Origin of the sequence: Bradyrhizobium sp. SSBR45G (assembly GCF_030159255.1) — a bacterium.
Classification (GTDB): domain Bacteria; phylum Pseudomonadota; class Alphaproteobacteria; order Rhizobiales; family Xanthobacteraceae; genus Bradyrhizobium.
The window spans coordinates 54,600-147,703 of the sequence record NZ_BSCT01000020.1; the positions used below are offsets into that span (position 1 = coordinate 54,600).

75 protein-coding genes and 1 other RNA gene (1 of these 76 only partly in view) are annotated in these 93,104 nt (G+C 66.4%); 28 read left to right on the forward strand and 48 right to left on the reverse strand.

Annotated elements, in window-relative coordinates:
* The 8 genes from QQL87_RS21960 to QQL87_RS21995 form a co-directional block, all read right to left on the reverse strand.
* Positions 1–269, reverse strand: partial view of a branched-chain amino acid ABC transporter permease gene (locus QQL87_RS21960; RefSeq protein ID WP_284420733.1) — the beginning only. The gene continues 730 nt to the left of window position 1, outside the view; the window shows 269 of its 999 coding nt (coding positions 1–269); it begins with the start codon at positions 267–269; the stop codon falls past the left edge of the window.
* The gene (locus QQL87_RS21965) at positions 266–1,141 is read right to left on the reverse strand and encodes a branched-chain amino acid ABC transporter permease (protein ID WP_284420735.1); all 876 of its coding nucleotides are present in this window, start codon (positions 1,139–1,141) and stop codon (positions 266–268) included. Before QQL87_RS21965 ends, QQL87_RS21960 begins: the two co-directional genes overlap by 4 nt.
* Before the next feature lie 74 nt (positions 1,142–1,215).
* The gene (locus tag QQL87_RS21970; protein ID WP_284420736.1) at positions 1,216–2,355 is read right to left on the reverse strand and encodes an ABC transporter substrate-binding protein; all 1,140 of its coding nucleotides are present in this window, start codon (positions 2,353–2,355) and stop codon (positions 1,216–1,218) included.
* A 79-nt stretch (positions 2,356–2,434) separates the two neighbouring features.
* Positions 2,435–3,316, reverse strand: coding sequence for a shikimate dehydrogenase (locus tag QQL87_RS21975; RefSeq protein ID WP_284420737.1), 882 nt, complete (start codon positions 3,314–3,316; stop codon positions 2,435–2,437).
* Between the two features lie 123 nt (positions 3,317–3,439).
* Entirely contained in the window at positions 3,440–4,381 is a 942-nt protein-coding gene (locus QQL87_RS21980) for a LysR family transcriptional regulator (protein ID WP_284420738.1), read from the reverse strand.
* A gap of 32 nt (positions 4,382–4,413) precedes the next feature.
* Complete coding sequence (locus QQL87_RS21985) at positions 4,414–8,196, reverse strand: AsmA family protein (protein WP_284420739.1); 3,783 nt, start codon at positions 8,194–8,196, stop codon at positions 4,414–4,416.
* A 173-nt stretch (positions 8,197–8,369) separates the two neighbouring features.
* Positions 8,370–9,602: a cytochrome P450 gene (locus tag QQL87_RS21990; protein WP_284420740.1), complete on the reverse strand. Its 1,233-nt coding sequence runs from the start codon at positions 9,600–9,602 to the stop codon at positions 8,370–8,372.
* A 71-nt stretch (positions 9,603–9,673) separates the two neighbouring features.
* The gene (locus QQL87_RS21995) at positions 9,674–10,978 is read right to left on the reverse strand and encodes an MFS transporter (protein ID WP_284420834.1); all 1,305 of its coding nucleotides are present in this window, start codon (positions 10,976–10,978) and stop codon (positions 9,674–9,676) included.
* 871 nt (positions 10,979–11,849) lie between these two features.
* Between QQL87_RS21995 and QQL87_RS22000 the strand changes: the two genes are divergently transcribed.
* On the forward strand, positions 11,850–12,488 hold the full coding sequence (locus tag QQL87_RS22000) for a hypothetical protein (protein WP_284420741.1): 639 nt from the start codon (positions 11,850–11,852) through the stop codon (positions 12,486–12,488).
* A 40-nt stretch (positions 12,489–12,528) separates the two neighbouring features.
* Here QQL87_RS22000 and QQL87_RS22005 read toward each other — a convergent pair whose 3' ends face one another.
* Together QQL87_RS22005 and QQL87_RS22010 are read right to left on the reverse strand one after the other, a co-directional pair.
* A complete protein-coding gene (locus QQL87_RS22005) occupies positions 12,529–13,341 on the reverse strand; it encodes a DODA-type extradiol aromatic ring-opening family dioxygenase (RefSeq protein ID WP_284420742.1) in 813 nt (270 codons plus the stop codon).
* 388 nt (positions 13,342–13,729) lie between these two features.
* Positions 13,730–14,164 (reverse strand): DoxX family protein, encoded by a 435-nt coding sequence (locus QQL87_RS22010; RefSeq protein ID WP_284420743.1) that lies wholly within the window; start codon positions 14,162–14,164, stop codon positions 13,730–13,732.
* 119 nt (positions 14,165–14,283) lie between these two features.
* Between QQL87_RS22010 and QQL87_RS22015 the strand changes: the two genes are divergently transcribed.
* From QQL87_RS22015 to QQL87_RS22030, 4 genes are all read left to right on the forward strand, one after another.
* Positions 14,284–15,201 (forward strand): LysR family transcriptional regulator, encoded by a 918-nt coding sequence (locus tag QQL87_RS22015; RefSeq protein WP_284420745.1) that lies wholly within the window; start codon positions 14,284–14,286, stop codon positions 15,199–15,201.
* A 36-nt stretch (positions 15,202–15,237) separates the two neighbouring features.
* Complete coding sequence (locus tag QQL87_RS22020; protein ID WP_284420747.1) at positions 15,238–16,938, forward strand: SulP family inorganic anion transporter; 1,701 nt, start codon at positions 15,238–15,240, stop codon at positions 16,936–16,938.
* A gap of 194 nt (positions 16,939–17,132) precedes the next feature.
* Positions 17,133–17,363 (forward strand): hypothetical protein, encoded by a 231-nt coding sequence (locus QQL87_RS22025; RefSeq protein WP_284420748.1) that lies wholly within the window; start codon positions 17,133–17,135, stop codon positions 17,361–17,363.
* Positions 17,364–17,646: 283 nt separating this feature from the next.
* Complete coding sequence (locus QQL87_RS22030; RefSeq protein ID WP_284420749.1) at positions 17,647–17,910, forward strand: GCG_CRPN prefix-to-repeats domain-containing protein; 264 nt, start codon at positions 17,647–17,649, stop codon at positions 17,908–17,910.
* A 139-nt stretch (positions 17,911–18,049) separates the two neighbouring features.
* On the opposite strand, the gene QQL87_RS22035 is transcribed toward QQL87_RS22030, so the two are convergent.
* On the reverse strand, positions 18,050–19,471 hold the full coding sequence (locus QQL87_RS22035; RefSeq protein WP_284420750.1) for an FAD-binding oxidoreductase: 1,422 nt from the start codon (positions 19,469–19,471) through the stop codon (positions 18,050–18,052).
* Between the two features lie 87 nt (positions 19,472–19,558).
* On the opposite strand from QQL87_RS22035, the gene QQL87_RS22040 reads away from it, so the two are divergent.
* Positions 19,559–20,053, forward strand: coding sequence for a thioesterase family protein (locus tag QQL87_RS22040; protein ID WP_284420751.1), 495 nt, complete (start codon positions 19,559–19,561; stop codon positions 20,051–20,053).
* A 1-nt stretch (position 20,054) separates the two neighbouring features.
* On the opposite strand, the gene QQL87_RS22045 is transcribed toward QQL87_RS22040, so the two are convergent.
* A complete protein-coding gene (locus tag QQL87_RS22045) occupies positions 20,055–21,554 on the reverse strand; it encodes an amidase (protein WP_284420752.1) in 1,500 nt (499 codons plus the stop codon).
* A 260-nt stretch (positions 21,555–21,814) separates the two neighbouring features.
* Here QQL87_RS22045 and QQL87_RS22050 point away from each other — a divergent pair, with 260 nt between their 5' ends.
* The 5 genes from QQL87_RS22050 (at position 21,815) to QQL87_RS22070 (ending at position 26,734) form a co-directional block, all read left to right on the forward strand.
* Positions 21,815–22,645, forward strand: a complete 831-nt coding sequence (locus QQL87_RS22050) for a roadblock/LC7 domain-containing protein (protein WP_284420753.1) — start codon at positions 21,815–21,817, stop codon at positions 22,643–22,645.
* A 63-nt stretch (positions 22,646–22,708) separates the two neighbouring features.
* Positions 22,709–23,470 carry an oxygen-binding di-iron domain-containing protein gene (locus tag QQL87_RS22055; RefSeq protein ID WP_284420754.1) on the forward strand — a complete coding sequence of 254 codons (762 nt, stop codon included), beginning with the start codon at positions 22,709–22,711 and terminating at the stop codon, positions 23,468–23,470.
* A gap of 2 nt (positions 23,471–23,472) precedes the next feature.
* Complete coding sequence (locus QQL87_RS22060; RefSeq protein ID WP_284424122.1) at positions 23,473–24,207, forward strand: OmpA family protein; 735 nt, start codon at positions 23,473–23,475, stop codon at positions 24,205–24,207.
* A complete protein-coding gene (locus QQL87_RS22065) occupies positions 24,204–24,848 on the forward strand; it encodes a hypothetical protein (RefSeq protein ID WP_284420756.1) in 645 nt (214 codons plus the stop codon). Before QQL87_RS22060 ends, QQL87_RS22065 begins: the two co-directional genes overlap by 4 nt.
* 647 nt (positions 24,849–25,495) lie before the next feature.
* Positions 25,496–26,734, forward strand: a complete 1,239-nt coding sequence (locus QQL87_RS22070) for an OmpA family protein (protein ID WP_284420758.1) — start codon at positions 25,496–25,498, stop codon at positions 26,732–26,734.
* Between the two features lie 228 nt (positions 26,735–26,962).
* Here QQL87_RS22070 and QQL87_RS22075 read toward each other — a convergent pair whose 3' ends face one another.
* Positions 26,963–27,136 (reverse strand): DUF1328 domain-containing protein, encoded by a 174-nt coding sequence (locus QQL87_RS22075; protein ID WP_284420760.1) that lies wholly within the window; start codon positions 27,134–27,136, stop codon positions 26,963–26,965.
* 293 nt (positions 27,137–27,429) lie between these two features.
* Between QQL87_RS22075 and QQL87_RS22080 the strand changes: the two genes are divergently transcribed.
* From QQL87_RS22080 to QQL87_RS22105, 6 genes are all read left to right on the forward strand, one after another.
* Positions 27,430–30,003 carry an ATP-dependent helicase gene (locus tag QQL87_RS22080; RefSeq protein ID WP_284420762.1) on the forward strand — a complete coding sequence of 858 codons (2,574 nt, stop codon included), beginning with the start codon at positions 27,430–27,432 and terminating at the stop codon, positions 30,001–30,003.
* A 117-nt stretch (positions 30,004–30,120) separates the two neighbouring features.
* Positions 30,121–30,537 carry a hypothetical protein gene (locus QQL87_RS22085; RefSeq protein ID WP_349817288.1) on the forward strand — a complete coding sequence of 139 codons (417 nt, stop codon included), beginning with the start codon at positions 30,121–30,123 and terminating at the stop codon, positions 30,535–30,537.
* A complete protein-coding gene (locus QQL87_RS22090) occupies positions 30,537–31,208 on the forward strand; it encodes an OmpA family protein (RefSeq protein WP_284420764.1) in 672 nt (223 codons plus the stop codon). Before QQL87_RS22085 ends, QQL87_RS22090 begins: the two co-directional genes overlap by 1 nt.
* Positions 31,209–31,458: 250 nt before the next feature.
* Complete coding sequence (locus QQL87_RS22095; RefSeq protein WP_284420767.1) at positions 31,459–32,010, forward strand: Mpo1-like protein; 552 nt, start codon at positions 31,459–31,461, stop codon at positions 32,008–32,010.
* A complete protein-coding gene (locus tag QQL87_RS22100; RefSeq protein ID WP_284420769.1) occupies positions 32,010–33,035 on the forward strand; it encodes an NAD-dependent epimerase/dehydratase family protein in 1,026 nt (341 codons plus the stop codon). Before QQL87_RS22095 ends, QQL87_RS22100 begins: the two co-directional genes overlap by 1 nt.
* A gap of 41 nt (positions 33,036–33,076) precedes the next feature.
* Positions 33,077–33,700, forward strand: a complete 624-nt coding sequence (locus QQL87_RS22105; protein WP_284420771.1) for a methyltransferase family protein — start codon at positions 33,077–33,079, stop codon at positions 33,698–33,700.
* A gap of 13 nt (positions 33,701–33,713) precedes the next feature.
* Here the strand turns inward: QQL87_RS22105 and QQL87_RS22110 are convergent, their stop codons facing one another.
* Entirely contained in the window at positions 33,714–34,745 is a 1,032-nt protein-coding gene (locus tag QQL87_RS22110) for an alpha/beta fold hydrolase (protein ID WP_284420773.1), read from the reverse strand.
* Between the two features lie 117 nt (positions 34,746–34,862).
* On the reverse strand, positions 34,863–35,597 hold the full coding sequence (locus QQL87_RS22115; RefSeq protein ID WP_284420774.1) for a hypothetical protein: 735 nt from the start codon (positions 35,595–35,597) through the stop codon (positions 34,863–34,865).
* Positions 35,598–35,877: 280 nt separating this feature from the next.
* Between QQL87_RS22115 and QQL87_RS22120 the strand changes: the two genes are divergently transcribed.
* Both QQL87_RS22120 and QQL87_RS22125 read left to right on the forward strand, forming a co-directional pair.
* On the forward strand, positions 35,878–36,798 hold the full coding sequence (locus QQL87_RS22120) for an ABC transporter ATP-binding protein (protein ID WP_284420776.1): 921 nt from the start codon (positions 35,878–35,880) through the stop codon (positions 36,796–36,798).
* On the forward strand, positions 36,795–37,556 hold the full coding sequence (locus QQL87_RS22125; RefSeq protein WP_284420777.1) for an ABC transporter permease: 762 nt from the start codon (positions 36,795–36,797) through the stop codon (positions 37,554–37,556). Before QQL87_RS22120 ends, QQL87_RS22125 begins: the two co-directional genes overlap by 4 nt.
* 30 nt (positions 37,557–37,586) lie before the next feature.
* On the opposite strand, the gene QQL87_RS22130 is transcribed toward QQL87_RS22125, so the two are convergent.
* A complete protein-coding gene (locus QQL87_RS22130) occupies positions 37,587–37,937 on the reverse strand; it encodes a hypothetical protein (protein WP_284420778.1) in 351 nt (116 codons plus the stop codon).
* 329 nt (positions 37,938–38,266) lie between these two features.
* Between QQL87_RS22130 and QQL87_RS22135 the strand changes: the two genes are divergently transcribed.
* Positions 38,267–39,064 (forward strand): L,D-transpeptidase, encoded by a 798-nt coding sequence (locus QQL87_RS22135; protein ID WP_284420779.1) that lies wholly within the window; start codon positions 38,267–38,269, stop codon positions 39,062–39,064.
* A 65-nt stretch (positions 39,065–39,129) separates the two neighbouring features.
* On the opposite strand, the gene QQL87_RS22140 is transcribed toward QQL87_RS22135, so the two are convergent.
* From QQL87_RS22140 to QQL87_RS22155, 4 genes are all read right to left on the reverse strand, one after another.
* On the reverse strand, positions 39,130–40,155 hold the full coding sequence (locus QQL87_RS22140) for an ABC transporter permease (protein WP_284420780.1): 1,026 nt from the start codon (positions 40,153–40,155) through the stop codon (positions 39,130–39,132).
* A complete protein-coding gene (locus QQL87_RS22145) occupies positions 40,148–41,668 on the reverse strand; it encodes a sugar ABC transporter ATP-binding protein (protein WP_284420781.1) in 1,521 nt (506 codons plus the stop codon). The genes QQL87_RS22140 and QQL87_RS22145 overlap by 8 nt, the downstream gene beginning before the upstream one ends.
* 133 nt (positions 41,669–41,801) lie before the next feature.
* Complete coding sequence (locus QQL87_RS22150) at positions 41,802–42,755, reverse strand: sugar-binding protein (protein ID WP_284420782.1); 954 nt, start codon at positions 42,753–42,755, stop codon at positions 41,802–41,804.
* 476 nt (positions 42,756–43,231) lie between these two features.
* Positions 43,232–45,511: a spermidine synthase gene (locus tag QQL87_RS22155; protein WP_284420783.1), complete on the reverse strand. Its 2,280-nt coding sequence runs from the start codon at positions 45,509–45,511 to the stop codon at positions 43,232–43,234.
* Between the two features lie 211 nt (positions 45,512–45,722).
* Here QQL87_RS22155 and QQL87_RS22160 point away from each other — a divergent pair, with 211 nt between their 5' ends.
* Entirely contained in the window at positions 45,723–47,324 is a 1,602-nt protein-coding gene (locus QQL87_RS22160; RefSeq protein WP_284420784.1) for a phytoene desaturase family protein, read from the forward strand.
* Positions 47,325–47,519: 195 nt separating this feature from the next.
* Here the strand turns inward: QQL87_RS22160 and QQL87_RS22165 are convergent, their stop codons facing one another.
* The gene (locus QQL87_RS22165; RefSeq protein WP_284420835.1) at positions 47,520–47,684 is read right to left on the reverse strand and encodes a Flp family type IVb pilin; all 165 of its coding nucleotides are present in this window, start codon (positions 47,682–47,684) and stop codon (positions 47,520–47,522) included.
* A 267-nt stretch (positions 47,685–47,951) separates the two neighbouring features.
* Here QQL87_RS22165 and QQL87_RS22170 point away from each other — a divergent pair, with 267 nt between their 5' ends.
* The 3 genes from QQL87_RS22170 to QQL87_RS22180 all read left to right on the forward strand — a co-directional run bounded on the left by QQL87_RS22170 (position 47,952) and on the right by QQL87_RS22180 (position 52,815).
* On the forward strand, positions 47,952–48,848 hold the full coding sequence (locus QQL87_RS22170; protein ID WP_284420785.1) for a 50S ribosomal protein L11 methyltransferase: 897 nt from the start codon (positions 47,952–47,954) through the stop codon (positions 48,846–48,848).
* A 521-nt stretch (positions 48,849–49,369) separates the two neighbouring features.
* On the forward strand, positions 49,370–51,193 hold the full coding sequence (locus QQL87_RS22175; RefSeq protein ID WP_284420786.1) for an aminopeptidase P family protein: 1,824 nt from the start codon (positions 49,370–49,372) through the stop codon (positions 51,191–51,193).
* Between the two features lie 344 nt (positions 51,194–51,537).
* Positions 51,538–52,815 (forward strand): multidrug effflux MFS transporter, encoded by a 1,278-nt coding sequence (locus QQL87_RS22180; RefSeq protein WP_284420836.1) that lies wholly within the window; start codon positions 51,538–51,540, stop codon positions 52,813–52,815.
* 189 nt (positions 52,816–53,004) lie between these two features.
* Here QQL87_RS22180 and ligA read toward each other — a convergent pair whose 3' ends face one another.
* The 10 genes from ligA to murC all read right to left on the reverse strand — a co-directional run bounded on the left by ligA (position 53,005) and on the right by murC (position 67,689).
* Positions 53,005–55,155, reverse strand: a complete 2,151-nt coding sequence (gene ligA / locus QQL87_RS22185) for an NAD-dependent DNA ligase LigA (protein WP_284420787.1) — start codon at positions 55,153–55,155, stop codon at positions 53,005–53,007.
* Between the two features lie 110 nt (positions 55,156–55,265).
* Complete coding sequence (gene recN, locus QQL87_RS22190) at positions 55,266–56,939, reverse strand: DNA repair protein RecN (RefSeq protein ID WP_284420788.1); 1,674 nt, start codon at positions 56,937–56,939, stop codon at positions 55,266–55,268.
* Positions 56,940–57,066: 127 nt separating this feature from the next.
* Positions 57,067–57,960 (reverse strand): outer membrane protein assembly factor BamD, encoded by an 894-nt coding sequence (locus QQL87_RS22195; protein ID WP_284420789.1) that lies wholly within the window; start codon positions 57,958–57,960, stop codon positions 57,067–57,069.
* Between the two features lie 421 nt (positions 57,961–58,381).
* A complete protein-coding gene (lpxC, locus tag QQL87_RS22200; RefSeq protein ID WP_284420790.1) occupies positions 58,382–59,341 on the reverse strand; it encodes a UDP-3-O-acyl-N-acetylglucosamine deacetylase in 960 nt (319 codons plus the stop codon).
* Between the two features lie 345 nt (positions 59,342–59,686).
* A complete protein-coding gene (ftsZ, locus tag QQL87_RS22205; protein ID WP_284420792.1) occupies positions 59,687–61,528 on the reverse strand; it encodes a cell division protein FtsZ in 1,842 nt (613 codons plus the stop codon).
* Positions 61,529–61,618: 90 nt separating this feature from the next.
* Complete coding sequence (gene ftsA, locus QQL87_RS22210) at positions 61,619–62,938, reverse strand: cell division protein FtsA (RefSeq protein WP_284420793.1); 1,320 nt, start codon at positions 62,936–62,938, stop codon at positions 61,619–61,621.
* The gene (locus tag QQL87_RS22215) at positions 62,935–63,990 is read right to left on the reverse strand and encodes a cell division protein FtsQ/DivIB (protein WP_284420795.1); all 1,056 of its coding nucleotides are present in this window, start codon (positions 63,988–63,990) and stop codon (positions 62,935–62,937) included. The genes ftsA and QQL87_RS22215 overlap by 4 nt, the downstream gene beginning before the upstream one ends.
* Positions 63,991–64,297: 307 nt before the next feature.
* Positions 64,298–65,287, reverse strand: a complete 990-nt coding sequence (locus QQL87_RS22220; RefSeq protein WP_284420796.1) for a D-alanine--D-alanine ligase family protein — start codon at positions 65,285–65,287, stop codon at positions 64,298–64,300.
* Between the two features lie 49 nt (positions 65,288–65,336).
* Positions 65,337–66,281 (reverse strand): UDP-N-acetylmuramate dehydrogenase, encoded by a 945-nt coding sequence (gene murB, locus QQL87_RS22225; RefSeq protein WP_284420798.1) that lies wholly within the window; start codon positions 66,279–66,281, stop codon positions 65,337–65,339.
* A gap of 4 nt (positions 66,282–66,285) precedes the next feature.
* Entirely contained in the window at positions 66,286–67,689 is a 1,404-nt protein-coding gene (murC, locus tag QQL87_RS22230; RefSeq protein WP_284420799.1) for a UDP-N-acetylmuramate--L-alanine ligase, read from the reverse strand.
* Positions 67,690–68,047: 358 nt separating this feature from the next.
* Here murC and QQL87_RS22235 point away from each other — a divergent pair, with 358 nt between their 5' ends.
* Positions 68,048–68,794: a carbonic anhydrase gene (locus QQL87_RS22235; RefSeq protein ID WP_284420801.1), complete on the forward strand. Its 747-nt coding sequence runs from the start codon at positions 68,048–68,050 to the stop codon at positions 68,792–68,794.
* A 4-nt stretch (positions 68,795–68,798) separates the two neighbouring features.
* Here the strand turns inward: QQL87_RS22235 and QQL87_RS22240 are convergent, their stop codons facing one another.
* The 12 genes from QQL87_RS22240 to rsmH form a co-directional block, all read right to left on the reverse strand.
* Entirely contained in the window at positions 68,799–69,659 is an 861-nt protein-coding gene (locus QQL87_RS22240) for a helix-turn-helix domain-containing protein (protein WP_284420803.1), read from the reverse strand.
* 21 nt (positions 69,660–69,680) lie between these two features.
* Positions 69,681–70,784: an undecaprenyldiphospho-muramoylpentapeptide beta-N-acetylglucosaminyltransferase gene (gene murG / locus QQL87_RS22245; RefSeq protein WP_284420804.1), complete on the reverse strand. Its 1,104-nt coding sequence runs from the start codon at positions 70,782–70,784 to the stop codon at positions 69,681–69,683.
* Between the two features lie 68 nt (positions 70,785–70,852).
* Complete coding sequence (gene ftsW, locus QQL87_RS22250) at positions 70,853–72,004, reverse strand: putative lipid II flippase FtsW (protein ID WP_284420805.1); 1,152 nt, start codon at positions 72,002–72,004, stop codon at positions 70,853–70,855.
* Between the two features lie 89 nt (positions 72,005–72,093).
* The gene (locus QQL87_RS22255; RefSeq protein ID WP_284420806.1) at positions 72,094–72,783 is read right to left on the reverse strand and encodes a nucleotidyl transferase AbiEii/AbiGii toxin family protein; all 690 of its coding nucleotides are present in this window, start codon (positions 72,781–72,783) and stop codon (positions 72,094–72,096) included.
* The gene (locus QQL87_RS22260; RefSeq protein ID WP_284420807.1) at positions 72,767–73,093 is read right to left on the reverse strand and encodes a hypothetical protein; all 327 of its coding nucleotides are present in this window, start codon (positions 73,091–73,093) and stop codon (positions 72,767–72,769) included. The genes QQL87_RS22255 and QQL87_RS22260 overlap by 17 nt, the downstream gene beginning before the upstream one ends.
* Before the next feature lie 49 nt (positions 73,094–73,142).
* The gene (gene murD / locus QQL87_RS22265) at positions 73,143–74,543 is read right to left on the reverse strand and encodes a UDP-N-acetylmuramoyl-L-alanine--D-glutamate ligase (RefSeq protein WP_284420809.1); all 1,401 of its coding nucleotides are present in this window, start codon (positions 74,541–74,543) and stop codon (positions 73,143–73,145) included.
* A 1-nt stretch (position 74,544) separates the two neighbouring features.
* Positions 74,545–75,651, reverse strand: a complete 1,107-nt coding sequence (mraY, locus tag QQL87_RS22270; RefSeq protein ID WP_284420811.1) for a phospho-N-acetylmuramoyl-pentapeptide-transferase — start codon at positions 75,649–75,651, stop codon at positions 74,545–74,547.
* 192 nt (positions 75,652–75,843) lie between these two features.
* A complete protein-coding gene (locus QQL87_RS22275) occupies positions 75,844–77,220 on the reverse strand; it encodes a UDP-N-acetylmuramoyl-tripeptide--D-alanyl-D-alanine ligase (protein WP_284420812.1) in 1,377 nt (458 codons plus the stop codon).
* Entirely contained in the window at positions 77,217–78,677 is a 1,461-nt protein-coding gene (locus QQL87_RS22280; protein WP_284420814.1) for a UDP-N-acetylmuramoyl-L-alanyl-D-glutamate--2,6-diaminopimelate ligase, read from the reverse strand. The genes QQL87_RS22275 and QQL87_RS22280 overlap by 4 nt, the downstream gene beginning before the upstream one ends.
* 71 nt (positions 78,678–78,748) lie before the next feature.
* On the reverse strand, positions 78,749–80,497 hold the full coding sequence (locus tag QQL87_RS22285) for a peptidoglycan D,D-transpeptidase FtsI family protein (protein WP_284420815.1): 1,749 nt from the start codon (positions 80,495–80,497) through the stop codon (positions 78,749–78,751).
* Positions 80,494–80,886 carry a cell division protein FtsL gene (ftsL, locus tag QQL87_RS22290; RefSeq protein ID WP_284420817.1) on the reverse strand — a complete coding sequence of 131 codons (393 nt, stop codon included), beginning with the start codon at positions 80,884–80,886 and terminating at the stop codon, positions 80,494–80,496. Before ftsL ends, QQL87_RS22285 begins: the two co-directional genes overlap by 4 nt.
* A 3-nt stretch (positions 80,887–80,889) precedes the next feature.
* On the reverse strand, positions 80,890–82,002 hold the full coding sequence (gene rsmH / locus QQL87_RS22295; RefSeq protein WP_502871202.1) for a 16S rRNA (cytosine(1402)-N(4))-methyltransferase RsmH: 1,113 nt from the start codon (positions 82,000–82,002) through the stop codon (positions 80,890–80,892).
* A 430-nt stretch (positions 82,003–82,432) separates the two neighbouring features.
* On the opposite strand from rsmH, the gene QQL87_RS22300 reads away from it, so the two are divergent.
* Positions 82,433–83,284 (forward strand): peptidoglycan recognition protein family protein, encoded by an 852-nt coding sequence (locus tag QQL87_RS22300; RefSeq protein ID WP_284420824.1) that lies wholly within the window; start codon positions 82,433–82,435, stop codon positions 83,282–83,284.
* Positions 83,285–83,288: 4 nt separating this feature from the next.
* On the opposite strand, the gene QQL87_RS22305 is transcribed toward QQL87_RS22300, so the two are convergent.
* On the reverse strand, positions 83,289–84,533 hold the full coding sequence (locus QQL87_RS22305) for an RNA polymerase sigma factor (protein ID WP_284420826.1): 1,245 nt from the start codon (positions 84,531–84,533) through the stop codon (positions 83,289–83,291).
* Between the two features lie 32 nt (positions 84,534–84,565).
* The gene (locus QQL87_RS22310; protein ID WP_284420827.1) at positions 84,566–84,919 is read right to left on the reverse strand and encodes a YciI family protein; all 354 of its coding nucleotides are present in this window, start codon (positions 84,917–84,919) and stop codon (positions 84,566–84,568) included.
* Between the two features lie 137 nt (positions 84,920–85,056).
* Between QQL87_RS22310 and rnpB the strand changes: the two genes are divergently transcribed.
* Positions 85,057–85,506: RNase P RNA component class A (gene rnpB, locus QQL87_RS22315), an RNA gene on the forward strand.
* A 47-nt stretch (positions 85,507–85,553) separates the two neighbouring features.
* On the opposite strand, the gene QQL87_RS22320 is transcribed toward rnpB, so the two are convergent.
* The 3 genes from QQL87_RS22320 to QQL87_RS22330 form a co-directional block, all read right to left on the reverse strand.
* Positions 85,554–87,371, reverse strand: a complete 1,818-nt coding sequence (locus tag QQL87_RS22320; protein WP_284420829.1) for an ABC transporter ATP-binding protein — start codon at positions 87,369–87,371, stop codon at positions 85,554–85,556.
* A 288-nt stretch (positions 87,372–87,659) separates the two neighbouring features.
* Positions 87,660–89,249, reverse strand: a complete 1,590-nt coding sequence (locus tag QQL87_RS22325) for a DHA2 family efflux MFS transporter permease subunit (protein WP_284420830.1) — start codon at positions 89,247–89,249, stop codon at positions 87,660–87,662.
* A 235-nt stretch (positions 89,250–89,484) separates the two neighbouring features.
* A complete protein-coding gene (locus QQL87_RS22330) occupies positions 89,485–90,867 on the reverse strand; it encodes an HlyD family secretion protein (RefSeq protein ID WP_284420831.1) in 1,383 nt (460 codons plus the stop codon).
* Positions 90,868–91,056: 189 nt separating this feature from the next.
* Between QQL87_RS22330 and QQL87_RS22335 the strand changes: the two genes are divergently transcribed.
* Positions 91,057–91,695 (forward strand): TetR/AcrR family transcriptional regulator, encoded by a 639-nt coding sequence (locus QQL87_RS22335; protein WP_284420832.1) that lies wholly within the window; start codon positions 91,057–91,059, stop codon positions 91,693–91,695.
* Positions 91,696–93,104 lie beyond the last annotated feature (1,409 nt).

Consider the following 93,104-nt stretch of genomic DNA (forward strand, 5'->3'; position numbering starts at 1 on the left):
ACGAGCCCGAGCGCCGCAATCAGCGGCCAGCCATGCGTGGTCAGGATCGCCGCGCCATAGGCGCCGATGCCGACGAAGGCGCCCTGGGCCAGCGACACCTGCCCGGCGTAGCCGAGCGTGAGGTTGAGGCCCATGGCGGCGATCGTCATGACCGCCCACTGGCTCAGGATATACAGGCCGTAGCGGTTGAAGTTCATCGGGATGATGATCAGGCCGGCGATGACGACGACAGCCAGCGCGGCAAGGAGCAGTCTGCTGTGCTTGCTCATACCGTGCGCTCCTCGGCCCGACCGAGCAGGCCCTGCGGCCGGAACAGGATCATCAGGATCAGCAGCACCATCGGCACGGCGGCGCGATATTGGGTGGACACATAGGCGGCGGCGAGATTGTCGACGACGCCGATCAGGAGGCCACCCGCGATGGCGCCGCGGACCTGGTTGAAGCCGCCGACGATCGCGGCGATGAAGGCCGCCTGCCCGAGCACCTCGCCACTGGAAAATTTTGCCAGATAGATCGGCGTGATCAGCAGCGAGGCCAGCGCCACCAGCACGGCGTTGATCAGGAAGGTCAGCAGGATCATGCGCTCGACGGGCACGCCGATGATGCGCGCCACCGTTGGGTTCTGCGCCGCCGCCTGCATCTGATGACCCAGCGAGGTGCGGTTGAGCAGCGCGGTCAGGCCGACGACGGCCAGGATCGCCACGGCGAGCACACCGAGGCTCTGCAGCGAGATGGCGCGGCCCAGAATGGTGACGTCACCGACCGGCACGATCGAGGGAAATGGCGAGGCCTCAGCGCTGAAGAACTGCTTCACCGCCTCCTTGATCCCGATCGCCAGCGCCATGGTGGCGATCGCGAGCGGCAGCACGCCGTGCCGCAGCATCGGATCGACCAGCAGCATCTTGAAGGCGAGGCCGAGCAGCAGCGCCGACAAGAGAATACCGACGAGAACGGCGAGCCAGAAGGGTGCGCCGAGGTGCAGCACCGCGAGCATCAGGAAGGCCGGCAGCATCACGAACTCGCCCTGGGCGAAGTTGATGGTCTGCGAGGTCTGCCACAGCAAGGTGAAGCCGACGGCTACGAGCGCGTAGATGGCGCCGGTGGCGAGTCCCGCCACGATCAGGTCGAGCAGATTGGACATGGTTTCCCCGTGAGCCCTTGGGTGACGGCGGCGCCGGACATCACCCCACCAGCGCCGCCGATCGACCGTTGTCCTCAGTTGAGCTTCGGCAGCACCTGCTTCACGACCTGCTTGCCTTCGACCACCTCGACCAGGAAGCCTTGGCGATCGATGTCGCCGTTCTGGTCGAAGGTGACATCCATCAGGATGTTCGGCTCGGCCGCGGTCTTGATCGTCAGGCCGTGCAGGGTGTCGGCGAACGCCTTGGAGTCGACCTTGCCCATCTTCTCGGTCGTCGCCTTGACCATGTAGATCGCCAGATAACCCTTCAGGCCGTTGTGATCGGGCACGTAGTTGTACTTCTTCACGAAGCGGTCACGGAACGCCTTGATCGCCTCGACCGGCGCATCGGTGGTGAGGCCGACATGCCCGCGAGCCCCGTTGGCGGCATCACCGGCGAGCTCGATCACCTTCTGGCCGACCAGCGTGGTCTCGCCGATCAACGGCGCGGTCACGCCCTGGCGCTTGAGCTCCTTGAGGATACGCGCGCTCTCCTCCTCGTTGACGTAGATGAAGACCGCATCCGGCGCCGCCGCCTTGATCTTGCTGACGTCGGCGGCGAAATCGGCCTGGCCGGCTTCGGTCGAGAGATCCGCTGCAACTTTGATACCGAGGCGGTTGAACTCCTTGGTGATGACGTCGCGTCCGCCGCGTCCGAAATCGTTGTTGACCCAGACCACCGCGACCGACTTCGCCTTCAGCTCGTCGTTGACGTATTTCGCGACCTTCGGCATCGATGATTGCTGGCCGAACGACGTGCGGAACAGGAACTTGTTGCCGCCCTGAGTCAGTTCAGCGGCCTCGCCGCCCATGATCTGCGCGATGCCAGCTTCAGCCGCCAGCGGCGCCGTGACCTTCACCGAGCCGGAATAGCCGGGCCCGAGCAGCACATAGGGCTCGGCGTCGAGCGCCTTCTGCACCTGGGCACGCGCAACGCCGGGGTTCGACTGCGAGTCGGCGTGGCTGACCTCGATCTTGCGGCCGAGGATGCCGCCCTTGGCGTTGATCTCCTCGACGGCGAGGTCGATGCCGTTCTTCCAATTGGTGCCGACGGTGGCGCCGCCGCCCGAGAGCTCGGCGACGTTGGCGATCTTGATGGGGGCGCCGGACTGCGCGTAGGCGGCTCCGGACAGCAGAACGGCCGTGCACAGGCCAGCCAGGATGGTCGATCTCATGTTGTTTCCTCCTCTGTATCTCAACGCTTGTTTGCGTTTTTGCTTGAACGACTAGGTCAGCGCGTATTGGCCGGTTTGCTCAGGCGGCGTCAACCGCCGGATATCTCTCCGCCATGTGGTTGTCGAAGGCCGCGCCCATTGCCTCGGCCGATGGCGCGAGCCCGGTGAACAGTTCGAAGGCGTCGGCCGCCTGGTAGATCGCGAGCTCGCGCCCAAGCAGCACTTGCGCGCCCCTCCCCTTGGCGGCGTTCAGCAGCGGTGTCCACAGCGGTGAGTAGACGGCGTCGGCGACCCAGAGATCGGCACGCAGCAACTGGTCTGGCACCGGCGTACCGCGGTTCGGCAACATGCCGATCGGGGTGCCGTTGACGATGCCTGCCGCACCCTGCAGCGCGTCTTTGACGCTGTCGACCACAGTGATGGATTTGCCGGCCGGCAGCAGGCTCGCCAGCTTCTCGGCCCGAGCCCGCTCGGTGTCGTAGATGCGCAAGCCCGCGACGTCGAGGTTCGCAAGTGCGAAGGCGATCGCCTTGCCGACCCCGCCGGCGCCGATCAGCGCCACGACGCCGCGATGAGTCTGGCTGACCAGCGGTGCCACCGCACGCTCGAAGCCGGTCGTATCGGTGTTGTGGCCGATCAGCCGTCCGTCGCGAACGACGACGGTATTCACGGCCCCCATCGCCGCCGCCTTCGGCGCGAGCTCGTCGAGCAGCTCGACCACGGCTTCCTTGTAGGGATAGGTCACGTTGACACCGGCAAAGCCCAGCCGGCGCACGCCTTCGAGCAGCGTCGCGAGGCCCGCCCGGTCGGCGCCGGCGACCTCGATGAGCTGGTAATGGCAGCGCACGCCGAGCGCCGCTGCGGCATGCTCGTGCATTGCGGGAGAGGCCGAATGCGCGATCGGCGCACCGATCAGACCGGTCAGGAATTTGCGGGCTTTGAGCGCGGAAAGATCAGGCACGTTCGCTTCAGTCTCTGCTGCCGCCTCGCGCGATCGCCGCACGAGCGATGAATGACGCTGCGGACGATAGCGCTTTGGCCGGCTAACACAATTACCCAAATATCCGCTGAACCTAACATCATGTTATTTTTTGCCGGTGACCGCTTTCGCAGGCTTCGCCACCTGGCGTCGGCCTGGCTCCAGCGCGCGCATCTCGGCGCGCAGGCAGTCGATGAAATGCTCGGCGTAGAGCGACAGCGGCGTGCCGCGCTTGACCGCAATGTAGGTGTCGAACCGCGTCGGCTCGGCGATCTTGATGAGCTCGATGCCGGGATAGCCGCCATGCGCGACCGTGAACTGGTCGATGACGGCGATGCCGAGCCCGGCCTTCACCAGCGCGCACACGGTGGTGCCGAAGCGCGCCTTGATCGAGATGTTGTAGCTGAGTTTGTTGCGCGCGAAGATCTCCGCCATGATCCGGCCATAGGGATCGTTGGGATCGATGCCGATCAGCGGATAGCGCGTCATCTCCGTCGCCGAGACCTGCTTGCGGCCGGCGAGCTCATGGCCTTCAGGCACGATGCAGAACAGCTCGCCCGAGGCCAGCGGCATGAATTCGAGGCCGGAATGGTCGAGCCGGTAGCTCATCGCCACGCACTCGCCCTTGCCCAGCATCAGATAGTCGATCGCCTCCTCGATCTTGAGGATGTTGATGTCGATGCCGAGATCCGGATAGCGGCGGCGGACGCGCTCGATCGCGCGCGGCACCATCACCTGGGAAATGCTCGGCACCGAGCCGATGCGCAGTTCGGAGAGTGCGCCGCGGCCGATGTTGGAGATGATGTAGCTGAGATCGTCGACCTTCTCGTAGACGCTGTTGATCTGCTCGAAGATGTTCTGCGCTTCGGGGGTCGGGAAGTAGCGGCCGTTCTGGCGCTGGAAGAAGCGGATGCCGAGCGAGCGCTCGGTGTATTTCACCAGCCGGCTGACGCCCGGCGCCGACACCTTCAAGAGCCGCGCGGCGCCGTTGATGGTGCCGGTCACCATCACCGCGCGGATGACCTCGACCTGGCGCAACGTCATCATCGGCGCGGCCCCTGCCCGACGCGCGCCCGCGATCACGGGCTGCCCGGCGGCGTCAGCACGACCGGCGGACGCGGCAACGGCCTCGGCCGCGGCGGCATGGCGCCGGGCGCGGGCTTGATCTCGACCGGCGGCGGCAACGGAGCGACCTGCGGCTGGCTCGCCGCCAGAGGTGCCGCCGGCGCGGCCGGCGGCGGCGCGGCGGCGGGAGCCGAGAGCGGCGCCGAAAGCGGCGGCACGGCAGCGCGCGGGCCACCGAGCTTGGTCCGCGGATCCCGCCGCGGATCACGTCCCGGCATCGGCACGTCGGTCGCGTTAGGGGTGACGGGAGCAGCATCGGGGCCGCCCGGCAGCGATGCCGTCGACGACGGATAGGTCGGCGGCGGCTCGCCGCGCGCGATCGCATCCAGACGGCGGGTCTCGCGATCGATCGCGCGCACCGCGAGCCAGGACGACAGCGACGTCACATCGAGCACCCGCGTCAGCGCATCGGGCGTGCCCATCACGAACAGCTGCACCTCGGGGCGGCTGTTGGCATTGCCGGTCGTGTTCGAGCTCAGGCTGGCGCGAATGTCGGCCTGGTCGGCCGGAACGTCGAAGCCGCCGGAGACGATGGCGCGCGCGCCCTGAGCCTCCAGCGTGGTGGCGCCGACGCGCACGCGGCCATCGCGGATGATGAACGGGATCTGCGCCGAGACGACCGACAGACTACCCGACGCCAGCGCCGGCTCGACCACCTGGCGGAGCTTGCCGTCGTCGGTCACCTGCCCTGCGTCGGCGGCGCGCAAGGCGGCATCGAAGGCCCGCGGGTCGAGATTGGCGATCGATGCATTGTCCAGCGTCACAGTGCCGTTGCCCGAAAGCGCATTGACCAGGCCCTGCACGCTGCGGCCTTCGGCGGCCAGCGTCATCTGTGCGGACACTTTGCCTGCGGGCATCTTCAGATTGCGATAGCGCAGCGCATTGCCGTCGACGCCGGCAAGCTCGATGCGTCCGTTCAGGACGAGCCCGTTCGGATTGGGCCGCGCCTCGACAGTGGCGATCACCTCGCCGCCGCCGAGCTTGCCCTTGAGGTTCTCGATGGTCAGCGACTGGCCATCGCTCTTGATGGCGCCCGCAAGCGGCCGCAAATCGGTGCCGTTCAAGACGGTGCCGCTGAGCGCCTGGAATGCGACGCGGCCGCGCCAGCCCTTCAGGAGGCCGGCGCCGAGCGGCTCCGCCTGCTCGCGCCCGGCCGCGCCGATCAGCACCGCGACCACTTGCGGCACGTCGAGCGCGTCGATCCCGACCTCGCCATCGACCTGCCTGTCGTCGTCGAGGTTCACCGCCAGCCGCCCGCGTAGCCGCGATCCGCCGACGGTGCTGTCGATGTCCTCCAGCGTCACGCGGCCACCGGACAGCCCGAGCTTGCCGAACAGGCGGATGTTCTGCGCCGCCGGATCCTGCGGCTTCACGCCCAGCAGCGGCGCCAGATTGGCGCTGCGCAGCCGCAGATTGACATTGGCCCTGGCCGCATCGCCCCACGGCTCGACGGTGCCCTGCGCGTCGCCGTCGAGGCCCACGCCGGATAGTTTTGCATTCACCCGCAGCGGCGCGCGCCAGCTGCCCGTGACGCTCGACTGAAACTCGGCCGGACCGTTGCCGACGGCTGCGACACGATCGAGCCCGAGCAGCGCCAGCACGACACTGCCCTGCTCGGCCGAAAGTCGGCTCTCGACGCCGAGCTCGGTGCGATCGATCGCATCGACCTCGAAGCTGCGCAGCGCGGCGGCCGAGGGCTTCGCCGTCAGCGTGGCCGAGCCCTTCAATTGCGGCGCGTCGAGATCGAGCACCGCCTTGGCCTGGCTGCGGTCGGCATTCGCGGGATCCTTGGCGAGATCCAGCGTGAGCTTGAGCCGCGCCGCGCCCGCAGGCGTAGTGAGCGCATCGAAGCGCGCCGAGATCTGCGGCGCGAACGGCTGCACCAGCGCCGTGATCTCCTTCAGCGAGCCAGCCATCGACGTCACCGTCAGCCGCCCGGTGGCGTCGGCGCGATCGAAGCGACCGGCGCCCTCGGTCGTCACGCCGCCACTCTGCCCGAACTTGATCTGGTCGACGGCGATCGTCTTGGGATCGTAGGAGACGCGCGCGGTGAGCGGACGCAGCTCCTGGCCGCTGAGCTTGGCGCGGCCGACGTCCAGCGCCACGCTCGCCTCCGCCGGCCACTCACCAGTGACGCCGACCAGCGATCGCGTGACGGCCATCGCGGCATCGAGATCGAGGCGGTCCCCCTTCAGCACCGCCTCGAAGCGCGAGCCGGCGCCGGCGGGGCGGTTGAGAAGAGCAACGCGTCCATCGACGGAGCCGCCGTCGATGTCGGCCTTCAATCCATCGATCGCGATCCGTTCCGGCGCGACGTTGAGATCGCCGCGCAGCCGCAGCGGACGCTGCGTGCGATAGCTCGTGTCGCTGCGGCCCTGCAGCCAGGCCACCAGCGAATCCGGCTCGGAGGATTCGAGATCGAGCGCACCGGTGAAGCCTGCCGTGACCGAGGTCGAGATGCCGATGGTCCGGAAGGTCAGACGCGTCGAGCCCGGCGCGCGCAGATCGACCTTCTCGAGGCTCCACGCGGTCGGCTCATTGTGGAGATCCGCCGTGAAATTCTGCACCGGGCGCCCGGAGAGCATGATCTGCTCGGTCGAGAACTGCACGTTGGCCGGCATCGGCAGGGTCGGCAGCTGCGCGATCCAGTTGCGCAGCGCCGGCAGCACCAGCGCGGGTGCGATCGCCCGCCGGTCCTTGACCTCATCGCCGCCAGCCAGCAGCTTGTCGGCATCGAGCTGACGCGCCGACAGCGACGCTTTCAGCACCGGCATCGCACCGAAGCGGACGTCACCGCCGCCGGCGAATTTCAGCGCACGATCCTCCTGGCCGAAGGTCACCTCGATCTGGTCGAGCTTGGCGGACGCCTGGTCGCCCGCGATCTTGGTGGCGATCCGCCACGGCGTGCCACCAGCCTGGTTCGCCGGGCTGCTCTTGGCCGTTTGGGCCTGTTTCGCCGAAGCGTCCTTTGCAGCCTGGGCAGGCTTGTCCTTGTCGGTGCTCGGCTCTTTGGGCGGTGACGACAACGTCAGCGCGCCCTCGAAACGCGGCGAGCGGTTGGGGAAGCTGATCAGGCCTTCGACATCGGCCATGACCGGACGCTCGCCCGGATCGATGTTGAGATGGACGCGCAGGCCGTTGGAATCCTTGTCCTGGCTCGACGACAGCCGGAACGGATAGCGGCTGCCGCGGATCGAGACCGCGCCGTCGCCGCGCAGCGAGCCGGCCAGCGAACGGACGTCGCCGGAGAACACGATATCGGTCAGTTCGATCGTCGAGCGGCTGGCCGCGTCGTGCAGGGCGACCCGGCCGGTCAGGTTGAAGCGGTCGATCGAGAGCGCGGCCAGATTGAACCGGCCCGAGGCCGCCGGCAGATCGACCTGGCCCTTGGCGTCGAGCCCGAGATCGGCGGCCATGCCGCCGATGGTGAGCTCGTTGGCCTTCCACTGCCCGCGCATCAGGTCGCCGAGGCTGAACTCGACGTCGAGCTTGTCGGCGCGCAGCTTGCCGAGGTGATTGGCGCCGCCGAACGTGACCTGGCGCAGCCGCAGGGTCGGCGTCGGCAACAGCCGTGCGTCCAGCGCACCGGCGACCCGCACGGGCACGCCGACGATCTTGCCGGCCTCGGCCTCGAACTGCGGCCGGAACTGGTTCCAGTCGACGAAGTACGGGCCGATCAGCGCAGCAAGGAGCGCAAGGATGAAGGCAATCGCCAAGCCGAGCAGGGTCGTCTGCACGGGGTCTCCCTCAAAGGACAACGCTCCGGCGTCCCAACCTGTCCACCATTGCGGCAAAAGCCCCGCTGGTACCGATACCGGAGCGCTGCATCATATAGGATTAAGTATGGCGAAGTCACAGCGCTGTCGGTCTTTCCAGGGGCGTTGCACAACAACTCCGTTAACGAAGATGGTTACCAGCGGGCGGGCAGCCGTTTGAGGCCGCGCAGCACGAAGGTCGGGCGCCATTCCGGGTTGTCCGCATCATCCAGCGTCAGCTCGGGCAGCCGCCGCAGCAGGGTTCCGATTGCGACCTCGGCCTCGATCCGGGCGAGCTGCGCCCCCAGGCAATGGTGAATGCCGCCGCCGAACGACAGCGGCTTCACGTTCGGCCTGGTGATATCGAGCTTCTCGGGATGGTCGGGATAGACGGCGGGATCGCGGTTGGCCGAGCCGAGCAGGCACAGCACGCTCTCGCCCGCCGGAATCCGGCGGCCGCCGAGATCCTCGATGTCCTCGAGCGCGACCCGCCCGGTCAGCTGCACCGAGGAATCGTAGCGCAGGAACTCCTCGATCGCGTTGGTGATCAGCTCGGGCCGCGCCTTCAGCAGCGCCAGCTGGTCGGGATTGCGATGGAGCGCCAAGAGGCCGTTGCCGATCAGGTTGACCGTGGTCTCGTGCCCCGCGCCGAACAGCAGGATGATGTTGGCGGTGAGCTCCTCGTTCGAGAGCTTGGCGCCGTCCTCCTCCGCCTGCAGCAGTTGCGTCGTCAGGTCGTCGCCGGGCTGTTTCCGCCGCAGCTCGAACAGATGCTGGAAATAGGCCCTGGACACGGCGTTGCCGGCATTGCCCTCGGCGATCTCGGCCTTCGACAGCGGCACCGGCTCGAGCAGCCGGCCGCCCTCGCGCGAGCTCTTGTAGAACGCCTCGCGATGCTCCTCGGGAATGCCGAGCATGTCGCAGATCACGGTGACCGGCAGCTTGAAGGCGAAGTCCTCGATCAGGTCCATGCGGCCCTGCGGGATGACCTCGTCGAGCGTGCGGTCGACGATCTCCTGAATCCGCGGCCGCATGTCCTCGACGCGGCGCGCCGTGAACGCCTTCACGACGAGGCCGCGCAGCCGCGTGTGATCCGGCGGATCCTGGTGCAGCATCCACAGGCCCATGCTGCGAAACACCGGCTCGTTCATGATGTCCGGGCCGTAGCGCCGGATCGAGCGCGCAACGAAATCCTTGCCGAAGCGCTTGTCGCGCAGCACGAGGCTCGCTTCCGCGTGGCGGCTGGCGAGAAACGCCCCGAACGGCGTGACATGCATCGGATCGTTGTCGCGCAGCTGCTGATAGAAGGGATAGGGATCGCGGATGAAGTCCGGCGACAGCGGATTGAACAGCGGCGCGGCCTTGGCGGCCTGGACATGCTCGTTCATGTGGTCCTCTCCCGAATGACGCTGGATTGGTTCATGTCTGCGCTACGATGGCAAGCCGGCCGGGTCACACATCATGCCGCAGCCTCCGCCGCCGTCTTTAACCTGTGCAACTGCCCCGCCACCACGCGCACGCGGCGCGGCGCCGCGATCCAGATCGCCGCCGCGGAGACGAAGGCGCCGGCGAAGGCGATCGCAAAGCCCGGCGTATAGCTGCCGGTGACGTCATAGAGCACGCCTGTGACCCATGGGCCTGCGGCGCCACCGCACAGCCCGATCAGCATCAGGGTTCCGAAGATGCTGCCGAACTGCGCGCCTTGGAAGATTTCGAGCGCCACCGCGCCCATCACCGAGGTCAGGCCGTAGCCGAGCGCGCCCTGCGTCGCGACGATGACGTAGATCAGCAGCAGCGACGGCGCGGCCTTGAGCGCGATCAGGGCCGCGAAGCAGATGGCGAAGCCGAGACAGCCGAGCGCCCACACCGCTTCGCGGCCGAGCCGATCGGAGAGATGGCCGAGCGCAATCTGGCCGGGAATGCCGAGCAGGCTGACGGCGCCGAGCGCCCACACCGCAACGCTCGAGCTGAAGCCGATCTCGAGCAGGTACTTCGTCTGATGCACCTGGACGGCGTACCAGACATACAGCCCGAAGAAATAACCGAGCGCGAGCCACCAGAACCGCGTCGTGCGCAGCGCGCGCGACAAGGTCCAGTCGATGCCGGCCCAGGCGGCATCGACGACATTGGAGATCGGCTTGGCGGCGCTCGCGAGCGGCGCGGCGTCGCCGTCGGGACGCAAGGCCATCTCCTCCGGCTTCTTGCGCAGCAGCAGATTGATCGGCGCGAGCACGACCAGCACGACGATGCCCATGGCGGTGCAGGCGGTGCGCCAATTGGTCTGCGCGATCATGTGCTGCACCCAGGGCAGCAGGGTCATCGAGCCGATGCCGACGCCGGCAAACGCGATGCCGATAGCGAGGCCGCGGCGACGGATGAACCAGTTCGGCAGGAACAGCGACTGGCCGGAATAGCCGAGGCAGACGCTGCCGGCGCCGACCATCACGCCGATGGTGAGATAGAGATGCCAGGGCTGCGTCGTCAGCGGCGCCAGCAGGAGGCCACCGGCCATCAGCGCGACGCCGAGTTCCATCACCGCCCGCGGACCGCTGCGGTCCATCAGCCGTCCGATCAGCGGACTGACGATGCCGGAGGCGACGAAGCCGAACGAGAAGGCGCCGGCGGTGACGCCGCGGTCCCAACCGAATTCGGCGAGGATCGGCGGATAGAACAGCGAGAACGCCGTGCGCGCATTGACGCCGATCGCCATCGTCACGAAGGTCACGGCCACGATGACCCAGCCATAATAGAACGGCAGGCGCATTGTTGTTTTCACTCCCCGGTGCATCCTTCGCATCATTTGCATGCGAACGGGTCAAGGACTTTCTGCGCAGGACACGGTGATGTCAGTTACCTCCGAGGTCATGTGTGCGGTGCACTTGGGAACGCTGGCCTCTCTTCCGTCATTGCGAGCGGAGCGAAGCAATCCAGGGCTGTGGACGGGACTCTGGATTGCTTCGCTCCGCTCGCAATGACGATGCTGAGATTGCTCGCATTCATCGATCGGACTGACGCGCGGCTTCAATTCCGCGGCATGACATGCCCGGACTATGCAACTGCGTTCATCGCCCCTATCAAACAGAAGGGCGCAGGGAAGGCCGGGCGCTGGCCGCGCCCGTGGCCCGCCTGCTCAAAAAAATGCAGGCGGCAGGTACCACAGGTTCAGCCGAGATCGCCCGGCCCTCCCTGCGCGATGGTCTTTACGCTTATATGCAGGCTTCCTGGCGCTCGGCTTGTTGGCCGCCATGCGCGACAACGCGTTTCACGCATTGCGCGGTGATACCAGCGTCGAGGTATCAGAACCCTGCAACTTCACGTCCGCAAGAGCATCGTTCGTCCGCACATCGCAACGACATGCTGCGAGCTCTCGCGGCCACCGCTCCCCGCCTCGCGTGTCGTGACGATCGCGCGCAACGCCCCTTCCATGAGGCGGGATGCGGGAGAAGATCGCGGTGATTTGCCCGACGACACAAGCGAAATCGCCTGCGACAAAGTAACCCGACGGGCAAACACACCACCATCACGGTCCAACCATTGTCGATTGCCGTGGAGCAAAACAATCCTTGATTGCCCGATCGCCTTGACGCTTCGCAGCGACGGCGAATAGGTTGACGCAGCTTTGGTGTGCGAACAAGATGACTGAACAGTCGGCCATGATGGGCGAGCGGCTCGCCCTTCGTCAATTGCCCTCTTGTCTATTGCAACTGATCGCAGCGCTTTACTGCATTTTGATGTCAGGCGCGGTTGCCGCTCACGCTGAACAGCCCTTCATGACAATTGAAGGAGATACAAAGGCCATCGCCTGGTGGGTTCTCGCCGACTTTCACCCGTTCACGACCGAGGTCCGAGGAATTCCTGTCGGTCAGATCCGCAAGGGCTGGTGCAAGGCGACCGAATTTCGCAAGGACCTCATCCCGCGACACTTGCTCTTCGAAGGCGGCGGAGACGCGATGGAGGCGAGCCACCAATCCTTTGCAATCGAGGGCAATTTCGACGGGTCTGCGACCAAGCAAGTGGCGCTTGTCGGCGTGTACGAGGACTGCAAGGGGGCAAGAGGTCGCTTTGTCATGATCCTCGATCTGCCGGCCGGCGGCAAACCGAGCATACGTCTGCTCGAGGCGGTCAAGACACCTCACCAGTACACAGCGCTTTCGTTGCAGGACGACAAGACCATCGTCGTCTGGTCATGCATGGATTGCGATGACTTCGCGAAGCTCAAATGGGATCGCAAGCGGCGCAAATTTGCCTGGCTACCTCAGCCCAGCTCCGATTAGCGGGCAACCGCTCCACACAGCGACCTCGCGAGGCTTGTCATCACGCCGCAGCCTTCGCCGCGTCGGCGCCATGGAACGCATACACGTCCATGCGCAGCACGCCGTAGTTCGCGCTGTTGTGCAGCCGCTCGACGCGGGCGCCCTCGCCGGCTGCGCCGAGCGCTGCGAACAGCGGCAGGAAGTGCTCGTCGGTCGGGTGGTTGTCGCGGGCATGCGGGGCGAGACGGCGGTAGTTGACGAGATCGTCGACGCGGCCTTCGATCGCGGCCCTATGCACCCAGTCGGCGAAGTCGACCACCCAGGACGGCGCGGGATCGTCGATGTCGAGCCTTCGCTTGCGGAACTCGCCGAGATTATGCGTGAAGCTGCCGCTGCCGATGATCAGCACGCCTTCGTCGCGCAAGCCGGCCAGCGCGCGGCCGAGCGCGAGGTGATGCGCAGGGCCCTGCTCGGTCTGGATCGACAGCTGCAGCACGGGAATGTCGGCCTGCGGATACATCAGCAGCAGCGGCACCCAGGCGCCGTGATCGAGGCCGCGCTCGCGGTCAACGCCGACAGGAAGGCCCGCGGCCTGCAGGCGCGCGGCCACGGCCAGCGCGAGATCTGGCGCGCCCGGTGCGGGATAGCGCAGCTGATAGAGCTCGCGCGGAAAGCCGTAGAAATCGTGGATCGTCTCGTTGGCCGCGACCGAATTGACCGCGGGGATGTTGGTCTCCCAATGCGCCGAGATCACGAGGATGGCCTTCGGGCGCGGCAGGCTGTCGCCGAGACCGGTGAGGAAGTCCCGCGCCGCCGACGCCGTCAGCGGCAGCATCGGCGAGCCGTGCGACAGGAAGATGCTGGGCAAGGTCATGTCATGGCTCCTCGTTCGACATCGGTGATTGAAATCGTCTCGTCAGCGCAAGTGGCGTCGCACACAGACCATGAACAGCGTGTTCATGGAGAGGGTGTGCGCCCGTACATCGATTCATCTCCTTGCGACGACGGAGCAACCTTCGCTCCTCACCCTGAGGAGCCCGCCGGAGGCGGGCGTCTCGAAGGGCGAGGCCCGAATCTCGGCCTCATGGTTCGAGACGCGCCTGCGGCGCTCCTCACCATGAGGGCGAAACTCCGAAACCGGCGCTGCACATCGACCATGAGCAGCCTGCTCATGGAGAGGGTGCAACGCGTTGGTGGTGGACCCCGCTTTCGCGGGGGTGACATCGAGGTTGTGGCGACGGTCCGCGAACCTCACGCTGGCGTCAATGTGCGCTACGGAGCTGGCCGCCGGCGAGGCTGGCGCGGAGGCCGCCGAGGGCGTAGGCGCCGTCGCCGAGGAGAGCCTGGATTACCAGGGTGACGGCCCAGAACGCCGGATACTCCCAGCCGCCCTTCGGATTGTTGAAGAAGAAGCCGGCGGAGCCGTGCACGGTGAAGATGGCGCCGAGCAAGATCGGCACGGCGGCCAGCGCCACCCAGCGGGTGTAGACGCCGAGGATCAGCGCGATGCCGGCCAGGATCTCGGCCGTGATCGTGACATAGGCGAGCTCGGGCGGCAGGCCGATGCTGCCGAAGAATTTCGCGGTGCCGGCCGGAGTGAACACGAACAGCTTGAGGCTGGCATGGGCGAGGAACAGGCCGCCGAGGGTGAGGCGGAGCAGGAGCGCGGCGTAGGGCGCAGTACGGGAATCGATCATCGGGACCTCCGGTGGGGACACCCCGGATATGGATCATTTCCCATCAGGCGATAATCCGATACAAGAGAAAATCAGTTCACACCTGGAGAGTGAGATGATTTGGAGAGTGAGATGATCCCGTGCTCGACCGCCTGACCGGGCTCGAAGTCCTCTCCAAGGTCGCCGGCTCCGGCAGCCTGTCGGGGGCCGCGCGCGTGCTCGGCATGTCCCCGACCATGGTCACCAAGCATCTCGCGGCGCTGGAGGCGCGGCTCGGCACCCGGCTGTTTCACCGCACCACGCGCCGGCTGACCATTACCGAGGCCGGCCGCCGCTATCTCGACCTCGCCGAGCGCGTGCTCGGCGATTTCGAGGCGGCCGAGAGCGCGATCGCGGCCGATCGGGTCGAGCCGCGCGGGCTGCTGCGGCTCAACGTCCCGCTCGCCTTCGGCACCCGCCAGATCGCGCCGCTGCTCGCCCGGTTTGCCGCGCTCTATCCCGGCGTCAGCGTCGAGCTCGGCCTCAACGACCGGCTGGTCGACCTGATCGAGGAAGGCTGGGATCTCGCGATCCGGATCGGCACGCTGAAGGACTCAACGCTGGTGGCGCGGCGGCTGGCGCCGTGCCGGATGGTGGTCTGCGCCGCGCCGTCCTATCTCGCGGCCCACGGGACACCGCGCGGCACGGCCGACCTCGCCGGGCACAACTGCCTCGGCTACACGCTGGCGGCCGCCGGCCCGTCGCGCTGGCGCATGGGTGGCGCGACGGCCGTCGATGTGAGCGTGAGCGGCAATCTGCGCGCCAACAATGGCGATGCATTGCTCGCCGCCGCGCTCGCCGGACAAGGCGTGATCTACCAGCCGACCTTCATCGTCGGCGACGAGCTGCGCGCCGGACGGCTGGTGCCGGTGACGCTCGACGTCCCGCCGTCCGAGCTGCTGGCGGTGCATGCCGTGTACCTGCCGGACCGCACGCCATCGGCCAAGGTGCGCGCCTTCATCGATTTTCTCAGCGACGCCTTTGCGCCGGAGCCCCCCTGGGATCGCGATCTCGGCTAGACCGGCAAAGGCATCGATACGATGGGAGACGGCCCGATGACAGAGTTGCGCGACGAGCACCACCATCACTGGCCGCTGCTGCGCTCGCTGGCGGGATGGCGGCTCAGCGCCCTGCCCGCCGATCTCGCGGCCGGGCTGACGCTGGCGGCGATTGCGATCCCCGAGCAGATGGCGACCGCAAAACTCGGCGGGTTCGCGCCCGAGACCGGCTTCTTCGCCTTCATCGCAGGATCGCTCGGCTTCGCGCTGTTCGGCGCCAACCGTTTCCTGTCGTGCGGCGCCGACTCCACGATCACGCCGATCTTCGCTGGTGGGCTGGCGCTGCTCGCCGCCAGCGGCACGCCTGACTATGGCAACATGGCCGCGGCGCTGGCGCTGCTGGTCGGGGTGATGCTGGTGCTGGCGGGCGGCTTCAAGCTGGGCGGCATCGCCAATCTGCTGTCGGTGCCGGTCACGGTCGGCTTCCTGGCCGGCATTGCCGTGCACATCATCGTCTCGCAATTGCCCGGGGTGCTCGGCCTGCCCTCCCCGAGCGGGCCGACGCTGGCGCGGATCGTGGCCCTGGCGGGAGAGCTCGGCAGGACCAATGGCAACACGCTCATCATCGGCTTCGGCGTGCTCGCCACCGTCATGATCTGCGAGAAGATCAGCGCCCGCATTCCCGGTGCGCTGATTGCGCTCACCGCCGCGACCCTGTTCGTGATCGCCGCCGGACTGGAGACGCGGGGCGTGCCGGTCATCGGCACGATCTCCGGCGACTTTCCGATGCCGTCGGTGCCGCTGATCGGGCCGGAGCAATGGGCGAAGCTGGTGCCGCTCGCCTTCCTGATCGCGGTCATCGTGATGATGCAGACCTCGGCGACGACGCGCTCGTTTCCGTCCGATCCCGATCGCCCGGCCGACGTCGATCGCGACTTTCTCGGCACGGGCACCGGCAGCCTGCTGGCCGGATTGTTCGGCGCGTTTCCGGTCAATGCCAGTCCGCCGCGCACCGGCATCGTGGTCGAGACCGGCGGCCGCTCGCAACTCGCCGGCCTGCTCGCGGCTGTCATCGCGCTGCTGCTGGTGCTGTTCGGCGCGCGGTTGCTGGCGCATGTGCCGGAGGCAGCGCTCGGGGGCGTGCTGCTGTTCGTCGCGCTGCGCATCATCCGCGTCCCCCAGATCGTCAGCGTCTATCGGCAATCCCGAGGCGAGTTTCTGCTCATCCTGGCAACCGCCGCGGCGATCGTCGCCCTGCCGATCGAGCAGGGCGTCGCGCTCGGCATTTCGCTGTCGCTGCTGCACGGCATCTGGAGCACGACACGCGCCCATCTCATCGGTTTCGAACGCGTGCCGGACACGACCATCTGGTGGCCGGCGCATCCGCAGATCAAGGGCGAGGAGCTCAGCGACATCGCCGTCGTCGGCTTCCAGGCGCCGCTCAGCTTCCTCAACGCCGCGACGTTCCGGGCCGACCTCGAGCACATGCTGCGCAGCCGCAAGCCCCGGCTCGTCGTGTTCGAGGCGAGCGCGATCGTCGAGATCGACTTCACCGCGGCACAGGCCCTGCGCGACGTCATCCACATCTGCAACGAGGCCGGGACGGTGTTTGCCGTGGCGCGGCTGGAGTCGCTGCGGGCGCAGCAGGCCTTCGAACGCTTCGGCCTCTACGACCTGCTGCCGCGCGACCGCGTGTTCCACAGCGTCGATCTTGCGTTGCAAACGCTGCAGGGCGATCCCATGACGATGCGCGGCTGAGATCGATGGTACCTGCGGTGGCTGGACGCGACACGGCTGCCGTCGGCTAGCGCTCGGACCTCCGCACGAGGCGTGATACAAATTGATACGAAGCCGAGCGGAGCACGACACACCCCGGCAAACTTCGGCGACGACAAGTCTCCCTTCATCACGCCGGGCCCGTCGGCCGCGGCACTGGTCAAGGATCATCGTCGATGCGCAAGCTGCTTGCCTTGTTGTTCACCATTGCCTCGATCACGGCCGCACAGGCTCAGGACTCCGGCGCCGTGCGCCAGGCCTGCGGCGATGATGTGCGCACGCTCTGCTCCGGAATCATGCCGGGCGGCGGCCGCATCAAGCAGTGCATGATCGAGAAGTTCGACAAGCTCTCCGACGGCTGCAGGACGGCGCTGAAGGATGCGAGGGCGCAGCAGGGCGGCAAGTGAGGCCGCCTCCAATCGGGTGCGTTGCCGGCTGTCAGCCAGCATTCATGTTCATTGCAGCAAATACACTGTCGGCGAAGGGCGACAGAGAATACACTCCGGTGAACAAGCGACGGCGATGCATCACGCCATTGGCCGCACTGCACAGCATCACCGGCTTCGCTGCCGATGCACTATGGTAATAGGGAGAGGTTTCGCGACGTCGAAAAAATTGCGAAACCAAAATGTGTCCGACAACGTCTAACGACTGGACTGATTCGAAACCAACCGAGAGGACCGCACCGCAATGCGCAATCTGTTCACCTCCGCCCTGCTCGCCGCGACCGTGATGGTCGGCGCATCGGCCGCGCAGGCCTTCACGCTTCCGGCCCAGCCCGCTGCGCCGGACAGCAATGTCGAGCGCGTCGCCGGCGGCTGCGGTCCCGGCTGGTTCCCCGACCGCTGGGGCCGCTGCCGCCCCGCCCCGCGTGCCTATTACGGCTATGGCTACGGCCCGCGGACCTGCTTCGTGCGCCCGACCCCGTGGGGCCCGCGCCGCGTCTGCCGCTGATCTGAACGCAAGTGACAAACGCCGCCGCATCCAGCATGCGGCGGCGTTTTGCTTTTGCGGATTTGTTGGAGCTGCCTGTCGGATCCAACCCCTCGCCACGAGCCCGCTGCGCGGTGACGGCTGGGTCAAACGAAAACGATCAGTTCGCCGGGATGATCTTGCCGGGGTTGAAGATGTTCTGCGGATCGAGCGCCTGTTTCACCGAGCGCATTGCATCCAGCGCCTCCTGGCCGAGCTCCGACTTGAGGTACTTCTGCTTGCCCTGGCCGATGCCGTGCTCGCCGGTGCAGGTGCCGCCCATCGCCTGGGCGCGCTCCACCAGCAGATGCATGAACTCCTCGCCGCGCGCCATCTCGTCGGCATCGTCGACGTCGCACATCAGCGAGCAATGGAAATTGCCGTCGCCGACATGGCCGACGATCGGCGACGTCAGATTGAGCCGTGCGAGGTCTTCCTCGGTTTCGGCGACGCAATCGGCGAGCCGGGAGATCGGCACGCAGACGTCGGTCGCGACCACGCCCACGCCGGGCCGGATCGCCTTGACGGACCAATAGGCGTCATGCCGCGCCTGCCACAGCTTGGTGCGATCCTCGGGCTTGGTGGTCCAGGCGAAGTCGCCGCCGCCACATTCGGCCGCGATCTCGGCAAAATTCTTCGACTGCTCGGCGACCTCGGCCTCGCTGCCGTGGAACTCCAGGAGCAGCAGCGGCGTCTCGGGCAGGGTCAGCTTCGAATAGGCGTTGCAGGCCTTCACCTGCGCCGCGTTGAGCAGTTCGATGCGGGCGACGGGAATGCCGGTCTGGATCGCGAGGATCGTCGCCTGGCAGGCGCCGCGCACGGTCTCGAACGAGCATGATGCCGCCGCGATGGTGTCGGGGATGCCGCGCAGGCGGATGGTCATCTCGCAGATGATGCCCAGTGTGCCCTCGGCGCCGATGAAGAGGTGCGTCAAATCGTAGCCGGCCGCGGACTTCTTCGCGCGCGTGCCGGTCTTGATGATCTCGCCGTCGCCGCGGACGACCTTCAGCGCCAGCACGTTCTCGCGGATGGTGCCGTAGCGCACCGCATTGGTGCCGGACGCCCGCGTCGAGGCCATGCCGCCGAGCGAGGCATCGGCGCCGGGATCGATTGGGAAGAACAGGCCCTGGTCGCGGAGATATTCGTTCAACGTCTTGCGGGTGATGCCGGGCTGGATCACGCAGTCGAGGTCCTCGGCATGCACCTCCAGCACCTTGTTCATGTCGCGCATGTCGACACAGATGCCGCCGGCCGGCGCGTTGACCTGGCCCTCCAGCGAGGTGCCGGTGCCGAACGGAATGATCGGCACGCCCAGGGGTGCGCAGATGCGGACGACGTCCTGGATGTCGGCGGTCTCCTGCGCCAGCACCACGCCATCCGGCGGCTGCGTCGGCAGCCAGGTCGTGGTATGGCCATGCTGCTCGCGCACGGCCTGCGAGGTGATGAACTTGTTGCCGAAGCGCGCCGCGAGCGCGTCGAGCGCGCTTTTCAGCGCCTCCGGCGCAGGCCGTTTCAGGTCATGATGGGGGATGGTCGTCGCCACAGTGTCCTCCGCGAATTGGGCGGACCGTGACAAAGGACGATCAAGGGGTCAAGGGAGCAAACGGAAGAGCCGATGAGCGATAATGCAATGCCCACTCCACCCGCCGCGGGACCATTCCTGTCGCAGGTCATGCAGATCGAGCCGCAATGGATCGACTACAACGGCCATCTCAACATGGCCTATTACAACGTGATGTTCGACCGCGCGATCGACCAGATCTGGGCCGAGCTCGGCATCGGTCCCGCCTACATGAAGGAGCGCCAGGGCTCGACCTTCACGGCGGAATGCCATGTGCGCTACCTGCGCGAGATCCACCTCGGCGATCCCGTCGTGGTCGCGGTCTGGCTGATCGCGGCCGATGAGAAGCGGCTGCACACCTTCGAGGAGCTGCGCCATGCGGAGGAAGGCTGGGTCTCGGCGACCTCCGAGAACATGTCGGTCCACATCGACATGACCAAGCGCAAGGTCGCGGCGTTTCCCGGGGATATCCAGGACAACATCGGCCGCGTGTTGCGCGCCCATGCTGCGCTGCCGCGGCCAGACGGGCTCGGCCGCGCCATCGGCATGCCCGCGAAGAAATGAGCTAGCCGGCGCGCACCCATTCGGGCAGCCGCTCGAACCAGGGCTGCGCCTGCTCGAGCTGGCGGGCGAGTTGCAGCAGCCTGAGCTCGTCGCCGAGGCGGCCTGTGAACTGGACGCCGAGCGGCAGGCCGTCGGCGGTCCAATGCAGCGGCACGCTCATCGCCGGCGTGCCCGTGAGATTGGCGGCTTGCGTAAACGGCACGTATTGCAGGCTGTCGCGGGCGATCTTGTCGATCAGGCCGTCGAGCAGGCCCCAGCGCGTCAGCACCCCGAGAAGGCCGATGCGATCGAGCATGTCGAGCAGCGTCTGCTCGGCCGTGGTGGGATCGCCCTGGCCGTGGCGGATCGGCGGATGGGCGAGCGTCGGCGTCAGCAGCAGGTCGTAGCGCGCATGGAAGCGCGCCAGCGCCCGGGCGAAGCCGTTCCATTTGAGCAGCTGCGCGGTCAGCGCGCCCGCCGAGATCGCGCCGCCCAAGGTCGCCAGCACCCGCGTCAGCAGCTCGAACTCCTCGCGCTTCGCGCCCTTGGCGCCGGCGTCGGCCACCAGGGCTGCGACCTGGCCGAAATAGATGTGCAGGAACGAGGTCGCGAGCGCCGCTCCGTCGATGTCGGGCGTGGCCTCCTCGACCTCGTGGCCGAGCCCTTGCAGAAGCTTGACGGCGTTCTCGACCGCGAGCTTTGCCTCCGCGTGCACCTCGGTGCCGATCGGCGAGGCCGCCGTGAAGCCGATGCGCAGCCGTGTTGGATCGCGCGTGACGGCATTGGCGAACACCACGCCGGGCTCGGCCACGAGAAAGGGATCGCCGGGCTCGGCGCCAGCGATGACGTCGAGCGCCAGCGCGGTATCGCGCACGCTGCGCGAGATCACGCCTTCGCAGGACGCGCCGAACCAGTATTCGCCGAAGCCCGGCCCCGACGAGACCAGGCCGCGCGACGGCTTCAGCCCGAACAGGCCGCAGCAGGCGGCGGGAATCCGGATCGAGCCACCGCCATCATTGCCGGCGGCCATCGGCACCACGCCGGAGGCGACCGCCGCCGCGGCGCCGCCGCTGGAGCCGCCCGGCGTGTGCGCCGCATTCCAGGGATTGTCGACGCGGCCGAAGGCGCGCGAATCCGAGACGCCCTTCAGCGCGAGCTCCGGCAGGTTGGTCTTGCCGAAAATGATGAGGCCCGCGTCGAGATAGCGCCTGACAACATGCGCATGCTGCCCCGCCGCGACGCCGGCCAGGGCCTTGCTGCCATAGGCGGTCGGCAACCCCGCATAGTCCTGGGCGCAGTCCTTGATCAGGAACGGCACGCCGGTCAACGGCCCCGTCGCCGGCCTCGCCAGCTGCGCCTGCGCCTCGCGCTCCATCAGCGTGCAGATCGCGTTCGTCCTGGGCTGCGCCCGCGCGTGCTGCTTCAGCGCGAGCTGCAGCAGCTCCGAGGCGGTCGTCTCGCCAGAGCGAACGGCTTCGGCCAGCGCGACCGCATCGCGCTGCAGATAATCCTGGACGTTCACAATTGCCTCCCCACGCCGCCATCCGCAGGAAACGATCGTAGCTGATTCTGGCTGCAGTTGCGGCGCGGCCGCAGGAATCGAGGCGATAATGCGGCACGATCGAGGAGATTGCGGCGATGCAATGATCGATGTCGGCTGATTTGACGGCCGAACTGCGCCGCGCATCACGATTTTAGTTAATTTGATTCAGATCATTCGTCGCGTCGCTGGCACCGACCTAACTTACGCATCGTTAGTTGCGTAGAGTTGACGAGAGAGCGATGGGACGCCTCGCAAGCCTGCTGAGCAGAGCGCACGGCCCGCATGAGGATGCAGCGGCGGTGCCCGTGACCACCGCGGACTACTTCATCCTGCTGTCGCGGGCGATGGAGAACCTCCCGGACTCCGGCCCGGAACAGCGGGCCGAAGTCTATCAGTCGGCGCGCCAGGCGCTGCTGACACAGCTCGAGGCGATGGATCCGCCGGTGTCGCGATCGCGCATCAAGGCCGAGCAGCGCGCGCTCGACGACGCCGTCGACACGATCGAAACACGCGCGGTGACGGCACCGGACGACAGTCCGGCGCTTTCGACGCCGCTGGTCCCCGACGAACCGCTCGCCTCGGCAGCGGATTGCGACATTGCGACGACTTCCATTTCATCAGCTCGAACTGACGCCGAGGACAACGCCATGGCTCAAAGTCAATTTCATTCCAGGTTCGCCCCGCGCGCGGTCGAGGAGAAGCCGATGTCACGTCTCGATGAAATCAACCGCGTGCTGCGCAAGCTGCAGAGCGACTCCTTCGGGGTCGAGGCCTGCGCGCTGATCTCGGAGGACGGGCTGATGATCGCAAGCGTGCTCGCCGCCGACATGGAGGAGACGCGGGTTGCCGGCATGACCGCGACGCTGCTCTCGCTCGGCGGCCGCGCCTCCATGGAGCTCGGCCGCAGCCATCTGCAGGAGGTCATCATCCGCGGCGAATCCGGCTACGCCGTGCTGGTCAGCGCCGGCCGCGGCGCGCTGCTGCTCGCGCTGACCAACGAGAACAGCAAGCTGGGTCTGACCTTCTTCGACATGCGCGAGGCGGTCAGGTCGCTGCAGAAAGTGCTGTAGCGCAGCATTCGTCCAGTGAGCCGGCGCGCTTCGATTCTCGTAAGCGCCGGCGGGAGTAGCTCAATGGCCAATACCGTCCTCTATGACGACGGCGTTCACAAGAACATCCTGCTGGAGGATTTCAGCGCCGGCGACCTCGCCGTGCAGGCGAACCAGCATCTGATCATCCACGATCGCGTCGGCATGCTGCTCGATCCCGGCGGCCACAAGGTCTATTCCCGGGTGCTGGGCGAGACCTTCAGCGAACTGTCGGGCGGCCGGCTGCAATATTTGTTCCTGTCGCACCAGGATCCGGACATCGTCGCGGCCATCAACGGCTGGCTGATGACCACCGATGCCGACGCGTATATCTCGTCGCTGTGGACCCGCTTCGTGCCGCATTTCGGCTTCGACCATATCGTCGCCGACCGGCTGAAGCCGATCCCCGACGAGGGCATGGTGTTCGACCTCGCCGGCTGCAAGCTCTCAGCGCTGCCGGCGCATTTCCTGCACAGCGAGGGCAACTTCCAGCTCTACGATCCGATCTCGAAGATCCTCTACAGCGGCGATCTCGGCGCCTCGATCGGCGTCGACTACACGGTCGTGCGCGATTTCAAGGCCCATCTCCGCTTCATGGAAAGCTTCCACCGGCGCTACATGGTGTCGAACCGGGTGATGAAGGCGTGGGCGCAGATGGTGCGGCCGCTCGACATCGAGATCATCGCCCCGCAGCACGGCGCGCTGTTTCCGGATGCGGCGATGTCACGCCAGTTCATCGAGTGGTGCGCGGGCCTCGAATGCGGCATCGACCTCATCACCCCGCTGTTCAAGGTGCCGGCGGGCTGACAATGCTGGCGCCTTCCCCCAACATCGCATTCACTTCGCCCGCCGCTGCCTGGGTGGTGGCCGGCGAAGACGCGCCAGCCTGGCTCGCCACCGGTTTCGCGGTCGCAGGGACGCTGGTCGCCGTGATGTCGGCCTCGCTGTGGCAGCAGGCACCGGCCGCGCCGCCAGCAATGGCCGCGGTTCAGGTGCGGCCGGCGCTCGTCGTCGAACCGCCGCCGAAGCCACCAGACACCCCGGTGCCTCTCCCCGCGCAGATCCTCGCGCCTCCGATGCCAATGCCCGCGACCGTGCAGGTCGAGCCACCGGCTCCGCCCGCGGCACCGATCGCTCGCCCGGAGCCCCCGGCCGCCGTCAAGGCGGCCAGCGAATGTTTCGCACCACTGGCGATCGCGTTCGAGCGCGGCAGCACGCGCCCCAATCCGGCGGACATGAAGCGCTCGGTGACGATCCTGCAGAAGGCGCTGACGCGGCACGCCGACGCGACGCTCGTCATCGAGGGACACGCCGATGCCAGCGGCAGCGAGGATCTCAACGTGCTGCTGAGCTATTCGCGCGCCAAGGCGGTCGCGGAGCTGCTGAAGAAAGGCGGCATCGCCTCCCGGCAGATTGCCGTCCGTGCGGCCGGCGCAGGCGCCGCACACGGCAATGCCGACGCCGTCGCCGGCGACCGCAGGGCTATCATGCGCATCGCCGGCATCGACGATTGCGACCAACTCACAGCGACGAAGCAACCATGACGATCTATGCCATCGTGAGCGGCCTCGGCGCCGCCATCCTCCTGCTGACGGCAGGCTATCTGTTCGGCGCGCGCCAGGGCGCGCTGGCGCGCGATCAGTTGCGGCGGCAGGTGCAGCTGCAGGCGGCGAGCCTCGACCAGTTGCAGGAGCAGACGAGCCACGACGCGACCGAGCGCGAGACCAGCCTGCGCAGCGCGATCCAGGACGTCTTGGCGCCCCTGGTCGAACGCGAGCGGATCTCGCTGGATCTGGCGCAGCTGGCGAGCCGGCCCGGGCGCCGGCGCGAGCTGGTGCCGCTGCTCGACAGGATCGCCGAGGTCGGCCGCTTCGAGACCGTGCTGTTGACGAACGAGGAAGGCCTGCCGCTCGCGGCCAACACCAACGGCCACCATACCGAACGGCTCGCCGCGGCCGCCACCCGGCTGTCGCTGGTTGCCGAGAAGATCGGCGGTGAGCATGACGTCGCCCCGCTGTCGGTCATGCTGCGCGACGCCTCGGAGGCGACGACGCTGTGTCGCATGTTCCGCGTGCAGGACCAGACACTGACCCTGACCGCGCTCTCCAGCGACCCGCGCCTCGCGTCGGTGGCGCTCGATCCCGCGCTCGCAAAAGTCCAGGTTGCGCTGACCGCGCCGGCCTGATGGGAGCTTCCGGTGCCAACCTCCCTTGCTCATTGTTAGTTGCGTCGAGCCCGCGAGAGGGTATGGGACCTGCGAAGTCCGCCGATCAGGACGCGAGGCGCAGGCGATGCGCCAATCGCTCCCGGAGGACCTCTGACTAGGCCGCTATGCCTCGTCATCGCGTCGTGCGGATCGTTCTCGACTTGCAGCACCGCGTCGTCGACGTTCATCGGACAACGTGCTTGCACGAACGAGTTCACTGGGAATGCGGCTGCGGGCCGGCCGAGACACCCTCACGCGGCAAACGATCACGGACCCTGCCCAAGCCACACTTTCAGCAAATATCGTTCAACACCTGGGCGGCGCCTCCCTACGCCCCGGATCCCCACCGCCATAATCTAGGCGACGAAATGCGATCGCCGGCGCAATGCGCAGCCGCCGCGATCGTCATGGATTCAACAGGATCAGGCGATCGAGGAGCGGAAGTGCGACGCCCGTGGGGCATTCGAAATCCAGCGAAGGTGTGGCGAGTCTGGGCCAGATCTCCCGCTGCGCGCAAGATTCGTACAATTTGAAAATCCACCAATCACGGTTGAGCGACCTGCTTTCGACAAGAAATTCCTCAATCATTCCACGGGTTGGCATCTCTCTTCTGACGAGAGCACGTTGTGTTTCTTCGCAAGGGCCCGATCGGGCTCGCACTTTGCTGGTTGATCGTCGCGTGTCCGGCTCCGGCAATCCGGGCGCTGGAGATCTCGCCGTCGGCACAGGCAACGCCGCCATTGGCAGCGATCGCGCCTCCTCCAACGCCCGTGCCGCTCGAAAATGCGCTGTCGAAAGCGGCCCATGACCTGCTGTCCAAGTTCAAGGACGACGCTGCGCCGGGCCAACTCGAACTGGTGATCGACCCGTTGATCGACGGCGTCACCCGGGTGCAATCGGCAGCAACGTTGCTGGAGCAGCAACGCATCACCGCGCTCATCGCGGCTGACTACCCCCGGATCCGCACCCTGCCGTTCACGGTGGCCTCGCTGTCACGAAAGCCGCTGGTCCTCATCGGCACCCTCACCCCGATCAATAACGACGGCTTGCCGACGGGCCCCCGCGACGCCTACCGGATCTGCCTCGCGATCGCCGATCTGAACAGTAACACGGTCGTCGCAAAGGGCGTCGCGCGCGCGCTGCCCGACGACGTCGATCCGACACCGGTGCCGTTCTTCAAGGATAGCCCGGTCCACACCAACGACCCGGCCACCGAGGCCTATGTGAGAAGCTGCCAGGGCGCCAAGCCGGGCGACGCCGTCGACCAGACCTATACCAATCACATCCTCGCCTCGGCTCAGGTCAACGAGGGAATCGAGGCCTACAATGCCGGCCGCTACAAGGCCGCGCTCGAGCTCTATCAGAACGCGCTGCGAATGGAGGGTGGCGAGCAGCTGCGCATCTACAGCGGAATCTACCTGTCGGCCCTTAAGCTCGGCCGCACGCAACTCGCCATGCAGGCATTCGACCGGCTGCTCGATTTCGGGCTGAAGAACAGCGATCGGCTCGCGATCAAGTTTCTGTTCAAGCCGGGCTCGACGTTGTTCTACGCCGATCCAGAGGCGCGCGCGCCCTATCAGGCCTGGATCGGCAAGATCGCGCAACGAACCGCCGCCAATCATGTCTGCCTCGAAGTGGCCGGTCATACCAGCGCGACGGGATATGCCGGCGTCAATGACCGGCTGTCCGTCCTGCGCGCCGCTTATGTCAGGGATCAGATCGTGGCCGAGGACAGAAGCCTCGCGGGCCGACTGATCGCCAGCGGCCGCGGGTCTCGGGAATTGATCGTCGGAACCGGCCGCGACGATCCGAGCGACGCACTCGATCGTCGCGTCGAACTCAGGATCATCAATTGTTCGAGCTGATCCGAATCGATTCGCCGGCGCAAACCGACCCCACGCGCAAGGATCGAAGCCACGCCCCGAACGGACGCAATCGGATCCTCCCTTTCGTCCGCGCCACCCGCAAGTCGATCCGCGCGTGCTGAGATGCCCGTAACGCCGGCCTGAACGGCTCCAGAAACGCAAAGGGCGCAGCACCTCTTGCGAGGCACTGCGCCCTTCGCCGACCTCATTGTCAGGGGATGAGGCCGACTACACGCGGGTGCGGCCGCGGGCGAGGCCCACGACGGCCGACACCAGGAACAGCACGATGGCGATGAAGAAGATGATCTTGGCGATCTCGATGGAGGCACCGGCGACGCCGCCGAAGCCGAGGATGCCGGCGATCAATGCGATAACCAGGAAGGTGACGACCCAGCTCAACATGACACGACCTCTGTCTCTCGATTGCGGTTCAAAGCGACGCTGATCTCGCGCCGTTGCCTGGACAATCGAGCTGGGGAACAAAGGTTCCGGCCGCGCGCGGCGCGAAAAATTCGCGATTCGCCGGAACGAAATCCCGTCTCGCGGGGGCGGGCACCGCCCGGCTGCCCCGATTTAGGGCTGTAAAACGCCGGAAGCGGCCCCATATAGCCGTCAATCCCTGCTATGAGGGCTCCTCCTGCAGATCCCTTGGTGCCGTCGTATGATGTCACGGAAGGGATGAGACTGATTCGCTGATGACCGAGCCCAACCGCGTGAGCCCTTTTCCTGCGCCTGACCACCAGCCCGTCGCCGGCGGCATTGCCGCGCGGGCCCGTGCCGCCGCGAGCGGCGGGGCGCGCTATCTCTCAGGTCTCAACCCGGAGCAGCGCGACGCAGTCGAGACGCTCGACGGCCCGGTGCTGGTGCTGGCCGGCGCAGGCACCGGCAAGACCCGCGTGCTCACCACGCGCATCGCGCACATCCTGAGCCAGGGCCGCGCCCGGCCGAGCGAAATCCTGTCGGTGACCTTCACCAACAAGGCGGCGCGCGAGATGAAGACGCGGCTCGCCGAGATGCTCGGCCAGGCGGTCGAAGGCATGCCGTGGCTCGGCACCTTCCACTCGATCTCCGGCCGCATCCTGCGCAGCCATGCCGAGCTGGTGCAGCTCAAGTCCAATTTCACCGTGCTCGACGTCGACGACCAGATCCGCCTGCTCAAGCAATTGCTGCAGGCCGAGAACATCGACGACAAGCGCTGGCCGGCGCGCATGCTGGCCGGCCTGATCGACGGCTGGAAGAACCGCGGCCTGTCGCCGTCGCAGGTGCCCTCGGGCGAGGCCGCGGTGTTCGGCAATGGCAAGGGCGGCAAGCTCTATGCGAGCTATCAGGAGCGGCTGAAGATCCTCAACGCCGCCGATTTCGGCGATCTGCTGCTGGAGAGCATCCGGCTGTTCCGCGAGAACCCGGACGTGCTCCGGCAGTATCAGAGCCGGTTCAAGTTCATCCTGGTCGACGAGTATCAGGACACCAACGTCGCGCAATATCTCTGGCTGCGGCTACTGTCGCAGGCGCCGTCGTCCGCTGGCCCGTCATTGCCGGGCTCGACCCGGCAATCCATCGCTTCTTCAGAAGAGGATGGATCACCGGGTCTCGACGCTGCGCGTCGGCCCGGTGATGACGACAGGAGCGTTGCGGCATCCGGCCCTCCCCCCAAAAACATCTGCTGCGTCGGCGACGACGACCAGTCGATCTATGGCTGGCGCGGCGCCGAGGTCGACAACATCCTGCGCTTCGAGCACGACTTCCCCGGTGCCAAGGTGATCCGGCTGGAGCGCAACTACCGCTCCACGGGCCACATCCTCGCCGCCGCCTCGCATCTGATCACCCACAACGAAGGCCGACTGGGCAAGACGCTGCGCACCGAGGATGTCGCGGGCGAGAAGGTCACCGTCACCGGCGCGTGGGATTCGGAGGAGGAAGCGCGCGGCATTGGCGAGGAGATCGAGGAGCTGCAGCGCAAGGGCGAGCATCTCAACGACATCGCGATCCTGGTGCGCGCCTCCTACCAGATGCGCGAATTCGAAGACCGCTTCGTTACCCTCGGCCTGCCCTATCGCGTCATCGGCGGCCCGCGCTTCTATGAGCGCGCCGAGATCCGCGATGCGCTCGCATACTTGCGCGTCATCAACTCGCCGGCCGACGATCTCGCGTTCGAGCGCATCGTCAACGTGCCGAAGCGCGGGCTCGGCGATGCCACCGTGCAGATGCTGCACGACCACGCCCGCAAGCGCCGCATCCCGCTGTTCGAGGCGGCGCGCGCGGTGGTCGAGACCGACGAGCTGAAGCCGAAGGCGCGCGGCTCGCTGCGCGGGCTGATCCTGCAGTTCGAGCGCTGGCGCGCTCAGCGCGAGGTGACGCCGCATACCGAGCTCGCCGAGATCGTGCTCGACGAGAGCGGCTACACCGAGATGTGGCAGAAGGACCGCTCGGCCGATGCGGCCGGTCGCCTCGACAATTTGAAAGAGCTCATCCGTTCGATGGAGGAGTTCGAGAATCTGCACGGCTTCCTCGAGCACATCTCGCTGGTGATGGACCGCGAGGGCGCCGCCGACGAGGAGGCGGTGTCGCTGATGACCCTGCACTCGGCGAAGGGACTGGAATTCGACAACGTATTCCTGCCGGGCTGGGAGGAAGGCCTGTTTCCGAGCCAGCGCACGCTGGACGAACAGGGCCGCGCCGGATTGGAAGAAGAGCGCCGCCTCGCCCATGTCGGGCTGACGCGGGCGCGCCGTCGCGCCAAGCTCTATTTCGCCACCAACCGCCGCATCCACGGCACCTGGACCACGACCATTCCGTCACGCTTCCTCGACGAATTGCCGGCCGCGAGCGTCGAGATCACCGAGTCCAAGGGCGGCTCGGGCTGGGGCGGCGCCGGCGGCTATGGTCCCTCACGGTTCGACAATGTCGAGTCGTTCGGATCGAGCTATTCGACGCCGGGCTGGCAGCGCGCGCAGGCGCGTCGGCCTGGCGCAGGCGGCTCATCGGGCGGCGGCTTCAAGGAAGACCCCTCTCCGTTCGCGGGCCGCGATCCTTTCGGCGGCGGCTTTGGCGGTAATTTTGGCCGCAACAAGCGCGGGCCGCTGACCATCGAGGGCGAGCTGGTGGCCAAATCCACCGGCACGACGTCGGAATTCGCGCCCGACGACCGCGTGTTTCATCAGAAGTTCGGCTATGGCAACGTCATCAAGGTCGATGGCAACAAGCTGACCATTGCCTTCGACAAGGCCGGTGAAAAGCACGTCGTCGACAGCTTCGTGCAGCGGGCGTGACCTGACGGCCACGACCGCCGGGCGCCTGGCGAAGCGCGCGTTTCACCGCAATCGAACTTCACACTTCGCCACCGTTAGGCCTTGACCATGGCAGTGCGCATCGTATGAGATGCAACCATGGTCCGGGGATGCATTCTGTTGAGTGTTGCGGTCGCGCTGATCGTGCCGTCGCTGGCGGCGGCGCAGACGATGAGCTTTGGCGACTCCGCGGGGTTGATCGCGTCGAGCTGCGGCGCCGACATCACCGCCAATTGCCGCGGCGTCAATCTCGACTCCAACCGCCTCAAGGAGTGCCTGTCGCGCAACCAGGACGTGGTCTCGGCGCAGTGCAAGGCCACCTATTTCAAGGCGTTCGAGGCGATCCAGAAGCGCATCGCCGCCCGTGTCACGGTGGCGAATGCCTGCCAGCGTGAGATCGTCAAGCTGTGCGGCGGCTCGACCAAGGAAACCAGCAAATCGATTCCGTGCCTTTTGACCGCGAACGGCGTCAATGCGCGCTGTCAGCAGGCCATGGGCGAGGCAGGGTATCGCTGATGCGGCGGACGACGACATCGCTGTTGCCGGGGTTGCTGGCCGCTTCGCTCGCGCTGGCCGGCGCGCCCGCGCGATCGCAGGAGGTGACGCGCGAGGACATCGTGCGCCAGCTCAACCGCTTCGAGACCGCGCCGACGCTCGATCTGCCGGCGCTCAAGCAGCAGACCCAGGAGCGCTCGAAGATCCGCAGCCGCAACGAGCCGCCACCGCAAAAGCGGACGCCGATCGCGCCTGAGCTGATGACCCTGCCGACCTTCAACGTCGACATCCAGTTCGACCCGGACACCCCGATCGTGCGTCCGGAATCCTACCAGGCCGTCGGGCGGATCGCCGATGCGATGGTGTATGCCGACCTGCTGCCCTACACGTTCCTGATCGTCGGCCATGTCGAAGCCAACGGCAAGCGCGAGTCCAACGTCATCCTGAGCCAGCGCCGCGCCGACGCGATCCGCGACATTTTGGCCAACACCTTCAAGATCTCGGTCAAACGGCTGCAATCGCTCGGTCTCGGCGAGGAGCAGCTGCTCGATCCCACCAAGCCGACGGCGCCCGTCAATCAGCAGATCCAGATCCTCACCGTCGCCAAGGCGGTCGAAGAGGCGGCCGCGCCGGTTCCAGCCGCGCCGCCCGCAGCGTCCGGCAAGCAGCCGCCGCGCAAGCATCGCAATTGATGCAAATGAGATCTGCGTCTGCGCCGTGAACCCGGAGCGTGTCGGGCGCGACAGCTTCACATGGCACCGACGTCATCGGCTGCGCCGTGCTCATGGAACCCATTCCCGGATTTGCGCGTCAAGACCGCGTGGGGACGGGGCGGATCAGGGCCGCGATTGCCGGTTTGTCGATGCAGCCGCTTGATGGTATAGCCCGGTCTTTGCGGCTGTCGATTGAGCGGTGGCCGATCCATCGACCAGCGAGTCCGCCATGAACGCCATGTTCCGACGCCAGATGATCGACTACGTCGAATATCATCGCGATCCGCGCAACGGCCTGATGCACGTGCTCGGGATCATCCTGTTGTTCCTAGGCGCCGTGCTTCCCTTGAGCTTGTGGCATTTCGACGCGTTCGGTTTCCGGATCAGCCTTGGCGCGGTTCTGGCGCTGCCGGTGCTGCTCTATTGGCTGCTGCTTGATGCCGCACTCGGTGCCGGCATATTGGCTTTTGCCGTGCTGTTCCTTGCTGTGGCCATGATGATTTCCGACCACGTCCACGGATTTGCCCTGTGGGCTCTCTGTGCCGCGCTGGTGATCCTTGGCCTGGTGTCGCAGGCCGTCGGCCACAAGTTCTTCGAGCGCAACAATCCGTCTCTGCTGGATCATCCGGCACATCTGTTTCTCGGCCCGATGTTCGTGATGGCGAAGTTGTACGTGGCATTAGGATTCCGGCCGTCCGTGGCCGATCTCGTGACGCCCAACTGGTCGCCGGATCGGCTCGCATCGGATTCTCTTCAAGGCGATCAGCACTCGCGTCCCTAATGAAAGTCCTCGTCACCGGCGGCAGCGGATTTATCGGACATCACCTCGTCTCTGCGCTCGCAGCCCGGGGCGCGGAGGTGCGCGTGCTCGATGTGCGCTCTCCCACCCAGCTGATCGCGGAGGTGGAGTATATCGAGGGCTCGGTGCTCGATGCGGGTCTGGTGAGGCAGGCCGTTGCGGGGATGGATCAGGTCTACCATCTCGCCGGACTGCCCGGCATGTGGATGCCGGACCGCGAGGATTTCTACCGCGTCAACTGCGTCGGCACCGAAACGGTGCTGGCGGCCGCACGGGCGAGCCGGGTCCGCCGCTTCCTGCATTGCTCGACCGAATCGATCCTGTTCGATTACCCGGGCTCGACGGGCGCCGCGTCGGCGCCCACCGCGCCGCCGGCCGATGCCATGCCGGGGGCCTACACCCGCTCCAAGGCGCTGGCCGAGGAACGCGCCATGGCGGCGGCCGCGGATGGTTTCCCCGTCGTCGTGGGCACGCCGACGATGCCGATCGGGCCGCATGACAGCAACCTGACACCGCCATCGGCGATGCTGCGGATGTTCCTCGACAGCCGCGTCCAGCTTTATCTCGATTTCATCGTCAATCTCGTCGACGTCCGCGACGTTGCGATCGGCCTGATCCTGGCGATGGAGCGCGGCAAGGTCGGCGGCCGCTACGTGTTCGGCGGCGAGAGCCTGCGGCTCAGCCGCATCCTCGAGCTGATGGCGGCGATCAGCGGCCGCAAGCATGTCGCGATCTCCGTGCCCGGCCGGCTGGCCGAACTGTCCGCGGGCCTGCTGGAATACGTCTCGGATCACCTCACCAAGCGCTGCCCCTCGGGCACCGCCGAGGGGGTGCGGATCGCCCGCTCGGCCTCGGACCTGTCGATCGACAAGGCCAAACGGGAGCTTGGCTACGCGCCCCGCCCGATCGAGCCGACTTTGCGCGAGACCATCGCCTTCCTGCTCGGTTCCGAGCAGCCCAAGCGGCTCGACGAGAAACAACACCCTTTTCGCACCGCGGCAGAATAGCTAAGAGCAGCCGGTTCAACGTCTCATAACGGTGCCAAGACATGTCCGGTGATGCCAGCCCCGTCTCGTCGTTCGCGTTCAGCGGATGGACCACCAATTGGCCCACCTCGCTGCTCGCCATCATCTGGCTGATCTGGCTCGCCAGCTGGGTCGGGGCCTCGTTCTGGTCCGGGCGCACCCGCAAGCACGTGACCGTGATCAAGACCAGCCGCTACCATGCGCTGATCGTGCTCGGCGGTATCCTGTTCACGCCCTGGACCTCGCGCCTGCTCGGCGAAAGGCCGTTCTGGACCCCGGGCGAGACCGGCGTCTATCTCCTGACCGTGGTCACGCTGGCCGGCATCGCCTTCACCTGGTGGGCGCGCATCCATCTCGGCCGCTTCTGGTCCAACGCGATCACCCACAAGGAAGGCCACAAGGTCATCGACACCGGCCCGTACGGCATGGTGCGTCACCCGATCTACACCGGCCTGATCCTCGGCATGATCGCGACCGGCATCGCCGTGGGCACGGTCAGCGCGGTGCTCGGCGCCATCCTGATCTCGCTCGGCATGGCCTGGAAGGCCAAGATGGAAGAAGTCTTCCTCGCCCAGGAGCTCGGCCCGGATTACGTCACCTACCGGCACCGCGTCCCGATGATCATCCCGTTCCTGCCGGCAGGCTGAGCGTCCTGCGAACTCACCGCCGCATCTGGGCTTCCGCAGGCGGCGGGACCGGTTGATTGACCGCCTGGGGCAGCAGGTGGCGCGGCAGGATGATGCGCTGGCCGGGCACCAGCGGCTGCGCCGCGAGGCCGCGATTGGACTGCTGCAGCGCCCAGAGCGGAACGCGATAATTGGCCGCAATCTGGTCGAGGGTCTCACCCGGCCGCACCGCCAGCGGAGTGCCGCTGTCCCACAGCTCCACCGAGACCTTCGGCGGCACCAGATAGCGCAACTGCACCGGATCGACCTCTGCCGTGGCCGAGGTCTGTGACAGCTGGCTGATCATGGTCACCAGCTGGGCATGCACATCTTCCATCTTGTCGATGTTGATGTGCGTGACCTCGTCATGGTCCTTCATGTCGAAGCTGGCGTAATGGCCGCGGAAGCCGGGCTCCGGCTTGACGTCGCCGCCGCCGAGGATGTTGTCCGACAGGAACAGGTTGATGAAGCGCTGCACGTTGGGCGGGACGCTCTTGGTCGCGTGCGCCGGATCGACCGTGACCACGAGGGCGACCGGGATGTTCTGCTCCTGCAGCGAGATCGCGATGCGGACGCTGCACAGCCCGCCCATCGAATGACCGATCAGCACGATCGGCCCCTGATCCTGGCGGTAGTTCCTGGCCACCTGCAGCGCGATCAGATCGCACAGCGTGAACTCGTAGACGCTCGCCTGGAAGCCGGCCTTCTCGACCTTCTCGGCCAGACGGTCCATGCCGGTCGAGAACAACGGACCGAGCGCGCCGCGAAACAGGTAGACCCGCGGCGGCGGCAGCGGCTGAGCCGCCTCGGGCGGACGCTCCGGCGCGGAACGGATGGCCGCGGGGGTTGGCAAGGTGGTCGCCTTGGCGGATTTGCTGGGCGCGGTGGCCGAGGCCGCTCCGGCGCGGCTGGCTTGCGGCCCGGCGGTCGCGGCGACCGCCGCGACGAGCAGCACGGCCAGCCAGCGACGGGCTGCAGCCCCGGCTGCGTCGCGCCGGTCTCTCGCGATTCGCGCCACGCTGGTCATTCGGGCTCCCGGGACAGCTGAAAGCTCAATTCAAGCAGGGTCATGTCGCCCTGCCATACCGCTTGTCACTGCCGAATGGGAGCATTTTGGGGCGCGTGGCGGCGCTCCCCGTGGCTTCTAGCGGTAACCGGTGGCGCTGGCGGCGCGCTGCGGAGCCGCCATGCGGGTGGGCGGCGACGCTCCCGGACGGCCCTTGCCGCCGAACACGACCGAGTCGATCGCGCCGATCACCTTCTGCTGCATGACCTGGTTCTTCTCGATGGTGATGTGTCCGACGCCGGGAACCGTCGCGACGTCCACATTCTCGAGCTTGCCGCGGAAGCCGTCGTCACGGCGAACCGGCTCGCCGGCGCCGCTGGCAATGTAGAAATTGATGTAGCGCTCGGCATTGCCGCCGACGAGCTTGGTCTTGAACACCGAGTCGAGACCGATCGCGAGCTTCACCGGCACGCCGAGCTGGCCGAGCTTGTTGATCATGTCCGGCAGGGCAGTCGCGCCCGAGGAATGGCCGACAAGGATGATGGTCTTGATCCGGCCGGACTTGTAGGCGGTGGCGGCCTCGTCGGCGAGCGACGACCACGAGACGAAATTGGCGACCGTGTTCGGGATGCCCTGCGAATCCAGCTTGGCGGCGATGTCGTCGAGCCCAAGCGAGAAGATGTTGAGCACGCCGCGCAGGAGATAGACATGCGTGGTGCTGGCGGCGCTGGCCGCGGCCTGGCTGGGGGCCGCGCGCACCGATCCGGTCCCGAGCGGAACGACCAGCGCCAGCGCCAGCGCGACCATGCCCAACCATCGCGCCGGCAGGCTGCGCGTCGGGGTGATGATGGTGGTGCGGAAACGTGGCGTCATCGGTCCTTCTCCACGGCGGAAATGTCGAGACGGCGGGAACCGTACAAGAGATGCTCGCAGACGCAACATGGTGCAACATCATTTGCGGCGGTTCATCGCCCGGACGTGGCAGCCCGGCAACACCCACCCGAATTGGCCATGGAAAAGCCAAGGAAGCGACATGATCTATGTCGGACCATGCGATTGCGGGACCGCCTCCCCCTTCCTATGTGTGCGCTTCCTCGCAGCTGCGCCCCTCTCATCCCCCCGCTGCTTTCCGAATCACACCGAAATCCCCGTGATGGCTCCCGTCATTTCCGTTTCCGGCCTGTCGAAGACCTATGCGTCGGGCTTCACGTCGCTAAACAACATCCATCTCGAAATCACGCGCGGCGAGATCTTCGCGCTGCTCGGCCCCAACGGCGCCGGCAAGACGACGCTGATCAGCATCATCTGCGGCATCGTCAACGCGTCCTCGGGCAAGGTCGCGGTCGGCGGTCACGACATCAACAGCGATTTCCGCGCCGCGCGGTCGCTGATCGGGCTGGTGCCGCAGGAGCTGCACACCGATTCGTTCGAGAGCGTGTGGGCGACCGTGAGCTTCAGCCGCGGCCTGTTCGGCAAGCCGAAGAACCCGGCCCTGATCGAGAAGATCCTCAAGGATCTGTCGCTCTGGGACAAGAAGGACGCCAAGATCATCACGCTGTCGGGCGGCATGAAACGCCGCGTGATGATCGCCAAGGCGCTGTCGCATGAGCCGCAGGTGCTGTTCCTGGACGAGCCGACCGCGGGCGTCGACGTCGAGCTGCGCAAGGGCATGTGGGACATCGTACGCGAGCTGAAGGCCGCAGGCGTCACCATCATCCTCACCACGCACTACATCGAGGAAGCCGAGGAGATGGCCGACCGCGTCGGCGTCATCACCAAGGGCGAGATCATCCTCGTCGAGGACAAGGCCAAGCTGATGGCCAAGCTCGGCCGCAAGCGGCTGAGCCTGCACCTGCAGCACCGGATCGACAGCATTCCCGAGGCGCTGGCGCCCTATCATCTTACGCTGTCCGAGGACGGCTGGCGGCTTGCCTACGACTACGACACCAAGGGCGAGCGCACCGGCATCACGAGCCTGCTCGGCGATCTCAGGACGGCCGGCATCCGCTTCGTCGATCTCGAGACCAAGCAATCATCCCTCGAGGACATCTTCGTCAGCCTGGTGAACCAATGAACCTGCGAGCGGTCGGCGCAATCTATCAATTCGAGATGGCGCGCACCTGGCGCACGATCCTGCAGAGCATCGTGTCCCCGGTCGTGTCGACGTCGCTCTATTTCGTGGTGTTCGGCGCCGCGATCGGCTCGCGCATCAGCGAGGTCCAGGGCGTCAGCTACGGCACCTTCATCGTCCCGGGGCTGGTGATGCTGTCGGTCCTGACCCAGAGCATCGCCAACGCCTCGTTCGGGATCTACTTCCCGAAATTCATCGGCACGATCTACGAAATCCTGTCGGCGCCGATCTCGCATGTCGAGATCGTGCTCGGCTATGTCGGCGCGGCGGCGACGAAATCGATCATTCTCGGGCTGATCATCCTGGCCACTGCGGGCCTGTTCGTGCCGTTGCACATCCAGCACCCGGTCTGGATGCTGTCGTTCCTGGTGCTGACCGCCGTGACCTTCAGCCTGTTCGGCTTCATCATCGGCATTTGGGCCGACGGCTTCGAGAAGCTGCAGATGATCCCGATGCTGGTGGTGACGCCGCTGACCTTCCTCGGCGGCAGCTTCTACTCGGTCAACATGCTGCCGCCGGCCTGGCACTCGATCGCGCTGCTGAACCCGGTCGTCTACCTGATCTCCGGCTTCCGCTGGAGCTTCTATGAGATCGCCGACGTCAGGGTCGAGATCAGCGTCGCGATGACGCTCGCGTTCCTCGCGATCTGCATGACGGTCATCTGGTGGATCTTCAAGACCGGCTACCGGCTCAAGCGCTGAGCCGGCAGTTTATCTGTTGCCATCATCGGCTCAGCGGGCGCAGTGGAAGTGCCCGTAGCCGTCGCGATAGCCGCGGCAATGATAATGGCGGTGGTAATAGGAGCGGTGCGGAATGCCGAGGACGCCCTCGACGCCGCCAACCACGCCGCCGACACCGGCACCGACCGCCCCTCCGACCACGCCTCCTACGGGACCTGCGATCCGGTTGCCTTCATGAGCGCCCTCATGGGCGCCGCGGATGATGCCCTGGGCATGGGCGAATTGCGGAAGCGCCAGCCAGGCCAGTGCGAGAAACAGCAGAGCGAGCGCTGCGAGCAGATAGGTCAGTCGCTGCGGGGCCCGGTCGTCGAGCACCGCCGTCTTGGCCTTCATCGTCAACATTTTGAATCCTGGGAACCGCATGGAGGAATGTCTGAAACGCAGATGCGGCCAAAAAGTTGCGCGGCCCCGACAATTCGGGCGGATTAGAGAGGTCCTAAACACCGGCGGCCGACGTCGACCGGTCGCGAGCCAGTCGCGAAAATGTCACCCCCGATGAACGCCCCTGCGCCTTTGCCCCGGCGGCGCCGGCCATTAAGGTTGAAGCCGCCCTTGGCTGGAACAAAGCGGGCATTTCCGACATAGTGCAGGCCCCGACGATGATCCACAGCGGTTTCGAAATCCAGTTCTGAGGTCTCGGCAAAGTCGAGGGCCTGGAGGCCAGAGGTTAGATGCGTACCATTCATTTTGCAGTTGCCGGTTTTGCCCTGCTGTTCGCCACCCCGGCTCTGGCGAAGATCGACATTACCGTCGACAAGAACAACCAGATCATGACCGTCGCCGTCGATGGCGTGGAGCGCTATCGCTGGCCGGTGTCCAGCGGCATCCCCTCGCGCGAGACGCCGAGCGGGACCTTCCGGGCCTTCCGCATGGAAGCCGATCACTACTCCAAGGAATTCGACGACGCGCCGATGCCGCACTCGATCTTCTTCACCAAGGTCGGGCATGCGATCCATGGCACCGATTCGGAGGGCCGGCTGGGCACGCCAGCCTCCCACGGCTGTGTCCGGCTGTCGAAGGCGAACGCCACGACGCTCTACGACCTCGTGCAGAAGGATGGCGTGCTCAACACCACGGTCACCTTGACCGGATCGGCTGAGGTGGCGCTGGCGCGCAATCCGCGCCGCGGCACGGCGGTCGCGCGCCGCGAGGTGCCGCAGCAGCAGTATGACGACAATGGTGAGCCGGTGGTGCTGACGCCACAGCCGCAATTGCTGCCGGGCCGGCAGGCCGTCCCGCCGCAGCAGCGCCCGGATGACGGCTACATCTATCCGGCTGATGGCAGCGATAATGGCGTCCGCTATCCGGCGCCGCGCGGCGCACGCCGCGTTTATGACGCGCAGGCCTATCCCCAGCAGCAGCAGCCACAATACTACTACGACAGCAGCAATCCGAGTTATGCGCAGCCACGTTACTACCAGCCGCGGCCCTCTTACCAGCCGCGCGGCTTTTATACCTACCAGGACTGATCCCGCCTGAAGCCTGATGAGGACCCGTCCTCGCGGCCCCCATCAGCAGCACAATGCAAATCAGCTCATTCGGCGCTGGCGCGCTCCAGGGTCGCCGACGCCGGATCGGCGGCGGCCTGGCCCCGCGCGACCGGCACATGCTTGCGCCGCTGCACGAGATACTGGTCGGCCAGCACGCCGATCAGGATGACCGTCCCCATCACGGCGAAATTCAACGAGCTAGGAATTCCGAGCAGGTTGACCAGGTTCTGCAGCACCTGCAGCAGGATCGTGCCGAGCACGACGCCGATGACCGAGCCTTCGCCGCCGCGCAGCGAGCAGCCGCCGAGCACGGCCGCCGCAATCGCGTACAGCTCGTAGAACGAGCCATGGACGGCCGGTGAGATCGAGCGGGTGTACATCGCGATGAGGACCGCGGCGAGTGCCGTCAACCCGCCGCAGATCACATAGGCTGCGATCACGACGCGATCGGAGCGGATGCCGGAATAGCGCGCCGCCTCCTCGTTCTTGCCGACCGCGTAGAGGTAGCGGCCGAACACCGAGCGATGCAGCACCACCCAGGCGATCGTGGTGACGATCGCCAGCGCCACCACGCTGTGCGGCAGCGGAAAGCCGAGCACGTTGGTCCGGCCCGTCGCCAGCCATTCGAGCATCGGGAAGCTGGCGCCAAAACCGAACCCGGCGGTGGCATCCTCCGTGTAGTAGCGCGCCGCGCCGCGATAGATCAAAAGCCCGCACAGCGTCACCACGAAGGGCTGGATCTTCATCTTGGTGACCAGCGTGCCGTGCGCGGCCCCGATCGCAAGTCCGCCTGCGATGATCAGCGCGAGGGCCAGCATCCAGTTGACGTCATGGTTGACGATCAGGTCGATGAACAGCACGCCGAGCAGCGCGATCACCGAGCCGACCGACAGCTCGATGCCGCCGATGATGATGACGCAGGCTTCCGCGATGGAGAAGATGCCGAACATCCCGATCTGGTTGGCGGTGTTCGACAGGTTGCCGGCGTACAGGAAACGCGGGTTGATGAGGGCGACGACCGTGCCGACCACCAGAATCAGGACCAGCAGGCTCAGATCTTTCTTACGCACGGTCCCTCACCTCGATCGTTTCGCCCACGGCAAGCTTCAGCACATGGTGTTCGCTGAACTCGCTGCGCTCCAGAAAGCCTGAAATCGCGCCCTCGTGCATCACCGCAATCCGGTCGCTCACCCCGATCACCTCCTCCATGTCGCTCGAGATCATCAGGATGGCCACGCCGGCATCTGTCAGGCGACGCAGCATGTCGTAGATCTCCTGCTTGGCCCCGACATCGACGCCGCGGGTCGGCTCGTCGAAGATCAGGACGCGCGGCCGCATCGACAGCCATTTGGCGAGCACGACCTTCTGCTGATTGCCGCCGGACAGCGCTGCGGCCAAGGTCGCCACGTCCGGTGCGCGGATCTTGAGGCGCTCGCGCAGCGCGTTCGCATTCCCCGTCTCGCGCTCGGTGTCCACCAGGAACCAGCGCAAATAGGATGCGAGGTCGGGCAGCGAGATGTTCTCGGCGATCGAGAGGTCGAGCAGCAGGCCGCAGGCCTTGCGGTCCTCCGGAATCAAATAGATGCCGTGCGCGATCGCCGCGCGCGGCGTGGCGATGTGGATCGGCACGCCGTCCAGCTGGATCGCGCCGCCCCGAAGCGGATCGACGCCGAACACCGCGCGCGCAAGCTCGGTGCGGCCGGAGCCGACCAGCCCGGCAAGACCGAGGATTTCGCCGCGACGGAGCTGGAGGCTGACGACCCGCCCCGGATAGGTCTCGGTGACGGCGTCGACGATGTCGAGCACGGTGTCGCCCGGAGGCGCTGCCGGCGGCACGTAGAGCGATTTGAGATCGCGCCCGATCATCAGCCGGATCATCGCCGCCGGCGTGAGCTCGGAGCGCGCCAGCGCGCCGACCATGCGCCCGTCGCGCAGCACCATCGCGCGATCGGCGCATTGCTGCACCTCGTTCAGCCGGTGCGTGATGAAGATGACGCTGACGCCCTCCGCCTTCAGGCCGGCGATCACCTGCATCAGCCGGTCCGTCTCGGTCAAGGTCAGGCTGGAGGTCGGCTCGTCCATGATGACGAGGCGGGCATCGAGCGACAGCGCCTTGATGATCTCGACCAGCTGGCGCTGGGCCAGCGACAGCGAGGCCAATGGCGCATCGGCGGCGAAGTCCGCCCCCAGGCGTGCGAGCAGCGGCTGCACCTTGGCGTGGAGCCGCTTGCGATCGATCAGTTTCAACGGGCCGCCAAAGACCGGCTCGCGGCCGATGAAGACGTTGGCGGCAACGTCCAGATTGTCGAACAGGTTGAGCTCCTGGTGGACGAAGGCGATCCCGGCCTTGATCGCATCCGTGACGCTCAGCGTCCGCCGCTCGCTTCCGTCGACCCGGATGAAACCGCCGCTCGGCTCGACGACGCCGCCGAGCACGCGCATCAAGGTCGATTTTCCCGCGCCATTCTCGCCGACCAGCGCGATCACCTCGCCGGGCGCAACAGAGAAGCTGACGTGGTCGAGCGCGACCACGCCGGGATAGATCTTGCTGATGTCGACCAGTTCGAGAAACGGCTCTGCCATATGGGGCTGCATTCAGGACCGACGTCGCCAGCGGGACGGGACCGATCGCAAACCCAACCGGCGGAGATCATCCGCCGGTTGGGTTGCTTTCGAGGGCCGGACTGGGGGCAGTGCCGGCGCTCCCTTACGTCTTCTACTTCTGCAGCATCTGCTTCATCTGGCCCATGAAGTCGGCGACATTCGATTTGTCGATGACCTTGCCGGGCACGATGATGATGCCATTCGCCGGAATTCCGGACTTGTCGCCTTCGATGGCTTTCGCCATCAGCTTCATGCCCTGATAGCCCCACTCGAACGGCTGCTGCACCACGGTGCCGACGATGCTGCCCTCGTTGACGCCGCCGAGCGTGATCGGATCCTCGTCGAAGCCGATGATCTTGATCTTGTCGAGCTTGCCGGCCTCCTTCAACACCTCGTAGATGCGCGGCGTGTTGTAGGAGTAGAAGCCGACGAGACAGCTGACATCGGGCATCTTGGCCAGGATGTCCTCGACATTGCGCTTGGCGCGGGTCTGGTCGATCTCGTCGCCGCGGACGTCGACCAGCTCGACCTTGGAGCCCTTGATGGTCTCCTTCACGCCTTCGATGCGCTCGCGCGCATTGTCGGCGCCGGGCAGGCCGACGAAGCCGACGCATTTGCCGCCGTTCGGCAGCGCCTTGAGCATCAGCTTGCCGGCGTCCTTGCCGAGCTCGGTGTTCGAGGAGCCGATATAGGCGATGCGCTTCGATTGCGGAGCGTCGCTGTCGGTGGTGAAGAGCACGGTCTGGGCGGCGACCTTGTTGAGGTGCTCGGTCTGGTTCTTCGGATCGACCGCGCTCACCATGATTCCGGCGGCGCCGGCTGCGACGAGGTCATCGAGCATCCGCTGCTGCACGGCGGCTGCGGCCTGCTCGGGATATTTGAGCTGAAGGCTGTAATTGGGCAGTTCGCCCTGCGCCTTCTTCACGCCGGCCTCGGCGATCTTCCAGAAATCGGACGCACCATTGACCACGAAGGCGAGCACCTTCTTGTCTGCGGCCGCCGCCGAGCCGACACCGAGCGCCATCGACAACAACGCAGACGCACCGGCAATCCAAAGACGCTTCATCGAACCCCTCCCATTTGAAGCCGGCGCTTTGATGCGGCCGGCATTTTTCTACGCACGAAAGACAGTCTTGCCCGAGAGCAGAGGCTCCCGCCGGGACAGGACAGCATCTCCAAGTCTGGACAGCATCGAGCGATGGTTTCGCTCCGGAAAGCGAGATCGAACCGCCCGTCGTCGCTGAGATCAACTGAGATTTGCCGCGCCGGCGCCCAGATGAGGGGCGCACCTCAAGGTAGCATGGTCATGACAGGCACGCAACAGACGCCCGCGCAGAAAGCACGAAAATGCAGCATTTTGCGATGCCGCAAGCTCGACTGAGAGGCCGCATGCCTTGGTGATTGATGCCGCAATGCAACCCAAGCTCGCGCCCAGGCGAGGCACGCACCTCTTGATTCATACACCCCGGCCGCACGGCCTCGTGCATTCCTGGCCACGCTGGTCGAGCGGACAAGCCCGCAACGGACGCGCGATCTCGCCCGCTACTCGCCGTCGCGCAGCCGCCGGTACACCGCGCCGAGAATGTTGGAATAATCGTCGGTCCAGACCCGCTCGCCATCGGTCGGCTCGGTCTCGGTCCATTTGTCCGAGGATGCGAGCTTGCCGACATCGGCCTCCTCGCGCGCGCTGATCACGACGTCGGTCGAGAAGATGTACTCGTCGTCGCGGCCGGAGTCCTCGTTATAGACCCAGCTCTTCATGTCATTGGCGTCGGCGATGCCGACGACGACGCTCTCCAGCTCGAGATGGCGGTTGGAGACGTGCATGACGACAGCGCCCTGCGGCGCCAGCTTGGCCTTGTAGATCGCCATCGCCTCCTCGGTCGCGAGATGAATCGGAATCGCATCCGACGAATAGGCATCGACGATGATCAGGTCATAGGCGCCGTCCGGCTCCTTGGCGAAGGTCAGCCGGGCATCACCGATGACCGGCTTGAAATCAGGCGCGCAGTTCCTGATGTAGCTGAAATATTTCGGATCGCTGGCGGTATCGACCATGGTCTGGTCGATCTCGAAATAGCTCCAGCTCTCGCCGGGCTCGGCCGCGCAGGTCAGCGTGCCGGCACCGACGCCGATCACGGCGACCTTGAGCGGCGCGCCCTTGCGCTCGCGGATCGCGCTGATGGCGCGGCCGATGCCGCCATCCTTGTGGTAGTAGGTGATCGGCTCGGGCCGGCCGGTGACCTTGGAGCCGTCGGCGTTGAGATATTTCTGCGCGCCATGGATCGTCGTGCCGTGCATCAGCACGTGATAGTGGCCATCGGAGGTCACCACGATCTTGTGCACGCCGAAGAAGCTGCGCACCGTCTCGACGCGGCCGTCGTCGGCCGGATAGGCGCGGATCAGGATCAGCGCGAGCGCCGCGGTCGCGAACAGCTTCCAGCGGCCGCCGTTGAGCAGCAGCGCGAGCAGCGCCCCGAGCACGCCTACCGCGCCGGCGACATAGACGCGATGATCCTCGAGATAGGCCGTGACCTTGCCGGTCATGCCGGCCGGCACCAGCAGCGCAATTGCGATGCCAGCCAGCGCGATCCAGTACCAGCGCGTGAGCTGCGGCAGCCGCTCGGTGACCGCCGGGCGGCACAGCGCCGCCAGCGCGAGCAGGATCGGATATTCCGCGACCCACGAGAAGGTGTAGGGCGCGATCAGCCCGGCGAACAGGCCGCCGACCATGCCGCCGAACGACAGCGCGACGTAGAAGCCGGTGAGATATTTCGCCGGCGGGCGCGTGCGCGCGAGCTCGCCATGACAGGCCATCGCGATCAGGAAGAAGCACAGCTGATGGCCGCCGAGCGTGAGCGCGAGATTCTGCTCGCCGCCGAAGGCGAGCAGCACGACAACGCCGGCGATCGCGACCGGCTGCAGCGCCAGCATCCATTTGTGCGGCAGCAGCGGGCGCGACTGGAACACCAGCACCCAGGTGAGCAAATAGAGCGACAGCGGCAGCACCCACAGCAGCGGCGCGGCCGCGACGTCGGTCGAGATGTGCGCGGTCACTGCGATCAGGAGACCCGAGGGCACGGCGGCCAGGAAGATCCAGCGCAGGCGCAGCAGCCAGCGCGGCGCGCGCGCGGCGCTGTCATCGGCTTGCAGCAGACTGGCAACGGTGACGGGGGAGCGCAGCAGCAGCACGCCACAGCCGGCGATCAGCGCGATCAGCACGCCATACCCGCCGGTCCAGATCAGGTTCTGCACGCGCAGGCTGAAGATCGGCTCGATCACGAGCGGATAGGACAGCAGCGCCAGGAAGCTGCCGATGTTCGACGACGCATAGAGGAAGTACGGATCAGGCCCGGCCGGGTGACCGGTGCGGACGAACCAGGCCTGCAGCAGCGGATTGTTGGCGGCGAGCGCGAAGAACGGCAGGCCGATCGACGCCGCGAACAGGCCGAGCAGCCAGAGCGCATAGCCCGATGTCGGCGGATCGCCCCAATGGCCCGCGATCGACAGCGGCAGGCTGAGCAGCGCGAAGCCGAGCAGCAGCAGATGGATCGCGATCGGGATCACCCGGCTGCGCAGCTGGGTGAGGACATGCGCATACGCATAGCCGGCGAGCAGCAGCGCCTGGAAGAACACCATCGCCACCGACCACACCGCCGGCGAACCGCCGAGCCGCGGCAGCACCATCTTGGTGAACAGCGGCTGCACCGAGAACAGCAGCAGCGCGCTGACGAAGATCGCGGCGGTATAGACGACGAGGACCAGCCGGTTGCGGGCGGCGGAGGGCTGAGCGACGGCGGCGGACGAGGCGATTGAGGTCATGACAACTCCAGCAGCGGCGCGGCCGGCGTCAGGTGAGCAGGCCAGACCGCGACGTGCAGACGACACATAGCGGATCGAAGGGCGGTATGGCGAGCAGCTGCGGCAAAACCGAGTTCCCCTTGACGCGGCGCCGCTCCGGGGCGACAGCACGAGGCGAGGTTCCCGAACGACAGGCAGCTTCGGTCATTAATCAGGGCTTTTTGAAGCGGACATGAACGAAACCGACGTCATCATCATCGGTGCAGGCCATAACGGCCTGACCTGCGCGGCCTATCTCGCGATGGCGGGCCTGCGGGTGCATGTGGTCGAGCGCCGCAACGTCGTCGGGGGCGCCGCCGTCACGGAGGAATTTCATCCCGGCTTCCGCAACTCGGTCGCGTCCTACACGGTGAGCCTGCTCAATCCGCGCGTGATCACCGACCTCCGGCTGCACGACCATGGCCTTGAGATCGTCGAGCGCCGCGCGCAGAATTTTCTTCCCGCCCCCGATGGCCGCTATCTCCTGACCGGCGAGGGCCGCACGCACGGATCCGTCGCGCGTCTCAGCGGGCGCGACGCGGAGGCGATCGGCCCATTCTCGGCGCGGCTGGAGGCGATTGCGGATGTGCTGCGCAGCCTGGTGCTGCGGGCGCCGCCGAATCTCGTTCCTCAATTCGGCTTCGCCGCGATCCGCGAGACGTTCAACGCGCTCGGCACCGCCAACACGCTGCGGGCGCTGTCGCTGGAGCAGCAGCGCGACCTGCTCGACCTGTTCACGCGCTCGGCCGGCGAGATGCTGGATGAGATCTTCGAGACCGACCTGGTGAAGGCGCTGTTCGGATTCGACGCCATCGTCGGCAATTTTGCCAGCCCCTACGCCGCCGGCTCGGCCTATGTGATGCTGCATCACGCCTTCGGCGAGGTGAACGGCAAGAAGGGCGTCTGGGGCCACGCCATCGGCGGCATGGGCGCGATCACGCAGGCCATGGCGCGCGCCCTGAAGGAGCTGGGGACACTGATCGAGGTGGACTCGGGCGTCCGCGAGGTGATCGTCGAGCGCGACCGCGCCACAGGCGTCGTGCTGGAGAACGGCCGCACCCTTCGCGCCCGTTATGTCGTCGCCAACGTCAATCCCAAGCTGCTCTATACGCGGCTGGTCCCGGAGGGCGCCCTGCCCGCGGCGTTCCTGGGCAGGATCCGCAACTGGCGCAACGGGTCGGGAACGTTCCGCATGAACGTGGCGCTGAGCCGTCTGCCCTCGTTCAACGCCCTGCCGGGCGAAGGCGATCATCTCTCGGCCGGGATTATCCTGGCGCCCAGCCTCGGCTACATGGACCAGGCCTATCTGGATGCCCGCGCCCAAGGCTGGAGCCGCGATCCCGTCGTCGAGCTGCTGATCCCCTCCACGCTGGATGCGACGCTTGGGCCTCCGGGGCAGCACGTCGCCAGCCTGTTCTGCCAGCATGTCGCGCCGGAGCTGCCTGACGGCCGCTCCTGGGACGATCATCGCGACGAGGTCGCCGACCTGATGATCGCGACCGTCGATCGCTACGCCCCGGGATTTGCGGCCAGCGTCCTTGGCCGGCAGGTGCTGTCGCCGCTCGACCTCGAGCGGCAGTTCGGCCTGCTCGGCGGCGACATCTTCCATGGCGCGCTGACCCTGAACCAGCTGTTCTCGGCCCGCCCGATGCTGGGGCATGCCGATTACCGCTCACCGCTCAAGGGTCTGTATCATTGCGGCGCCGGCAGCCACCCCGGCGGCGGCGTCACCGGGGCGCCCGGCCACAACGCCGCACAGGCGATCCTGGCCGACGAACGCGCCCTGTTCAACTGAGGACAGCCGGTGGACAGGCTGTCAGCAGCTCTGTCAGAAAGCCGTGCATAACCCGTCCTGCAGGCTGTGGGAAAACCGTGTGGAAGGCTGTGCGCAACCGGTCGAGACATTGTGGACCGGCGGCAAACGTCCGGCTGAACGAAAAAACCGGGCACAGCGGCCCGGTCCTTCGAGAACGCCGCTTCGGAAGGCAGATTACTTGAGGGAGGAGTTGATCGAATCGAACTTGCTGCTCATCGAGCTGCCCAGTCCGTTGACCGCCGCGATGATCGCCAGCGAAATGCCGGCTGCGATCAAGCCGTATTCAATGGCGGTGGCGCCGGATTCATTGCGCAAAAACTTCAAGACAATGGTCTTCATCTCTACCTCGTTTCCCAACCCAGGAACCAAGATGGGTTCGGTTCCCATGGCCGGAACTGTAGGAGGTAAGAACCTAAGGTTGGTATAATCAGGCCTTTTCAACTCTTCGCACTTTTTGCGGCAATTCCCGTGCAACTTTTAAATGCATGGTCTCGACCGGAAATAACAACCGAAAGCTGCGTCGAATCGGCAGGTTCCGTTCTAAGAGCTTGCACTGGCGGTGAGATTGCTTAACCACGCCGTCAAAATGAGCCCGGATCGATCCAGATGACATCAGCCCTGCCGCCTGCGACCCACAAAGCGAGCTTCACTGTCGCCGATGAAGCGACCGCGCGCCCGGCGGTGGATGTCCTGACCGAGGTGTTTTTCGAGGGGGATGCGGCAGTAGCCGCCTTCGAGCGCCCGGACGGGCTATGGGACGTCACCGTGCATTTCGCCGACCCGCCTGACCAGGCGCTGGTGCGCGAGCTCGTCGGAGGGGCGGCCGGCCTCGAGGCGGCCGAGAGCCTGACGTTCGACGTGGTCGAAGCCAGGGACTGGGTCAAGGCCAGTCTGGACGACCTCGTCCCCGTGCCGGCCGGACGCTTCATGGTTCACGGCGCGCACGACCGGCCACGCGTGCCGGCCAACAAGCTCGGCATCGAGATCGAGGCGGCGCTTGCTTTCGGCACCGGCCATCACGGCACCACCCGCGGCTGCCTGCTGCTGCTCGACCACGTCCTGAAGCGTCAGGCGCCGCAGCGGGTGCTGGACCTCGGCACCGGCACGGGCGTGCTCGCGATCGCGGCCGCCAAGGCGACCCACCGGTCCGTGCTGGCCAGCGACATCGATGCGCCGTCCGTGAAGGTCGCGCGGGACAATGCCCGGCTCAACGGCGCAGGCCCGCTGGTTCAGGTGATCCGCGCCACCGGCTTTGCGGCGGCGGAATTTGCCGAAGCCGGCCCATTCGACCTGGTGCTGGCGAACATTCTCGCCAATCCGCTGCGGCAGCTGGCGGCACCGATGCAGCGCCACCTCGCGCGGGGCGCCTATGTAATCCTGTCCGGCCTGTTGACCCCGCAGGCGCGCGGCGTCCTCGCCGCGTATCGCGCACGCGGCCTGGTTCCGGTCCGGCATCTGATAATCGAGGGCTGGAGCAGCCTGTTGCTGCAGAAGAGAGAATAACAGCGGAACTAGCTCGAGGCGATGGACCGAAGCTGTCGGCCGGAGGCTGCAAACCGGCTCGTGTCAACGGGATGGCGAAAACTGCGGAGGGCGAAAACTGCGGAGGTCTACGTCTTGGGCTGGCCTTGTTGCGCGCCCGGATCCGACTTGTCACGAGGACGCCGAAGCCGTGGTTCGACGAGACGGTTGACGAGATCGGCCAGCGCGCTGCGCGGTTTCTCGACGGGTGCAGGGGCCGGTGCGCGTGGCGTCGGCGCCGACAATTTCTCAAAGGTAAAAGCAGGCATCGTGCATCCCCTCGCCATTGAGTTGAGGCACTCCCCGGATTGTGTGGCCGTGGCCGATCTTTACGATCATGGCCAACACATCCATACGTTTCCTCGCCGCATCTCTTTCGGATGACCGGCAAATGACAGCAAATCTTTTTGCACCGGCGAATGCAAGGAGATTCTTCGTGCACTGCACCGCTCGCTGGACGAGTATCTGCCGCAGACGAGACCCAAGCCTAAAGTATGAGACCCATGTTCGAAGCCCTGTTCCAGACGTTCGAAGAACCCGAAACCGGTGTCGCACTGACGGCACGACTGGCCGCTCTCCGCGAGGAACTCGCGCGGCGCAGGCTCACCGGCTTCATCGTGCCGCGCGCGGACCAGCAGCAGAATGAATATGTGCCGCCGTCCGAGGAACGGCTGGCGTGGCTGAGCGGCTTCACCGGCTCGGCCGGGCTGGCGATCGTGCTGCCGCAACACGCCGCGATCTTCGTCGATGGCCGCTACACATTGCAGGCTGGCAAGCAGGTCGATGGCAAGGCGTGGACGGTGGAATCGCTGATCGAGCCGCCGCCGGAAAGCTGGCTGACGGGCCATCTGCAGAGCGGCGACCGGGTCGGCTTCGATCCGTGGCTGCATACGACGGCGGCGGCCGAGCGCTTCGCGGCCGCCTGCGTCAAGGCGGGCGCCGAGCTCGTGCCCGTCGACACCAATCCGATCGACAGCATCTGGACCGAGCGCCCGCTGCCGCCGCTCGGCGCCGTGTCCATCCATGGCGCGGAATTGTCCGGCGAGAGCGAGGCAGACAAGCTCGATCGCATCCGCAAGGAGGTCGAGCGGCTCGGCGTCGAGGCGCTGGTGCTGTCGGATTCGCACAACGTCGCATGGACCTTCAACATCCGCGGCAGCGATGTCTCGCACACGCCGCTGCCGCTGTCCTACGCCGTCGTGCCGAAGAGCGGACGGCCGACGATCTTCATCGATTCCCGCAAGCTCTCGAACCTCACGCGTGATCATCTCGAGCAATGTGCCGAGGTGGCGGAGCCGGACGCGCTGACGCCGCGCCTGACGGAGCTCGCGCAATCCGGTGCCGCCATTGCGCTGGACAGCGCCACGGCGGCGGATGCGCTGACGCGGCTGATCCAGGGCGCGGGCGGCAAGCCGGTGCGCGGCGCCGATCCGGTCAGCCTGCTCAAGGCCGCCAAGAACGCGATCGAGATCGAAGGCACGCGCCGCGCGCACCAGCGCGATGCCGTGGCCCTGGCACGCTTCCTGGCCTGGATCGATCGCGAGGCGCCCAAGGGCACGCTGACCGAGATCGACGCCGTGGAGGCGCTGGAAAGCTTTCGCCGCGACACCGGCGCGCTCAAGGACGTCTCGTTCCCGACGATCTCCGGCACCGGCCCCAACGGCGCCATCGTGCATTATCGCGTCACCCGCAAGAGCAACCGCCGCATCATGCCGGGCGATCTCCTGCTGATCGATTCCGGCGCGCAGTATGAGGACGGCACCACCGACGTCACCCGCACGATCGCCGTGGGCTCGCCGACCGAGGAAATGCGCGACCGCTTCACCCGCGTGCTGCGCGGTCATCTGGCGATCGCGCGCGCGCTGTTTCCTGACGGCGCCACCGGCGCCCAGCTCGACACGCTGGCGCGGCAGTTCCTGTGGCAGGCCGGCATCGATTTCGAGCACGGCACCGGCCACGGCGTCGGCAGCTATCTGTCGGTGCATGAGGGGCCGGCGCGGATTTCGAAGCTCGGCACCACGCCCTTGAAGCGCGGCATGATCCTGTCCAACGAGCCCGGCTACTACAAGACCGACGCCTTCGGCATCCGCATCGAGAATCTCGAGCTGGTGGTGGCAAAGGACATCGCCGGCGCCGAAAAGCCGATGAACGGATTCGAGGCGCTGACCTTGGCGCCGATCGATCGCCGGCTGATCGACGTGACGATGCTGAGTGCCGACGAGCGGGCCTGGCTCGATGCCTATCATGCGAGAGTCGCCGAGATCGTTCGGCCGGCACTGGACGAAGCCGACCAGCACTGGCTCGATCAGGCGACCGCGCCGCTCTAGCGACCCGACCACGGAATGTAGGGTGGGCAAAGGCGCGGCCCTGCCCTCTCCTCGATCAAGGACGCTGTGGCGCCGTGCCCACCATGTTGCGGCTAATCCGCTGAGAGACGGTGGGCACGCTGCCGCCTAGCGGCGGCCGCTTTGCCCACCCTACCGAACTTCACGACCGCTGGTGAGCTATCGCCGTCTCCGGATACTGACTGAGCAAACGCCGGACGGCGTGATAGCCGATCCTGATTGCAACTGTCCCGCTCCCGGTATGGGCTCATGCGGAAACAGGCATTTCCGTGACGTGGAAGGTCGCTACAGTCGGTCCGGTCCAAACTATACGAGCGACGCCCCCGATGCATGGCATGATCAGCAGACCGCCGGTGGCCACGCCACAGCGTGCCGTTCCATCGCGCACGCTGTTGATCCTCCTCGTCGTCATGACCGGGCTGGCGCCGATCTCGCTGTACCTGCTGGTGCCGGCGCTGCCGCTGCTCGCGACCACGTTCGGTCGTGACGCCTCGGTCGTGCAGATGACGGTGTCGTTCTACATGATCGGCATCGCGATCTCGCAGCTGCTGCTGGGCCCGCTGTCCGACCGGTTCGGCCGCCGTCCGGTGATGCTCGCCGGCCTCGCACTGTCGATCGTCGCCAGCTTCGGCTGCATCTTCGCCGAGACGCTGCCGCAGCTGATTGCGGCGCGCTTCTTTCAGGCGCTCGGCGGCGCCAGCGGCATGGTGATCAGCCGCGCCATCATCCGCGACCTCTATCCGCGCGAGCGCATCGGCGCGATGATCAGCCTCGTCGTCGCGGTCATGATGATCGCGCAGATGCTGTCGCCGCTCACCGGCGGGCTGATCGAGATCGCGTTCGGCTGGCATGCGATCTTCTACGTCGTCGCCGCGGTCTCGGTTGCCGTCGCGATCGCCGTCACGATGGCGCTGCCGGAAACGCGCCCGACCCGGGTCGAAGGTGCGAGCTTCCGTCGCGACGTCGCGGCCCTCGTCAAGAGCCGCGCCTTCCTCGGCTACATGCTGTGCCAGGTGCTGGCGTCACAGATCATCTTCGCTTTCGCCGGCGGCGGGCCCTATATCGTCGAAGTCCAGATGGGCCGCTCCTCAGCGGAATATGGCGCGTGGTTTGCGACCACCGGCTTCGCTTATTTCGTCGGCAACCTGTTCTGCGTGCGCTACGCGCCGCGGCATTCGTTGGACAGATTGATCTGGTTCGGGCTGGGGCTGCAGCTCACCGGCGCCGCGCTGAACTTCACCTGGAGCCTGTTCGGTCTCAACCAGGTCCCGTCGGTCCTGTTCGGCACGCAGATGCTGCTCATGTTCGCCAATGCCGCGGTCATGGCCAACTCCGCGGCAGGCGCGATCAGCGTGCGGCCGGGCGCGGCGGGCACGGCGTCCGGCGCGATGGGCTTCCTGCAGATGGGCGTGGGCGCGCTGACCTCGCAGCTCGGCGCCTACCTGGGCGGCCATTACGCGACGACGCTGCCGCTGACGTCGGCCATCCTCGTGCTGTCGCTGGCCTGCGTCTGCAGCATGATCTTCCTGGTCCCGCGCACGCCGGTGCTGGTGACGAAGGAACTGATCGAACGGGCCGAGGAGGACGAGGCCGGAGTGATGTGACCCCGATGTGAGGGACGGCACGACCGGGCGTCACGCGCAATGTGATACCCGCGAAGGCGGGTATCCAGCACGCCGGGACGGATCGGTTCTATAACAACGGTCTCTGGAATACTGGATCATCCGCTTTCGCGGATGATGACAGTCACGGTGTTGCAACCAGCGTCTGCATGAAGCGGCACCGCAGGCCTGCTACTCCGCGATCAGCTGCAGCCATTCGTCCTCGGTCAGCACCTGCACGCCGTGCTTCTGCGCATCCTTCAGCTTGGAGCCCGCGCCGGGGCCGGCAACCACGTAGTCGGTCTTCTTCGACACCGAGCCCGACACTTTGGCGCCGAGCCGCTCGGCGGTCGCCTTGGCCTCGTCGCGCGTCATCTTTTCCAGCGTGCCGGTGAAGACCACCGTCTTGGTGGCGATCGGCGAGTTGCGCTTCGGCTTCTCGGCATCCTGGATCTTCACCTCTTTCGTCAGCCGCTCGACGATGCCGAGGTTGTGGTCCTCGCCGAAATAGGCCGCGATGCTCTTGATCACGGTGTCGCCGATCTGGTCGAGCGCGTCCATCTCGGCGATCGCCTCCTCATCGCCCTTGGCGACCTTCAGGCAGGCGTCGTGGAACGCGTCCCAGGAGCCGTAGCCGCGCGCCAGCGCCAAGGCCGTGGTCTCGCCGACGTGGCGCATGCCGAGCGCAAAGATGAAGCGCTCCAGCGCGATCTCGCGCCGCGCATCGATGGCGTTGAAGAGATTGCGGACGGAGGTCTCGCCATAGCCCTCGACCTCTTCCAGCCTCAGTTCGCGGTTGCGCGCGGCCAGCGTGAAGATGTCCGCGGGCTCCTTGACCCAGCCCTGATCGAAGAAGAACTGGATCTGCTTCTCGCCGAGCCCGTCGATGTCGAAGGCGCGGCGCGAGGCGAACAGCTTGAGATGCTCGATCCTCTGATAGGGGCAGGCGAACTCGCCGGTGCAGCGTGCGCGCGAGCCCTCCTCGCCGGTCGCGATCTCCTCGCGCACGACGTCGGTGTGCAGCGGACAAGGACAGGTCTTGGGAAAGTGGAATTCCACAGCGTCAGCTGGCCGCTTGTCGATGAGGACGTCGACCACCTGCGGGATCACGTCGCCCGCGCGCTGGATCACGACGGTGTCGCCGACGCGGATGTCGCGGCCCTCGCGCAGCACCTCGCCCTTGTTGCCGATGCCCTTGATGTAGTCTTCGTTGTGCAGCGTGACGTTCTGCACGATGACGCCGCCGACGCCGACCGGCTCGAGCTTGCCGACCGGGGTGAACGAGCCGGTGCGGCCGACCTGGATCTCGATGTCCTTGAGCACGGTCATGGCGCGCTCGGCCGGGAATTTGTGCGCGATGCCCCAGCGCGGCGTGCGCGACACGAAGCCGAGCCGCTCCTGCCAGTCGATGCGGTCGACCTTGTACACGACGCCGTCGATGTCGTAGTCGAGCTCGGAACGCTGCTCCTCGATGGAACGATGGAACGCGATCAGCTCCTCGACCGAGTGGCACAGCCGGGTCAGCGGATTGGTCGTGAAGCCGCAGTGCTCGAACCATTTGATCATGCCGCTCTGCGTCTCGGCCGGCATCCCACTCATCTCGCCCCAGGCATAGGCGAAGAAGCCGAGCGGCCGCGACGCCGTGATCGTCGGGTCCTTCTGGCGCAGCGAGCCGGCCGCGGAGTTGCGCGGATTGGCGAAGATGGTGTCGCCCGCTTCCTTCTGGCGCTCGTTCAGTGCGAGGAACGCCTGCTTGGTCATGTAGACCTCGCCGCGGACCTCGCAAATATCGGGCAGGTTGCGGCCGTGCAGCTTCTGCGGCACGTCCTTCAGGGTACGGATATTGGCGGTGACGTCCTCGCCCTCGGTGCCGTCGCCGCGCGTCGCGGCGGTGACCAGCTCACCGCCCTCGTAGCGCAGCGACATCGAGAGCCCGTCGATCTTCGGCTCGGCGGAGAAGTCGATCCGCTCATCATCGGCGAGCTTGAGGAAGCGCGCGATGCGGCCCGCGAAGTCGCGCACGTCTTCCTCGGCAAAGGCATTGTCGAGCGACAACATCGGCACCGCGTGCCGCACCTTCCTGAAGCGGCCCGACGGCGCGGCCCCCACCTTCTGCGAGGGCGATTCGCTGCTGACCAGCTCCGGAAAGCGCGTCTCGATGGCGTTGAAGCGGCGGCGCAGCTCATCGTAGTCGGCGTCCGAAATCTTCGGCGCGTCGTCCTGGTAGTAGAGCCGGTCGTGCGTCTCGAGCTCCAGGGCCAGCCGCTTCCATTCCACTTTGGCCTGCGCCTTGGTGAGATCGGCGACGTCGACGGGCTTCTTGGGTTTGGCTGTCTTGGGCATGCTGCGTAATGTCTGCTCGTCAAACCGGGAGCGGTCTGGAGGCCGCCCCGAAATGACGGTGTACACAATGCGCGCGCCGGAGCCAAAAGCGTTCGGCCTGGACCCTCAACTTATGCCGCGGCGGCCTCCAGCAGCCGGTCGGCGGCGGCGCGGGCTTCAGCGGTGACCTCGGCGCCGGCCAGCATGCGGGCGATCTCCTCGCGGCGATGCAGGGTGGCCAGCGTGTTGACCCGGGTGACGACGCGCTTGCCGCGGTCGAGCGCATCCTTGGAGATCAGAAGATGCTGGTCCGCCCGTGCGGCGACCTGCGGCGCATGGGTCACGGCCATCACCTGGACGCCATGCGCGAGCCGCGCCAGCCGGGCGCCGATGGCATCCGCCACCGCACCGCCGACGCCGGTGTCGATCTCGTCGAACACCAGCGTGGGCGCCGAGCCGCGATCGGACAGCACGACCTTGAGCGCCAGCAGGAACCGCGACAGCTCGCCGCCGGAGGCGACCTTCATCATCGGACCCGGCCGCGTACCCGGGTTGGTCTGCACCCAGAACTCGACCCGGTCGATGCCCTCCGGTCCCGGCGCCTCGGCGTCGCTGTCGACCTGGGTCATGAACTTGGCGCGTTCGAGCTTGAGCGGGCCGAGCTCGGCATGCACCGCCCGGTTCAGCTTCTCCGCAGATTTGGTGCGCGCCGCCGACAGCTTGGCCGCCGCCGCCGCGTAGCGCGCATCGGCTGTGGCCGCCGCCGCCTCCAGCTTCTTGAGCTGCTCGGCGCCGGCATCGATCAGCACGATATCGGCGGCATATTTGGCGGCCAGCGCCGCGAGGCCATCGACCGGCGTCGAATATTTGCGCGCCGCGGCCCGCAGCGCGAACAGCCGCTCCTCGATGCGCTCCAGCTCCAGCGGATCGAAATCAGTGGCGATCAGCGCCGCCGTCAGATGCTGGTCGGCCTCCTCCAGCGCATTGATCGCCGCATCCATCGCCTTGACGGCCGGATCGACCAGCGCCGGCGAGCTGACCGCGCGCCGCTCCAGCCGGCGGACGGCCGCCGCCAGCGCCGCGATCGGAGACTGGTTGCCGCTGACCGCATCCTGGGCGTCGCGCAGATCGCCGGCGATCTTCTCGCCCTGCATCATCGCGGTGCGGCGGGCGGCCAGCTGCGTCTCCTCGCCCTCCTTCGGCGCCAGCTTCTTCAATTCGTCTGAGGCATGCCGCAGATAGTCGGCCTCGCGGGCGGCGCGCTCCATGCCGGCGCGATGCTGGTCCAGCGCCGTGACCGCGGCCCGGCGGGCCGCCCACAGCGATTCGACCGCCGCGACGTCCTTTTCCAGCCCGGCAAAGGCATCGAGCAGGCGGCGATGGGTGGCGGCATCGACCAGGGCGCGCTCATCGTGCTGGCCATGGATCTCGACCAGCGTGGCGCCGATCGCCTTCAGCGTCTGCACGCTGACCGACTGGTCGTTGATGAAGGCCCGGGTGCGGCCGTCGCCATACTGCACGCGCCGCAGGATCATCTCGCCATCGGCGTCCAGGCCGTTCGCAGCGAGGATCCGGGCGGCCGGATGGTCCTTGCCGATCTCGAACACGGCCGTGACCTGGCCCTGGTCGGCGCCATGCCGCACCAGGCTGGCGTCGCCACGGCCGCCCAGCGCCAGAGCAAACGCATCGAGCAGGATCGACTTGCCGGCGCCGGTCTCGCCGGTCAGCACCGCAAGCCCATCAGAAAACTCGAGATCGAGTCGTTCGATCAGAACGATGTCGCGGATCGAGAGTCGCGCCAGCATGGAGGCTCAAGTCCTTCGTGACGGGGGCACGATGCCCCCTGAGCGAACGACTCGACCTTAGCAGCAAAATGAGAACAAAACAAGAATTGAGAACAAAGCCGGATCAGACAGCCGACTCTGGGAGTCCTCAGCCCAGGCCGAGCTTCTTGAACGCCCGCGAGATATAGGAGCCCTTGTTCTCCTCAGGCTCGACGCCCCCCGATTTCACGAGGTTATAGGCATCCTTGTACCACTTGCTGTCCGGGAAATTGTGCCCGAGCACCGCAGCCGCCGTCTGCGCCTCGCCGACGATGCCGATCGTCATGTAGGCCTCGGTCAGCCGGAACAGGGCCTCCTCGACATGCCGGGTGGTCTGGTACTGCGTCACGACCGTCTTGAAGCGGTTGATCGCCGCTGTGTAGTCGCGCTTCTGCATGTAGTAGCGGCCGACGTCCATCTCCTTGCCAGCGAGCTGGTCGCGGGCGCCCTCCATCTTGGCCTTGGCGTTGGTGGCGTATTCGGAGGTCGGATATTTGCGCACCACCTCTTCGAGGGCGGCGATCGCCTTCTCGGTGCGGCCCTGGTCACGGCTGATGTCGGGGATCTGATCGTAATGCGAGGCGGCGATCAGGTACTGCGCATAGGCGGCGTCCGGGCTGCCGGGATGCAGGGTGACGTAACGGGTCGCCGCGCCGATGCAGCCGTCATAATCACCGGCCTGGTAGGAGGCGTAGGCCGACATCAGCAGCGATTTGCGCGCCCAGTCGGAATAAGGATGCTGGCGATCGACCTCCTCGAACTTCTTGGTCGCGGCCTTGACGTCCTTCTTCTCGTTCATCAGGAACAAGCCCTCATTGTAGAGCTTGTCAGCGGGCTCATCGACGAAGGTGTCGTCCTTGGCCATGAACTTGTCCCACAGGCCACCGGTGCCGCAGCCCGCCAAGGGAAGCGCCAGCAGAGCGAGCGAGGCGGCGAGCCGCAGAGGGCGACCGGCCGAGATTGCGTTGGGACGGAGTTCGCGCGTGAGACGCTGTATCGACATGCTTCTTTGAAACCCGATGCCTGTGATCTGATCTACGCCGCGCACCATGATCGTCGTCTCATGACCGCGAAGGAAGAGTCCGCGCCTGTGACGCGTATCCCGCTGCCACGGCCTCTCTAACCGATAATAGGTCGTCAACCAACCGCATAGGCAGCCAATCCGCCCGGATTAAGGCGACACCGAGGCTGCCCCCTGCGTCATGGTTACCGCTGCAGAAGCCGTTGGAAAACCTGCAAAAGGAGCGCATGCCCTGACGGGGCTTGGAGGCTCGGAAACGATCGTTCATGAAAAATATCGGAGCCGGTCGCCCCTCGAGCCGTCAGACGCGACGGCTTCCTGCGGGACTCGGCCTGCATCAGATCTTGATGGACCGACGATTCGCCGTCGGTTCAACTTCAAACGAACTCAGGTTCAAACGAGCTCAGGACACGTCCGGACCGAAGGCCGGGGCGATCATGCCGCCGACCATGCCGCCGACGGCGTCGGCAGCCACGCGCGGACGGCGCACCGTCTCACCTTCGACGACCCGCCACGCGGTCCGGTCGGCCATCAGAGCGGTCAGAACCGCATGGTTCAGCTTGTGGCCACCGCGGACCGAACGATAGGTGCCGAGCATGGGCAGGCCGGCCAGCGCCAGATCACCGATCGCGTCCAGCACCTTGTGGCGGACGCATTCGTCGGCGTAGCGAAGACCTTCCGGATTGAGCAGCCGATCCTCGTCGAACACCACCGTGTTGTCGAACGAGGACCCCAAAGCGAAGCCGGCGCTCCAAAGCCGCGACACGTCGCTCATGCAGCCGAAGGTGCGGGCACGCGAGATTTCGCGGCGGAAGCGCTCCGGATTGAGCTCGAAATGGTAGGCCTGCCGGCCGATCACGGGATTGCTGAAGTCGATCTCGGCCTCGACCCGGAAGCCCGAGCTGTTCGGCCGCAGCTCGCCCATCGAGGCGCCCATCGTGACCTGGACCGGCTTGAGCACCTGGATGTAGCGGCGGGGCGCGGACTGGCTGACGATGCCGGCCTGGTCGATCGCAGCAACGAACGGGGCGGCGCTACCATCCATGATCGGAACTTCGGGGCCATCGACTTCGATCAGGGCGTTGTCGATACCCATGGCGCGCAGCGCGGCCAGAACGTGCTCGGCAGTGGAGACCAGCGGTCCGTTGCGGTCACCCAGGACGGTCGCAAGCTCGGTGGCGATGACCGATCCGAACGTCGCCTGGACCTCACGGTCGGCGCCATCCAGCCCGGTGCGAACGAAAACCAGTCCGGCGTCGATCGGTGCAGGGCCGATGGTCAGGGTGACTGGTGCGCCAGAGTGGACGCCTACACCGTTGACGGTGGCTTGCGAACGAAGCGTTGTTTGCCGGCTGAATTTCATCGACGATCGCCCAAGACCCCGCCTGAACCCCCATCGGCCGCCCCTCGCGAACCGACTCATTTTCAGGCATCCCCAAGTCACGACAGACCTTAGCCAGGGGCCTAAAGAGCGCCAACTCACGCTTCTTTACGGATTGTTACCCCATCTCTGCCGTATTCGCGCCAACCCTTAACCAAACTGGAACGCGGCCTTAACTCTCCCGGTGCCACATCCAAGCACCGAAAGAATAATTAATCATTTAAAATCAGTTAGTTGAAAGAACGCCAACGCGTCTCAGAAGCCTAACGAAAAGGCCCGACTCTCGCGAGCCGGGCCTGTTTCGCACCCTTGGGGCTGTAACAATTCTCAGGTTGCCTGCCGGCGCAGGAAGGCCGGGATATCCAAATGGTCGTCTCCCTGTGGCGCCGGGGACACAGCCGCCGGGCGGCCATGTGGATCCAAACCCTGCGGAGCAGGACGGCGGGCATATTCCGAGACGGGCGATTCGTGGCTCGCAACCTGCTGCGCAACGTTGCGCTGCGGCTTGCGATCCGGCAGCGGCGGCATCTGCGGCATGGCCGGAGCGGCAGCCCTGCCCGACATCGGCGGCTCGCTGTCCTCATCGCGACGGCCGAGACCGACATTGGCGAGACGCTGCAGCAGCGACATCCGGGTCTTCTGCGGATGCTCCTCGCCCTCGTCGCCCCTCGCCTGCCGGATCTCGGCCTGGGCCGGCATCGGCAGGTCCTCGAACTTCGGCATGCGCGGCGCGCGGGACGGAACCCGCTCCGCGGCCTGCGGGATGAAGGTCTCCGGCGGCGCCGCCGGTTCGACCGGAGCAGCGCGCTGGGCCTCGGGCTCGGGGAACAGCGACGGCTTCTGCGCAATCGGCCGCACCGTCACATCACCATAGGAGGCTGCCGGCGCCGGGGCCGACGGCGCAGGCTCACTGGCCATTGCGGCGGCCACCGCAGCCAGCGTGTCGCGTTCGAGATTCGGAGCCGGACGCGGCGCCGGTGCGACCGGCGCAGGCGCCGGGGCGGCAACCGCCGGGGCCTGCGAGGCCTGCTGCTCGAGCTTGGCGGCGCGTTCGGCCAGCCGCTGATTGTCGGCGCGCAGCCGGGCGGTCAGATCGGCAAGCCGGCTCTCAGGAAGACCCGCATGAGCGGGGGTCGGGGCGGCGGCAATCGGAGCGACAGCCGCCGCCGGCTGTGCAGTCGTCGTGACGTTCCGATTGAACTGCGCCTGCTCGATGCCGGTGGCGACGACCGAGACGCGGATCAGGCCGTCGAGCGATTCGTCGAAGGTGGCGCCGACGATGATGTTGGCGTCCTGGTCGACCTCCTCGCGGATGCGGGTCGCGGCTTCGTCGACCTCGAACAGCGTCAGGTCCTTGCCGCCGGTGATCGAGATCAGGAGGCCGCGGGCGCCCTTCATCGAGGAGTCGTCGATCAGCGGGTTGGCGATCGCAGCTTCCGCCGCGGTCAGCGCGCGCTTCTCGCCCGAGGCTTCGCCGGTGCCCATCATCGCCTTGCCCATCTCACGCATGACGGCGCGGACGTCGGCGAAGTCGAGATTGATGAGACCTTCCTTGACCATCAGGTCGGTGATGCAGGCCACGCCGGAATAAAGCACCTGGTCGGCCATCGCGAAGGCGTCGGCGAAGGTGGTCTTCTCGTTGGCAACCCGGAACAGGTTCTGGTTCGGGATGATCAGCAGCGTGTCGACGACCTTGTGCAGCTCGGAGATCCCCGACTCCGCGGTGCGCATGCGGCGCGCGCCCTCGAAGTGGAACGGCTTGGTGACGACACCCACCGTCAGGATGTTCATCTCGCGCGCGGTCTTGGCGATGACCGGAGCCGCCCCCGTGCCCGTGCCGCCGCCCATGCCGGCGGTGACGAACACCATGTTCGCGCCGGAGAGGTGATCGCGGATCTCGTCGATCACCTCCTGCGCGGCGGCGGCACCGACGTCCGGCTGCGAGCCGGCGCCGAGGCCCTGGGTCACCTGCGTGCCCATCTGGATGATGCGCTGCGCCTTCGACATGGTCAGCGCCTGCGCGTCGGTGTTGGCGACGACGAAGTCCACGCCCTGCAGACCGGCCGTGATCATGTTGTTCACGGCGTTGCCGCCCGCGCCGCCGACGCCGAACACGGTGATCCGGGGCTTCAGCTCGTGGATATCAGGAGGTGTAATAGTGAGTGCCATGATTGCCTCTCGATCACGCGCGCGTGGGTTCGCCCCGGCCGCCGGCCGTGGGTGGTGTTGGTGAAATTCGCAGGGTGCGGAACTCGGTCATCAGAAGCCCTCGCGTAGCCATCGTCCGACCTTTCCGAAATAGCCGTCGGTTCCTGTCCCGACCTGCCGCGTATGCCGCGGTTCGACATGTTCGAGGTGGGCGTATTGCGGATAGACCAGCAGCCCGGTCGGGACTGCGAAGGCCGCGTTCTTGGCCTCGTTCGGAAGGCGGCCGAAGCCGAGCGGACGGCCGACACGCACAGGGCGGTCGAGGATCCGCGTCGCGAGCTCGACCAGACCCGTCAGCTGGGAGGCGCCTCCGCTGAGGACGACGCGCGCCTTGGGTTCTGCCGCAAAGGGCGAATCCTTCAGCCGGTCGCGGACCATTTCAAAAATCTCCTCTGCGCGGTGCCTGACGATGTTCGCGATGGTGGCGCGGGACACGATCTGCGGAACATCCCGCTCGTTGTCACCGGCCGTCGGAACAGACATCAACTCACGCGCGTCGGACCCGCCAGTCAGCACCGTGCCATATAACGTCTTGATTCGCTCGGCATCTGCAATGCACGCTGATAGTCCGCGCGCAAGATCCATGGTCACGTGATGCCCGCCGAGCGCAAATCCGGAGGCATGTACGAAGCGGCCACCGGAATAGACCGCGATCGTCGTGGTGCCCGCCCCCATCTCGACCACGGCGGCGCCGAGATCGGCCTCGTCGTCGGTCAGCACCGACAACCCGGCAACATACGGGCTCGCCGCCATCGCCTCGACGTTGAGATGGCAGCGCTCGACCACGAGCATCAGGTTCTTGGCCACGGTGGCGTCGGTCGTGACCACGTTCATGTCGACGCCGAACTGCCGCGCCAGCATGCCGCGGGGATCACGAATGCCCTTCACGCCGTCGAGCGTGTAGCCGACCGGCAGGGCATGCAGCACGGCCCGGCCTTCGCCGGTCGCATGGTGCATGCCCGTCGATGTCACGCGGCTGACATCAGCCTGCGTCACGGCGCCGCCGCGAATGTCCGAGGTCGCCTCGATCAGATGGCCCATCACGCGGCCGCCGGCGACCGGCAGCAGCACGGACTCGACCCGCACCTTGGCCATGCGCTCGGCCAGCGCGACCGCCTGCCGCACGGCCTGCTCGCATTCAACCGGATCGACGACGGCGCCGGCCTTGACGCCGCGCGACTGGATCTGGCTGTAGCCGATCAGCTCGACCGCATGGGTGCGGCCGCGCAGAGCATCGCTCGGCGGCGCCGGCCTGAGACGCGCGATCATGCAGGCGATCTTGCTGGTGCCGACGTCGAGCGACGCCACCAGCGCGGTGCGCTTCTGGCCCATCGGGCGCGTCTTCGGAGTCTGGCGATCGAAGCCGGTCATGCGTCACCGGCCTTCTTCTTGGACTTCTTGTCCTTGAACAGTTCCTCGCGTGCCTTCGCCGCGTCCTCCGACAGTTGCACCGTCAGCCGGTCCGACAGCCGCATGTCGATCGCGACGATGTCGCGGGAGAACAGCCTGTCGTCCTGGTCGAGCTGGCTTAATGTCGCCAGCGCATTGCCGACGTCGTTCTCCGGAAGGCGGATGTCGAGCCCGTCCTTGGTGCGCAGGTTCCAGCGCCGTTCGCCGACGAACACGGCGGCCTTGGTCACGGCGCGCACCTGCGGATAGCGGGCGAGCAGCGCCAGGAAGTCGCGCGCCCGGCTCTCGGCGCCCTTGCCGACCACGAGCGGCAAGGTCAGGAACGGTCGCGACACATATTGTTCGAGCACGGCGCCGTCATCGGCGATCACCGAGAGGCGGCCGTCCTGCTGCCACAGCGCGAACGCCTTGCGCTCGACGATGTCGATCTGCAGCTGGCTGGGAAAGAACTTCTGGACGGTGGCTTCCGCGATCCAGGGATTGGCCTTGAGCCTGTCGCGGACCGCTGACGCATCGAGGAACAGCAGCGAGGAGCGGCCAGTGACGCCGCCGATCGCGAGGATCTCGTCCTGGGTCAACTGCTTGCGGCCATTGATCGCCACCGCCGTGATGCGGAAGCCTGCCGCATTGGCCAGGGCGTTGCGCGTGTCCGACAGGGCTGCAATGACGTCCTGGGCGTGGCCGCCCTTGACGATGCCGAACCAGACGCTGCCGAACAGCAGCGCCACTGTCGCGAGGGTGCCGAGACGGCGCGGCAGATAGCGCTCGACAAATTCGACGAGGCGCGGCGGCGCCTCGCGCTCGACCATCGGCGCGAGCGGAGCCGTCATGTGGCCGCGATCAGTTCGGGTCGTGCGTCCAGCCCTCGACCGCTTGCCAGCGCCGCGCACCGATCGGAATCGCGGAAGATGGGCTGACACATGCTCGCGCAGCAGGATTGCCGCGCCAAGGGCAGCGGCTTTCAGGTCAGCTTGAGGCCTCTGCGATCGAGCGAGGCGTCCTGCACCATCCATTGCACGAGCTCATCAACTGTTACGCCCGCAATACTCGCGGACCCACGCCCACAGTCCCGGCCGGCCGGACGTTGGTGACGATCGCGATGCGGTTCGTCACGACAGCTCGACCCGGCAGCCGAGCACCACTGAGGCGCCAGCGTTAACCTTCGGACGTCCTGGTAAACAAAAAGTAAAATAGGTCCGGAGAGACGATTTTTTTCTCCGATTTATGAGGACCTTGCCCGGAATTCTTAAGCATTTTACAGGTTACAGGAACCACCGGAGGACGCCGGGCCGGGTTCCTGCGGGGCGTCTACCGAACACTTTATCTGCCGATGCGACGTTCGACCAAGGCGATCTGCTGCTGCAGGAAATCGACGAAGGCGATGCCCTGCGCCGCGAGCGCCTTCGGGTACAGCGAGGCCGCGGTCAGCCCCGGCAGGGTATTGGTCTCGAGATAGACCGGGCCATCGGCGGAGACGATGAAGTCGGTGCGCGAATAGCCGCCGCAGGACAGCGCGCGATGCGCCTTGATCGCCTCGGCCTGCAGCGCTGCCGTCACCTCCGGACTGAAGCGTCCCGGACAGATCTCCTTCGTCGCTGTGGCGAGGTACTTCGCGAAATAGTTGAAGGCGCCATCGGCGGGCAGGATCTCGATCGGCGGCAGCGCGATCAGCGAGCCATCGGCCTGTTCGAGCACGCCGCAGGTCGCCTCCGTCCCCGTGACGAAGGGCTCGATCAGATACGCCTCGGTGGCGGCGGCCGCCTTGACGGCGACGAGGTCCTGGCTGGCGTTGACGAAGATCAGGCCGAAGCTGGAGCCGTCCTTGACCGGCTTGGCGATCAGCCGGCCGTAGCGCGCGAGCGCAGCTTCGGCATCATCCAGCGCGACGCCCTCAGCCGCGGTCACGCCGCCGAGCACGGCGAAACGCTTGGCCGCCACCTTGTCGAAGGCGAGGTGCGAGGCCGCCGAGCCGGATCCGGTGAAGGGGACGCCGCGAAGCTCGCACATCAGTTGCAGCTCGCCGTTCTCCGCCCGGCCGCCATGCAGTCCGAGCACCAGAACCCGGTCCTCGGCCCTGGCAAGATCGAGCGCCTCGGCGAGAGTCCCGATCCCAGTGCCATCGGCGGTGAACGGCTCCTCGAACGGCTTGGCATGGGCGACCAGCGCCTTGCCGCTCGCCTGATGCACGGTGTCGTCGGCCTCCCAGAACCACAGCTCCGCCTCGGGCAGCGCCGCATGCAACGCCTTGGCGGTCGCGACTGAAACGAGGCGCTCCTTGTTGGAGCCGCCAAACAGAATCGTAGTGCGCATCAATGTCTTCTCGGTTGATCTCACGAATGCGGTCGCGACGGCGCCGACGTCACTTGAGCAGGCGCGCCGATTCGCTCGCCTTGATTCCAATGCGCTTGATTTCCCACTGCAGCTCGATGCCCGAATTTGCCTTGACCCGCTCGCGCACGGTCTCGCCGAGCGTCTCGATGTCCTCGGCGGTGGCGCTGCCGGTGTTGATCAGGAAGTTGCAGTGCATCTCGGAGACCTGAGCGCCGCCGATTTTGAGACCGCGGCAGCCGGCGGCATCGACGAGCTTCCAGGCGGAATGCCCCGGCGGATTCTTGAAGGTCGAGCCGCCGGTCTTCTCGCGGATCGGCTGGGCGGTCTCGCGATGCGCCTGCACCTCGGCCATGCGCGCCCGGATCGCCTCCGGCGCGGACGGCATCCCTCGAAAGCGCGCCCCGGTGAAGATCAGCGCGGGATCGGCGCCGCTCGCGCGATAGGTGAACTTCATGTCGGCATTGGTGAAGTGATGCGTCTCGCCCTGGCGGTCGATCGCGGTCGCCTCGATCAGGATGTCCTTGGTCTCGCCGCCATTGGCGCCGGCATTCATGCGCAATGCGCCGCCGATGGTGCCGGGGATGCCGAACAGGAACTCGAGGCCCGCAAGGTTCGCGGCGGCCGCGACCTCGGCGACGCGCTTGTCGAGCGCGGCGGTGCCGGCGGTGACGATGTCACCTTCTGCCTTGGCCTCGCCGAAGGCACGCGGTGCCAGCCGGATCACCACGCCCGACACGCCGCCGTCGCGCACGATCATGTTCGAGCCGACGCCGATGACATGGATCGGCAGCTCAAGCGGAAGGTGCTTCAGAAAGTAGGCGAGGTCATCGGCATCCGCGGGCGTGAACAGCACCTGCGCCGGTCCGCCGACGCGAAACCAGGTGAGCGGCGCGAGGCTCTCATTGGCGAGCAGCCGCCCGCGCAACTCCGGCATCGCGGCTTTGAGATCGGACGTGATGTCGGGGAAGCTCACCGCCCTACCCCAGCGCCTTGAGCTCGTTCGGCAGTGCATAAGCCCATTGCGTGATGTTGCCGGCGCCGAGGCACACGACGAGGTCACCGGGCTTGGCGAGATCCTTGACGATACCGGCGAGGTCGGCGGCCTTCGGCAGCGGCACCACGTTGCGATGGCCGTGGGCGCGCAGGCCAAGCACGAAATGATCGCGGTCGATGCCCTCGATCGGCGCCTCGCCGGCCGGATAGACGTCGGCGACGATGACCGCATCGGCATCGTTGAAGCAGGTGCAGAACTCCTCGAACAGCGACTGCAGGCGGGTGTAGCGATGCGGCTGGACCACGGCGACGACCTTGCCGTTGGTGGATTCGCGCGCCGCCTTCAGCACCGCCGCGATCTCCACGGGGTGATGACCGTAATCGTCGATGACTGTGACGCCGTTCCACTCGCCGGTGCGGGTGAAGCGACGCTTGACGCCGCCGAAGCTCGCGATCGCCTTGCGGATCGCCTCGTCGGACAGGCCGAGCTCGCGCGCCACGGCAATCGCGGCCGTTGCATTCGAGGCGTTGTGCCGGCCGGGCATCGGCAGCGCGATGTCGGCAATCTCGTGCGTCGCGCCGCTCTTGCGGTCGCGGAACACGACCTTGAAGCTGGAGCCGCCGCCCATCGGCGTCAGATCGACGAGGCGGACATCGGCCTGCGGGTTGACGCCGTAGGTGATGATGCGGCGATCCTCGATCTTGCCGACCAGCGCCTGAACCACCGGATGATCGATGCACATTACGGCAAAGCCGTAGAACGGCACGTTCTCGACGAAGGCGCGGAAGGCGTCCTGCACGGCGTCGAAGGTCTTGAAGTGATCGAGATGCTCGGGATCGACATTGGTGACGATCGCGACGTCCGCCGGCAGCTTCAGGAAGGTGCCGTCGCTCTCGTCGGCCTCGACCACCATCCACTCGCCGCCGCCGAGCCGCGCATTGGTGCCATAGGCATTGATGATGCCGCCATTGATGACGGTCGGATCGAGCCCGCCGGCGTCGAGCAGCGCCGCCACCATCGAGGTCGTCGTGGTCTTGCCATGGGTGCCGGCAATGGCGACGCAGCTCTTCAGCCGCATCAGCTCGGCCAGCATCTCGGCCCGGCGCACCACGGGGATGCGCTGGGCGCGCGCCGCCATCAGTTCGGGATTGTCGCGCTTGATCGCGGTCGAGACCACGACGACGTCCGCACCCGCCACGTTCTCGGCCTTGTGGCCGACGCTGACGGTGATGCCCTTCTCGCGCAGCCGCGCGACATTGGCGTTGTCGGAGGCGTCGGAGCCCTGCACCGTGTAGCCGAGATTGCACAGCACCTCGGCGATGCCGCTCATGCCGATGCCGCCGATCCCGACGAAGTGGATGGGTCCGATCTCGCGCGGCAGTCTCATGGGGCGTCTCGTCTCAAGGGTTCCGGCGCCCCACGGGAGGGACGCAACCGCGAATCATCTGCCCTTCTTGCAAGACATGACCCAGCTGGACAAGTCCGCCGGGGCGGTCAATCTCGCCAAATTCGCAGGCTCCCGCCCGATTTTGGCCATTTTTGCGGCATGGTCGCCGGCCGGTGGCAAGCCCCCTTTCCCATGCGAGCGCGACCTTCAGACATCGTTAAGCGCGATCTCACGCCGGTCCGTCTCAACAGGATACCTGCAATTTTTGCGCGCTTGCTGCGTCAGTTCGCGTGGCATGAATAGTTGCGATTGGCGTGCTGAACGCAAATAATACAACCTTTAATGGAGAAATTGGCCAATGTGCTCGCTGTGTGAAACGCAATCCCGCTCATTGTCCCGCCGTCGGCTGCTCGGCGGCGGCGCTGTGCTGGCTGCCGCGGTGCTCGGCGCGCTTCCGGCCGTGGCCAAGGACGCCAAGGGCGCCAAGCCGACAGGCGATATCGCGACGCCGCCCAACGCGATCTCCCCGGATGACGCGATGAAGCGCATCGTCGAAGGCAACGCGCGCTACGTCTCCGGCAACCTCGACAACAAGGATTTCTCTGCCGGCCGAGCGGCGCGCGCTGCGGCCCAGTACCCGATCGCCGCGATCGTCAGCTGCGCCGATGCCCGGGTCGCGCCGGAGCTGGTGTTCGATCAGGCGCCCGGAGAGCTGTTCGTGGTCCGCGTCGCCGGCAATTTCGTCAACGACGATGGACTCGCCAGCCTCGAATATGGCGTCAAGTTCCTCGGCACGCCGCTCGTGCTGGTGCTCGGCCACAGCGGCTGCGGCGCCATCGATGCCACGATCAAGGTGCTGAAGGACGGCACCAAGCTGCCGGGTCACCTCCCCGCATTGATCAATGCGCTCAAACCCGGCGTCGAGGCGGCGATCGCAAAGAAGCCTCAGGATCTGCTGGCCGAAGCGACGGCAGAGAACGTACGTAGCAACGTCCGGCGCCTGTCGAGCGCCAAGCCGATCATCGGCCGCATGGTTGCCGACGGCAAGGTCAAGATCGTCGGCGGTATCTATGACATCGGCTCCGGGCGGGTCACGATGATCTGACTCATCACGTCGGCCGCAGCGCGCGATCAGCACGCGCGGCTGCGGCCGCGAGCCAGGTCACCTGATGGCAGCACCAGGCCTCCACCGACGCCACGAAATCCGGCACCAGCGTCAGGCGCCGGCGTCCGTCGTCGAAGCGCAGCAGTCCGCGCTCCTCCATTGCCGTCAGCAGATTGCGGATGTGGGACCGCGAGACGCCCAGCGACGTCGCAAGCTCCGCCGTGGACACGTCGACGGCGTGGCGCCCGGCGGCGGAGCGGGCGACAAGCGTCAGCGCCAGATGGATGCCGCTATCATGCTCGTCGGTCCAGGCCAGATCCGGAAATCCCGTCAGCGGCCGGTTGTCGCGACAGAGCCAGGTCGCGCATTGCCGGATCGACTCAACGTAGAAGCGCTGGTCATTCCGCAGCCGGAAGCCCAATCCGTCGGCCTCGGTCAATCGGGCATGACAATCCAGATGCAGAGCAAGCCAGCCTCGTAGACCCTCGAGGATGACGGGCCCCGGCACGAGATAGCGAATCCGGCCATCTTCGGGATCGCGCTCGACGGTCACCAGCGACAGCCCGCGCAGCACCGCGACGAAGGCCGCCATCTGCCGCGGCCCCGGCAGCCGCAGCTGCAGACGTGTCAGGGTCGGCCGCTCGACCGGCTGGCGCGCCGACATATGCATCATCACGATATGCGCAACGATTTCCGTCGGGGCGCGCTGGCCGAACAGCTTGATCATCAGACGCTGGCCGCGCAGCGGCGCAATCAGCTGGTCGCAGAATCCGACGAATACGGGCACGAAGGACGGATGGTCGCGCAGCCGCATCGGGTGATCGTCCACCGCGATAGCGCGGGCCTCGGTGCTCCAATTCGTCATGGGGTCATCGCGCCCGGCCGATCAGAGCCCCGCCGTCCTGATCACGAGATCGGCCAGCCGCTCGGCGGCATCGAGCCGGCCGGCGGCGCGCGCGGCCTCGGCCATGGCAGCGAGCCGGGACGGCTCGGCGGCGAACGCAGAAATCTCGGACGCCAGCCGGGCGGAGGTGAATTCGCTTTGCACGATCCGGATCGCCGCGTTGGCCTCCGACAGCACGCCGGCATTGGCGAACTGGTCCTGATCGATGGCACCGGGCAGCGGCACCAGGATCGAAGGCCGGCCGATCGCGGCCAGTTCGGCCACGGTGCCGGCGCCGGAGCGCGAGATCACGAGATGATTGGCCGCGAGCCGCGCCGGCAGGTCGGTGAAGAACGGCTGCAGCTCGGCGTTGATCTTGAGCCGGTCATAGATCGCGCGCACCCGCGCCATGTCCTCCTGGCGAACCTGCTGGGTCAGCACCAGCCGGCTCCACAAAGCGGGCTCCAGCCGCTCGATCGCGCCGGGCACGATGTCGCTCATGACGCGCGCGCCCTGGCTGCCGCCCACCACGAGCAGCCGCAGCGGGCCGGCAGTCTCCGGCGCGACATAGGGAACGGCCGCGGCTTCGAGAATGGCGGGACGCATCGGCGTGCCGACCGTGGTGGTCTTGGCCGACAGCGCGGGATCGCGGTCGAGCACGCCGGGCAGCGAGGTCGCGATCGCCTTCACATGCGACGACAGGAAACGATTGGCGCGGCCGAGCACGGCATTGGCGTCATGGATCAGGCTGGGCACGCCGGCAAGCCGCGCCGCCAGAAGCGGCGGCACGGTCGGATAGCCGCCGAAGCCGATCACGGCCGCGGGCTTCAGCCGCCGCATCAAATTGAACGCAGCCACGGTGCCGGTCCCGAGCAGCAGCGCGGTGCGCGCGAGCGCCACCGGCGATCGGCTGCGCACCGTCTCGCTCGGCACCACGTCGATCATGTCCTTGGTGAACAGGCCGCTGTAGCGCAGCGCGCGGGCGTCGGTGACGAGACGGACGCGATAGCCGCGCTTGATCAGCTCGACGCCGAGCGCTTCGGCCGGAAACAGATGGCCGCCGGTGCCGCCGGCGGCCAGAAGGATGAGGGGCGCAGATGAGGTCATGCGCTGATGTTTACAGGCAATATGTCGGCATTGCGAGCGGGCGTCCGAGGATCGGGAATTGTGCGACGCTACGCGTAGTTGCGCATGGCGCCGGCGGCGTCGGTTGCCTCGACCTCCATGCGCGGCCGCTGCCGCGTCAACGCCAGCATCATGCCGACGCCATAGGCGAGCGACACGATCGACGAACCGCCATAGGAGACGAACGGCAAGGTCATGCCCTTGGCCGGGATCAGCTGCAGATTGACCGAGATATTGATGGCCGCCTGGATGCCGAACAGGATCGCGAGGCCCGAGGCCGCGAAGCGCGCGAACCCGTCCTCGGTCGCATAGGCGCGCGACAGGGTGCGGATCACGATGAAGGCGAACAGCGTGACCAGTGCCAGACAGAGGATGATGCCGAACTCTTCCGCGGCGACCGCGAACACGAAGTCGGTGTGGCTGTCCGGCAGGCTGCGCTTGGCGATGCCCTCGCCCGGCCCGAGGCCGAACCAGCCGCCGTTGGAGAACGCCTCCATCGCGGTGTCGACCTGGAAGGTGTCGCCCGACGCCGGATTCATGAAGCGCTTGATACGGCCGGCGACGTGCGGAACCAGCAGATAGGCACCGAACAGGCCGGCGGCTGCAGCACCCGCGAGGCCCGCCACCCAGATCATGCGCATGCCGGCGATGAAGAACAGCGAGCCCCAGACCATCAGGATCAGCATGGTCTGGCCGAAATCCGGCTCCATGATCAGAAGCGAGACGAGCATCAGGAGCAACGTCAGCGCCATCGTGGTCGCCGGCATGTCGGGCCGGCGCGCGGATTCGGAGAACAGCCAGGCCGCAACCACGACGAAGGCCGGCTTGGCCGCTTCCGAGGCCTGGATGTTGACCCCGATCAGCGTGATCCAGCGGCGCGAGCCTTTGACCTCCGGGCCGATCGCCAGTGTCAGCACGATCAGCACGATGGCGATCGCGAACACCACCAGCGCACTGCGCCGGATCTGGCGCGGCGACAGGAAGGAGACCCCGATCAGCACGATGAAGGAGGGCAGCAGGAACAGGACGTGGCGGTTGAAGAAGTGAAAGGGATCGAGTCCGATCCGCGTCGCCACCGGCGGGCTGGCCGCCAGCGACAGGATCACCCCGCACAGCATCAGGGCGAGGATGGAGCCGAGCAGCGGCTTGTCGACCGTCCACCACCAGTCGGACAGCGGATTGCGTTCTTCACGGGAGAGCATCGGGCGTCCACCTGAGGCCTTAAGGAATCAGCCCATTGGCGCCCAGGATGGTTATCGAAGGGTTAAGAGAATTGCTGGCCTTAGGGCAATCACGGCCGCGAGCCAACCGACCCATGTGACTTGGGCAACAAGCCAGTGTGCAGCATCACTTGGCCGATCTTGCTCACCCCATCCCGGGCCCGACACAAGACGTCACGATCGCCTTGTGAGAGGGAAGGCAGGTCACCATCCTTGAAGAAGCCTAGTGCCTTCAGTGGCAGGGCTGCATCGCTCTTGAACATCTTCGCAAAGCCGCCGAGAGATCGCTCCAGGGATACGCCTGCGAGCAACATCGCAGCGATGTCTCGATAATCCTTCGCTTCGGCGCGATCGAGGATCGCTTTCAATTTGGTGGCAAGAAGATCCTCAAGCGAGGCAACGAGGAGGACCCCGTCCCTCGTTGGTAAGGGATCATTGATCCGCCCCAAGGCCAGACCGCCGAAGAAGGAGACTTTCACGTGACCGGCCGGCGCAACGGCGTCGACAACGAGGGAGTTGATGTCCTCTTGGAGAGGTCGCGCATTCTGAATGAACCCAAAGGCCGATGAAATTTTCGCCTTGTTCAGAGGCGCAGCATTGAAGAAGTCGAAATCGACCGACGTTCTGTGACCGAGGTGCAGAGCGACAGCCGTTCCCCCGTAGAGGACGAAGCCTTGCTCCCGAGCCGGAGCCAGTTGAGGCCAGAGCTGCTTCTGAGCGGCGGGTAATACCCCGATATGCGGCTCAAACGGCGCCGACATCGAACGACCTCGCCGGCGCCTCTGGAGGAATGGCCCGCCCGGTCGCGCGCATCAGGCGGCCACGCCAAAACTCCCATGAGCGGGCGTCGATCCAGCCCGGCTGCGCGCTGACCATGACATCGGCGAGCACGTCGGGACCCAGCTCCGTTTCGAGTTTAACGATCTCGTCGAAGCCGGCAAAGCTCATTGCTTGCGCGAGAATCCGCTCAGGCGAACGGGGATGTGATCCCACCGGCTCCCACCAAAAGAAGCGCCGTTCGAGATCGGACAGCAGGTCTTTGGAAACGAGCAGTTCCGCCTGACTTTCCATGTTGTCATTCTAGCACAATCGCGGACTTCGGGCCAGCTACGAGCGTTTGTTACACCACCCGCTCCACCCCCGGCAGCGCCTGGACCAACTCGCGGAAGCGCGTGCCGCGGATTTCGAAGTTGCGGAACTGGTCGAACGAGGCGCAGGCGGGCGACAACAGCACGACCGCCTCCTTCAGCCCGGAGGCCTCCGCATCGGCGGCGGCCTGGGCCACCGCAACCTCCAGCGTGCCGGACATCGCATGCGGCACCTTGTCGCCGAGCGTGCCGGCAAACTCCGCGGCCGCCTCGCCGATCAGATAGGCCTTGCGGATGCGCGGGAAGAAGCCGGTCAGACTGGTGATGCCGCCCGCCTTCGGCTTGCCGCCGGCGATCCAGAAGATGTCGGCGAAGGACGACAGCGCATGCGCAGTCGCGTCCGCATTGGTGCCCTTGGAGTCGTTGACGAACAGCACGTTGGCGCGGCGGCCGACCTGCTCCATGCGATGCGCGAGCCCCGGGAAGCTGCGCAGCCCCTGCTGCAGAACGTCTTCTCTGACGCCGATCGCGAGCGCTGTCGCGGCGGCGCAGGCGGCGTTCTGGGCATTGTGCTGGCCGCGCAGCGAGCCAATGCCGCCGAGCCGCGCGATCTCGCTGCGCGCGCCGCCCGAACTGCGCACGATCGTCTCGTGCTCGACATAGAGACCGTCCGCCAGCGGGTTCTTGACGGAAATGCGCACCACGCGCTTGCCGGCCTGGTCCAGCCGGTCGGCCGTCGCGCGCGAAAACCCGTCATCGACGCCGACGATCGCGGTCCCCGCGGGCTTGACGCCGGCCACGAGGCGCTCCTTCACGGCCGCGTAGTTCTCGATCGTGCCGTGGCGATCGATGTGGTCCTCGCTGACATTGATCAGAATGCCGACGCTCGGATCGAGCGACGGTGTGAGATCGATCTGGTAGGACGACATCTCGATGACATGGACGCGGCCCATGCGCGGCGGCTCCAGCGACAGGATCGCGGTGCCGATATTGCCGCCCATCTGGGTGTCGTAGCCGGCGACCCGCATCAGATGCGCGATCAGCGCTGTCGTGGTCGATTTGCCGTTGGTGCCGGTGATGGCGACGAAGGGCGCATCCGGCGCGTGGCGCCGGCGCTCGCGGCAGAAAAGCTCGATGTCGCCGATGACCTCGACGCCAGCCTCGCGCGCCTTGAGCACGCTCCAATGCGGCACGGGGTGGGTCAGCGGCACGCCCGGCGCCAGCACCAGCGCCGCGAAGTTGGCCCAGGACGCCGTGCGCAGATCGGCGGTGATGAAGCCGGCCTTGGCGGCCTCCGCGAGGCGGTCGGCGCCGTCATCGCCCGCGACGACCTCCGCGCCACCGGCGCGCAGCGCGTGACACGAGGCCAGCCCCGAGCCGCCGAGTCCGAACACGGCGACCGTCTTGCCGGCGAATGAGGTGACGGGGATCATGTCAGCGCAGCTTCAGCGTCGAAAGACCGACCAGCGCCAGCATCACCGAGATGATCCAGAAGCGGATCACGATCTGCGGCTCGGTCCAGCCGAGCTGCTCGAAATGGTGATGAATCGGCGCCATCCTGAAGATGCGCTTGCCGGTCAGCTTGAACGAGGCGACCTGGACGATCACCGACACCGCCTCCAGCACGAACAGGCCGCCGATCACCGCCAGCACGATCTCGTGCTTCACAGCGACCGCGATCGAGCCGAGCATGCCGCCGAGCGCCAGCGAGCCGGTGTCGCCCATGAAGATCGAGGCCGGCGGCGCGTTGAACCAGAGGAAGCCCAAGCCCGCGCCGAGCACCGCGCCGCACAGCACGGCGAGTTCACCGGTGCCCGCGACATAATGAATCTGCAGATAGTCGGAGAACACGGCATTGCCGGCGAGATAGGCGATCAGGCCGAAGCTTGCAGAGGCGATCATGACCGGCACGATCGCGAGGCCATCGAGGCCGTCGGTCAGATTGACGGCATTGCCGGCGCCGACGATGACGAAGGCGCCAAAGATGACGTACATCCAGCCGAACTTGAAGATGAGGTCCTTGAAAAAGGGAATGGCCAGCCCCGTCGAGGACGGATCGCGCCCGAGGCGAACCAGCGCGTAGCAGGCGACCAGCGCGATCGCCGCCTCGATCAGCAGACGTGCGCGGCCGGCGAAGCCCGAATGCGACTGCTTGGTCACCTTCAGATAATCGTCGTAGAAGCCGACGAAGCCGAAGCCGAGCGTGACCGCGAGCACGATCCAGACATAGGGGTTGAGCGGATTGGCCCACAGCACAGTGGAGACGACGAGCCCGGACAGGATCATCAGGCCGCCCATCGTGGGCGTGCCCTTCTTGCTGATGATATGCGATTGCGGGCCGTCGGTGCGGATCGGCTGGCCCTTGCCCTGGCGCAGCCGCAGATGATCAATGATCCACGGTCCGAACAGGAACACGAACAGCGCGCCGGTGACCACGGCGCCGCCGGTCCGGAACGTGATGTAGCGAAACACGTTGAGCAGCCCGCGGAACATCGACAGGCTCGGAAACGTATTCGTCAGCTCGATCAACCAATAGAACATCCAACCCGCCTATGCCGCTCACGAGACTGAGCCACGCGAACGGAGTCTCGTTCGCGAATCCGCATCCCGCCTCTTTTAACCATGATCGCGGCCGGGGGCGAATCGCACCCCGCGACGGGAATCCGTCCGGCATCGCTGCCCCGTCCGCCAGTGGAAAAACATCCTTCTGCCGCGCCGCGATATCGCCCGATTTCAAGCCGCGCCCTGCAGCGCGGCGGCGAGCTTCGACACGAACTTGTTGACCCAGAAGATCTTCTTGCTGCCCTTGATGACGACGACGTCGCCCGGCGCAAGCAGCGCCGCCACCTGCCGGGGGTCGAGCGTCACCGGATCCTCGTGCCAGCCGAGCCGCTTCTGCTGCGGCAGAGTGTCGAACAAGTGGCGCATCAGCGGTCCGACGCAGAAGACGGCATCGATTCCCGCGAAATGAGCGGCCATTCCGGCGTGATAGGCCGGGGCCTCGTCGCCCAGCTCCAGCATGTCGCCGATGACGGCAATCCGCCGGCCCCGCACCGGGCGCGCCTGCAGGCTGTCGAACGCCGCCGCCATGCTGGCCGGATTGCCGTTGAAGCTGTCGTCGATCAGAACGATGTCGCCGACGGTCTGCTCGACGCCGCGGCCGGTCATGATGCCGACATCGCCGAGCTCTTGCGCCAGCAGCGCCGGATCCAGGCCGGCCGCCGTGACCGAAGCGAGCGCCGCCAGCGCGTTGTGCAGGCGATGCGGGGCACCGGGCGTCAGCGCGAAGTCGACGCGGCGGCCGGCGATGTCGGCGGTCACGTCCCAGCTCTCACCGCGGGAGGTGTGCGACAGCGCGCGCACCTCGGCCTCATCGCCGAAACGGATCACCTTGCCGCTCCATTCGGGGGCCGCGAGATCGGCGGGAAGCACGAGAATGCCATCAGCGGGCAAGCCGCGCGCGATCGAGACCTTTTCTTTCCGGATCGCCTCGAGGCTGCCGAGCTTTTCCAGGTGCACCGGCTGCACGTTGACGACCAGCGCCACCGTCGGCTGCGACAGCTCGGTCAGCCGCGCGATTTCGCCGGTCTGGTTCATGCCCATTTCGACCACCCAGACGGAGGCATCAGGATCAGCATTGCACAACGTCAGCGGCACGCCCCAGAAATTGTTGAAGCTCGACGGACTGGCGGAGGCGCCAGGATAGGCGGCGATGAACTCCTTGGTCGAGGTCTTGCCGGCGCTGCCGGTCAGTCCGATCACCGGACCATGGAAGCGCGCCCTTGCAAAGCGGGCGAGCGCCCACAGGCCATCGATCAGCGTGTCCGGCACGACGAGCTGCGGCACGGTGATGCCATCGACCCGATGCGGCACGATCATCGCGACCGCGCCGGCCTGTTCGGCATTCGCGGCGAACTCCCAGCCGTCGCGGCTGGAGGCGAAGCTCGACACGAACCCACCGCTCGGCGTGCCGCTCAGCGCGACGAACAGGCTGCCGGGCTTCACGGCGCGGCTGTCCTGCGTCACGACATCGATCGGTGTCTCCGGATAGTCGCCGGCGAGCTGAAGCGCGCGCGCCGCCTCGGCCACCGTCCACAGCGCCTTCGTCATGATGCCCTCGCTGCCAATGCATCCGCGACCGCTTCATGATCGCTGAAAGGCAGAACCGTGCTGCCGATGATCTGTCCGGTCTCATGGCCCTTGCCGGCGATGATCAGCGCATCGCCGGGCTGCAGCTCGCCGATCGCGATCTTGATCGCCTCGGCGCGGTCGCCGATCTCGCGGGCGCCAGGTGCGGCGGCCAGGATCGCGGCACGGATCGCAACCGGATCCTCGCTGCGCGGATTGTCATCGGTGACGATGACGCTGTCGGCCTCGGCGGCGGCAATCGCGCCCATCAGGGGCCGCTTGCCGGTGTCACGGTCGCCGCCGGCGCCGAACACCACGGTAAGCTTTCGTGCAGCATAAGGCCGCAGCGCCTGCAACGCCTTGGCGAGCGCATCCGGCTTGTGCGCGTAGTCGATGAAGATGGGGGCGCCATTGCGCTCGCCGACCAGCTCGAGGCGCCCTTTGGCCCCCTCGAGCTTCTCGAGTGATTCAAATACAGCCTGGGGGTCACTGCCGGTGCCGATCGCAAGACCGGCGGCGACCAGCGCATTCTCGATCTGGAAGCGCCCGACCAGCGGCAGCCGGATGGTGTACAGGCGACCGCAATACTGGATCTCCAGCGTCTGCGCGAAGCCATCGATGGCCGCGGCCACCAGCCGGATGCCCGGCCCTGCGCCGTCACCGCTCGCTCCCACCGTCATCGGGCGAAGACCGCGCGCTTCAGCAGCAGCGATCACCTCCGGCGAGCACTCGTGGTCCGCCGAGATCACCGCCGGCCCGCCCGGCGGCACCAGATCGCGGAACAGCCTCAGCTTCGCGTTCAGATAATGCGCGATGTCGGGGTGGTAATCCATGTGGTCGCGCGACAGGTTGGTGAACCCGCCGGCCGAGACCCGGACGCCATCGAGCCTGAACTGATCGAGCCCGTGGGATGATGCCTCGAACGCGAGATGGGTGACACCGTCGCCCGTGATCTCGTCGATCTGCCGATGCAGCGCGATCGGATCGGGCGTGGTCAGCGAGCCGTAGACGGTGCGCTTGTCCGATACCAGGCCGACCGTGCCGATGCTCGCCGAGCTGTGGCCCAGCATCTGCCAGATCTGTCGCGTGAAGGCTGCGACCGAAGTCTTGCCGCTGGTGCCGGTCACGGCCGCAATGGTCGACGGCTGGCGGGGATAGAACCGCGCGGCGGCGATCGCCAGCGCCCGCCGCGGGTTCGGCAGCGCGATGAAGGGAACGGAAAGTTCCCCCTCGGACGGCCCAGCGCCAGCCACTGCGACCGCGCCGGCCGCGATCGCGGCCGCGATGAAGCGGGCGCCGTCAGTTTTGGTTCCGGACAGCGCGAAGAACAGGTCGCCCGGCTTGACCAGCCGGCTGTCCACGGCAAGGCCGGAGACTTCGACGGCGGCGATGTGCGGGTCGAACCCCGCCTGATCGCCGAGGAGGTCGAGAAGTTTCATCCTGGTCCCGTACCGGTCTGGCGCCTTCCGGAGTGGAGGCGCCTCCAAAGCCCTTGCGATTCGCGGACGGCTTACTGCGTCAGCCGCGATGCCGCAAGAATTTGGCGGTCGGACGGCGGCAGGTCGAAACGGGGCTCGATGCCGAGCAGCGGCCCGATCCGGGAAATCACGTTGCCGGCGGTCGGCACCGCGTTCCAGCCCGAGGTGATGAAGCCGTAGGTTTCCTTCAGCGCCTGCGGCTCGTCCAGCATGATCAGAAGCTGGTATTTCGGCTTGTCGGCGGGGATCACGGCGGTGAAGAGGGTCAGCACCTTCTTCTTGGCGTAGCGGCCGTTGATCACCTTCTCGGCGGTGCCGGTCTTGCCGCCGATGTAATAGCCCTTGACGTCGGCCTTGCGCGCGGTTCCGACCTCGGCGTTCAGGCGCATCAAATAGCGCATCTTTTCCGAGGTCTCCGGCTTGATCACGCGCTTGGCAACCTGCATCGCCTCCTCTTCGGTCCGCTTCATGAAGGTCGGCGGAATCAGGAGACCGCCATTGACCAGCGCGCTGACGCCCATCACGCCCTGCAACGGCGCCACCGCCATGCCGTGGCCGAACGCGATCGTGACCGTGTTCAACTCGGCCCAGCGCTTGGGCAGGATCGGCGAGGCGCTCTCCGGCAGCTCGGTGCGCAACCGGTCGAACTGGCCCATCTTGCGCAGGAACGCCTTGTGGCCCTCGACGCCCTGCGTCAGCGCGATCCGGGCGGCGCCCACGTTGGAGGAGAAGGTGAACACCTCCCTCATGGTGAGGAAGCGCCCCTTCGGCTCATCGTCATGGATCGCGAACTTGCCGTAATGCAGCGGACCGCGCGCATCCCAAAGCGAGTTCAGATCGTATTTTCCCGTGTCCAGCGCCATCGCCAAGGTGAACGCCTTGAAGGTGGAGCCCATCTCGTAGACGCCGGTCGTGAGACGGTTGATGCGATCGGGATCGTGCGCTTCCTTGGGGCTGTTCGGATCGAAGTCCGGCAGCGACACCATCGCAATGATCTCGCCGGTCCTGACGTTGACGACGAGACCGGAGGCGGCCTTGGTCTTGAACTTCTCCTTGGCCTTGAGCAGTTCGTCGCGCAGCGCATGCTCGACGCGCAGATCAACCGAGAGCTCGATCGGGCGCTGCAGACGATCCGTGGCAAAGCCGGCGCGATGCAGGTCGGCGAGGCCCTGGTTGTCGAGCCACTTCTCCATGCCGGCGATGCCCTGGTTGTCGATGTTCACCAGGCCGATCAGATGCGCCACCTCGTTGCCGGTCGGATAGACGCGCTTGTTCTCGCGCAGGAAGCCGATGCCCGGCAGACCCAGCCGATGGATGTCCTGCTGTTGCTTCGGCGTCATCTCGCGCTTGAGCCAGACGAAGCCCTTGCGCGACAGCAGCCGGTCTCGAACCTCGCTCGTATCGATATCCGGCAAGGTCGCCGTCAGCAGTTCGATCGCCTCGTCCTTGTCGATGAGGCGGCGCGGCTCGGCGAACAGGCTCGGCGTCTTGACGTCGGTGGCGAGCACCGCGCCGTTGCGGTCGACGATGTCGGGCCGCGCGGTGGCGATGGCGTCCTGCTGCGCGGCACGCCGCGCGCTCGGTCCGTCGGCTCCGACCGCAAACATCACGAGCCGGCCGCCGATCACGGCGTAGACGGCGGCGAAGGCGATGATCGCAAGGCCGATACGCGCGCGCGCCTTCGCGGTGCGATCGACATCGCGCCCATACAGCAGGGTGCGGACCAGACGCTGCCGCCAGGGCTCCTGCGGCTTGGCATGAGGCCGAAGCTGATCGGTCATTGCTGATCCTCCGGACGACGCACCGATCCGGTCACGGGGGGCTCTTCGTTGATTGCATCGATCGCATCGATCATCGATCCGATCGGATCCGGATTGTCGGGCCGCGTGAAGCGCGGCGGCCGCTCCGGCAGGTTCTTGAGGCTGTCGTACTGGGTGGCGTTCAGCGGCTTCAGCGGCAGATGCCGCTCGACCAGCCCCTGCAGCCGCAGCGGCGCATCGAGCTTGGCCCATTCCGAGCGCAGGATCGCGATGGCCTCGCGCTGCTCACGGATCTCGGCGCGCAATTGCAGCACGCGCTCGACGCGCGCCGTCGATTCCATCTTGATGCGATAGACATAGGCGGCCGCAAAGATCAGCGAGCAGATCACCACGAGATGCAGGAGGCGCATCGGTCACCCTCCCCGCAGCACATCGGCCAGGCGCGGCCATGGCGACGATGATGACGCAAGATGCGCCGGCGCTGCGGTGCGTTCCGCACCACGCAGCTTGGCGGAGCGCGCGCGTGGATTGGCCTCGATCTCGCTGTCGGCGGCCACGACCGGCTTACGGTTGAGCAGCTGGAAACTCGGTGTCTCCTGCGCAATCTCGGGCAGATGGCGCGAGCCGCCACCGGTCTTGCTGCGCTCGGCGAGGAAAGTCTTGACGATGCGGTCCTCGAGCGAATGGAACGAGACGACAGCCAGGCGGCCGCCGGGCGCCAGGATACGCTCCGCAGCCGACAGCGCCTGCTTGAGCTCGTCGAGCTCCTCATTGACGAGGATCCGCAGCGCCTGGAACGTCCGCGTCGCCGGATGGATGTCACCCGGCTTCGATCTCACCACACGCGCCACGATGTCGGCGAGCTGCCGCGTCGTCGTGATCGGCTGCTCCTTGCGGGCGGCGACGATCGCGCGGGCCACGCCGCGGGAGTGCCGCTCCTCGCCAAAAATATAGATCACGTCGGCGAGATCGCGCTCGGAGGCCTGCGCAACGACATCGGCCGCGGTCGGTCCCGCGTCTGCCATGCGCATGTCGAGCGGACCGTCGAACCGGAACGAAAAGCCGCGCGCGGCGGAATCGAGCTGCATCGACGAGACGCCGACATCCATCACGATGCCGTCGACATGGGCAAGACCTTGCGCTGCGCAGATGTCGGCCACCGCGGAGAAGCGGTTCTCGACCAAGGTGAGGCGGCCGCCGGCCTCATCGACGAGGCTCGCACCGGCGGCGATTGCGGTGCTGTCGCGGTCGATCCCGATCACCCGCGTTCCCGGCTTCGCCAGGATCAGACGCGTGTAACCGCCTGCCCCAAACGTCGCATCGACATAGGTTCCGCCATCGCGCGGCGCCAGCAGCGCGACCGCTTCGGGGCCGAGCACCGGGATATGGCGCTGGTCAGCCGTCGTCACGCAGCCGCTCCGCAAGGATGCTGCCGATCCGGACTGATTCTGTTCGGCTGCGAGCCCATCGCGCCTTCGATCCTCGCACCCCGTCAACCTGCCAAGCCATCTCCCGGGACCGTCCATGACATGACCCGCCCATGCGTGGACCCCGGTGCGCGGTGATCGTGCCGGGACGATCCCCGATCCGACATCGATCGCGCGCTGCCGGGTGTTCCCGGCATCGCTCAAGACCGTGATCTCCCGTGCAGGACCTAGCATGTGGCAGCTGCCGTCCCGAAAGCCGGCTTGGCTCTTCACCACTTAGTAACGGCGTTTAGCGTTAACAAACCGTTGACGGTCTGTGGCGGATGTTGGGCACGTGCCAGGACGGCAGAGTCGATGGCTGGAAGACCCGCTTGCCTCACCCGCCGGCCTCCCGCCGCCTTTGGCGCACCGCTCTGATCAATATGAGAGGCTCGCATGCGATTTAGATTGCGGCTGGGACATGTAAAAGAGTAGTGCCTGCCCATATTCGATTTGAGCCATTGCCCTCGCCGCCCGCTTCGAGTCGTTCATGCCAAATTCCTCCGACAAGCCGGAATCGAAGCGTCTCCGTGCGCTGCCGATCCCCCAGGGCATTTCAGACCTGCCCGTTTTCACGCCGGACTCGTCGATCGCGTCCGACGTGATTCCGTCGGCGAATTTCGGCGAGCGCAAGGGCGGCCGGCAGCCGGACATGATCATCCTGCACTACACCGGCATGCCGGACGTCGAGGGCGCGATCACCAAGCTGTGCACCGCCGGCACCGAGGTGTCGGCCCACTATATCGTGCTCGAGGACGGACGGATCGTGCAATGCGTGCCCGAGGCGCTGCGCGCCTGGCACGCGGGCCTCTCCTCCTGGGGCGGTGACGAGGACATCAATTCCTGCTCGATCGGCGTCGAGATCGTCAATCGCGGCCACGACTGGGGCTATCCGGATTTTCCCCCGCGGCAGATCGCCGCCGTTATCGCCCTGTGCCGCGGCATCATGCTCCGCCGCAACGTTCCGGCGCATCGCGTGCTCGGTCATTCCGACGTCGCGCCCTCGCGCAAGAAGGATCCCGGTGAGAAGTTTCCCTGGCACTCCCTGGCCAATTCCGGAGTCGGCCATTGGGTGCAGCCGGCGGCCATCACCAAGGGCGAGACACTGAAGCTCGGCAGCATCGGCGACGACGTCAAGGGCCTGCAGAAGGCGCTTGCCAAATATGGCTATGGCGTGCCGATCACGGGCAAGTTCGACGGCCTTACCATGGAGGTCGTCACCGCGTTCCAGCGGCACTTCCGTCCCGAACGGATCGACGGCATCGCCGACCGATCCACCTTGTGGACGCTGCATGCGTTGCTGACGAGCCTGCCGGCGGACGACACCGCTCCGCGGGTCTGAGCGATCACGCCTGCGCATCGAGCTCGGCGAGTCGGCGCGCGTAGAGCCGCTTGAGCGGCGCGAGCTGCGTCGCTTCGCTCGCCATGCGATAGGCTGCGCGCGCCTCCTCGCGCCGATCGAGCCGCCGCAGCAGATCCGCACGCACCGCTGGCAGCAGGTCATACTGCTTCAAGCCGCCGCGAGCGGCCAGCGAATCGACCAGCGCGAGCGCCCGCGCCGCGCCGTCGACCATCGCGACCGCGGCCGCATGGTTGAGCTCGATGACGGGCGATGGCGCGATCCGCAGCAGCACCTCGTAGAGGCCGGCGATCTGGCGCCAGTCCGTCTGCTCGTAGCTCGGCGCCTGGGCGTGCAGCGCGGCGATCGCCGCCTGAACCGTGTAGGGCTGCGGCCGTCCTTTAGCGCTGAGCGCCTGTTCGACCAGCGCGAGCCCTTCGGCGATCTGCTCCCGATTCCACGTGGAGCGATCCTGCTCCTCCAGCAGGACGATGTCGCCGGACGCAGTCGTGCGCCCGGGCCGGCGCGCATCGTGCAACAGCATCAAGGCGAGCAGGCCCTTGATGTCGCGCGCCTCCGGCATCAGCGCAAGCAGCAGCCGGCCGAGCCGGATCGCCTCGCGCGCGAAATCCTGGCGGATCAGTTCCGGACCGGAGGTCGCAAGATAGCCTTCGGTGAATACGAGATAGATGACGGTCAGCACACCACGCAGGCGCTCGTCGAGAGCCTCGCGCCCCGGCACCTCGTAGGGAATGCCGGCGAGACGGATCTTCTGTTTGGCACGCACCAGACGCTGCGCCATCGCGTCCTCGGTGGCGAGGAAGGCGCGGGCAATTTCGGCGGTCGTTAGCCCGCAGACGGTGCGCAGCGTCAGCGCCACCTGCACCTCCGGCGCGAACGCCGGATGGCAGCAGGTGCAGATCAGCCGCAGCATGTCGTCGTCGAGATCGGCCGGCGCGTCGGTGTCATCGCTCGCGGCATCGCGCTCGATCGCATGCACGATCTCCTGCTGCTTGTCGCGGAAGCTGCTGTTGCGCCGGATACGATCGATCGCCTTGTTGCGCGCGACATTGACCAGCCATGCCCGCGGATTGGCGGGGGCCTCCAGCCCCCGCCATTTGAGCAGCGCCGCCGCGAACGCATCCTGCAGCACGTCCTCGGCCAGATCGAAGTCACCGACCAGCCGGATCAAGGTCGCGAGCGCGCGGCCGGCTTCGTTGCGGAACACCTTGTCGATCGCCTCTGGCGTCATCGGTGACATTCTCCCGGCCGGTGACGCTGGCCTCAATGATCGTACTGCCAGATCGGCCGAACCTCGATCGAGCCAAGCCGGGCGCTGGGAATGCGGGCGGCAATGCCGATGGCCTCGTCGAGATTCTTGGCCTCGATCAGATAATAGCCGCCGAGCTGCTCGCGCGTTTCCGCAAATGGGCCGTCGGTCGTGAGGATCTTGCCGTCCCGCACACGTACGGTGGTTGCCGTCGTGGTCGGCTGTAGCCGGTCGCCGCCCTTGTAGTTGCCACTCGAGATGATCGACTGGGTGAAGGCCTGATATTCCGGGCTCATCGTCTGCCCGGGAGTGGCTTCGATCTTCGCGTATTCGGCCTCGTTCTGATAGATCATCAGCAGATATTGCATCGGTTGCTCCTCTCTTCGGCGGGTTCGCCGACATCCAGTCGAACGGCGTGGACACGGAACGACAACCGCAGGATAATATTTTTTGCCGGCGCGGCGATGGCTTGACGTGCTGGTCGATAAGCCCCATTCAGGCCGCATCAGTCGGCCGGACGGCCGCTCCGGCAGGTGCCGAAAGGCCGCAGGGGAGGAAAGTCCGGGCTCCATCGACATGCGGTGCCGGATAACGTCCGGCGGGGGCGACCCCAGGGACAGTGCCACAGAGAACGAACCGCCCGCCTCCGCCCTCACGGGCTTCGGCGCGGTAAGGGTGAAAAGGTGCGGTAAGAGCGCACCGCGGGGCCGGCAACGGAACCGGCATGGTAAACCCCACCGGGAGCAAAACCGAATAGGGACGGCCACGCGGAGACAATCGCCGAGGCAGATGATGCCAACGTGATGACGTCCGCGGGAGCGATGTCAGGCTCGCCGTCCGGGTAGGTTGCCCGAGGTCTCGCGCAAGCGCGATCCCAGAGGAATGGCCGTCACGTATCGTCATGCGCAAGTATGGCGGTGCCCTACAGAACCCGGCTTACAGGCCGGCTGATATGTTCATGAGGGGCTCGACGCTCAAGCGTCGGGCCCCTCACCATTTTCACTAGCCTGCGGCCGAGAGCTGGCCGAACTCGGTGGCCTGCCGCTCGAACAGGCTGCGATAGAGCCCGCCGGGCCGGCCGACGAGCGTGGCGTGGCTGCCCTGCTCGACGATGCGGCCGCGGTCGAACACCAGGATTCGGTCGAGGCTGCGCACGGTCGCCAGACGATGCGCGATCACGATCGCCGTCCTGCCCTTCATCAGCCGCTCCATCGCCTCCTGGATCAGCGCCTCCGATTCCGAATCGAGGCTGGAAGTCGCCTCGTCCAGGATCAGCACGCGCGCGTCCGCCAGGAACGCCCGCGCAATCGCCACCCGCTGCCGCTCACCGCCCGACAGCTTCACTCCGCGCTCGCCGACCAGGGTGCCGTAGCCCTTGGGCAGGCGCGTGATGAACTCATGCGCATTCGCCAGCCGCGCCGCCTGCTCGATCTCGGCCTGGCTGGCGCCGGGCCGGCCATAGGCGATGTTCTCGGCCAGCGAGCGGTGGAACAGGATCGGCTCCTGCTGCACGATCGCGATCTGGCTGCGCAGCGAATCCTGTTTCGCATGGGCGATGTCCTGCCCGTCGATCAGGATCCGGCCGCCGCCGATGTCGTAGAGCCGCTGCACCAGCTTGACGAAGGTCGTCTTGCCGGAGCCGGAGCGCCCGACGAGGCCGATCCGCTCGCCCGGCCGGATGTCCACCGACAGCCGGTCGTAGAGGGCGTTGCGATGGCCGCCATAGTGGAACGTCACCGCGTCGAACACGATGTGCCCGCCGGTCACCGCGATCGGCTTGGCATCCGCGGTATCGACGATGCCGATCGGCTCGCCATGGATCGCCACCAGTTCGTCCATGTCGTTGACCGCGCGCTGCAGGTTGTTGATGTGCATGCCGACGTCGCGCAGATAGGCATGGATGACGTAGTAGCTGGTCAGCACATAGGTGACGTCGCCCGGCGAAGCCTTGCCGGCCATCCACAGCAGCACGGCGCCGCCGATCACCGCCGAGCGCAGGCACAGCAGCACGCCGAGCTGCACGGCGGCCGTCGTGTTGTAGCGCAGCCAGGTGCGGTTGACGCGCCGGGACCAACGGTTGACGACGCGCATCAGCCGGCCGTCCTCGCGCGCCTCGGCGCCGAACGACTTCACTACCGCGTTGCAGCTCAGCGCATCCGCGAGCGTACCGCCGACCTTGGTGTCCCAGGCGTTGGAAATGCGCGCGGCAGGCGCAATGTAGCGGGTCGAGAACGCGACCGTCATCGCGACATAGACCACCGCCCCCAGCGCAATCACGCCGCCCAGCGCGCCCCAGTGCAGGCCGAGCAGCACCATCGAGCCGAGCAGCACCGACAGCGACGGCAGCAGCGCCAGCAGAATGGTGTCGTTGTAGAGGTCGAGCGCCCACATGCCCCTGGTGATCTTGCGCACGGTCGATCCGGCGAAGCTGTCGGCGTGCCAGTCGGTCGAGAACCGCTGCACGCGCATGAAGGCATCGCGCGCGACATCCGACATGATGCGCAGCGTGAACGGCACGATCAGCTGCAGCCCGGACAGCCGCAGCACGATGGATGCGAAGCCGAGCGCCACGATGGCGGCGAACGCCACCAGCGCACTATGCCGCGCGTCGGGATTGGCCGGACCCAGGGTCAGGGCGTCGACCAACTGGCCGGAGAACAGCGGCATGAACAGGTCGGCGGCGGTGGCGCCCAGCAGGGCGAACGCGATGCCCAGGGTCATGCGCGGCTGCTTCAGCCAGTGACGGAACACGAACGGCATCACGACGCGGATGGCGGCGGGACGCTTGTCGGCCTTGAGGCCGGAGACGTTGACGGTCATGGCATCATCCGGCCGCGCTCGCAGCGCCAGCCGGCTCCAAATGAGGCAGACGCACACGCGGCGCGCGGTCTGCGAATGACTAATAGGGCTTTGGGAAGTCAGTCTTGGGGAAGACGGTGGTGGTGCTCAAAGCGAGCGAGCAAAGACCAGCACAGGCATCGATCGGGTGCATGCGATCTGCAGATGCGATGTTGTCATGCAAATCTCCCCGGTTCGAGCGACAATCCTGATTTCATACCAGCAACGGTATGATTTGGCAACCCGCGCGGCTCGCGCGGGCCGCTCACGTCAATGCGCGTCGCCGCCGCCCGCCATCGGCGAGCTCGGCTTGTTGAGCAGCATCACCATGAAGCTCAGCGCGATATAGAAGCAGGTCAGCATGAAGAACGCGTCGCCATAGCCCATCACGACGGCCTGGCGGTGCACGATCTGCGACAGCTGCTTCATCGCCATCAACGCGGAATCGCCCATGCCCTGCAGCTTCTGCTGCAGCATGTTGAGCGTCTCGACCGCGGTGGCGTTGCCCCAGGTCACGCGCTCGTGCAGGCGGGTGATGTGCAGGTCGGTGCGGTCGTTGAGCACCTGGTTGATCACGGCGAGGCCGACGGCACCGCCGAGATTGCGCATCAGGTTGAACAGGCCTGAGGCGTTCTTGACGCGATCGGGCGCGAGCGTGCCGAGCGCAATGTTGTTGGTCGGCACCATCGCGCACATCATGCCGACGCCGCGCAGCACCTGCGGCACGAACAGCTCCCAGAAATCGTAGTCGCGGGTGATCCCGGTCATCTGGTAGGAGCCGATCGCGAAGATGACGAGGCCGAACGCGATGATCAGGCGCATATCGACCTTCACCATCAGGCGGCCGACCACCGGCGCCATCAGGAACATGGTGACGCCGGAGACGAACATGGTCTCGCCGATCATCAGCGCGCTGTAGCCGCGGACCTCGGCGAGATAGCGCGGATAGATGTAGGTCAGGCCGTAGAGGCCGATGCCGATGCAGAACTGCAGCAGGCAGCCGACCGCGAAATTGCGGTCGCCGAACGTTCTGAGATCGACGATCGGCTCGTCGGCCGTCAGCACGCGCCAGAAGAAACAGACCGCAGAGACCACACAGACCGCGGCGCAGACCGCGACCGACGTGTCCTGCAGCCATTCGTGCAGCGGGCCTTCCTCCAGCACATATTCGAGCGAGCCGAGGAAACCCGCCATGAACAGCAGGCCCCACCAGTCGAAGCGGTCGAGCAGCGCGAAATTCGGCTGGTCGAAATCGACCAGCGCCAGCACGCCCGTGGTGATGATGACGCCAGGAACGATGTTGACGAAGAACAGCCAATGCCACGACATCGCATCGGTGATGTAGCCGCCGACCGTCGGCCCCACCGTCGGCGCCAACGTCGCGACGAGCCCGATGATCGGGCCGACGATGTGGAACTTGGAGCGCGGGAACACCGTGTAGGCCGAGGCGAACACGGTCGGGATCATGCCTGCGCCGAGGAAGCCCTGCAGCGCGCGCCACAGGATCATCTGCTCGATCGAGGACGCGAAGCCGCACAGGAAGCTCGAGATCGTGAAGCCGGCCGCCGAGATCGCGAACAGCAGCCGCGTGCCGAGCGCGCGCGACAGGAAGCCGGACAGCGGGATCGCGATCACCTCGGCGATCAGATAGGCGGTCTGTACCCAGGAGACTTCGCTGGAGCTCGCCGACAGGCCGGCCTGGATCTCGCTGAGGGAGGCCGAGACGATCTGGATGTCCAGGATCGCCATGAACATCCCGAACACCATGATCAGGAACGCCACCAGCCGCCGCGGCGCGATGCGGTCCGACGGCGCCGCCGGCGCGCTCATGGTGGGGGTGGCTGTGGTGGCGGTGGCCATGGCGTTGTTCTCTGTCGAGAGAGACAGGGCGGCCGCGACACCTTCGGTCTACTCCCCTCCCCCCTGCGGGGAGGGGTCGGGGGTGGGGGTCCCCGGCGGCAGTGTCGCCCGGAGACCCCCCACCCCAACCCTCCCCCGCAAGGGGGGAGGGAGTTCACCGCCGATGCCGGAGCATCTTCATTCAACATCGCTGAGGAGCAGCGCGTCTGCGGCCCTCAGTCATTCGGCGAATTAACTACTTCCCCTGCACCGTCGCCGGTGCGTCGAGGTCGGCGTCGTTGTCGGCATCCTTGGCGCCGTCGGTGGTGTTGACGGTGACGTAGACCGACATGCCGGCGCGCAGCAGGTTCTGCCGCGCCACGTCCTTCGGCACGAAGATGCGCACCGCAAGCCGCTGCACGATCTTGGTGAAGTTGCCGGTCGCATTATCCGGCGGCAGCAGGGTGAACACCGAGCCCGAGGCCGGCGAGATGCTGTCGACCACGCCCTTGAAGCTGCGCGCGCCATAGGCGTCGACCTTGATCGTCACCGGCTGGCCCGGACGGATACGCTTGAGCTGGGTTTCCTTGAAGTTCGCATCGATGAAGACATCGTCGAGCGGGACGACATTGCCGAGGCGCTGGCCGACCGCGACGAAATCGCCGGTGTTGACGAGACGGTTGGAGAAGGTGCCGTCGACCGGCGCACGCACGGTGGCGAATTCGAGATCGCGCTCGGCCTTGGCGAGTGAGGTCTTGAGCTCGGCGAGCTGCGCCTGGGCCTCGGCCTGTTGCGCCTTCGTCACTTCGACATTGTCGCGCGCAGCATCGAACGCCGCGCGGGCGGCGCGGACCGCGGCCATGCCCTGATCGCGCGTGGCTTCCGACTGCTCGAAGGTCGCGTGCGAGGCAAAGCCCTTGCTGCTCAGCGCCTGCTGACGCTCATAGTCGAGACCGGCGCGCTTCATTGCCGCCTCGGAGGAGGTCAGGTTGGCCTCGGCCTGCTCCACCGCGCTCTGCTGCGCGGCGACCTGGCGGCCGATCCGCGCGATCGTCGCCTCCTGGGTGGCGATCTTGGTGCGCGCAGCGTCCACCGCGATCTTGTAGTCGCCGTCATCGATCCGGAAGACCACATCGCCCTTGCGCACGATCGAATTGTCGCGCGGCACGATCTCCTGGATGTGGCCGGCAACGCGGGCGCCGAGCATGGTGTTGTTGGCGCGAACATAGGAATCGTCGGTCGAGACCATGAAGCGGCCGACCATGACATAATGCGTGGCGTAGCTGGCGGCAGCGAGCGCCAGCAGCAGGCCGATGCCGGCGAGCACGCGCTTGCGCTTGCCGGACTTCGGCGGCTTGGCCGGAGCGGCCTGCGGCTTGTCGCCGGCGGGCGCGGCGGCCGGCGTGGCCACCGGCAGTTCGAGCGGCGCCTCGGTGGTGACGTCGGCTGTCGTGTCGGCCGCCTTGCTGTCGGCCGGCTTGCTGTCGGCCGGCTTGCTGTCGGCCGGCTTGCTGTCGGCCGGCTTGCGCTGAGCGGCGTCGTTGGCCTGCGGACGGGCCGCGTCGCGCTTCGCCTGGCTCGGCGCGTCCTCAGCATCCGGACGGCGTGCCCGCACCGCCTGTTCCCTCGCAGCCGCCATTTAGAGACTCCCACCCATGACAGCGGGGCCGCCCTGGCCCCGTGGATCCCGACCGAACCGTTCGGTCATTTAGATATCTATCATTGACCGAACCGTTCGGTCAATATATGTGTGCGCAGGTGCAACATAGACGGCCACACACTGTCGTGAAGTTGCCTGGCGCGGATTTTTGGTGAACAGCCTGAACCAATGATTGAGGCAGAACAAAATACCACCCGGACGCCGCAGGACGAGGACTCCTCGAAGCGGCGCCAGATCCTCGAGGGCGCCCGCAAGGTGTTCATGGACCTGGGCTTCGACGGCGCCAGCATGGGCGAGATCGCGCGGGTCGCAGGCGTCTCGAAAGGCACGCTGTACGTCTACTTCACCGACAAGTTCCGCCTGTTCGAGGCGATCGTCGAAGAAGAGAGCGTGCATCGCGGCGCCTCGAATTTCAGCTTCGATCCCGATCGCGATGCCACGGCCGTCCTCAGCGAGTTCGGCAAGGCCTGGATCGCAGTGGTCTGCCGGCCGGGTGGCGGATCGGCAATCCGCACCGTCATGGCGATCGCCGAGCGGATGCCGGACGTCGGCCGCCGCTACTACGAATGCGTGCTCAACGGCACGATCAGCCGGCTGGCGGCCTATCTGCAGGCCCGCGTCGATGCCGGCGAGCTCGCCATCGACGACTGCCATCTGGCGGCCTCGCAATTCCAGCAGATGTGCCAGGCGACCCTGTTCCTGCCCTTCATCTTCCAGGCCGAGCCGGCGCCGTCGCCGGACCGGGTCCACAAGGTCATCGCCAGCGCCGTCAGCATGTTCCTCGCCCACTATCGCGTGAAGAGCTGAACGCGAACCCTGCACGGCCGCAGCCGCAGCGTTGATCTCGCCAACATCGGACATGCGCTCTCCTTCTCGCGACGGGTTACGTCCGAGCTTTGCGATCAGATCACCCTCGGCGTGACCGGAGGGTGCAGGGAAGGCCGGGCGCTGGCCGCGCCCGTGGCCCGCCTGCTCAAAAAATGCAGGCGGCAGGTACCACAGGTTCAGCCGAGATCACCCGGCCCTCCCTGCGCGATGGCTTTACGAATTATACGCAGTCTCCCCGGTGTCCGGGCTTGTTAGCCACCGTCGCCCACGCGATGCTGTAAGCATCGGGCGTGAACTTGACGCCAGCATCGGGGCGCCAGGACCCTGCGACTTCATCGTCCTGCCGGTCGCGTTCGTCCGCTCGCGATTCCAGCGCGCTGCGCGCCGACAGGCCACCACTCCCCGCCCCCAACGCTCGTGACGACCGCGAAACGTCCCTCTTCGATCGAGGCGGGATAGCGACAGACAATCATATTTTCCGAAAAATCGAAAGCGGAATATTTTTCGCGGCAGGACTGGACAGGGCAAATCAGCTTGATGGAATTGACGAAATCAATTTGTACGCGCCGGTGGTTTTCACGGCGCGCGACCGCAGCACCGCGGCGTCATCGCGAGCGAAGCGACGCGATCCAGGGGCCACGCCAAGACTCTGAATTGCTTCCGCTTCGCCCAATTAGCTTCGCCGGACAATTCGGTGCAAGGCGCCTCGCAATGACGAGGACGATGGAGCGCGGTGGATGGGCAAATGCGCCTGCTCCACTGCAGCCGCGGGTCACGACGCAACGGCGCCATGCCCGCGGCCAGAGTGTAGAGTCCAACGACCGACAGGCGACATTGCACACATCGCCTTAGATGAATAAGGCCTCTTGCGGAGGCGGCCCACTTCAACTTCAGTCGATCTATTTTCTACCGTTTCGAATTTGGCATTGAACGAAAGCTTCGTTCACGAGCGACGACGAGTTCCGTTTTGTGTACCAATTCTTCCCATCCGGTGAAAGCCATCCCCCGTTTTGTAGCGCGCACGTGCAGCCGGCCCTATCGCTCATCCTGCTGCATCGTGGATCGATGCCCTGCGCCGAAGCAGCGCCAGGACACAGCGACAGCATAAGACCTACGAAGACGAATATTCGCATTTCCCCTCCCGTGCTTTTTTAACAATAACAACCCAAGAGCGAATCGTTTTCGATACGCCATTTGTTTGTAGCATACGGGACAGGCCAGGTTCGGTTGGAACGCGACGTGGGTGCTGTCTCGGCGCCAGCCGGCGCGTGCCACCCTTTTCCAGCAGGGCTATCGCATTTGACCGTCGAAGTGTTGCGCTCGTCTGTCTCCACGTCGTCATGGCCGGGCTTGTCCCGGCCATCCACGTCGTCCGGCATACTGAGAAC

Coding starts and splice junctions, on each gene's coding strand:
- QQL87_RS21965 (WP_284420735.1), bottom strand. CDS start 1,141: ATGTCCAATCTGCTCGACCTGATCGTGGCGGGACTCGCCACCGGCGCC.
- QQL87_RS21970 (WP_284420736.1), bottom strand. CDS start 2,355: ATGAGATCGACCATCCTGGCTGGCCTGTGCACGGCCGTTCTGCTGTCC.
- QQL87_RS21980 (WP_284420738.1), bottom strand. CDS start 4,381: ATGATGACGTTGCGCCAGGTCGAGGTCATCCGCGCGGTGATGGTGACC.
- QQL87_RS21990 (WP_284420740.1), bottom strand. CDS start 9,602: ATGAACGAGCATGTCCAGGCCGCCAAGGCCGCGCCGCTGTTCAATCCG.
- QQL87_RS21995 (WP_284420834.1), bottom strand. CDS start 10,978: ATGCGCCTGCCGTTCTATTATGGCTGGGTCATCGTGGCCGTGACCTTC.
- QQL87_RS22000 (WP_284420741.1), top strand. CDS start 11,850: ATGACTGAACAGTCGGCCATGATGGGCGAGCGGCTCGCCCTTCGTCAA.
- QQL87_RS22005 (WP_284420742.1), bottom strand. CDS start 13,341: ATGACCTTGCCCAGCATCTTCCTGTCGCACGGCTCGCCGATGCTGCCG.
- QQL87_RS22010 (WP_284420743.1), bottom strand. CDS start 14,164: ATGATCGATTCCCGTACTGCGCCCTACGCCGCGCTCCTGCTCCGCCTC.
- QQL87_RS22020 (WP_284420747.1), top strand. CDS start 15,238: ATGACAGAGTTGCGCGACGAGCACCACCATCACTGGCCGCTGCTGCGC.
- QQL87_RS22025 (WP_284420748.1), top strand. CDS start 17,133: ATGCGCAAGCTGCTTGCCTTGTTGTTCACCATTGCCTCGATCACGGCC.
- QQL87_RS22030 (WP_284420749.1), top strand. CDS start 17,647: ATGCGCAATCTGTTCACCTCCGCCCTGCTCGCCGCGACCGTGATGGTC.
- QQL87_RS22040 (WP_284420751.1), top strand. CDS start 19,559: ATGCCCACTCCACCCGCCGCGGGACCATTCCTGTCGCAGGTCATGCAG.
- QQL87_RS22050 (WP_284420753.1), top strand. CDS start 21,815: ATGGGACGCCTCGCAAGCCTGCTGAGCAGAGCGCACGGCCCGCATGAG.
- QQL87_RS22055 (WP_284420754.1), top strand. CDS start 22,709: ATGGCCAATACCGTCCTCTATGACGACGGCGTTCACAAGAACATCCTG.
- QQL87_RS22060 (WP_284424122.1), top strand. CDS start 23,473: ATGCTGGCGCCTTCCCCCAACATCGCATTCACTTCGCCCGCCGCTGCC.
- QQL87_RS22065 (WP_284420756.1), top strand. CDS start 24,204: ATGACGATCTATGCCATCGTGAGCGGCCTCGGCGCCGCCATCCTCCTG.
- QQL87_RS22075 (WP_284420760.1), bottom strand. CDS start 27,136: ATGTTGAGCTGGGTCGTCACCTTCCTGGTTATCGCATTGATCGCCGGC.
- QQL87_RS22080 (WP_284420762.1), top strand. CDS start 27,430: ATGACCGAGCCCAACCGCGTGAGCCCTTTTCCTGCGCCTGACCACCAG.
- QQL87_RS22085 (WP_349817288.1), top strand. CDS start 30,121: ATGGTCCGGGGATGCATTCTGTTGAGTGTTGCGGTCGCGCTGATCGTG.
- QQL87_RS22090 (WP_284420764.1), top strand. CDS start 30,537: ATGCGGCGGACGACGACATCGCTGTTGCCGGGGTTGCTGGCCGCTTCG.
- QQL87_RS22095 (WP_284420767.1), top strand. CDS start 31,459: ATGAACGCCATGTTCCGACGCCAGATGATCGACTACGTCGAATATCAT.
- QQL87_RS22100 (WP_284420769.1), top strand. CDS start 32,010: ATGAAAGTCCTCGTCACCGGCGGCAGCGGATTTATCGGACATCACCTC.
- QQL87_RS22105 (WP_284420771.1), top strand. CDS start 33,077: ATGTCCGGTGATGCCAGCCCCGTCTCGTCGTTCGCGTTCAGCGGATGG.
- QQL87_RS22110 (WP_284420773.1), bottom strand. CDS start 34,745: ATGACCAGCGTGGCGCGAATCGCGAGAGACCGGCGCGACGCAGCCGGG.
- QQL87_RS22115 (WP_284420774.1), bottom strand. CDS start 35,597: ATGACGCCACGTTTCCGCACCACCATCATCACCCCGACGCGCAGCCTG.
- QQL87_RS22120 (WP_284420776.1), top strand. CDS start 35,878: ATGGCTCCCGTCATTTCCGTTTCCGGCCTGTCGAAGACCTATGCGTCG.
- QQL87_RS22125 (WP_284420777.1), top strand. CDS start 36,795: ATGAACCTGCGAGCGGTCGGCGCAATCTATCAATTCGAGATGGCGCGC.
- QQL87_RS22130 (WP_284420778.1), bottom strand. CDS start 37,937: ATGTTGACGATGAAGGCCAAGACGGCGGTGCTCGACGACCGGGCCCCG.
- QQL87_RS22135 (WP_284420779.1), top strand. CDS start 38,267: ATGCGTACCATTCATTTTGCAGTTGCCGGTTTTGCCCTGCTGTTCGCC.
- QQL87_RS22145 (WP_284420781.1), bottom strand. CDS start 41,668: ATGGCAGAGCCGTTTCTCGAACTGGTCGACATCAGCAAGATCTATCCC.
- QQL87_RS22150 (WP_284420782.1), bottom strand. CDS start 42,755: ATGAAGCGTCTTTGGATTGCCGGTGCGTCTGCGTTGTTGTCGATGGCG.
- QQL87_RS22155 (WP_284420783.1), bottom strand. CDS start 45,511: ATGACCTCAATCGCCTCGTCCGCCGCCGTCGCTCAGCCCTCCGCCGCC.
- QQL87_RS22160 (WP_284420784.1), top strand. CDS start 45,723: ATGAACGAAACCGACGTCATCATCATCGGTGCAGGCCATAACGGCCTG.
- QQL87_RS22165 (WP_284420835.1), bottom strand. CDS start 47,684: ATGAAGACCATTGTCTTGAAGTTTTTGCGCAATGAATCCGGCGCCACC.
- QQL87_RS22170 (WP_284420785.1), top strand. CDS start 47,952: ATGACATCAGCCCTGCCGCCTGCGACCCACAAAGCGAGCTTCACTGTC.
- QQL87_RS22175 (WP_284420786.1), top strand. CDS start 49,370: ATGTTCGAAGCCCTGTTCCAGACGTTCGAAGAACCCGAAACCGGTGTC.
- QQL87_RS22180 (WP_284420836.1), top strand. CDS start 51,538: ATGCATGGCATGATCAGCAGACCGCCGGTGGCCACGCCACAGCGTGCC.
- ligA (WP_284420787.1), bottom strand. CDS start 55,155: ATGCCCAAGACAGCCAAACCCAAGAAGCCCGTCGACGTCGCCGATCTC.
- recN (WP_284420788.1), bottom strand. CDS start 56,939: ATGCTGGCGCGACTCTCGATCCGCGACATCGTTCTGATCGAACGACTC.
- QQL87_RS22195 (WP_284420789.1), bottom strand. CDS start 57,960: ATGTCGATACAGCGTCTCACGCGCGAACTCCGTCCCAACGCAATCTCG.
- lpxC (WP_284420790.1), bottom strand. CDS start 59,341: ATGAAATTCAGCCGGCAAACAACGCTTCGTTCGCAAGCCACCGTCAAC.
- ftsZ (WP_284420792.1), bottom strand. CDS start 61,528: ATGGCACTCACTATTACACCTCCTGATATCCACGAGCTGAAGCCCCGG.
- ftsA (WP_284420793.1), bottom strand. CDS start 62,938: ATGACCGGCTTCGATCGCCAGACTCCGAAGACGCGCCCGATGGGCCAG.
- QQL87_RS22215 (WP_284420795.1), bottom strand. CDS start 63,990: ATGGATGGTGCAGGACGCCTCGCTCGATCGCAGAGGCCTCAAGCTGAC.
- QQL87_RS22220 (WP_284420796.1), bottom strand. CDS start 65,287: ATGCGCACTACGATTCTGTTTGGCGGCTCCAACAAGGAGCGCCTCGTT.
- murC (WP_284420799.1), bottom strand. CDS start 67,689: ATGAGACTGCCGCGCGAGATCGGACCCATCCACTTCGTCGGGATCGGC.
- QQL87_RS22235 (WP_284420801.1), top strand. CDS start 68,048: ATGTGCTCGCTGTGTGAAACGCAATCCCGCTCATTGTCCCGCCGTCGG.
- QQL87_RS22240 (WP_284420803.1), bottom strand. CDS start 69,659: ATGACGAATTGGAGCACCGAGGCCCGCGCTATCGCGGTGGACGATCAC.
- murG (WP_284420804.1), bottom strand. CDS start 70,784: ATGACCTCATCTGCGCCCCTCATCCTTCTGGCCGCCGGCGGCACCGGC.
- ftsW (WP_284420805.1), bottom strand. CDS start 72,004: ATGCTCTCCCGTGAAGAACGCAATCCGCTGTCCGACTGGTGGTGGACG.
- QQL87_RS22255 (WP_284420806.1), bottom strand. CDS start 72,783: ATGTCGGCGCCGTTTGAGCCGCATATCGGGGTATTACCCGCCGCTCAG.
- QQL87_RS22260 (WP_284420807.1), bottom strand. CDS start 73,093: ATGGAAAGTCAGGCGGAACTGCTCGTTTCCAAAGACCTGCTGTCCGAT.
- murD (WP_284420809.1), bottom strand. CDS start 74,543: ATGATCCCCGTCACCTCATTCGCCGGCAAGACGGTCGCCGTGTTCGGA.
- mraY (WP_284420811.1), bottom strand. CDS start 75,651: ATGTTCTATTGGTTGATCGAGCTGACGAATACGTTTCCGAGCCTGTCG.
- QQL87_RS22275 (WP_284420812.1), bottom strand. CDS start 77,220: ATGACGAAGGCGCTGTGGACGGTGGCCGAGGCGGCGCGCGCGCTTCAG.
- QQL87_RS22280 (WP_284420814.1), bottom strand. CDS start 78,677: ATGAAACTTCTCGACCTCCTCGGCGATCAGGCGGGGTTCGACCCGCAC.
- QQL87_RS22285 (WP_284420815.1), bottom strand. CDS start 80,497: ATGACCGATCAGCTTCGGCCTCATGCCAAGCCGCAGGAGCCCTGGCGG.
- ftsL (WP_284420817.1), bottom strand. CDS start 80,886: ATGCGCCTCCTGCATCTCGTGGTGATCTGCTCGCTGATCTTTGCGGCC.
- rsmH (WP_502871202.1), bottom strand. CDS start 82,002: ATGGACGGTCCCGGGAGATGGCTTGGCAGGTTGACGGGGTGCGAGGAT.
- QQL87_RS22300 (WP_284420824.1), top strand. CDS start 82,433: ATGCCAAATTCCTCCGACAAGCCGGAATCGAAGCGTCTCCGTGCGCTG.
- QQL87_RS22305 (WP_284420826.1), bottom strand. CDS start 84,533: ATGACGCCAGAGGCGATCGACAAGGTGTTCCGCAACGAAGCCGGCCGC.
- QQL87_RS22310 (WP_284420827.1), bottom strand. CDS start 84,919: ATGCAATATCTGCTGATGATCTATCAGAACGAGGCCGAATACGCGAAG.
- QQL87_RS22320 (WP_284420829.1), bottom strand. CDS start 87,371: ATGACCGTCAACGTCTCCGGCCTCAAGGCCGACAAGCGTCCCGCCGCC.
- QQL87_RS22325 (WP_284420830.1), bottom strand. CDS start 89,249: ATGGCCACCGCCACCACAGCCACCCCCACCATGAGCGCGCCGGCGGCG.
- QQL87_RS22330 (WP_284420831.1), bottom strand. CDS start 90,867: ATGGCGGCTGCGAGGGAACAGGCGGTGCGGGCACGCCGTCCGGATGCT.
- QQL87_RS22335 (WP_284420832.1), top strand. CDS start 91,057: ATGATTGAGGCAGAACAAAATACCACCCGGACGCCGCAGGACGAGGAC.